At 68.6% G+C, this 115343-nt stretch carries 97 protein-coding genes and 10 pseudogenes (2 of these 107 running past the window's edge); 67 read left to right on the top strand and 40 right to left on the bottom strand.

Going from position 1 to position 115343, the window contains the following annotated elements; all coding sequences use genetic code 11:
- A protein-coding gene (gene acnA / locus ACQEVY_RS11350) for an aconitate hydratase AcnA (RefSeq protein ID WP_432947415.1) crosses the window boundary here: on the top strand, positions 1–1432 show its 3' portion. Its footprint begins 1283 nt before the window's first position; only the last 1432 of its 2715 coding nucleotides appear in the window; the start codon falls outside the window, past its left edge; it ends in the stop codon at positions 1430–1432.
- Between the two features lie 232 nt (positions 1433–1664).
- On the opposite strand, the gene ACQEVY_RS11345 is transcribed toward acnA, so the two are convergent.
- The 4 genes from ACQEVY_RS11345 to ACQEVY_RS11330 form a co-directional block, all read right to left on the bottom strand.
- On the bottom strand, positions 1665–2141 hold the full coding sequence (locus ACQEVY_RS11345) for a nuclear transport factor 2 family protein (RefSeq protein ID WP_033329089.1): 477 nt from the start codon (positions 2139–2141) through the stop codon (positions 1665–1667).
- A gap of 164 nt (positions 2142–2305) precedes the next feature.
- On the bottom strand, positions 2306–3268 hold the full coding sequence (locus ACQEVY_RS11340; RefSeq protein WP_432947413.1) for a GNAT family N-acetyltransferase: 963 nt from the start codon (positions 3266–3268) through the stop codon (positions 2306–2308).
- A gap of 34 nt (positions 3269–3302) precedes the next feature.
- A complete protein-coding gene (locus tag ACQEVY_RS11335; protein ID WP_432955174.1) occupies positions 3303–5375 on the bottom strand; it encodes an ATP-binding protein in 2073 nt (690 codons plus the stop codon).
- A 383-nt stretch (positions 5376–5758) separates the two neighbouring features.
- On the bottom strand, positions 5759–6259 hold the full coding sequence (locus tag ACQEVY_RS11330; RefSeq protein ID WP_432947411.1) for a cupin domain-containing protein: 501 nt from the start codon (positions 6257–6259) through the stop codon (positions 5759–5761).
- A gap of 247 nt (positions 6260–6506) precedes the next feature.
- On the opposite strand from ACQEVY_RS11330, the gene ACQEVY_RS11325 reads away from it, so the two are divergent.
- On the top strand, positions 6507–6671 hold the full coding sequence (locus ACQEVY_RS11325) for a hypothetical protein (protein WP_432947409.1): 165 nt from the start codon (positions 6507–6509) through the stop codon (positions 6669–6671).
- A gap of 289 nt (positions 6672–6960) precedes the next feature.
- On the opposite strand, the gene ACQEVY_RS11320 is transcribed toward ACQEVY_RS11325, so the two are convergent.
- Positions 6961–7464 (bottom strand): MarR family winged helix-turn-helix transcriptional regulator, encoded by a 504-nt coding sequence (locus tag ACQEVY_RS11320; RefSeq protein WP_432947407.1) that lies wholly within the window; start codon positions 7462–7464, stop codon positions 6961–6963.
- 286 nt (positions 7465–7750) lie between these two features.
- On the opposite strand from ACQEVY_RS11320, the gene ACQEVY_RS11315 reads away from it, so the two are divergent.
- The 3 genes from ACQEVY_RS11315 to ACQEVY_RS11305 all read left to right on the top strand — a co-directional run bounded on the left by ACQEVY_RS11315 (position 7751) and on the right by ACQEVY_RS11305 (position 9884).
- Entirely contained in the window at positions 7751–8218 is a 468-nt protein-coding gene (locus tag ACQEVY_RS11315; protein WP_432947405.1) for a cupin domain-containing protein, read from the top strand.
- 49 nt (positions 8219–8267) lie between these two features.
- Positions 8268–8843, top strand: a complete 576-nt coding sequence (locus ACQEVY_RS11310) for an NAD(P)H-dependent oxidoreductase (RefSeq protein ID WP_432947403.1) — start codon at positions 8268–8270, stop codon at positions 8841–8843.
- Positions 8844–8939: 96 nt separating this feature from the next.
- Positions 8940–9884, top strand: coding sequence for an NADP-dependent oxidoreductase (locus ACQEVY_RS11305; RefSeq protein WP_432947401.1), 945 nt, complete (start codon positions 8940–8942; stop codon positions 9882–9884).
- Positions 9885–10700: 816 nt separating this feature from the next.
- Here the strand turns inward: ACQEVY_RS11305 and ACQEVY_RS11300 are convergent.
- The gene (locus ACQEVY_RS11300; RefSeq protein ID WP_432947399.1) at positions 10701–11687 is read right to left on the bottom strand and encodes a helix-turn-helix domain-containing protein; all 987 of its coding nucleotides are present in this window, start codon (positions 11685–11687) and stop codon (positions 10701–10703) included.
- Positions 11688–11937: 250 nt separating this feature from the next.
- Complete coding sequence (locus tag ACQEVY_RS11295; protein WP_432947397.1) at positions 11938–12801, bottom strand: LysR family transcriptional regulator; 864 nt, start codon at positions 12799–12801, stop codon at positions 11938–11940.
- Between the two features lie 93 nt (positions 12802–12894).
- Here ACQEVY_RS11295 and ACQEVY_RS11290 point away from each other — a divergent pair, with 93 nt between their 5' ends.
- Positions 12895–13779: an aldo/keto reductase family oxidoreductase gene (locus ACQEVY_RS11290; protein ID WP_432947395.1), complete on the top strand. Its 885-nt coding sequence runs from the start codon at positions 12895–12897 to the stop codon at positions 13777–13779.
- 88 nt (positions 13780–13867) lie between these two features.
- On the opposite strand, the gene ACQEVY_RS11285 is transcribed toward ACQEVY_RS11290, so the two are convergent.
- Genes ACQEVY_RS11285 through ACQEVY_RS11270 form a run of 4 tightly spaced genes read right to left on the bottom strand, consistent with a single transcriptional unit; the run spans position 13868 to position 17254 of the window.
- The gene (locus ACQEVY_RS11285; protein WP_432947393.1) at positions 13868–14209 is read right to left on the bottom strand and encodes a hypothetical protein; all 342 of its coding nucleotides are present in this window, start codon (positions 14207–14209) and stop codon (positions 13868–13870) included.
- A 30-nt stretch (positions 14210–14239) separates the two neighbouring features.
- Positions 14240–15181: an NmrA/HSCARG family protein gene (locus ACQEVY_RS11280; protein ID WP_432947391.1), complete on the bottom strand. Its 942-nt coding sequence runs from the start codon at positions 15179–15181 to the stop codon at positions 14240–14242.
- Positions 15182–15207: 26 nt separating this feature from the next.
- A complete protein-coding gene (locus ACQEVY_RS11275) occupies positions 15208–16272 on the bottom strand; it encodes an alkene reductase (protein ID WP_432947389.1) in 1065 nt (354 codons plus the stop codon).
- Positions 16273–16312: 40 nt separating this feature from the next.
- Positions 16313–17254, bottom strand: a complete 942-nt coding sequence (locus ACQEVY_RS11270; RefSeq protein WP_432947387.1) for an alpha/beta hydrolase — start codon at positions 17252–17254, stop codon at positions 16313–16315.
- Between the two features lie 44 nt (positions 17255–17298).
- Between ACQEVY_RS11270 and ACQEVY_RS11265 the strand changes: the two genes are divergently transcribed.
- The 5 genes and pseudogenes from ACQEVY_RS11265 to ACQEVY_RS11245 all read left to right on the top strand — a co-directional run.
- On the top strand, positions 17299–17424 hold the full coding sequence (locus ACQEVY_RS11265; protein ID WP_432947385.1) for a hypothetical protein: 126 nt from the start codon (positions 17299–17301) through the stop codon (positions 17422–17424).
- Between the two features lie 146 nt (positions 17425–17570).
- A complete protein-coding gene (locus tag ACQEVY_RS11260; protein ID WP_432947383.1) occupies positions 17571–17978 on the top strand; it encodes a hypothetical protein in 408 nt (135 codons plus the stop codon).
- Between the two features lie 345 nt (positions 17979–18323).
- A pseudogene (locus tag ACQEVY_RS11255) lies at positions 18324–18695 on the top strand (acyltransferase family protein); the annotation flags it as partial.
- Positions 18696–18997: 302 nt separating this feature from the next.
- On the top strand, positions 18998–20785 hold the full coding sequence (locus ACQEVY_RS11250; protein WP_432947381.1) for an ABC transporter substrate-binding protein: 1788 nt from the start codon (positions 18998–19000) through the stop codon (positions 20783–20785).
- A 515-nt stretch (positions 20786–21300) separates the two neighbouring features.
- A pseudogene (locus ACQEVY_RS11245) lies at positions 21301–22098 on the top strand (transposase domain-containing protein); the annotation flags it as partial.
- A 278-nt stretch (positions 22099–22376) separates the two neighbouring features.
- On the opposite strand, the gene ACQEVY_RS11240 reads toward ACQEVY_RS11245, so the two are convergent.
- Both ACQEVY_RS11240 and ACQEVY_RS11235 read right to left on the bottom strand, forming a co-directional pair.
- Positions 22377–23537 (bottom strand): XdhC family protein, encoded by a 1161-nt coding sequence (locus ACQEVY_RS11240; RefSeq protein WP_432947379.1) that lies wholly within the window; start codon positions 23535–23537, stop codon positions 22377–22379.
- Positions 23530–23991: pseudogene (locus ACQEVY_RS11235) on the bottom strand (molybdopterin cofactor-binding domain-containing protein); the annotation flags it as partial. The pseudogene ACQEVY_RS11235 and the gene ACQEVY_RS11240, both read right to left, overlap by 8 nt.
- A gap of 31 nt (positions 23992–24022) precedes the next feature.
- On the opposite strand from ACQEVY_RS11235, the pseudogene ACQEVY_RS11230 reads away from it, so the two are divergent.
- Positions 24023–24202: pseudogene (locus tag ACQEVY_RS11230) on the top strand (ISAzo13 family transposase); the annotation flags it as partial.
- A 13-nt stretch (positions 24203–24215) separates the two neighbouring features.
- Here ACQEVY_RS11230 and ACQEVY_RS11225 read toward each other — a convergent pair.
- Entirely contained in the window at positions 24216–25040 is an 825-nt protein-coding gene (locus ACQEVY_RS11225) for a helix-turn-helix domain-containing protein (protein WP_432947377.1), read from the bottom strand.
- A gap of 652 nt (positions 25041–25692) precedes the next feature.
- Here ACQEVY_RS11225 and ACQEVY_RS11220 point away from each other — a divergent pair.
- From ACQEVY_RS11220 to ACQEVY_RS11180, 9 genes are all read left to right on the top strand, one after another.
- Entirely contained in the window at positions 25693–26088 is a 396-nt protein-coding gene (locus tag ACQEVY_RS11220) for a transposase (RefSeq protein WP_432947375.1), read from the top strand.
- Positions 26089–26151: 63 nt separating this feature from the next.
- Positions 26152–26976 (top strand): helix-turn-helix transcriptional regulator, encoded by an 825-nt coding sequence (locus ACQEVY_RS11215; RefSeq protein WP_432947373.1) that lies wholly within the window; start codon positions 26152–26154, stop codon positions 26974–26976.
- Positions 26977–27547: 571 nt separating this feature from the next.
- Positions 27548–28300, top strand: coding sequence for an SDR family NAD(P)-dependent oxidoreductase (locus ACQEVY_RS11210; protein ID WP_432947371.1), 753 nt, complete (start codon positions 27548–27550; stop codon positions 28298–28300).
- A 47-nt stretch (positions 28301–28347) separates the two neighbouring features.
- A complete protein-coding gene (locus ACQEVY_RS11205) occupies positions 28348–29697 on the top strand; it encodes an FAD-binding oxidoreductase (protein ID WP_432947369.1) in 1350 nt (449 codons plus the stop codon).
- A gap of 21 nt (positions 29698–29718) precedes the next feature.
- Positions 29719–30324, top strand: coding sequence for a hypothetical protein (locus ACQEVY_RS11200; protein WP_432947367.1), 606 nt, complete (start codon positions 29719–29721; stop codon positions 30322–30324).
- Between the two features lie 8 nt (positions 30325–30332).
- A complete protein-coding gene (locus ACQEVY_RS11195; protein ID WP_432947365.1) occupies positions 30333–30455 on the top strand; it encodes a hypothetical protein in 123 nt (40 codons plus the stop codon).
- Between the two features lie 539 nt (positions 30456–30994).
- Positions 30995–31636, top strand: a complete 642-nt coding sequence (locus ACQEVY_RS11190) for a (2Fe-2S)-binding protein (protein ID WP_432947363.1) — start codon at positions 30995–30997, stop codon at positions 31634–31636.
- A gap of 8 nt (positions 31637–31644) precedes the next feature.
- The gene (locus tag ACQEVY_RS11185) at positions 31645–32628 is read left to right on the top strand and encodes an FAD binding domain-containing protein (protein ID WP_432947361.1); all 984 of its coding nucleotides are present in this window, start codon (positions 31645–31647) and stop codon (positions 32626–32628) included.
- Positions 32625–34817: a xanthine dehydrogenase family protein molybdopterin-binding subunit gene (locus tag ACQEVY_RS11180; RefSeq protein ID WP_432947359.1), complete on the top strand. Its 2193-nt coding sequence runs from the start codon at positions 32625–32627 to the stop codon at positions 34815–34817. Before ACQEVY_RS11185 ends, ACQEVY_RS11180 begins: the two co-directional genes overlap by 4 nt.
- A gap of 102 nt (positions 34818–34919) precedes the next feature.
- Here ACQEVY_RS11180 and ACQEVY_RS11175 read toward each other — a convergent pair whose 3' ends face one another.
- Positions 34920–35084: a hypothetical protein gene (locus ACQEVY_RS11175; RefSeq protein ID WP_432947357.1), complete on the bottom strand. Its 165-nt coding sequence runs from the start codon at positions 35082–35084 to the stop codon at positions 34920–34922.
- A 50-nt stretch (positions 35085–35134) separates the two neighbouring features.
- Here ACQEVY_RS11175 and ACQEVY_RS11170 point away from each other — a divergent pair, with 50 nt between their 5' ends.
- From ACQEVY_RS11170 to ACQEVY_RS11125, 10 genes and pseudogenes are all read left to right on the top strand, one after another.
- Complete coding sequence (locus ACQEVY_RS11170) at positions 35135–35527, top strand: nuclear transport factor 2 family protein (RefSeq protein ID WP_432947355.1); 393 nt, start codon at positions 35135–35137, stop codon at positions 35525–35527.
- Between the two features lie 723 nt (positions 35528–36250).
- The gene (locus tag ACQEVY_RS11165; protein WP_432947353.1) at positions 36251–37195 is read left to right on the top strand and encodes an NADP-dependent oxidoreductase; all 945 of its coding nucleotides are present in this window, start codon (positions 36251–36253) and stop codon (positions 37193–37195) included.
- A 32-nt stretch (positions 37196–37227) separates the two neighbouring features.
- Entirely contained in the window at positions 37228–38178 is a 951-nt protein-coding gene (locus ACQEVY_RS11160; RefSeq protein WP_432947351.1) for an alpha/beta hydrolase, read from the top strand.
- A 332-nt stretch (positions 38179–38510) separates the two neighbouring features.
- Positions 38511–39092 carry an SRPBCC family protein gene (locus tag ACQEVY_RS11155; RefSeq protein WP_432947349.1) on the top strand — a complete coding sequence of 194 codons (582 nt, stop codon included), beginning with the start codon at positions 38511–38513 and terminating at the stop codon, positions 39090–39092.
- An 88-nt stretch (positions 39093–39180) separates the two neighbouring features.
- Positions 39181–39409 (top strand): annotated as a pseudogene (locus ACQEVY_RS11150) (IS110 family transposase); the annotation flags it as partial.
- A gap of 21 nt (positions 39410–39430) precedes the next feature.
- On the top strand, positions 39431–40306 hold the full coding sequence (locus ACQEVY_RS11145) for an aldo/keto reductase family oxidoreductase (protein ID WP_432955172.1): 876 nt from the start codon (positions 39431–39433) through the stop codon (positions 40304–40306).
- Between the two features lie 261 nt (positions 40307–40567).
- The gene (locus ACQEVY_RS11140; protein WP_432947347.1) at positions 40568–41212 is read left to right on the top strand and encodes an isochorismatase family protein; all 645 of its coding nucleotides are present in this window, start codon (positions 40568–40570) and stop codon (positions 41210–41212) included.
- A 306-nt stretch (positions 41213–41518) separates the two neighbouring features.
- On the top strand, positions 41519–42397 hold the full coding sequence (locus ACQEVY_RS11135; protein WP_432947345.1) for an LLM class flavin-dependent oxidoreductase: 879 nt from the start codon (positions 41519–41521) through the stop codon (positions 42395–42397).
- An 88-nt stretch (positions 42398–42485) separates the two neighbouring features.
- Entirely contained in the window at positions 42486–43610 is a 1125-nt protein-coding gene (locus ACQEVY_RS11130) for an alpha/beta fold hydrolase (protein WP_432947343.1), read from the top strand.
- A 459-nt stretch (positions 43611–44069) separates the two neighbouring features.
- Entirely contained in the window at positions 44070–45458 is a 1389-nt protein-coding gene (locus ACQEVY_RS11125) for an erythromycin esterase family protein (protein WP_432947341.1), read from the top strand.
- Positions 45459–46328: 870 nt separating this feature from the next.
- Here ACQEVY_RS11125 and ACQEVY_RS11120 read toward each other — a convergent pair.
- Entirely contained in the window at positions 46329–46619 is a 291-nt protein-coding gene (locus ACQEVY_RS11120) for a transposase (protein WP_432947339.1), read from the bottom strand.
- Between the two features lie 164 nt (positions 46620–46783).
- Complete coding sequence (locus ACQEVY_RS11115) at positions 46784–47992, bottom strand: amidohydrolase family protein (RefSeq protein WP_432947337.1); 1209 nt, start codon at positions 47990–47992, stop codon at positions 46784–46786.
- Positions 47993–48100: 108 nt separating this feature from the next.
- Between ACQEVY_RS11115 and ACQEVY_RS11110 the strand changes: the two genes are divergently transcribed.
- On the top strand, positions 48101–48715 hold the full coding sequence (locus ACQEVY_RS11110) for a TetR/AcrR family transcriptional regulator (protein ID WP_432947335.1): 615 nt from the start codon (positions 48101–48103) through the stop codon (positions 48713–48715).
- Between the two features lie 381 nt (positions 48716–49096).
- On the opposite strand, the gene ACQEVY_RS11105 is transcribed toward ACQEVY_RS11110, so the two are convergent.
- Positions 49097–50083 (bottom strand): helix-turn-helix domain-containing protein, encoded by a 987-nt coding sequence (locus tag ACQEVY_RS11105; RefSeq protein WP_432947333.1) that lies wholly within the window; start codon positions 50081–50083, stop codon positions 49097–49099.
- A gap of 423 nt (positions 50084–50506) precedes the next feature.
- Between ACQEVY_RS11105 and ACQEVY_RS11100 the strand changes: the two genes are divergently transcribed.
- The 3 genes from ACQEVY_RS11100 (at position 50507) to ACQEVY_RS11090 (ending at position 52373) form a co-directional block, all read left to right on the top strand.
- Positions 50507–51586 carry a lytic polysaccharide monooxygenase auxiliary activity family 9 protein gene (locus ACQEVY_RS11100; protein WP_432947331.1) on the top strand — a complete coding sequence of 360 codons (1080 nt, stop codon included), beginning with the start codon at positions 50507–50509 and terminating at the stop codon, positions 51584–51586.
- A 125-nt stretch (positions 51587–51711) separates the two neighbouring features.
- Positions 51712–51957 carry a type II toxin-antitoxin system VapB family antitoxin gene (locus tag ACQEVY_RS11095; protein ID WP_328768036.1) on the top strand — a complete coding sequence of 82 codons (246 nt, stop codon included), beginning with the start codon at positions 51712–51714 and terminating at the stop codon, positions 51955–51957.
- The gene (locus ACQEVY_RS11090) at positions 51957–52373 is read left to right on the top strand and encodes a PIN domain-containing protein (protein ID WP_432947329.1); all 417 of its coding nucleotides are present in this window, start codon (positions 51957–51959) and stop codon (positions 52371–52373) included. The genes ACQEVY_RS11095 and ACQEVY_RS11090 overlap by 1 nt, the downstream gene beginning before the upstream one ends.
- A gap of 73 nt (positions 52374–52446) precedes the next feature.
- Here ACQEVY_RS11090 and ACQEVY_RS11085 read toward each other — a convergent pair whose 3' ends face one another.
- Positions 52447–56268: a GH92 family glycosyl hydrolase gene (locus ACQEVY_RS11085; RefSeq protein ID WP_432947327.1), complete on the bottom strand. Its 3822-nt coding sequence runs from the start codon at positions 56266–56268 to the stop codon at positions 52447–52449.
- Positions 56269–56788: 520 nt separating this feature from the next.
- Here ACQEVY_RS11085 and ngcE point away from each other — a divergent pair.
- From ngcE to ACQEVY_RS11040, 9 genes are all read left to right on the top strand, one after another.
- Positions 56789–58237: an N-acetylglucosamine/diacetylchitobiose ABC transporter substrate-binding protein gene (ngcE, locus tag ACQEVY_RS11080; RefSeq protein WP_432947326.1), complete on the top strand. Its 1449-nt coding sequence runs from the start codon at positions 56789–56791 to the stop codon at positions 58235–58237.
- A gap of 94 nt (positions 58238–58331) precedes the next feature.
- Positions 58332–59261, top strand: a complete 930-nt coding sequence (locus ACQEVY_RS11075) for a carbohydrate ABC transporter permease (RefSeq protein WP_432947324.1) — start codon at positions 58332–58334, stop codon at positions 59259–59261.
- A gap of 2 nt (positions 59262–59263) precedes the next feature.
- Positions 59264–60187: a carbohydrate ABC transporter permease gene (locus ACQEVY_RS11070; RefSeq protein ID WP_432947322.1), complete on the top strand. Its 924-nt coding sequence runs from the start codon at positions 59264–59266 to the stop codon at positions 60185–60187.
- Between the two features lie 192 nt (positions 60188–60379).
- Complete coding sequence (locus tag ACQEVY_RS11065; RefSeq protein WP_432955171.1) at positions 60380–61579, top strand: ROK family transcriptional regulator; 1200 nt, start codon at positions 60380–60382, stop codon at positions 61577–61579.
- A gap of 134 nt (positions 61580–61713) precedes the next feature.
- Complete coding sequence (locus ACQEVY_RS11060) at positions 61714–62817, top strand: sugar ABC transporter substrate-binding protein (RefSeq protein WP_432955169.1); 1104 nt, start codon at positions 61714–61716, stop codon at positions 62815–62817.
- A 127-nt stretch (positions 62818–62944) separates the two neighbouring features.
- Positions 62945–63736, top strand: a complete 792-nt coding sequence (locus ACQEVY_RS11055) for an ATP-binding cassette domain-containing protein (protein ID WP_165339604.1) — start codon at positions 62945–62947, stop codon at positions 63734–63736.
- Positions 63733–65034: a sugar ABC transporter permease gene (locus tag ACQEVY_RS11050; RefSeq protein WP_432947319.1), complete on the top strand. Its 1302-nt coding sequence runs from the start codon at positions 63733–63735 to the stop codon at positions 65032–65034. The genes ACQEVY_RS11055 and ACQEVY_RS11050 overlap by 4 nt, the downstream gene beginning before the upstream one ends.
- 120 nt (positions 65035–65154) lie before the next feature.
- Positions 65155–67083, top strand: coding sequence for a 1-deoxy-D-xylulose-5-phosphate synthase (dxs, locus tag ACQEVY_RS11045; protein ID WP_432947317.1), 1929 nt, complete (start codon positions 65155–65157; stop codon positions 67081–67083).
- Positions 67084–67372: 289 nt separating this feature from the next.
- Complete coding sequence (locus ACQEVY_RS11040; RefSeq protein WP_432947315.1) at positions 67373–68902, top strand: amino acid permease; 1530 nt, start codon at positions 67373–67375, stop codon at positions 68900–68902.
- Positions 68903–68909: 7 nt separating this feature from the next.
- On the opposite strand, the gene ACQEVY_RS11035 is transcribed toward ACQEVY_RS11040, so the two are convergent.
- Complete coding sequence (locus ACQEVY_RS11035; protein ID WP_432947313.1) at positions 68910–69284, bottom strand: NTP pyrophosphohydrolase; 375 nt, start codon at positions 69282–69284, stop codon at positions 68910–68912.
- A 69-nt stretch (positions 69285–69353) separates the two neighbouring features.
- Here ACQEVY_RS11035 and ACQEVY_RS11030 point away from each other — a divergent pair, with 69 nt between their 5' ends.
- The gene (locus ACQEVY_RS11030; RefSeq protein WP_432955167.1) at positions 69354–70391 is read left to right on the top strand and encodes a hypothetical protein; all 1038 of its coding nucleotides are present in this window, start codon (positions 69354–69356) and stop codon (positions 70389–70391) included.
- A gap of 88 nt (positions 70392–70479) precedes the next feature.
- Here the strand turns inward: ACQEVY_RS11030 and ACQEVY_RS11025 are convergent, their stop codons facing one another.
- Both ACQEVY_RS11025 and ACQEVY_RS11020 read right to left on the bottom strand, forming a co-directional pair.
- Positions 70480–72606 carry a 3-hydroxyacyl-CoA dehydrogenase NAD-binding domain-containing protein gene (locus ACQEVY_RS11025; RefSeq protein ID WP_432947311.1) on the bottom strand — a complete coding sequence of 709 codons (2127 nt, stop codon included), beginning with the start codon at positions 72604–72606 and terminating at the stop codon, positions 70480–70482.
- The gene (locus ACQEVY_RS11020; RefSeq protein ID WP_432947309.1) at positions 72603–73829 is read right to left on the bottom strand and encodes a thiolase family protein; all 1227 of its coding nucleotides are present in this window, start codon (positions 73827–73829) and stop codon (positions 72603–72605) included. Before ACQEVY_RS11020 ends, ACQEVY_RS11025 begins: the two co-directional genes overlap by 4 nt.
- 267 nt (positions 73830–74096) lie before the next feature.
- On the opposite strand from ACQEVY_RS11020, the pseudogene ACQEVY_RS11015 reads away from it, so the two are divergent.
- Positions 74097–74207, top strand: a pseudogene (locus tag ACQEVY_RS11015) (carbohydrate ABC transporter permease); the annotation flags it as partial.
- Here the strand turns inward: ACQEVY_RS11015 and ACQEVY_RS11010 are convergent.
- Both ACQEVY_RS11010 and ACQEVY_RS11005 read right to left on the bottom strand, forming a co-directional pair.
- The gene (locus tag ACQEVY_RS11010; RefSeq protein ID WP_432947307.1) at positions 74203–75498 is read right to left on the bottom strand and encodes an HRDC domain-containing protein; all 1296 of its coding nucleotides are present in this window, start codon (positions 75496–75498) and stop codon (positions 74203–74205) included. The pseudogene ACQEVY_RS11015 and the gene ACQEVY_RS11010 sit on opposite strands and share 5 nt — an antisense overlap.
- Positions 75495–76175, bottom strand: a complete 681-nt coding sequence (locus ACQEVY_RS11005; RefSeq protein WP_432947305.1) for a TetR/AcrR family transcriptional regulator — start codon at positions 76173–76175, stop codon at positions 75495–75497. The genes ACQEVY_RS11010 and ACQEVY_RS11005 overlap by 4 nt, the downstream gene beginning before the upstream one ends.
- A gap of 126 nt (positions 76176–76301) precedes the next feature.
- Here ACQEVY_RS11005 and ACQEVY_RS11000 point away from each other — a divergent pair, with 126 nt between their 5' ends.
- Positions 76302–77321 (top strand): aldo/keto reductase, encoded by a 1020-nt coding sequence (locus tag ACQEVY_RS11000; protein ID WP_432947303.1) that lies wholly within the window; start codon positions 76302–76304, stop codon positions 77319–77321.
- A 93-nt stretch (positions 77322–77414) separates the two neighbouring features.
- Here ACQEVY_RS11000 and ACQEVY_RS10995 read toward each other — a convergent pair whose 3' ends face one another.
- A complete protein-coding gene (locus ACQEVY_RS10995) occupies positions 77415–78080 on the bottom strand; it encodes a response regulator transcription factor (RefSeq protein ID WP_328768020.1) in 666 nt (221 codons plus the stop codon).
- A 366-nt stretch (positions 78081–78446) separates the two neighbouring features.
- A complete protein-coding gene (locus ACQEVY_RS10990) occupies positions 78447–79115 on the bottom strand; it encodes a DUF3000 domain-containing protein (protein ID WP_432947301.1) in 669 nt (222 codons plus the stop codon).
- Between the two features lie 343 nt (positions 79116–79458).
- On the opposite strand from ACQEVY_RS10990, the gene hemE reads away from it, so the two are divergent.
- Entirely contained in the window at positions 79459–80523 is a 1065-nt protein-coding gene (hemE, locus tag ACQEVY_RS10985; RefSeq protein ID WP_432947299.1) for a uroporphyrinogen decarboxylase, read from the top strand.
- Here hemE and ACQEVY_RS10980 read toward each other — a convergent pair.
- Entirely contained in the window at positions 80520–81353 is an 834-nt protein-coding gene (locus ACQEVY_RS10980; protein ID WP_432947297.1) for a rhomboid family intramembrane serine protease, read from the bottom strand. The two genes, hemE and ACQEVY_RS10980, sit on opposite strands and share 4 nt — an antisense overlap.
- Positions 81354–81466: 113 nt before the next feature.
- On the opposite strand from ACQEVY_RS10980, the gene ACQEVY_RS10975 reads away from it, so the two are divergent.
- On the top strand, positions 81467–81799 hold the full coding sequence (locus tag ACQEVY_RS10975) for a hypothetical protein (protein WP_328768016.1): 333 nt from the start codon (positions 81467–81469) through the stop codon (positions 81797–81799).
- Positions 81800–82056: 257 nt separating this feature from the next.
- Here ACQEVY_RS10975 and ACQEVY_RS10970 read toward each other — a convergent pair whose 3' ends face one another.
- Complete coding sequence (locus ACQEVY_RS10970; RefSeq protein WP_432947295.1) at positions 82057–83445, bottom strand: FAD-dependent oxidoreductase; 1389 nt, start codon at positions 83443–83445, stop codon at positions 82057–82059.
- 45 nt (positions 83446–83490) lie between these two features.
- A complete protein-coding gene (locus ACQEVY_RS10965; RefSeq protein WP_432947293.1) occupies positions 83491–84504 on the bottom strand; it encodes a DUF4349 domain-containing protein in 1014 nt (337 codons plus the stop codon).
- Positions 84505–84664: 160 nt separating this feature from the next.
- Here ACQEVY_RS10965 and hemG point away from each other — a divergent pair, with 160 nt between their 5' ends.
- Both hemG and hemQ read left to right on the top strand, forming a co-directional pair.
- Positions 84665–86149 (top strand): protoporphyrinogen oxidase, encoded by a 1485-nt coding sequence (gene hemG, locus ACQEVY_RS10960; RefSeq protein WP_432947291.1) that lies wholly within the window; start codon positions 84665–84667, stop codon positions 86147–86149.
- Between the two features lie 4 nt (positions 86150–86153).
- Positions 86154–86885, top strand: coding sequence for a hydrogen peroxide-dependent heme synthase (gene hemQ / locus ACQEVY_RS10955; RefSeq protein ID WP_432947289.1), 732 nt, complete (start codon positions 86154–86156; stop codon positions 86883–86885).
- 25 nt (positions 86886–86910) lie between these two features.
- Here hemQ and ACQEVY_RS10950 read toward each other — a convergent pair whose 3' ends face one another.
- The 3 genes from ACQEVY_RS10950 to ACQEVY_RS10940 form a co-directional block, all read right to left on the bottom strand.
- A complete protein-coding gene (locus tag ACQEVY_RS10950) occupies positions 86911–88239 on the bottom strand; it encodes a DUF692 domain-containing protein (RefSeq protein ID WP_432947287.1) in 1329 nt (442 codons plus the stop codon).
- A 597-nt stretch (positions 88240–88836) separates the two neighbouring features.
- Entirely contained in the window at positions 88837–90063 is a 1227-nt protein-coding gene (locus tag ACQEVY_RS10945) for a DegT/DnrJ/EryC1/StrS family aminotransferase (protein ID WP_432947285.1), read from the bottom strand.
- Between the two features lie 93 nt (positions 90064–90156).
- The gene (locus ACQEVY_RS10940) at positions 90157–91293 is read right to left on the bottom strand and encodes a GNAT family N-acetyltransferase (protein WP_432947283.1); all 1137 of its coding nucleotides are present in this window, start codon (positions 91291–91293) and stop codon (positions 90157–90159) included.
- Between the two features lie 496 nt (positions 91294–91789).
- On the opposite strand from ACQEVY_RS10940, the gene ACQEVY_RS10935 reads away from it, so the two are divergent.
- The 3 genes from ACQEVY_RS10935 (at position 91790) to ACQEVY_RS10925 (ending at position 97160) form a co-directional block, all read left to right on the top strand.
- The gene (locus ACQEVY_RS10935) at positions 91790–94210 is read left to right on the top strand and encodes a PQQ-binding-like beta-propeller repeat protein (RefSeq protein WP_432947281.1); all 2421 of its coding nucleotides are present in this window, start codon (positions 91790–91792) and stop codon (positions 94208–94210) included.
- 333 nt (positions 94211–94543) lie between these two features.
- Positions 94544–95890 carry an NAD-binding protein gene (locus tag ACQEVY_RS10930; protein ID WP_432947279.1) on the top strand — a complete coding sequence of 449 codons (1347 nt, stop codon included), beginning with the start codon at positions 94544–94546 and terminating at the stop codon, positions 95888–95890.
- A 121-nt stretch (positions 95891–96011) separates the two neighbouring features.
- The gene (locus tag ACQEVY_RS10925; RefSeq protein WP_432947277.1) at positions 96012–97160 is read left to right on the top strand and encodes a PQQ-dependent sugar dehydrogenase; all 1149 of its coding nucleotides are present in this window, start codon (positions 96012–96014) and stop codon (positions 97158–97160) included.
- Between the two features lie 162 nt (positions 97161–97322).
- On the opposite strand, the pseudogene ACQEVY_RS10920 reads toward ACQEVY_RS10925, so the two are convergent.
- A pseudogene (locus tag ACQEVY_RS10920) lies at positions 97323–98100 on the bottom strand (peptidyl-tRNA hydrolase).
- A gap of 70 nt (positions 98101–98170) precedes the next feature.
- On the opposite strand from ACQEVY_RS10920, the gene ACQEVY_RS10915 reads away from it, so the two are divergent.
- The 3 genes and pseudogenes from ACQEVY_RS10915 to ACQEVY_RS10905 form a co-directional block, all read left to right on the top strand.
- Positions 98171–99082: an ATP-binding cassette domain-containing protein gene (locus ACQEVY_RS10915; RefSeq protein ID WP_432947275.1), complete on the top strand. Its 912-nt coding sequence runs from the start codon at positions 98171–98173 to the stop codon at positions 99080–99082.
- Positions 99079–99756: an ABC transporter gene (locus ACQEVY_RS10910; protein WP_432947273.1), complete on the top strand. Its 678-nt coding sequence runs from the start codon at positions 99079–99081 to the stop codon at positions 99754–99756. Before ACQEVY_RS10915 ends, ACQEVY_RS10910 begins: the two co-directional genes overlap by 4 nt.
- Positions 99757–100124: 368 nt before the next feature.
- Positions 100125–100416, top strand: a pseudogene (locus tag ACQEVY_RS10905) (NADP-dependent phosphogluconate dehydrogenase); the annotation flags it as partial.
- A gap of 34 nt (positions 100417–100450) precedes the next feature.
- On the opposite strand, the gene ACQEVY_RS10900 reads toward ACQEVY_RS10905, so the two are convergent.
- A complete protein-coding gene (locus tag ACQEVY_RS10900; protein WP_432947271.1) occupies positions 100451–101119 on the bottom strand; it encodes a GntR family transcriptional regulator in 669 nt (222 codons plus the stop codon).
- Between the two features lie 131 nt (positions 101120–101250).
- Between ACQEVY_RS10900 and ACQEVY_RS10895 the strand changes: the two genes are divergently transcribed.
- The 5 genes and pseudogenes from ACQEVY_RS10895 to ACQEVY_RS10875 all read left to right on the top strand — a co-directional run.
- Positions 101251–101682, top strand: coding sequence for a VOC family protein (locus ACQEVY_RS10895; protein WP_432947269.1), 432 nt, complete (start codon positions 101251–101253; stop codon positions 101680–101682).
- A gap of 57 nt (positions 101683–101739) precedes the next feature.
- Positions 101740–102393, top strand: coding sequence for an NAD(P)H-binding protein (locus ACQEVY_RS10890; RefSeq protein WP_432947267.1), 654 nt, complete (start codon positions 101740–101742; stop codon positions 102391–102393).
- A gap of 46 nt (positions 102394–102439) precedes the next feature.
- Positions 102440–102841, top strand: coding sequence for a RidA family protein (locus tag ACQEVY_RS10885; RefSeq protein ID WP_432947265.1), 402 nt, complete (start codon positions 102440–102442; stop codon positions 102839–102841).
- A 2-nt stretch (positions 102842–102843) separates the two neighbouring features.
- A complete protein-coding gene (locus tag ACQEVY_RS10880; protein ID WP_432947263.1) occupies positions 102844–103254 on the top strand; it encodes an NAD(P)H-binding protein in 411 nt (136 codons plus the stop codon).
- A gap of 121 nt (positions 103255–103375) precedes the next feature.
- Positions 103376–104253: pseudogene (locus tag ACQEVY_RS10875) on the top strand (IS256 family transposase); the annotation flags it as partial.
- Here the strand turns inward: ACQEVY_RS10875 and ACQEVY_RS10870 are convergent.
- Positions 104250–104981 carry an SDR family NAD(P)-dependent oxidoreductase gene (locus tag ACQEVY_RS10870; RefSeq protein WP_432947261.1) on the bottom strand — a complete coding sequence of 244 codons (732 nt, stop codon included), beginning with the start codon at positions 104979–104981 and terminating at the stop codon, positions 104250–104252. The pseudogene ACQEVY_RS10875 and the gene ACQEVY_RS10870 overlap by 4 nt on opposite strands.
- A gap of 251 nt (positions 104982–105232) precedes the next feature.
- Between ACQEVY_RS10870 and ACQEVY_RS10865 the strand changes: the two genes are divergently transcribed.
- The 5 genes from ACQEVY_RS10865 (at position 105233) to ACQEVY_RS10845 (ending at position 109820) form a co-directional block, all read left to right on the top strand.
- Positions 105233–105574, top strand: coding sequence for a winged helix-turn-helix transcriptional regulator (locus ACQEVY_RS10865; protein WP_432947259.1), 342 nt, complete (start codon positions 105233–105235; stop codon positions 105572–105574).
- A 494-nt stretch (positions 105575–106068) separates the two neighbouring features.
- Positions 106069–107007 carry an ATP-binding cassette domain-containing protein gene (locus tag ACQEVY_RS10860; protein WP_432947257.1) on the top strand — a complete coding sequence of 313 codons (939 nt, stop codon included), beginning with the start codon at positions 106069–106071 and terminating at the stop codon, positions 107005–107007.
- Positions 107004–107846 (top strand): ABC transporter permease, encoded by an 843-nt coding sequence (locus tag ACQEVY_RS10855; protein ID WP_432947255.1) that lies wholly within the window; start codon positions 107004–107006, stop codon positions 107844–107846. Before ACQEVY_RS10860 ends, ACQEVY_RS10855 begins: the two co-directional genes overlap by 4 nt.
- A 28-nt stretch (positions 107847–107874) precedes the next feature.
- A complete protein-coding gene (locus ACQEVY_RS10850; protein ID WP_432947253.1) occupies positions 107875–109155 on the top strand; it encodes a sensor histidine kinase in 1281 nt (426 codons plus the stop codon).
- A complete protein-coding gene (locus tag ACQEVY_RS10845) occupies positions 109152–109820 on the top strand; it encodes a response regulator (RefSeq protein ID WP_432947251.1) in 669 nt (222 codons plus the stop codon). The genes ACQEVY_RS10850 and ACQEVY_RS10845 overlap by 4 nt, the downstream gene beginning before the upstream one ends.
- On the opposite strand, the gene ACQEVY_RS10840 is transcribed toward ACQEVY_RS10845, so the two are convergent.
- The 5 genes and pseudogenes from ACQEVY_RS10840 to ACQEVY_RS10820 all read right to left on the bottom strand — a co-directional run.
- Positions 109714–110901, bottom strand: coding sequence for a 3-keto-5-aminohexanoate cleavage protein (locus ACQEVY_RS10840; protein WP_432947249.1), 1188 nt, complete (start codon positions 110899–110901; stop codon positions 109714–109716). The two genes, ACQEVY_RS10845 and ACQEVY_RS10840, sit on opposite strands and share 107 nt — an antisense overlap.
- 49 nt (positions 110902–110950) lie before the next feature.
- Positions 110951–111616 (bottom strand): acyl-CoA dehydrogenase family protein, encoded by a 666-nt coding sequence (locus tag ACQEVY_RS10835; protein WP_432947247.1) that lies wholly within the window; start codon positions 111614–111616, stop codon positions 110951–110953.
- 380 nt (positions 111617–111996) lie between these two features.
- Positions 111997–113196 (bottom strand): annotated as a pseudogene (locus tag ACQEVY_RS10830) (IS110 family transposase).
- A gap of 663 nt (positions 113197–113859) precedes the next feature.
- Positions 113860–114732: an aldo/keto reductase gene (locus ACQEVY_RS10825; protein WP_432947245.1), complete on the bottom strand. Its 873-nt coding sequence runs from the start codon at positions 114730–114732 to the stop codon at positions 113860–113862.
- 169 nt (positions 114733–114901) lie between these two features.
- Positions 114902–115343 carry the final stretch of a PhoX family protein gene (locus ACQEVY_RS10820; protein ID WP_432947243.1) on the bottom strand. The gene runs 938 nt beyond the window's last position, so only the last 442 of its 1380 coding nucleotides appear in the window; its start codon lies off the right edge, out of view; its stop codon occupies positions 114902–114904.

The following is a 115343-nucleotide window of genomic DNA, read 5'->3' as shown; positions in this document are numbered from 1 at the left end:
CTCGACGTACGAGATCGACCACGGTGCCGTGACGGTCGCGGCCATCACCTCCTGCACCAACACCTCGAACCCGTACGTCATGGTCGCCGCCGCGCTTGTGGCCAAGAAGGCGGTCGAGAAGGGCCTGACGCGCAAGCCCTGGGTCAAGACCACCCTCGCCCCCGGCTCCAAGGTCGTCACCGACTACTTCGACAAGGCGGGCCTGACCCCGTACCTCGACAAGGTCGGCTTCAACCTCGTCGGCTACGGCTGCACCACCTGCATCGGCAACTCCGGCCCGCTGCCGGAGGAGGTCTCCAAGGCCGTCAACGAGCATGACCTGGCGGTCACTTCGGTCCTCTCCGGCAACCGCAACTTCGAGGGCCGGATCAACCCCGACGTCAAGATGAACTACCTGGCGTCCCCGCCGCTGGTCGTCGCGTACGCCATCGCGGGCTCCATGAAGGTGAACATCACCAAGGACGCGCTGGGCACCGACCAGGACGGCAAGCCCGTATACCTCGAGGACATCTGGCCGACCGAGGCCGAAGTCAACGACGTCGTCGCGAACGCCATCGGCGAGGACATGTTCAACAAGTCCTACGCCGACGTCTTCGCGGGCGACGCTCAGTGGCAGGCGCTGCCGATCCCGACCGGCAACACCTTCGAGTGGGACCCGCAGTCCACGTACGTCCGCAAGCCCCCGTACTTCGAGGGCATGACGATGGAGACCACGCCGGTCACCGACTTCACCGGCGCGCGCGTGCTGGCCAAGCTGGGCGACTCGGTCACCACCGACCACATCTCCCCGGCCGGCGCCATCAAGGCCGACACCCCGGCGGGCAAGTACCTCACCGAGCACGGGGTCGAGCGCCGCGACTTCAACTCGTACGGTTCCCGCCGCGGCAACCACGAGGTCATGATCCGCGGTACGTTCGCCAACATCCGTCTGCGCAACCAGATCGCGCCGGGCACCGAGGGCGGATACACCCGCGACTTCACGCAGCCGGACGCGCCGGTCTCCTTCATCTACGACGCCTCGCGCAACTACATCGAGCAGGGCATCCCGCTGGTCGTCCTGGCCGGCAAGGAGTACGGCTCGGGTTCGTCGCGTGACTGGGCGGCCAAGGGCACGGCGCTGCTGGGCGTCAAGGCCGTCATCGCCGAGTCGTACGAGCGCATCCACCGCTCGAACCTCATCGGCATGGGCGTACTCCCGCTCCAGTTCCCGGAGGGCGCCACGGCCGAGTCCCTGGGCCTGACCGGCGAGGAGACCTTCTCCTTCACCGGCGTGACCGAACTGAACGAGGGCCGCACGCCCCGCACGGTCAAGGTCACCACGGACACGGGCGTCGAGTTCGACGCGGTCGTCCGCATCGACACCCCCGGCGAGGCGGACTACTACCGCAACGGCGGGATCATGCAGTACGTGCTTCGCCAACTTGTCGGTTGATGAGCTGATCGGCTCGGATGTCGGAGGATCTGGTCGCTGACCCGCTGCCACAACGGCCGTCGCACCAGAATCTCGCACAAGCGCCCCGTCAGGCTTCGGCCTGGCGGGGCGCTTGCTGGTTCATGCTCGACACGGCGGGCGAGTTGAAGCGGGCGGGCTCGGGCGTTGAGATACGGCTTCTTTAAACCCGAGTAGTTGCTGCGGCCTTCCGCGCCGGGGATTGCGCTCCCCCTCAGGCCTGGGGCCGGCGCGCCTGCTCAGCGGCTTGAGCGAGGCTCGCCAGCTGTGGATTTTCCTGGTGGGTCACGGTGAGTTTGAATCGGCTGATGCGCCATCCCTTCGGCGTACGGACCGCCTCGGTATCGTAGAAACCCACCACCAGCCAGCGGTCGGGTCCGTCACCGACGAGTTCCACCGGAAGCCAGTGCTCGGCACGCACGTGCGCATGAATCGTCGCACTGTCGCCGTCGATGGTGACGACGTGACCGGTGATCGCGTGGTGGGTCGCAGCGAAGGGCGCCAAGGTTGTGCGGAGGAGCTCGACGCAGTCACGCAGCGAAGCAGTTACCGCCGGCATGCCGGTAACTGCTTCGAAATCCACCGTCAGCGGATCGGTGCAAATGCGACTGGGCAGGTGGGTGAACTCCTTCATATCCGCAATATCGGCATATCGGCTCAGCAGCTCGGCGAGATCAATACGGTCGTCCATAACGTCCCTTTGCTTGACGGACTTTGTTGCCTGACCAGACGGGGATCGGGGCTTTACCGTTGAACCGGGCGAAGGCGGCCGGGGCAGACCGGTCCGCTCGGTGATGAAGTGGATCTTCGACCCGTACGTGCCCCGGTCGACAGACATCCGATGCAGTTGGTCTGTCAAGTCAGGTAGTGGGTCGGCGGTTGCATCGTGCTGTGGTGATTCGTGTGAGGCCCCGGAGCGGGAAGGTCGATGAAGCGGTTTTCCTCCATGACCTGGTAGCCGGCGCTCGTGTACAGGTTCATTGCCGCCTCGTTGCCGCCCCACACGGTGAACATCAGCGCCGAGTCGCCGGCTGCGAGCGTTGCCTGTTCGCCGGCCGCCATGGCGGCTCGACCGTACCCTTTGCGGCGGTGCTGCTCCTGGATGTACAGCGAGTAGCCGTAGGTGACTCCCGGGAGGTACCCGTGCTTCAACCAGCCAGTGCCGATCTGCTCGCCGGACGCCTCGAGCACCAGGAACGTGTTGTCGGGCGTCGCCAGGCCCTCAGGAATCAGCTTCGCAAAGTCGCGGTCGGACTTACGTACGGCCTCCTTGGGGCTCAGGGCTCCCGCCAGGACGATGTCGCCGACGTAGGCGGCCTTCTCGGAGGCGAGCCACTCGGGATATTCGGCTTGTGTCATCGGCCGTGCGGTGACGCCATCGAGTGGTTCCGGCGGGGAACTGATCAGCCGCGTCCTGAGCTGGCCGCGGACGCGGTAACCGTCGAACAGTTCGCCGGCGGGCTCGGTGAGCCGTATGTCCAGCCGGTGTGCGCCGCGCTCCGCGCACCATGCCTCTGCCCAGTCTCGGGCGGCCTGCTCGTGCCCCCGGCCGGCGTGGAGCGCGTCGACGCGGAGGTCGCCGATACGGCCCGCGAGCGTGCCGTTGTCGTCAACCACGACCACGGCGACGTATCCCACTCGGGTCCCGGCGTCCGTGATCTCGGCGACAGTCCAGTCGCTGATGCTGGCGCGTACGTCCTCGAGCATGCGCTCCGCCGCGGCCGCACCTGGCCCGGCCGCCGTGTACGAGGCGTGTAGCCGCCGCTCGAAGTCCTTCTGCCATTCCGTCTTGTCATCCAGGAGCTTGAAAGCTGTCATCTGATCACGCTAGTCACGTTGAAGTGTGCAAAGTTCATTGGACAGACCCCACACAGGCTGGTGTGGTGGAGCTTTCGCGAGGGTGCGGGGTCGGGGTGATTGTTGTGGTTGGTTGTCGCAGCAGTTGTTCGATGAGGCGTTCCTTGGCCAGGGCGAGGTGGCGCCGGTAGGTGCCGTAGGGCACCCCGAGTCGTCGGGCGGCGGCCTTGTGAGTGCGGGAGGCCGTGATGTAGGTGGCGGTGAGAGCCTCGTGGGCTTTGACGCCCGCGGGGTCGATCTGTATCGCGTCGAGGGCGGTGGTGATGGCGCCGCGCAGGTCCGCGACCGGGTCGGGTGAGCCCGGCGGCACGAGATGGGAGTGCAGCAGGACGCTGGTGGCGAATTCGCGTGGGGTGTGCCAGGTGCGCAGTGCCTCGAGCACGCCTTCCTCGAACGCGGCGCGCGCCGGCTGGTCGCCCGGGTCACTCGCGGCGGCAGTCGCGGGCCATGTTGCTACGGGCGTGACCGCGGTGCGAGCCCGGTGTTGCACCCACTGTTCCACTGTTTGCCGTCGCCAGTCCCGGCCGAAGACGTGCTGTCGCCTCCCATCGACGTCCACGGCCGCGAGCTTCGGCATCCCGGCCTCGGCGAGGTAGTGCCCCCACCGGTCGGCGTCTTCGAAGACGGTGAAGGTCACCGCGCGTTTGTGGGTCCGCATCTCCTCGCCGATGGTGCGCCGGCTGATGAGGTCCATCAGGGGCGAGGGCCGCTGGTGCCCGCCGGGTTGTACCGCGAAGCGGCGGATGCCCAGGTGCTCGCCCGGTCCCAGGGGAGCGGCCGCCTCCACGAGGTCCCAGACTGCTGCGATCACCGGGTCTTCGGCGCGGTCCTCGGGCAGCGGTGCGTCCAGCCGCAGGATGGCCATGAACGACACGGGTGCGGAAGAGCCCGCGTAGCGGTGGACGCGGAAGGCCTCCGGTTGGCGGCGCACCCAGTGCGCGACCGCTGCCGCCGATGCAGGACCCTCTGCTTCCTCGGCCATGCGCAGCACGCCGGGGACGTCTTCGGCCCGGAGCGGAGTGTCCTCGATGTGGGGGTGCGTTCGGTAGTTGTACAGATCGTCCGGTCCGCCCTGGTCGCGGAAGAGGAACATCCATTCCGCGACTCGTAAGAGCGCGTCGTCGGCGGTGGCGGAGCGCACGGCGTGCAGGCCGGCGAGCGATATGCGGGCGCGGACGTCGTCGTAGCGCTCGGGGTCCCGCCAGCGCAGGTCGGCCTCGAGGGTCGCCCGCACCGCGTCGTGCGGGTGCAGCCCTTCGGGTGTGGCCTCGATGTAGGGCAGCTGGCGCAGCCAGGAGAACACCTTGTCGGTTTCCTCGTCACCCAGCACTTTGCGGAGCAGGGGCTCGCGGGTGACGTAGGCCTGCGCGACCACCTCGAGGGCGCGCCGGTGGACGGCGCCGGGCAGGTCGCCCACCAGCCGCTCGACGAGGGTCCTCAGGACGTCGCCGGTCGGCTCCCACGGTGCGCCGGGTGCGGCCGGGACGGAGGCGGCCAGCGAGAGGGCGAGCGGGCTGCCTCCGGCGAAGGCGACGAAGGCGCCGCGCTGCTCGGCGGGGACGCCCCGGGCAGCGAGCAGGGCGTGGGACTGAGCGGCGTCGAGCGGCCGCACGACCAGTGCGGTGAACAGTTGCGCCCATCCAGGGTCCAGCGACCATTCGGCGTCGGGGGCGACCCTGCTGGCCACCACCACGATCGCGTGGTCGGCGAGCTGCAGCAGAAAGGTCTCGCGCAGCCACGTCTCGAGGGGCTGGCACTGCTCGAAGGTGTCGATGAGCAGCACCGCACCGGGTTCGGTGCACGCCGGGGCGGCGGTCTCCTCGAGCCGGCGCGGATCGGCGTCGAGGAACCGTCCGTCCACGTGCACCACGCGGCGGCCGACGAGTTCCGCCTGCCGGGCGGCGTAGCGCACCAGCGAGGACTTGCCGATGCCACCGGGACCGTGCAGGTACGCCACAAACGGCGCTTGCGCCGCGCCCGACAGCATCCGGTCGAGCACCGCCCGCTCCGGCTCCCTGCCCACCAGCGCACCGGCTCGAGCTTCCGCCAACCGGCCCGCCAGGCCCACCGCTTCCAATCCGCGCTCTTTTCTGGTTTTGTCCCGCCTCCACGGTCGGCAGGAGACGGATGGTCAGGGAGAAGCATTTTCGTGGAGATGGCCAGTCCAGTACGCAGGAGAGGCGATCGCCTCTCTTGGCACGCTAAGGGGCATGGCGACCACAGAACTCGGCGCGGCACGGCGTCACTGGCGCGATCACACCTCGCCAAGGCTGTCGGCGTGTTCGCAGTTGCGCCGCAGGGCTGCTCATCATGGTCACACCGCTCAGCCCGGCTACATCCGTGACCGGAGCGGGACCGGGCCTGGCCGAGTCCTGAATGACGTCGAGCTGTCGAAGGGCGCCCAGGCTCGGTGAGCTTCGGCCGACGGCAGGGCTTGTCGGCCCCTGCGGACTACAGGAACTCGCTCCGGTAGGTCGAGGCCAACTCGGCCGCGCGGCGGCGGCGTTCCGCGAGCTCGTCCTCCGACAGTTGTGGCGGCGGCGCGTCCTTACCCGCGACGACATCGCCGATGCGCGTGAAGTACTCGTCCTGGCCTGCGGGGGTGCACATGCACAGCATGCGGGCCGGCGCCCCCGAAGCGTTGCGGAAGTTGTGCGGGGCGTTGGCCGGGATGTTGACCGTGGACCCGGCCCTTACGGTGTGCTTCTCGCCGCGGAAGGTGAACTCGATCTCGCCTTCGAGGATGGTGAACATCTCCTCGAAGTCGTGCCGGTGCGGCGGTGGGCCGCCGCCGTCGGGGATGCGCATGTCGATCAGGCAGTATTGGCCGTTGGTCTGCTCGCCGGTGACCAGCATGGCGTACGTGTTGCCCACCAGAGAGATGTACGTCGTGCCGGGGTTGTCGGGGTTCGCGACGGTCAGCGAGCGGGACGGGTCGTCGTCGGGGATCATCGCGGTCGTCTCCTCAGATGTCGGTCAAGGGGGAGTCGGTCGCCTGGCGCGACGACGACCTTGCCGCTGGGCAGAGCGCCCGCGGTGTCGGCGTGCAAGGCCCATGGTTCAGTTGGGTGCACCCGCGGGCGGTTGGTTGTTGACGGTTGAAGTGCAGCCAAGAGTAGGAACGGCTATGCGTAGTAAGCGTGTACGTCGGCGACACCGGATGGGATTGCGGCGACATCTTCGTCGGCGCGGAGGACACATGAGCAGCAGGGCGCGTTTCCTCGGCCCGGGCGACAGGACGGGCACGTTCACCGTCGACGCCGACTCCACCGGCACCGGCCGGGGGACGGGGGAGCCGTTCATCGACACATGGAACACCGCTTGGGGGATCTGCGCCCCCTGCCGGAATTCAGCGCTTCCATGATCGACGGCTTCCAGGGAACGATGCGCTGGGTGACCCCGCAGCACACCGCTGCCAACGAGCGCTGGGCTCTTCGCCCTTGGCTGTCTCCGAAGCCGCCGCGCGCCGGCACTTCACCGACAGCAGCCACTTCATCCGCGTATTCAAGAAACACCCGCCCAGTTCGCCCACCGACCAACCTGACGCCTCGGCTTCCCCCGTCCCGGTTGACCGGCGACTGCCGCGGCCAGCCCGGCGTCTTGCCGCGTCCTGTTCCGCTGCGGCCTGCGGGGCTCCGACGCCTGTCGAGTCCTTATGCTCCGCCTTTGCGGCGGCGAGGCGTGGCCGAGCGGGGCGGCGTCGAGCGCATATGGTCGCGTACCGGCGCCAGCAGGCTCGCGAGAGCCTTGACGTCGTCGCGCGAAAGCGGCTCGAACAACAGGCCGCTGACCACCTCGACATGCCCCGGCAGCACCTTCGCAAGCAGCTCACGCCCGGCATCGGTGATGGTGACGGTGATGCTCCGCTCGTCGTCCAGCGAGGGAGCGCGGACGACCAGGCCCTCCTTTTCGAGTAGACCTACCTGGTACGTCAGGCCGCTGCGGCTGTAGACGACGCCGTCGGCCAGGTCGGTCATGCGGTGACTGCCCGTCGGCGAGTCCCCGAGGCGGGCCAGCAGCTGGAACTGCACATAGCTGAGATCGCCAGCCTCGCGCAGCTGCTGCTCGACGGCATGCCGGAGCAGGCTGGTCACCTCGATGAGGTCGAAGTAGGCGCCGAGTTGCACACGGTCGAGCGACGGCGGTGAATCAGGCATGTCCGGAGTCTACTGCTTCGAATTCGAAGAGTGTGGAGTGCCGCCGTTCCAGCCACCTCGGCGGAGTTGGAACTGCACTTTTCCGTGAGTTCCGGTGCCATACCGGGCGGGGGGACCGGGCGGAGGCGAGGGTCTCACCGGTCCGATGTGGTGGCCTCGTGAGCGCACGGTGTGGGCAGTGTTGGGCCCGAGTGAGCACCGCAGAAGGTGGAGATCGGGCAGTGGTGCGGCGCAGGGTTACGAGCACGAGGACGGCGCCGTCGCCCACGGATCCCGAGGACCGGCCATGAGCATCCCCTACCCCGCGCAACGTGAGGACCAGCAGCAGCTCGAGTGGATCGGCGGGAGTGTCTTCAGCGTCCTACTCGACGCCGAGGCGACCGGTGGGCAGCTGACCTTCGGCGGCTTCGACGTCAACAAGGGCGAGGCGCCGCCGTTCCACATGCACAACAACGAGGACGAGGTCTTCCTGCTGCTGTCCGGTTCGGCGCTGGTGTGGGCCGGCGAGGAGGAGCACGAGTTGCGGGAGGGCGGCATCGTCTTCCTGTCCCGGCGCATTCCGCACGGCTACCGCATCACTTCAGAGAAGGCGGACCTGCTGTTCATCTCGACCCCCGGAGGGCTGGAGAAGATGTTCCGCCACGCGGGCCGTGACCTTCGTGAGCCGCGCCCGGAGGGCTTCGAGATCCCCGCTCAGCTGCTTGCCGAAGCCGCGGAACTGTCCGGCAACGTCGCCCTTGGCCCTCCCCGGTGACGGCACCACAGTCCGGCCGCGGGGAAGAAGCCGAGAACACGATGCCGAGATGAGCACCGCCGCGTGGAGTCCGGTGTCCTTGGCTGTGGTGAGCGCCGGTGCCGGCTATCCGCGTCCGACTCGCCGGCTCGCGGACTGGGTGGCGGAGGCTGTGTGCCGGTCACTGGCGGTCGGTGGTGCGCGCGCCGAGGTGGAGGTGCTGGAGCTGCACCGGCTGGCGCCCGACCTCGCTCAGCACTTTGCCCAGCGCCGCGTCAGCCTCGACCTGCGGGAGGCGATCGCGGCGGTCGTGGCGGCCGACGGGCTCGTGGTGGCGACCCCGGTGCTCGCCGCCTCCCCGAGCGAGGTATTCGACTCGTTCTTCGCCGTCCTCGGGGACGGTGTCCTCTCCGGCATGCCGGTGCTGCTGGCGCTCAACAGCGGCTCCCGCTGGCAGCCGCCCGACCTCACGCAGGTGATGCGCAGGCGCCTGACCGACGTGCACGTCGAACCCGTGCCCACGATCGTCGTCGCCGACCCCGCCGACTGGCAGGCCACGGCGCGCAGCGACGCGGCGCGGCTGCGCGCGTGCATCGACCAGGCCGCCGCCGAACTCGCCGTGGCGATGCGCTCGCACCGGCAGTGACCGACAACACTTGCTTCGAATTCGAAGTAGAGGTATCGTCATCACAGTTGCTTCGAATTCGAAGTAACATCGATCGCAGTGAAGGCGAGAACCGAAATGAAGGCAGTACGTTTCCACGAGTACGGCGACCCGAGCGTCCTGAGCTACGAGGACGTGGAGCAGCCCGTCCCCGGGACAGGTGAGGTCCGCATCCGCGTCGCCGCGACGTCGTTCAACGGCGTCGACGGCAACATCCGCGGCGGCTTCATGCAAGGCCCCATCCCGGTGGTGCTGCCGCACACTCCCGGCCTCGACGTCGCCGGCACCATCGACGCGCTGGGCGAGGGCGTCGACGGCATCGCGGTCGGCGACCAGGTTGTCGGCTTCCTGCCGATGGACAAGCCCGGCGCCGCAGCGCAGTACGTCATCGCCCCGGCCGAGATCCTCGCGGCGGCGCCGAAGAGCGTCCCGCTGGCCGACGCCGCAGCGCTGCCGATAGTGGGCCTGACCGCGTACCAGGCGCTTTTCGACCACGCCAAGCTGACGGCGGGTCAGCGCGTGCTGATCAACGGCGCGGGCGGAGCGGTCGGCGGCTACGCCGTGCAGCTGGCCAAGAACGCCGGCGCGTACGTGATAGCCACCGCCGGCCCGCGCAGCAGCCAGCAGGTCAAGACGGCGGGCGCCGACGAGATCATCGATCACACCACCACCGAGGTGACCGCGGCGGTGACCGGGCCGGTCGACGTCGTGCTCAACCTCGCGCCGATCGACCCGTCGCAGCTGGCCGCGCTGCCCGCCCTGATCGCTCCCGGTGGAGTGCTGGTGAACACCACGGTGTGGATGCCCGCACCCAGCGACGAACAGCGCGGCGTACGCGGCATCGACCTGTTCGTCCGCAGCGACGCCGACCAGCTGGCGCAGCTGGTAACGCTGATCGACCGCGGCGAGCTGCGCGTCGATGTCGCCGAGCGGGTGCCGCTGGCCGAGCTGCCGGCACTCCATGCCCGGGCCGCCGAAAACGCGGTGCACGGCAAGGCCATCGTCGTTCCGCCCACCGCCTAATGGGAGATACGGAGCCGGGGAATGCTCGATTCCGTAGCTGTCAGCAGGTGAGCACTATCGCCGCCGGAAGCTCTGACTTCTCGGGTCAGCGATACAGCGCACCTTCGGTGCGCGCCGGGGGCGTGGTAAATGCCGTGGCGTGCGCCGAGGTGCTTCTTGTGTGCCCTGACGGGGGCTGATGTCGGTCCGGGACGCTGGTGGGGTTCGTTCCGACCGAAACCGATGCCTCTGTGATGCCGGTGAGCTCGCAGGTCAGCGTGGTGCTGGGGACCGTCCACGGGAGCCGTGGAGAGTCGCTGTGAAGCACGTGCGTCAGAATTCCTGATCCACCCTGGTCCTCGTGGAACGGCGTACCGCTTGGCCGTTCAAAGGGCCACAAATCCTTCATCTCCCGCACAGCATCATTTCCGAAGGCTGTCCTACAACCAACTCCCTTTTATGTTCAGGACACAAGACCTGCAACTTCACGATGCACAGTGCTCATTGGGCTGGGACGCGTCGCGAACGCCAAGTCTCAAACTGGCGTAGAGGCGAACAGCTTTGAGTCCGTGCTCGATTTCATCGTCGCTGAAGTTGTGTTGCACAGCCAGGGGACGGGAGCGGTCTCGTTGACTCATGGTGACCATGATGGCAAAGCCGCTCCGCAGTACTTTGACTGTCCGAAGAAGCGGCGAGGTTTTCGTCCATGATCGTCTTCGAGTGTGCTGGTCTTTAACTCGTGGTGTTCTGCGGGGTGGTGACATTTGGTAAATACAGTACGGTCAACTTCCCGGCGTCATCGGTCAGTTCATGCGTCAGGCCCTGCTTCAGGTCCGTTCAGCGTGCGGCCGATCCGGTCGAGCGGGCATATTCGGTGGGCGTTTGGCCGTAGTGTTTCTTGAAGGCGCGGATGAAGTGGCTGCTGTCGACGAAGTGCCAGTGGGCGGCCAGTTCCGAGACGCTCCACCGGCCGGATGGCGATGTGAGGGCGAGCCGGGCTTCTTCCAGCCGCCGGTGGCGGATGTAGGCGGTCGCCGACTCTCCTACCGTGGCGAATGCCCGCTGCAGGGTGCGTACGGAGACGTTGAGCTCGCGTGCCAGCATCGTCGGGGACAGCTCGGGATGGGCGAGGTGGCTGTTGGCGAGGTCCTTCGCGGCCCGGGTGAGTGCGGGAGCCAGCTGTGGTTCCACGTCGTCGAAGCGGCGCACCGCCACGGCCTTGGCCAGTTCGATCAGGGTGCTGTGGGCGGCGTGCACACCGGCCGGGCCGAGGTCGGTGGCCGTCTGCTGGATCATGTTCGTGTGGGCCGTCAGCAGGCGCATCTCGGCCGAGTCCGCCGGCCCGATGACAGTCCGGTTCCCGAGCAGGGATCTGAGCGTCGCGGAGGGCAGGAAAAGGAACTGCCCCGTGGTGTGCGGCGCCGTCTCGAAGGGCATCTGCCGCCCGAAGTGTCGGAAAAGGAACTGCCCGGTCGATATGGTGTGCTCGGCGCGATCGGGCAGGCCGCCCAACGTCCATGCGCCGCGCCGCAATACGTGGATCTCCACCCGGTCCCGATCGCCGCCGGCGGGGTCCGCGATCCGGGTGGCCGACGCCATGTGGAGATCAGCGATCACCACATCGCGCACCCGGGTGACGGATCCCTTGAGCCGGAAGTCGGCGATCGTGGCCGGGCTGAAGGCCGGCAGGGGGAAGACATCGCCGATCTGCGTCTGCCATCCACGACGGAAGGCATCGAATCCTCGAGGTGCCGCACCCGCGACCCTGGAATCCACGGCGAACGCCCCGGGCGCCAGGTCGGTCACCGATCCAGTGCTGTTCATCTCCGGTGATCCACCTCGTGCCCGATGTTCCGACGCCTTCTGGCGTACATGTTCTGTCCCGACGCCGCTGCAGTTCAAGTGCCTGCCGTGCCGAGGTCTTCATGCCGTGAACACCGTTTCGCACGGTTCGGCAAGGCGTCCACTGCCTGGTGCGCTGCCGACTGCCGAACAGGGCCAATTGAATCTTCACAGTCCCATGAAGGCAAAAGGGGGACACTGTGATGAGTCATCCGACGTTCTCCGAGGCCGGTCATAGCCGGGTGGCCGTGCGGATCAGCCCCGCGAGGGCGAGGGAGCGGCTGTGCGCGGGCCAGGCGATGTGAGTGACGACGGGGGGCGCGTCTGTCAAGGGGACGGCAGTGTGCTCGGCCCACAGCCAGGAGCGGGCGGAGTCGGGGAAGACGGCCACGGTGCGACCGAGGGCGATCAACTGGGCCAGTTGCGTCTGGTCGCGGATCTCGGGGCCCGGGCCGGGTGGGTAGGCACCGTCGTGGGCCCAGCGGGCGAGCGGAAGATCGGGGATGTTGTCAATGTCGGCGAGGGACAGTGTCCTGTGCGTGGCGAGGGGGTGGCCGGTGGGCAAGATGGCGATCTGCCCTTCGGTCATCAGTTCCTCGCTGTCGAACCCGGTGAGGGAGTTGAACGGCGCGTGCATGAGCGCCACATCGGCGCGGCCGTCACGCAGCATCTCGCCCTGCTCGCACGTGCCGCTCGGCAGTACCTCGATCTCGGCGGCGTCGGGCTCGACCGCGTAGGCGTCGAGGAGCTTGTGCAACAGTTCGTGGGATGAGCCGGCCTTCACCGCAAGTACCAGGCGGTTGCGGGAGCTGCCCGGACGGTCGGCGCCGCCGGCGCGGCGGGTGCGGCGGGCGGCGGCGGTGGTCGCGTCGAGGGCCGCGCGGCCCTCGTGCAGCAGCATCTCTCCGGCGTCGGTCAAGGCGACGCCGCGGCGGTTGCGCTGCAGTAGGGCGACGCCGAGGCGCCGCTCGAGTTGCTGAATCGCCCGGGACAGCGGTGGCTGCGCGATGCCAAGGCGCTTGGCGGCACGGCCGAAGTGCAGTTCCTCGGCGACGGCCAGAAAGTACCTCAGCTCGCGGGTCTCCAAGGTGTCCATGACCCCAGCATACCTCGGTGATACCCACTGGGTATGACAGCGCACCGTATCGGTATTGGATGCGATGCCTGTCCGGGAGTGACCATCGACGGCATGAGCGAGACCACGAACACACCCTCCCCGTCACTGCCCGGCGGGACCTGGACCCTGGGCGACCTGACCGTCAACCGCTTCGGGTACGGCGCTATGCAGCTCGCCGGCCCCGGCGTCATGGGCATGCCCGCCGATCACGACGGCGCGCTCGCGGTCCTGCGTGAGGCCGCCGCCCTGGGCATCAACCACATCGACACCTCCGGCGCCTACGGACCACGCGTCACCAACCAGCTGATCCGTGAAGCGCTGCACCCCTATGCCGCATCACTTCACATCGTGACGAAGGTCGGCGCGGTCCGCGATGAGCAGGGCGGCTGGCCCCCTGCCCGTCGGCCCGAGGATCTGCGCCGCGCCGTGCAGGAGAACCTTGAGGACCTTGGAGTCGACGCTCTCGACGTGGTCAATCTCCGGCTCGGCGACGCCCAGGGCCCCCGGCCCGGCTCGCTCGCCGAGCCCTTCGAGACCCTCGTCGAACTCCAGCAGGAGGGCCTGATCCGGCACCTGGGAGTGAGCAACACGACGGCGGAGCAGGTCGCCGAGGCGCAGGCGATCGCGCCGATCGTGTGCGTGCAGAACATGTACAACCTCGCCTACCGTCAGGATGACGAACTGATCGACGACCTTGCCGCCAAGGGCATCGCCTATGTTCCGTTCTTCCCGCTCGGCGGCTTCACCCCGCTGCAGTCCGCGGCGCTGACCGCGGTCTCCGCCCGGCTGGATGCGACGCCAATGTCGGTCGCCCTGGCCTGGCTGCTGCAGCGGTCACCGAACATTCTGCTCATTCCCGGCACTTCGTCGATGGCTCACCTGCGCGAGAACGTCACCGGCGCGGGACTCTCGCTCTCCGAGGAGGAATTCGCCGAGCTGGACAAGATCGGCCGCTGAACCTGCCCGGGGCGTCCGCCCGGTGAGGTCGAGCGCGGATCCAGAGCAGGAGCCGCGAAACGCCATGCCCGCCGGGACGGCAGTGACTTCATTGCGCGTCCCGGCCGGCATGGTCGGCGCACGCCACCACTCCGCCCTTTCCTCGCGTGGTTTGGATCTGGACCGCCTTCTTGAGGGCAAATGAAGGCACCGGCGTCCACGAGCATGCCGACGGCCCAGTGGTGAGCCCAGGCCACGGAACAGTGGCCGGTGTGTTCAGCAGCAGCGGCCGGCCCGCCCGGCGTGCGGCGGCGCGGACGACGTCGTCGATCGAGCGGGCGGTGAACGCCCTGGCCGGATTGACCGGTGCCGCGAGCGGGAAGGAGGAGTCCGCTTCCGCGTAGCCGGGGGCTCCGGGTGGGCTGAACAGGCTGCTGTCGTCGCTGGTCATGAATCCTCCGCTGAGTCGCCGAGCAGCCGGTCAGGCTTCGAGTTCGGCACGATGTGCGGCCAGGAAGTCGGTCAGGCTCAACGGATCCGGGTTGAACGCGCGCGTCGCTTCGCGCTCACGCAGGCCGCGGTAGAACCCGGAGAACTCGGCGTAGTACTGGAACATGTTTCCCAGCTCGTCGGCGCCGGGGAAGCCGAGGCCGCGGAACTGGTCGTGGCTGGGCGGACGGTAGGCCACCGGCTCACCGAGCACCGTGCTCAGCGCTGCCGCCATCTGCTCGCCGGTCAGGTGCTCGCCGGCCACGGGGACGGTGGCGCCGATCGTTACCGACGGCCGCCGCAGCACGCGCAGCACCGCCTGGCCGATGTCGTCGGAGGCGATGCCCGCGACGGCCGTGTCACCGAGGGGGAGGTGCAAGGCGAGCGTTCCATCGGGGTCGCGTTGCGGTCTGGCGAGGGTGAGCAGGTTGTCCCAGAAGAAGGACAGCAACAGGTACGTCGTGGGCAGACCCGACTTGGCGAACAGAGCGTCGGCGGCCCCGCCCTTCACGTCGAAGTGCGGCACCCGGTAACCGTCGCCGATGAACGGCATCCGGTCGTCGGCTGCCGCGATCGCATCCCGCGTGTCCTCCAGCGTCGACCAGATGACATGCCGCAGACCGGCCGCCTGGGCCGCGCTGATGAGGTTCTCGACCTCGGTCAGTTCCCGCGCGGGCGAACGGTGCTCCCAGTACGGCGTGACGAGGAACGCGCCGTACGCCCCGTCGAACGCCCGGCGCAGGCCGCCCTCGTCGGTGAGGCTCGCCTCCACCACATGGGCGCCGAGCCCCGCCAGAATCTGTGCCTTCGGCGACGCGGCGTCGCGCGTCACCGCCCGTACGGTGAAGGCGCCGTCGGCCAGCAGCGCACGCGCGACCGCACCTCCCTGGGTGCCGGTCGCACCGAGGACCGTGACCACGTTGTGGTGGGACATCGGAATTCTCCTGTCGGAAGTGCTTGTCAGACCAACGTCGCGGCGAGGGTGGGGTAGTCGGTGTAGCCGTGGTGGTCCCCGCCGTAGAAGGTGGCCGGGTCGGCCTGGTTGAGCGGTGCGCCGGAGCGGATGCGGGCCGGGAGGTCGGGGTTGGCCAGTGCCATGGTGCCGACCGTGATGACGTCGGCCAGGCCGGCGTCGAGGTCGGCGACGCGCGCGTCGATGTCGGTTCCCGCGCGGTTGAGGAGCAGGGCCGTCGGCCACAGCTGGCGCAGCTCGCGCAGGAGTTCCTCGTCGCCGCCGTGGATCAGGTGGAGGTAGGCGAGGTTCAGTGGTGCCAGGGCCGTGACGAGCGCCGGGTACAGGTCGCGGGTGTCGTGTTCGGCGATGTCGTTGTAGGGGTTGCCCGGGGAGAGACGCACACCGGTGCGTTCGGCGCCGATCTCGTCGGCCACCGCGGAGGCGACCTCGACCGCGAAGCGGATGCGGTTTTCGAGCGGGCCCCCGTAGCGGTCGGTGCGCTGGTTGGTGTTGCCGGCGAGGAACTGGTGGACGAGGTAGCCGTTGGCTCCGTGGATCTCGACGCCGTCGAAGCCGGCTGCGATGGCGGCCGAGGCCGCGTGGCGGAATTCGTCGACCACGTCGGCGACTTCGTTGATGTCCAGGGCCCGGGGGGTGGGCATGTCCTGCAGACCGGAGGTGGTGAACATCGCGCCCTTGGGCTGGATGGCCGAGGGGGCGACGGGCCGGCGGTGGTGGGGGGTGTTGTCGGGGTGGGAGATACGGCCGGTGTGCATGAGCTGGGCGACGATGCGCCCGCCTGCGGCGTGCACGGCGCCGGTGATCTCCTGCCAGCCGGCGATGTGTGCCTCGGTGTAGATCCCGGGGGTCAGCAGGTAGCCCTGGCCGTCGGCGGAGGGCTGGGTGCCTTCGGTGATGATGAGGGCCATCGACGCGCGCTGACGGTAGTACGCGCGGTTGAGGTCGGTGGGGACGCCGTCCGGCCGGGAGCGGTCACGCGTCATCGGAGCCATGGCGAGGCGGTGCGGCAGCTCGATGGCGCCGACAGTGATGGGGGTCCAGAGAGTCATGGCATTCCTTCCGTGCTGTGGATGGCTTGGTGGTTGCGGCTCAGATCGACTTCAGCACCCGGACGCGGTCGGCGATGGCACGCCGCGCGACGTCGGAAGTGAAGGCGAGGGAGTCGAACTCGTGCGGGACGCCGGGGTGCAGGTGGAATTCGACCGGTACGCCGGCGTGGCTGAGCTTGGTGGCGTAGGCGGTGTCCTCGTCGCGGAACAGGTCGAGCTGGCCGACCTCGATGTAGGCCGGCGGCAGGCCGGTGGCGTCTTCGAGCCGGGCCGGGGCCGCCGTGGCCGGGACGTCGGAGCCTCCGACGGCGTCGCCGAGGAAAGCCCGCCATCCGGTGACAAGGTCGCCGTAGTTGTAGATGAAGGGCGCAACGTGGTCGTCGGGGGCGCCGGTGCGGTCGTCGAGCATCGGCATGATGAGGATCTGGCGGGCGATCTTCGGGCCGCCGCGCTCTCGCGTCAGGATTGCCACGGCTGCGGCCAGGCCGCCGCCGGCGCTGTCGCCCATCACGCCGATCCGGCCGGGGTCGACGCCGAGCTCTGCGGCGTGCTCGTGCAGCCAGCGCAGCGCCGCGTAGCCGTCTTCGATCGGGGTCGGGAAGGGGTGTTCGGGGGCGCGGCGGTACTCGACCGACAGCATCGGCACGCCGCTGGCGGAGACGTAGCGGGCGAGAGTGCCGTCGAAGTGGTCGATGTGGCCGAAGAAGTATCCGCCACCGTGGAAGTACACCACCGCCGGACCCGGGGTCGCGCCCTCCTTGGTGTACCAGCGCATCTGGATCCGGGCGGCGTCGTCTGTGGTGGCGTAGCTGTCGCTCATCCGGACGTCTTCGGGGAAGGGTTGGGCGGTGCTGGAGGCTGCGAGGATCGGCTCCCAGAAGGCTCGCCGCCCCTCGACGTCGTCACGTGGGGGCTGGAATGCGTCGGTTCCGCCCATCTGGGCCAGGACGTCGGCTACTTCCGGGTCAAATTTGAGTGTCATGATCTCGGTCTTTCGCTGCGTGGGGTGAGTGGCAGAACGGTCTGATGGCTGGCCGAGCAGTCGCGGGCCACCGCCAGCGGCACTCGCTGCGCCACATCAACGCGCAGCTCACCGGAGTCGATCAGCGCCACCAACCGCGACAGCTGTTCGGCGTCGCCGCGTTCGACTGATCAAGCATGTCGTCGACCGGAATACGGATGAAGGTCCTGCTTAACCCCGGACAAGTTGTCCGTGGTTAAGCCTGCGATGCGGCAGAGATGGACAGGGGGCGGCGAGACGGCGGACCACCCAGCGCCGCGGCTGTACACCTGGCGGCATGAACTTGAGCGATCTCAGCCCGCTGTTGGCTCGCCGTGAGGACGGTGTCCTCAGCCATGACCGCTTCCGTGCCGACCCTGCACTGGCATCGCTGCGGCTCGAGACGATCCCGGCCGTGGACTTCAGCGGGATGCCGACCGGAGCATCCGATGCCGGCTGTATTGAGAGCTACGCCGAGAACCCGGTGCACTGGGTCAGGGTTCGTCCCCCAGAGGTCGGCCGGCACTGGGAAGAGCACGGGACGTGGCTGCGCCCGCCGATCCTGATCGACCGACGCCTCCTGGACCCGTCAGATAGCGGGCTGCAGGTCTTGGAGGGCAGAACACGCGGCGGTGTCCTGCGCGGCCGCCTGCGCGAGGGACTGCACGTCGCGTCCCATCATCAGGCCTGGGTCGGACATCCCTGAGAGCTGGTTGACAGCTGTGTGCTGCGGGGTCACCCAGCGCATCGATCCCTGGAAGCCGTCGATCGTGGCAGCGCTGAATTCCGAAAGTACAGGGCCCCCAAGCGGTGAACGGCTCCCACGTCCCTGGCCGTGGAGTCGGCGTCGAAGGTGAACGTGCCCATCCTGTCGCCCGGGCCGAGGAAACGCGGCCAGTTGCTCATGTGTCCTCCGCGCCGACGAAGATGTCGCCGCAATCCCATCCGGTGTCGCAGACGTACACGCTTACTACGCATAGCCGTTCCTACTCTTGGCTGCACTTCAACCGTCAACAACCAACCGCCCGCGGGTGCACCCGGCTGAACCATGCGGCGGGGTTGGATCGTGGCATTCCTGCTGGCCATGGCCACTCTTGGTGTCGGACTGGTGTTTCGCCGCCGGCGGATACCGCGGTGGTTGGTCGGGCTGGGAACGATCAGCTACTCGGTCTACCTGGTACACCCGGTGTTGCTGGCGGTGACAGATGGAACGATCGGCCGCTGGGAGCGGGACAATCTCGCCCTAGAGATCGCGTTCTATGCCGTGCTACTGCCTGTGAGTGTGTTGACGTACCGGGCTATCGAAGTGCCAGGTCAGACGTGGGGCCGGAGACTGGCGCGTCGCATTCCGGCTCCACGACGGGCATCTGGTCCCAAGGGCGCTGAATTGCCGCCTGCAACACCCGACGCCTCGGACCGATGAGGTCCGAGGCGTCGGCACGGTCGCTTCTGGCGGTGGAGCGGTTTCGAATGGCGAGAACTCCGGCCCCGCAGGAGGAGGACGTGGAGGGAGTCGGGAAGCACGGCTGCTCGTTCCAGATACCTGAACATTCAAAGCTCGACGCCCAGCCCGACCCGGACGATTCGGTAGCCGTAGATGCGCGGCCCACGTCAAGTATGGGTTTTCGGGGCCCGGTGCGTGCAGCGCCGGCTTTCCCCGCTGAACTGCCGTACCCCCAGGGCCCGTCATCTGTCGACGGGCCGCTACACACACGGAGGATCCGAGTGATTACCCAACGCACCACAGGGCGGCGTAAAAAGGCCGTGGCCGCCGCAGCCTTGGCCGCTGCACTGCTGTCCACGGCGGCGTGCGGCAGCAGCAACAACGACGACGGCTCGAAGAACGACGCGGCCGGCTTCAACGCCGCGAACAACAAGGTCGCTCAGGCCTCCCTCGCCAAGAAGGGCGGCACGCTGAAGTTCGCCGCGACCCAGGACGCCGACTCGTGGGACACCACGCGCGGCTACTACGGCTTCATGTGGAACTTCTCCCGCTACTACAGCCGCACCCTGGTGACCGGCAAGGCGGAGCCCGGTGCCGCGGGCGCCGAGGCCACTGCTGACCTCGCCACCAGCACGGCGAAGATCACCGACGACGGCAAGACGTACACGTACACGCTGCGTGACGGGATCACCTGGGAGGATGGCAAGCCCATCACCTCCAAGGACGTCAAGTACGGCATAGAGCGCCAGTGGGCGCAGGACGTGCTGTCCGGCGGTCCGGTCTACCTGAAGGACGTCCTCGACCCCAAGGGCGAGTACAAGGGCCCGTACAAGGACAAGTCCGCGGACAAGCTGGGTCTGAAGGCGATCGAGACGCCGGACGACAAGACCATCATCTTCAAGCTCCCCCAGGCCAACTCGGACTTCGAGGACATGCTCGCCATGACCTCGGCGGCCCCGGTCCGCCAGGACAAGGACACCAAGTCGAAGTACGGTCTGAAGCCGTTCTCGTCCGGCCCGTACAAGTTCCAGTCGTACACGCCGAACAAGTCGCTGACCCTGGTCCGCAACCCGGAGTGGAAGGCGTCCTCGGACAAGATCCGCAAGGCGTACCCGGACAAGATCACGCTGACCTTCTTCACCAACGCCAATGACATGGACCAGCGTCTGATCAACGGCGACTACGACCTGGACGCCAATCAGACCGGCGGGCTGTCGCCGCAGGGCCGCACCACCGCCCTGAAGCAGCACAAGGCCAACCTGGACAACCCGGTCTCCGGCTACATCCGCTACGCGGTCTTCCCGCAGAGCGTCAAGCCGTTCGACAACGTGCACTGCCGCAAGGCCGTGATCTACGGTGCCGACCACGAGTCGTTGCAGACCGCTCGTGGTGGCCCGGTCGCCGGTGGTGACATCGGTACCAACATGCTGCCGCCGTCGGTCCCGGGCGCCGAGGGCCAGAAGTACGACCCATACGAGATGGCCGGTGCGAACAAGAACGGCAACGTCGCCAAGGCCAAGGAAGAGCTGAAGGCCTGCGGTAAGCCGAACGGCTTCAAGACCACCATCGCGGTCCGTAACAACAAGCCGGTCGAGGTTGCCACCGCCGAGTCCCTCCAGGCCTCGCTGAAGAAGGTCGGCATCACCGTCGACATCGACCAGTTCGACGGTGCGCAGAGCACGGGCATCATCGGCAGCCCCTCGAACGTGAAGAAGAAGGGCTACGGCATCATCATCATGGGCTGGGGCCCGGACTTCCCGTCCGTCCAGGGCTACGGTCTGCCGCTGTGGAGCGGCAAGTACATCCTTGAGAGCGGCAACAACAACTTCGCCCTGATCAACGACAAGAAGATCGACGGCCTCTTCGACGACTACGTCAAGGAACTCGACGACGCGAAGAAGACCGAGATCTCCACGGAGATCAACCACAAGGTCATGGAGGGCGGTTACTACATGCCCTTCGTCTTCGAGAAGTTCATCACCTGGCGCTCCAACCGGCTCGCGAACGTCTACACGACCGACAACTACGGCGGTACGTACGACTTCGTGAACCTCGGCCTGAAGAAGTAACACCGCCACAGTGATGCTGGTGGTCATGGCGGAATCAACTGGTCGTCGCAACACCTTGATCACGAAGGTATGCGATGGGACGAGACCAGAAGCAGAAGATGCCGGAGGCGCCTGCGGGAGCGCGACGGCAGTGGGCAGCGGATCGGGCTATGCGACCGCCAATGCGTTCACCGGCTCGGCCGGAGCCGTCTCGTGCAGTGCAGCGCCACTTTGGCGGCGGATCGCGTCGGGAGTGACAAGGGCAGAGGCCGAGGTGGCTGTTGGCGTTTCTATTTCCTTGCGGAGTTGGGTCAGCTCGGTCCGGGGCCTTGCCCCAAGGCCGGGTAGTTAGCGTTTCGCAAGTCACGCAAGCCAACTGAAAAATTTCTGACGCAGAGCAACGGAGCTCGTTGGTACAGGCAGTCGGCCAAGACAGCTTGTCCCGAAGGAGCTCCGTTGCCCCGTCATTCTGTCCCGAGTTGACGGCGGTCGTGCCGTTTGAGCTGGTGGACGCGGTCCTTGCGGAGACGAGGACGGTGCAGCAGCGGCTGCGTGATCTTCCGTCCCGGGTCGGGGTCTACTTCCTGCTGGCGATGTGTCTGTTCCCCGAGGTCGGCTACCGGCTGGTCTGGGACAAGCTGACCGCGGGTCTGTCCGGGATGCCGGTGGTCTGCCCGTCGGCGAAGGCGTTGCGTGACCTGCGCCGGCGGATCGGCAGCGCGCCGGTGCGGGCGTTGTGCGAGGTGCTGGCCGGGTTGCTGGCCCGGCCGACGACGCCAGGGGAGCGGTTCGGCCCCTACCGGATGGTGTCGTTCGACGGCTGCAGTTCGCTGAGAGTCCCCGATTCCGAGCGGAACCAGGCCTGGCTGGGCAGGACTTCGTGCCATGGCTATCCGACGCTGGAGTTGAATGACGCTGATCGAGACCGGCACCCGGGCCTGGTCGGCGCGGTTTTCGGACCCCCCGCCAAGGGCAGGCGCAAAGGCTTCACCGAAGCCGACTACGCCCGCCTGCTCGATGCCGCGCACCAGCAGCTCGGCGGCCCCGTCGTCCTGGTGTGGGACAACTTGAACACGCACGTCAGCCGCACCATGCACGAGCTGATCGCCGCCCGATCATGGCTGACCGTCTACCAACTGCCACCGTACGCTCCCGAGCTCAACCCGATCGAGGGCGTGTGGTCGCACCTGAAGAGGTCGCTGGCCAACCTCACCAAACACAGCCTCGACCAGCTCACCGCGTTGGTGAAGACCCGGCTCAAACGGATGCAGTACCGCCCCGGTCTCGTCGAGGGCCTCATGGCCACGACCGGGCTCGACCTCGAACTGCCGTAACCCCAGCCGTTAAAGATCTCTAGCGGCGTGCTGGCTGTTGTCTCGGACCAGGACTGCGAGGTGGTGCCCGCTGCCGGCGGCGGGCGTGCCTTCGGACCAACGTCTCGAGCGGATCTTCAGCCACCGGGGTTCCGGACGATGCCGGTGAATCCGGCGACAGGGAGGCTAACGAACGCCCAGCTCAGCACCCGCACTTGAGACTTCCCCCGATGCCCCTCCTCCGGTCCCGCGTACGTCTGACGCGGCTCGGCCGCGGTGCAGGAGCTACGAGAAGGAGGTCATCCGGCTGCCGACGTCAGTGCGGTCACCCGACTTGGGCCTTCGGGGCGGTCGTGGTGGATCGGGGTGGGTGCGCCGGTCAGCGGTGTGCCGGACCCGCCCCGGCGCGCCGCGACGATCTCGGCCGCGATCGACAGGGCGGTCTCCTCCGGCGTACGGGCACCCAGGTCGAGGCCGATCGGGGAGTGCAGCCGGGCCAGCTCCTCCTCGGTGACACCCGCTTCGCGCAGCCGCCGGTTGCGGTCCTCGTGGGTGCGGCGCGAGCCCATCGCGCCGACGAACGCGACCGGCAGCCGCAGCGCTTCCTCCAGCAGCGGGATGTCGAACTTGGCGTCATGGGTGAGCACGCACAGGACCGTGCGGGCGTCGGTCCCGGTGCCGCGCAGATAGCGGTCCGGCCAGTCGACCACGATCTCGTCGGCCTCGGGAAAGCGGGCCCGGGTGGCGAAGACGGGGCGGGCGTCGCAGACGGTCACGTGGTAGCCGAGGAACTTGCCCGTCCGTACGAGCGCCGCCGCGAAGTCGATCGCCCCGAAGACGATCATGCGGGGCGGTTCCACACTGGACTCGACGAAGAGCGTCACGCCGCCCGGGCAGTGCGAGCCGTCCTCCGAGACGTCGACCGTGCCGGTACGGCCGGCGTCCAGCAGCGCGCGGGTCTCGGCCACCGCCGTGCCGTCCAGCCGCGGATCGCCGCCGAGACCGCCCTCGTACGCCCCGTCGGCACGGACCAGCAGTGCGCGGCCGAGCAGTTCGGCCGGGCCCCGGACCACACGGGCGACAGCGGCGGTCTCCCCACCGGCGGCGGCCGAGAGCGCCGCCTCGAGCACCTGTCGGTCCGGCGCGTCCCTGCGGACCGGGGTGACCAGGACATCGATCACCCCGCCGCAGGTCAGACCCACCGCGAAGGCGTCCTCGTCGCTGTAGCCGAACCGCTCCCGTACCACGCGGCCCTCCTGGAGCGCCTGGACGCACAGGTCGTACACCGTGCCCTCCACACAGCCGCCGGAGACCGAGCCGACAGCCGTGCCGTCGGCGTTGACGGCGAGCGCCGCGCCCGGCGGGCGGGGAGCGCTGCCGCCGACGGTCACAACCGTGGCCACGGCGAAGTCACGGCCCTCCGCCACCCACCGGAGCAGCTCGACGGCGATGTCAAGCATCTCGGCCGGCCATCAGTACACGGTCGGGCCGGATGGGCAGGTGCCGGTGGCGTACGCCGGTCGCGTGCCAGACCGCGTTGGCGATCGCCGCCGCGGCTCCCACGATGCCGATCTCGCCGATGCCCTTGATCCCGACCGGGTCGTCCGGGTCCGGGTCGTCCACCCAGTCCGCCTCGATGACGGGGACGTCCGCGTTCGCGGCGAAGTGGTAGCCCGCGAGGTCCGCGCCGACGTGCCCGCCCGTGGCCCGGTCCCTGGCCGCCTCCTCGTGGAGCGCCATGGACAGGCCCCAGACCATGCCGCCGACGAACTGGCTGCGCGCGGTCAGCGGGTTGACGATCCGGCCCGCGGCGAACAACCCGAGCATCCGCCGCACCCGGACCTCGCCGGTGGTGACGTCGACGGCGACCTCGGCGAACTGCGCGCCGAAGGAGTACCGCTCCTTGCTCGTCAGCCTGCCGATGTCCTCGGCGGTGCTCGAGCGGCTTTTTTGGCAGCTCTTCAACACCACCGCCATGACCATCAGCCGTGGGGTCAACGACGTCCGCCCGCTCGTCGAAGCACACGGCATGTGCATTCCTTCCTCAACTGCTCGTTTTCGCACACCAGTCGACAGCGCCAGATTCATGGACTCAGACAACACCAAGATCAAACCAGCGTGTTGATTCCCGGCAAGCCTTAAGCGCCCACGGCTGCCAGGAGTTGGAGCTTTTCGTAGTCCGGTGAGCCGGGTACGGCGGAGAAGACCAGCAGTTCCTGAACCTGGTCGGGGTCCACCAGCCGCTGGCAGTACAGCTCCATCTCGCCCAGCTCCGGATGCCGGTAGCGCTTGAGGTCGTTGTGGTGGGTGACGTCCACCTCGTGCAACCGCCAGAGTTCGGCGAACTCGGGGCTGACCTCCAGCAGTGCCGCGACGATGTCGCCGGCCCTGCCCTGAGGGTCCGCCGTATACGCCACCCGGATTTCCACGGTGAAGACCCTGCCCCGCAGGGCGTGGTCCTCGACGGGATAGAGATCGCGTTGCGCCGGGTCGGTGAACCAGCGATAGACCAGGTAGCGGGACAGTCCGTTGAAGCGGGTGTAGTCGCCCAGCAGAGCGACTGCCGGGCGGTTCTGCAGCAGCGTCTCACCGAAGCGGGACATCACCAACGCGGGTGTGTCCGAGAGCCGTTCCACGATGCGCATCATGGTCGGGCTCACGTGATCCTCACGCAGGACCCGCCGCGGGGCAGAGTGCCCGGCGAGGTCGAAGAGATAATCCCGCTCACTCAGGCTGAGATGCAGCCCCCGGGCGAGCGCGGCGAGCACATTCTCGGACGGCATCGGACCACGCTGCTGCTCGATCCGGCTGTAGTAGTCGACCGACATGCCGGCCAGCGCGGCCACCTCTTCACGCCTGAGCCCACCGGTACGACGCCGAGAGCCGCGGGGAAGTCCGACATCCTCCGGTTGCAGCACCTCCCGGCGTGCCCGGAGGAAATCGGCCAACAATGCCCGGTCCATCTCAACCTCCGCGAAGGAGACGTATCCGGGTCGCCGTACTGATGGAAACGCACTGCCTTCATGTGTCTTTTCTGCTGTCGCCCGAGAGGTCGCGGTGGCGTCGCTTCGCACGCGAAGCAAGGCATGGTCACTGTGGCGCCGGGTGCATCCGCAGGCTGTTGATCGTTGACGGTTGAAGTGCAGCCAAGGATAGGCGCAGCCGTGCGAGGAAAGCGTGTACTTGTGCGACATCAGATGGGATTCCGGCGACATCTTCAGGGAGACCTGTACCCCTGCCGGAATTCAGCGCTTCCACGGCCGACGGCTTCCAGGGAACGATGCGCTCGGTGACCCTGCAGGACACCGCCGTCAACGAACTCTGGGGCTCTTCCTCCGTGAGCACCCGCGCAGTCGGGAGGCATGAGCACGATGAGATCAGGTTGTACGTCGGGCTCCGCGGCGCAGTGGCTCTGCAGGACCCACGCGATCAGGGCGGTGACGCGTACGTCTCGGCCGGCACCTAGTTCATGCACCACGTCGTGACGGAGAATCACTCCACACCACGCCCGAGATCGGCACCCGCATCTTCAACTTTCCCGGCGATGCCCTGCGCTCCCTGGTCGCCGGGAAACCACGCGCTGGGCAGGCCAACTCGCCCGCGGCGCAGATCCTCATGGCACACACGCGCATGGTCCAGCGGACCGTGCGCGACCTCAGCCCGGCGGGCGCGCACGCGTCCCACAACGCCCTGCTCGAACTCTGCCGAAGAACTGGCAGGTCGGCGCAATCCACCGTACCGGCGGACGCTGTCGCGCTGTACAGGTCGCGGCCCGAGGCGACGATCCGGCAGGTCACTGCCGGTCTGGGAATCAACCCCGAGACCTTGCGTGACTGGGTCGGGGCAGCTGGCGCGAGCCGGCCGCGGGGACACCGGGCGGAGGTGCCGACCGAGCCGCCCACACCATTGGAGACGGAGAACGCCGTTCTGCGCCAGAAGACGTTGTGTGAGGACAAGCGACTCATCCCTCCCCATCGTGTGGTTTGCCACGGACAACTTGTCCGTGGATAAGTACGGCCTTCATCCGGGTTGTGGTTCACGCGATGCTTGATCAGTCGAATACGGGAGGTTGAGATGGACCGGGCATTGTTGGCCGATTTCCTCCGGGCACGCCGGGAGGTGCTGCAACCGGAGGATGTCGGACTTCCCCGCGGCTCTCGGCGTCGTACCGGTGGGCTCAGGCGTGAAGAGGTGGCCGCGCTGGCCGGCATGTCGGTCGACTACTACAGCCGGATCGAGCAGCAGCGTGGCCCGATGCCGTCCGAGCAGGTACTCGCCGCACTCGCCCGGGGGCTGCATCTCAGCCTGAGTGAGCGGGACTACCTCTTCGACCTCGCCGGGCACTCTGCCCCGCGGCGGGTCCTGCGCGAAGATCACGTCAGCCCGACCATGATGCGCATCGTGGAACGGCTCTCGGACACACCCGCGTTGGTGATGTCCCGCTTCGGTGAGACGCTGCTGCAGACCCGCCCGGCAGTCGCTCTGCTGGGCGACTACACCCGCTTCAACGGACTGTCCCGCTACCTGGTCTATCGCTGGTTCACCGACCCGGCGCAACGCGATCTCTATCCCGTCGAGGACCACGCCCTGCGGGGCAGGGTCTGCACCGTGGACATCCGGGTGGCGTATACGGCGGACCCTCAGGGCAGGGCCGGCGACATCGTCGCGGCACTGCTGGAGGTCAGCCCCGAGTTCGCCGAACTCTGGCGGTTACACGAGGTCGACGTCACCCACCACAACGACCTCAAGCGCTACCGGCATCCGGAGCTGGGCGAGATGGAGCTGTACTGCCAGCGGCTGGTGGACCCCGACCAGGTTCAGGAACTGCTGGTCTTCTCCGCCGTACCCGGCTCACCGGACTACGAAAAGCTCCAACTCCTGGCAGCCGTAGGCGCTTAAGCCTCGTCGGCTGTCGGGCGGCGCACACATCCCCGCTGAACAGGCCCGACCCGGCCACTTCTACAGCGGCGGCGCAATCGGGTACACCGACTACCCCGCCCGCCACGACGCCTGAAGAGAAGCGATGACCGCCCCGCCTCCAGGCCCCCAGCACGGCGCGCGACGGCACCTTCGTCAGTGACCAAGCGGTCACCCGTGCGTCAAGGCACCTGCCCACCGCTGCGCGATCAACGCGCCGCCGTCCTCCTCTTTGATCAGAAAGAAGCCATGTCATGACTCCTGAGCCCCTCGTCCCCGCCACGACCACCGTCGTTCTCGTCGACTACGCAGTCGGTTTCGCGAACCTTCTGCTTCCAGCTCGATCCCAAGTTCCACGACGCCCCCGCACCGCATGCGGCTGATGCAGGAGAACGTGCCGTCCATGGGCATGAGTGCCCGGACCTTCTTCCACGCCCTCGAACTGGGCAAGCGCGCCGCCACGGCCGTCTGAACCCCTGGCGGGCGGGCTCCGGCCCGCCCCCACCCCCACCCTGCGGGGGCCGCCCCCGCCTTCAGGAAAGGGATCTCGCCCGTGAACGACATACAGGGGAACTTGCCGCTGTCCGGACGGACCGTCGTGGTGGCGGGCGCGACCGGCGGCATCGGAGAGGGGATGACTCTCGCGCTGCTGCGCCAGGGAGCCACCGTCGTAGCTACCGGCCGCAGCGAGGAACGACTGGCGGGCCTCGTGGCTTACGCCAAGGACGCCGGTGAGGGCACCTTGATCACCCACACGGTCGATGTCGGTGACGCGGACAGCGAGTCGGTGCGCGCCCAACTGTCCGCGTACGGTGCGCTGGACGGCGCCGTCATCACTATCGGCGACTGGGGCAGCCCGGAGCGTACCGGCATCCTCGAGACATCCGATGCCGAGTGGCAGTCGATGATCGCGTCGAACCTGACGAGTCATTTTCACGCGTTGCGAGCGCTCACCCCGCTGCTGTCCCGGGACGGTGCCCTGGTGCATCTGAGCGGGTTCAGCGCGGAGATCCCCTACCCGTTCGCTGCACTCGTGGGCGCGACCAACGCGGCGAAGAAGTCGCTGGTGAGCTCCCTCACGGCGGAACTGGGCGGCGCCGGTCCCCGTGTCCACGAGCTGATCATCGGGCCCATCCGCACCCGCCCGCGTGCCGCGATCGGAGCGGACAGCCCCGGTTGGTTCAGTGCCGAGGACCTCGGCCGGCACGCGGGCCGCCTCATCGCCGGCGACGGCTCACACACCAAAGACCCGCTCCAGTACCTGGTGACCCGCGCCCACGGTGTACGGACCACACCGCCGAAGTGACGGATGCACGCAAGCCCCTCCATCCACACGGACAACGCGGAGCATCGATGCAGACCCCCGCCAGCCCACCGCCTGCACCCAAGCACACATTTCCCGAGAGCCTTGCCACGGTCACCATTCGGCCCGGCGACCGTGAATACGACGCCGTACGGCACACCTACACCCGCCTCGGATCCCCAGCTGCCGTGATCCGCGTCCGCGACCACCAAGACATAGCGGACACGCTGGCTCATGCCCGCACCACCGGGGTTCCCGTGACCGCCCGTAGCGGCGGCCACGGCATCAGCGGCCGTTCCACCAACGACCAAGGCATGGTCATCGACCTCTCCCGGCTCAACACCGTGGAAATCCTCGACAGCCGGTCCGGCCTGGTACGCGTGGAAGCGGGAGCCCGTTGGGGAGACGTCGCCGCAGCACTCGCACCCCACGGCCTGGGGCTGTCCTCCGGAGACACAGGAGATGTCGGGGTCGGCGGACTGGCCACCGCCGGCGGTATCGGCCTCATGTCCCGTCTGCACGGTCTGACCATCGATCACATGCGTGCCGCCGAACTCGTCCTGGCCGATGGGTCTCTCATCCGCACCGACACCGAACACAGCCCGGACCTGTTCTGGGCCGTGCGCGGGGCGGGAACCAACTTCGGGGTGGCGACGGCCTTCGAGTTCCAGGCTCAGCCGGTGCGCGATGTGATCGTCGCCATGACCGTCTACGACGCCGCCGACACCGCCGGGTTCCTCACCCGGTGGGCGGCAGCAGTGGAGGCGGCCCCCCGCTCGCTCACCAGTTTCCTGACGCTCGTCGCAGGTCCCGGCGGGAGAGCAGCTGTGGCCCAGGCGATGACCGTGTACGCCGGCACCGACGCGACGCAGGCCCGCGCGGCCCTCGCCCCCCTGTTGTCGGCCGGGCCGGTCCTGCGCAACCAAGCAACCGTCACTCCCTACCACCGGCTGCTGCCCGCCGGACACGAGCCGCAGCACGCGCAGCAACCGCTCACCGTGTCGCGCTCCGGACTCCTGGACCACATCACCCCGCCCGCCGCCGAGAGCATGGCAGCGCTCATGAAGGCGGCCGGCATGGTGCAGCTGCGCTCGGTCGGCGCAGCGGTCAACGACACACCGCCCACCGCCATGGCCTACTCGCATCGCACCCAGAACTTCTCCCTGATGGCCGCCACCGTGCCCGCACTGCGCGACGGCCTCGACGAGCACTGGGAACGGCTCCAGCCGCATGTGAACGGGCTCTACCTGAGCTTTGAAACACGTACCGGGCGGAGGCAACTGCAGGACGCCTTTCCCGGCCAGGTACTGGACCGGCTGGTCTCACTCAAGGCGCAGTACGACCCCGACCACGTCTTCGACAACAACTTCGCCCTGCCGTCGGTGCCGTTCCCGCACTGAAACCGAGGAGATGACCACTCGATGTCCAGCACACACCTGACCGAAATCCAGTCCGTCCCCACCTCCGGTGCACGAGGCGTCGAGCCCTTCGACCTGGACGGCATGCATCTGCTCGCCATACCGCAGCTCGCCTATGACATGCCGGACACCCCGGCGGACATGAACGGAGGAGACAGCGACACGGATCTGCTGTTGCTCAAGCGAGGGGAGCGAGGATACGAGCCGTTCCAGCGCGTACCGGCGCCTGGCGGCGAGGACGCGGAGTTCTTCCGTATCGGCGACCGTGCCTTCCTGGCCGTGGCCAGCATCCGTACGGGCAACGGCCCGTACCGGTATGCCACCTCATCCCATGTCCTCGAATGGGACGGCACCTCCTTCGCCGAGTTCCAGTCCTTCGACAGTTTCGCCGCCAAGCAGTGGAGCCACTTCACGATCGAGGACCGGCACTTCCTGGCCCTCGCCCAAGGGGTCGTCCTTCCGGAACAGGAGGCCGACAACCGGCCTTCGCAGATCTTCCTCTGGGACGGTGAACGCTTCGCCGCCGGGTCTACAACATCGCCGGTGTCATCCAACCGGAGTCGGCCGGCCCGTTCCAGGGGCCCGCCGCCCAGTGGACCGAGCACCTAGTCGCGCTCGTGCGCACCGTCGGCATGAACGGTTTCGTCATCTGGCCCGAACGAGACCACACCCGACAGATCAGCGCGTTCGCCGCCGAAGTCGTACCCGCAGTCCGCGAAGCCCTCGCACGCAAGACCTGACCACTCCGTGTCCTCGGGCCGGGCAGCACCCCTGGCACAACGCCACCGGCTGTACCCGTCACAGTCCTTCCCTCCCCCAGAGCAGCGTCTTGCTTCTCACCGGCCACCGCTCTTCGCCGAAATCGTCGTGCGGCCGCGCGCAGGTCATCTCTCCTGCATCGCACGGTTGCCACGGACAACTTGTCCGTGGATAAGTACGGCCTTCATCCGGATTCTGGATCACGCGATGCTTGATCAGTCGAGCACAGGAGGGCGTATGTGGAAACAGCCATCCACCCGCCGCGCGTGTCCAGTCAGCCGAGAACGCCGGCGCTATCGGTGTGAGCAGTGCTGAGCACGAGTGAACACTGCCAGACGCAAAGACCGGGCAGCGGTGCAAGGCAGGGTGGGAAGCAGGTCGATGGCATCGCCGCCCACCGGCCCCGATGGACCAGCCATGACCATCCTGCAGCCCTCGAACTGAGGAACAGGCACGCCGCCCCCCGAACTCACACCGAAAAAGACCCGCAGCTCTGACCCTGACGCGAAGGAGAGTGAGCGTGTCCGTCGAAAATCCCGAGCCTGATAGATCTGTCACTGCCGAGGCCGCTTCGGCACCGTCTCGGCGCACGTTCATCACTACGGCCACGGCCGTCTCAGGGGCCGTCGTCGCCGGCGGACTGGTCACGGCGCCGGCTGTCCTGGGCGGCCGGGAGGCGGTGGCCGCCGAAGGGCCTCCTGGCGGCACCGTTCACCTGTCGATCAACGGCGTCCGGCACAGTGTCACCGTCGACAACCGCACCTCTCTGCTCGACCTGCTGCGCGAACACCTCGACCTGACCGGTTCAAAGAAAGGCTGCAATGCCGGAGCCTGCGGCGCCTGCACCGTCCTGGTCGATGGCCACCGCGTCAACTCATGTCTGACCCTGGCCGTCCGGCTGGACGGCGTCGAGGTCACCACCATCGAGGGACTGGCTGACGGCGACCAACTGCATCCCTTGCAGCAAGCGTTCATAGATCAGGACGCCTATCAGTGCGGCTTCTGCACCTCGGGCCAGATCGTGTCCGGTGTCGCCTGTATCAAGGAAGGCCACACCGGAACGTCCGACGAGATCCGGGAGTGGATGAGCGGGAACCTCTGCCGCTGTGGCTGTTACATCAAGATCGTTCGCGCGGTCGAGCAGGCCGCGGGCCAGAACTGAGGTGGACGATGCACCCCTTCACCATCACCAAGGCATCCGACACCACGGAAGCCCTCGAGGCCGGTGGGCGCGGCGGCCGGTACATAGCCGGCGGCACCACCCTCGTCGACTTGATGCGCGAAACCGTGGAGCGCCCTGATGTCCTGGTCGACATCACCGCTCTGCCGCTGCACGATGTGGACCGTACCGAGGACGGCGGCTTACGCATCGGCGCCCTGGTCCGCATGGCGGAAGCCGCAGCTCACCCCGCCATACGTGACAGCTACCCGGTCATCTCCCAGGCGCTGGAGCTGAGCGCCTCCGCCCAGCTGCGCAACATGGCCACCATCGGCGGGAACATGATGCAGCGCACCCGCTGCACGTACTTCCGGGACGTGACCGCCGACTGCAATAAACGCGAGCCGGGTTCCGGCTGCGCCGCACTGAACGGCTTCAACCGCAGCCATGCGATCCTCGGCACCTCCGACCAATGCGTGGCCACACATCCGTCCGATCTGGCTGTCGCGCTCGCCGCGTTGGAGGCGAGCGTCCACCTGACGGCTCCGGACAAGGGCAGGCGCACCATCCCCATCACGGACTTCCTGCTTCAGCCCGGCAGCACGCCTGACCGTGAGCAGGCGCTTCAGCCAGGTGAGTTGATCACGTCGGTGGAGATTCCTGCCCTGCCCCGCCCGCTGAAGTCCGGGTATCTGAAGGTCCGCGACCGCCAGTCCTACGAGTTCGCGCTGACCTCGGCCGCGGTGGCCCTCCACATCCGCGGCGGAACGATCCTCGATGCGAAGGTCGCCGCCGGCGGTGTGGGCACGGTGCCCTGGAAGCTGCCGGCCGTCGAACAAGCCCTCATCGGCGAGCGTCCCTCCGCCCGGCTGTGGCACAAGGCCGCCGGCCATGCGGCCGAAGGCACGCACCGCCTCAGGCACAACGGCTTCAAGGTCGAGCTGCTCAAACGTACCGTCGAGCAGCAACTGCGCACCGTCGGAGGCACCTCATGAGCCAGCCACAAGCTGCCGTCGGCGCGTCCGTGGCCCGGGTGGACGCACGGCTGCGGGTCACCGGGAAAGCCAAATACGCCGGCGACAACAACCCCGACGGCGTCGTTCACGCAGTTATCGTCGACAGCAGCGTCGGCCGCGGCCGCATCACCGCCGTCGAGGCAGGTCCCGCCCTCGCCCAGCCGGGTGTCCTTACCGTCATCAGCCACCTCAACGCGCCCAGGCTTCCGCCCGTCGAAAGTAACGGCTACCCACCGGGCGAGCCGCTGAGGGCCTTCCAGGACGACCAAGTGCGCTTCTTCGGACAGCCCGTCGCCGTCGTGGTGGCCACGACGCTCGAGGTCGCCCAGCACGCCGCGAGCCTGATGCAGGTCACCTACCACGCCGAGCGCCCCTCGACCGACATGAGCGCGGCGCCTCCCGCCGACGACCCTGAGACCTATGCGCGGGGCGACGCGGACCAGGCACTGAAGTCCGCCGACGTCCAGCTCGACCTGGCGTACCGGATGGCCCGTCAGCACCACAACGCGATGGAACCAGCCGGCATCGTCGCCCGCTGGGACGGGGACAAGCTCACCCTCTGGGAGAAGACCCAGGCGGTCCAGTTCGCCATGTTCAACATGGCAGGCGAATTCGGGATACCGCCGGAGAACATTCATGTCATCTCGCCCGTGCTCGGCGGTGCCTTCGGCAACGCCTTCCGTACCTGGGTGCACTCCGTCATCGCGGTCATGGCCGCCCGCCAGGTGGACCGTCCCGTCAAACTCGTACTCACCCGCAAGCAGTTGTACTTCGGGATCGGCTACCGGCCCGCGTACTCATATGGGCTTCGGATGGGCAGCGACCGGCGGGGCCGTCTGACCGCTGCGGTGCACGACGTCGACTCCGAGACATCCAGCTATGAAACGCACCTGGAGGACACTCTCGTCCCCGGGCGGATCCTCTACAGCACGCCGAACGTCAAGCAGATCCACCGGTCCGTCCCCCTGGACGTCAACACACCGACGTGGATGCGTGGCCCGGGATACTCCAGCGGTGCCTACCCCCTGGAGTCGGCGATGGACGAACTCGCCCATGAACTGGGCATGGACCCGATCGAACTGCGTCAGCGCAACGAACCCGTGGACGACCAGTCCAACGGTCTTCAGTTCTCCACCCGCCGCCTGCGCGAGTGCTACACCACCGGCGCCCGCGCATTCGACTGGAAACGGCGGAGCTTGAAACCTGGCTCCAAGCGCGACGGCGACTGGCACCTCGGCATGGGCATGGCCGCCGGCGTATATGACACCCAGCGTGCCGCGGCCCAGGCTTCCGTGCGGCTGAATGCCGACGGCACCGCCCTGGTCCAGTCCGGGACCAGCGACATGGGGCCCGGCACCGCCACCTCCATGACACAGGTCGCCGCTGACGCCCTGGGCCTGACCATGCGCCGGGTGATCTTTCAGCTCGGCGACTCGACCCTGCCTCCGGCCCCGGGACACTTCGGATCGCAGACCATGGCGAGCGTCGGATCCGCCGTGCAGGACGGTTGCGACAAGCTGCGGAAAAAGGCCATCGCCCTCGCCGTCAAAGACGAGGGCTCTCCGCTGCACGGGGCCGACCCCGCCAATGTCGAGGTGCGCGGCGGCCGGCTGTACGTAAAGGACGCCCCGGGGCGGGGGGAGACGTACCAGCGCCTGCTGGCCCGCAACAACTCCGCCTACCTCGAAGTACTCGGCTCATGGGCTCCGCCGGAAGGACCCGCAAGGTACTCCCTGTACGCCTACGCGGCGACGTTCGCGGAGGTCGCCGTGCACTCCCGGCTCGGCCTGGTGCGGGTCCGGCGCATGCTGGGCGTCTACGATGCCGGTCGTATCATCAGTCCCGCGCTCGCCGACAGCCAGGCACTCGGCGCAATGATCGGCGGATTGGGCGCGGCCCTGCTCGAACACACGATCACCGACCATCGCGACGGCCGAATCGTCAACGCCAACCTCGCCGACTACCTCGTTCCGACGCATGCCGACATACCCGATATCAGGGCGATCTACCTGGCGGGCGGCGAGGACCGCATAGCCGACCCGATCGGCGTGAAGGGACTCGCCGAGATCGTCTGCGTCGGTGTCACGCCGGCCATCTCCAACGCCGTCTTCAACGCCACGGGCCGGCGCATCCGCCAGTTGCCCATCACCCCCGAGCTCCTGCTCTAGCCCGGGGCTGATGGGTTCGCCCGGTTCGGCAACGAGGGACGCGACCCCTGATGATCAAGGTTGTCGAATCCTTTGATCACGAACAGGGGACGCGTTCGCGTGTCATCTTCCCTGATCGGTGTCCTGCAGCGCCACCACGAGGACATCGACTCCGCCTCCCCGGATCCGGAATCGCAGCAGTTCACCGCCCTGGCCGAAGTGCTGGGGCCGATACCCGATCCCCGGCGGGTCCGGGGCGGCCGCTACCGCCTGGCCCCGCCTGATCACAAGGCCTTCCTTTCCGTATCCGATTCCCCCATCCCCGCAAGGAGCGCACCATGTCCGACTCCCCCGACCTCGCCCTCATCCGCCGGGTCTACGAATCCCGAATGGCACCCGAGGTCATCAAGGAGGTCATTCCCCCGGACTTCGTCTGGGACATCACCCCGGGCTTTCCGAACAGCGGCGTCTACCACGGCTGGGACAGCGTGGCGAAGGACTTCTTCGGCACGCCGATGCCGAACATCGCGTCCTTCGGCGCGGGGCCCGAGGAGTTCTACGCGGACGACGAAGGCCACGTCTTCGTGTTCGGGCACTATCACGCCGAGACCAAGAGCGGGGACAAGGCCGACGTCCGATTCATCCACCTGTGGACCGTCCGTGACGGCAAGGCCGTCAGCATGCGGCAGGTCGCCGACAGTCACATCCTCCAAGAAGCCCTCAAGGGCTGAGACGCCATCCGTTAATCGATCACGGGGATGACTTGGTCGAACAGGGTTCCTGATCGGGTGATCGCGCGAGGTAAAGCGACGTTCGCGCCGGGACCGCGAGCACACTGCAGCTCACCGACGCCGAGTCCGACAACCTCCACGTCCTCGGGTGTACCGCACCGGTCCAAAGCCGACTGCACCGGCACGACGTCCGCCACTTGCCGATGACGTGGAATGAACATCTGGTGCTCTGTGACGACAGGCGGGTCATCTCTCCTGCATCGCATGGTTTGCCACGGACAACTTGTCCGTGGATAAGTACGGCCTTCATCCGGTTCCTGGTTCACGCGATGCTTGAACAGTCGAGCACGGGAGGACGAGATGAATCGGGTACCGCCGGCCGACTAACTTCGGGTACGCCGGGAGGTGCTGCAGCCGGAGGACGTCGGACTTCCCTGCGGCCGGACCACACTGCTGCGCGATCCGGCTGCAGTAATCGACCGACGTACCAGCCAGCTCGGCCACCTCCTCGAGTTCACGTCGTACTGCCAGCGGCTGGTGGATCCGGAGCAGGGCCAGAAACTGTTGATCTTCTCCACCGTGCCCGGCTCACCGAACCACGAAAAATTCCGGTCCCTGGCACCCGCAGGCGCCTGGCCTCGCCGGCTGCCGGTCGGCTCACACATCGAAGTTGGTGCTTCGAAAGCGCAGCACCTCACGCATATCGAGAGACAAGGGTTTCCCATGAAGGCAGTGCGTTTCCACGAGTACGGCGACCCCGACGTCCTGCGTTACGAGGACGTGGAGCAGCCCGTCCCCGGGGCCGGTGAGGTCCGCATCCGCGTCGCCGCGACGTCGTTCAACGGCGTCGACGGCAACATCCGCGGCGGCTTCATGCAAGGCCCCATCCCGGTGGTGCTGCCGCACACTCCCGGCCTCGACGTCGCCGGCACCATCGACGCGCTGGGCGAGGGCGTCGACGGCATCGCGGTCGGCGACCAGGTTGTCGGCTTCCTGCCGATGGACAAGCCCGGCGCCGCAGCGCAGTACGTCATCGCCCCGGCCGAGATCCTCGCGGCGGCGCCGAAGAGCGTCCCGCTGGCCGACGCCGCAGCGCTGCCGATAGTGGGCCTGACCGCGTACCAGGCGCTGTTCGACCACGCCAAGCTGACGGCGGGTCAGCGCGTGCTGGTCAACGGCGCGGGCGGAGCGGTCGGCGGCTACGCCGTGCAGCTGGCCAAGAACGCCGGCGCGTACGTGATAGCCACCGCCGGCCCGCGCAGCAGCCAGCAGGTCAAGACGGCGGGCGCCGACGAGATCATCGATCACACCACCACCGAGGTGACCGCGGCGGTGACCGGGCCGGTCGACGTCGTGCTCAACCTCGCGCCGATCGACCCGTCGCAGCTGGCCGCGCTGCCCGCCCTGATCGCTCCCGGTGGAGTGCTGGTGAACACCACGGTGTGGATGCCCGCACCCAGCGACGAACAGCGCGGCGTACGCGGCATCGACCTGTTCGTCCGCAGCGACGCCGACCAGCTGTCGCGGCTGGTGGCACTGATCGACTCCGGCGAGCTGCGCGTCGACGTCGCGCAGCGAGTGCCGCTGGCGGAGCTGCCGGCAGTCCACGCCCAGGCCGCCACGGGCGAGCTGCACGGCAAGGCCGTCATCGTCGCGCCCGCCGCCTGACACCGACCGACCAGCCTCGAAAGGAAAACACCATGACACTGTCCCTGGATCCCGAGATCGCCGAGGCGCTGGCCCCGATGGCCGACGCGATGGCCGAGGCCAAGCCGCCGGCTGTGGGCGACATCGCGGGCCGCCGCGCCATGTGGGAACCGATCATCGGCGCAGCGGGAGCCGCGCAGCCGATCCCGGCCGACGTGAAGACCCACGAGCACTACGCGACCGCAGACGACGGCACACAGATCAAAATGCGCTGGTACGTCAAGGACGGCGCCGAGCCCGGCCCGGCCGTGCTGTTCTTCCACGGCGGCGGATACATCCTCGGCCACATCGACCTGTTCGACGGCCCGGTCTCCCGCTACGTGTCCTCCAGCGGCGTGCCGATGCTGTCGGTCGAGTACCGCCGCGCCCCCGAGTACCCCTTCCCGACACCGCTCGAAGACGCCTACGCCGCACTGCGCTGGCTGCACGAACACGCCGCCGAGCTGGACGTCGACGCCAACCGCATCGGCGTGATGGGCGACAGCGCCGGAGGCGGCATGGCAGCGGCCCTGACGATCCTCGCCCGCGAGCGCGGCGGCCCGCGGATAGCCCGGCAGATCCTGCTCATGCCGATGCTCGACGACCGCACCACCACACCCGACCCGCACATCGATCCCTACGCTCTGTGGTCCTACGACGACAGCCTCACCGCATGGCCGGCACTGCTCGGCGAGGCCGCCGGCGGCCCCGGCGTCCCGCCCACGGCAGCTCCCGCCCGTCTCGAGGATGCGACCGGCCTGCCGCCGGCCTACATCGAGGTCGGCCAGCTCGACGTGTTCCGCGACGAGGACACCGCCTACGCGACCAAGCTCAGCCGCGCCGGCGTGCCGGTGGAGTTCCACCTTCACCCCGGCGCCCCCCACGAATTCGACTCCATCGCCTTCGACACCGACGTCGCGCGACGTGCCATCGCCGATCGGGTCCGGGTGCTCAAGTCGATCTGAGCCGTGACGAGCGGCTTGCTGTCACTTAGCAACCCACGTCGCCAGCCACATATCGCTGCGGTCCCTGGGTCAGCGAGGAAAGGGCCCGCCGGAATGCCGGGCGGTCCCTACCTCGACGTCGCCCCTGAAGCGCCTTGGCGCCGGCACGCAGGTGCTCGTCCACCCCGTACTGCGCCAGGCTGCTGATCGCCGTCAGGAGGTGAAGCAGGCACTCGATGTTCAGGCCGGTGGTCGGGTCACTCACATCACGAATCTGCTTGCTTCCATTCGAAGCATTTCATGTTCGTTAATGCTTCACAGTGGATTCACATCACCAAGACAGGAGAACATCGATGTCCGACAGGAAACCGATCGCGGGGAAGAAATCGACCGAGCCTCAAGGGGCCGCAGTGGTCCCGGCGATACCCCTCCTTATCGGCTCAACCGACAACACTGTTCCGATCACAGTCCAGCGGCGAACTTCGGTGGCGCCCGCCAACGCGTTCCGATTGATCGTTCCCATCGACCTGTCGAGCGTTTTCCACCGGGTGGCGCCCTTTCCCGGTGTCAAAGGTGTGACAAACCAGACCGAAGCATGGGATCACGTCGGTCCCACCAGGAATCCGCAGTTCGACGACGGGTCACAGGCCGACGAACAGTTGGTCGAGTACACGGAAGGCTCGAGTTTCGCGTATCAGCTGACGGGATTCACGAACATCCTCTCCCGGCTCGCGGCAGGCGTTCGAGGTGAATGGAACTTCAATCCCGACGGCGATGGCACCCTCATTCGGTGGACCTACGAATTCAAGCCTCTTCCGGGTCGTCGCTGGATTCTCGCCGGTCCATTCGCCCCCCTCTGGCGCCGATACATGGTGGCCGCCCTCGCGAGGTGCCTGCAAGTGATCGAATCGGAAGAAAACCGCTCGCAGGCGTAGTTATCGAGCCCCTCACACTCCAGGGTGTAGTCGTGGCCTGAAGCCGCCGCTTTCCATACTTGACGAGCGCAAACTCTTCGCCACGAGGATCCAGGAACTACTGGAGACCCCCCTCTTTCGAAGGTCCTGATCTCGATGCCCGGAATCGGGGTCAGGACCGTAGCCCGCATCCTCATCGACGCCGGCGACGGCAGCACCTTCCCGACCGCCGCCCACCTGGCCTCCTACGCAGGTCTGGCCCTGCGACCAGGAGTTCGGGCTCTTCGATCCGCGGTGAACAGCCCTCCCGCCGCGGCAACAAACAGCTGAAGCGGGCCTTCTCGACGAAAGGCAACAGCATGAGCGCACCCTCCCTCTCTCTTCCCGGCGGCACCTGGACTCTGGGTGACCTGATCGTCACCCGGTTCGGCTACGGCGCCATGCAACTGGCCGGCCCGTGGGTCATGGGGCCGCCCACCGATCGCGAGGGCGCCCTGGCCGTTCTGCGCGAAGCGGCGGTCGACCTCGGTATCACCCACATCGACACCAGCGACGCCTACGGGCCGCGCGTCACCAACGAGTTGATCCGCGAGGCGCTGCACCCCTATCCCGAGTCGCTGCACATCGTGACCAAGGTGGGCGCGACCCGCGACGAACAGGGTGGCTGGCCCACGGCCCGGCGACCCGAAGATCTGCGCCGCCAGGTCCACGACAACCTCAAGTCCCTCCGGCTCGACGTACTCGACCTGGTCAACCTCCGACTCGGCAACGCCGAAGGTCCCCAGCCCGGTTCGCTCGCCGAGGCGTTCGAGACGCTCGTGGAACTCCAGCAGCAGGGCTTGATCCGCCACCTCGGGGTCAGCAACGCCACCGAGGAGCAGGTCACCGAGGCACAGAGCATCGCGCCGATCGTGTGCGTGCAGAACATGTACAACCTCGCCCACCGCCACGACGACAAGCTCATCGACCGGCTCGCCACCGAAGGCGTCGCGTACGTGCCCTTCTTCCCCCTCGGAGGCTTTACCCCGCTCCAGTCCTCGGCGCTCTCGGCGGTCGCCGCTCGATTGAAGTCGACACCGATGTCCGTCGCACTGGCCTGGCTGCTGCAGCGATCACCGAACATCCTGCTCATCCCCGGCACGTCATCGACAGCGCACCTGCGCGAGAACATCGCCGGCGCGGGACTCTCCCTCTCGCATGAGGACTTGACCGAGCTGGACGACATCGGCCGCTGAATGCCCCGTAGCTGAACGGCCCACAAGCCACAAGGAGTCGTTGCCGCCGCTGAGGGTCATGCGTCGGACGTATGACCGGGCGCTGCGCGTCGGCAATGACTTGGGATCGCCGGCCACCTGTGCCATCAGCGTGCGGGACTGGGCACCGCGGCAAGGAACAACTGCTGTGACCAAGCGGTCACCCGTGCGCCAAGGCACCTGCCCACCGCTGCGCGATCAACGCGTCGCTGTCCTCCTCTTTGATCAGAAAGAAGTCATGTCATGACTCCTGAGCCCCTCACCCCCGCCAACACCACCATCGTTCTCGTCGACTACGCAGTCGGTTTCGCGAACCTTCTGCGCTCCCACAACCTCGCTGAACACATCAACAACGTCGTGGGCCTGGCGAAGACGGCGAAGTGGTACGAAAGCGGTCTGGTCGTGACCAACGGCCAGTCGAGCAAGCCGTCCGGCCCGCTGTACCCGGAGCTGTTGGAGGCCATCGGTGACCAGCCGGTCATCGAGCGTGCCGTCGACTTCAACTCCTTTTTGGACGAGTCGTTCGCCCAGGCGGTCCGGGAGGAAGGCCGGGAGAACCTGGTGGTCGGCGGCATCGCCACGGACGGATGCGTGCTGCAGACGGTGCTGGGCGGTCTGCGCGAGGGCTACCGCGTGCACGTGGCCGTCGACGCATCCGCCAGCCCCTCGCTCGAGGCACACAACGCGGCGGTGCAGCGTATGGTCCAAGCCGGCGCGGTACCGGTCACCTGGTTCTCCCTGGCCGCCGAGTTCCAGCTCGACCCCAAGTTCCACGACGCCCCGCACCGAATGCGGCTGATGCAGGAGAACGTGCCGTCCATGGGCATGAGTGCCCGGACCTTCTTCCACGCCCTCGAACTGGGCAAGCGCGCTGCCACGGCCGTCTGAACCCCTGGGGGCGGGCTCCGGCCTGCCCCCCCGGCCTTCAGGAACCAGTTTCCCCGCCGACCTCCAAGAACGGACATCCCCACATCCCTCCTGGCGGAAGCATCCGAACTCTACGGCGGCGTCATCCTCGGCCCGCCGCGCTGAACCGCTCACGGACCCGAGTGCCCGTGCCGGAACAGCCGCCACGCCTGGCTGCCGCCCGGTCTCGAAGGCACTGCCTCCGAGCCGACGGCGAGCCCGTTCCCTTTCCCGCTCCCGACCACCGCGGCCGATGTCGAGCAAGCGCCGGTCGCTCAGGAGACTTTCATGCCCCTCCCTGTCCTGTTCGGCGCGAACGTAGAGCCAAATGCCCTCCCCGTCGGCCGCTCCAGTGAGCAGGCACTACTCATCGACAGTCTCGGCCTCGACCTTCTCACCATCCAGGACCACCCGTATCAAGCGGCGTTCGACGACACCTGGACACTGCTCACCTTTCTGGCCGCGCGGACGCGACATGTCACGCTCGTCCCGACGGTCAGCTCCCTGCCGTTGCGTCCGCCGGCGGTGCTGGCCAAGGCTGCGGCGACCTTGGACAGACTGACCGGCTCCCGGGTCCAGCTCGGCCTGGGCGCCGGCGCCTTCTGGGAAGCCATCGAGGCCATGGGCGGCTCCCGACGCACGCCCAGAGAGGCCGTCGACGCACTTGAAGAGGCGATCACCGTCATCCGGGCCATGTGGAGTGGCGAGCGCAGTGTGCGGACGCACGGCGCGCACTACTCGCTCGCCGGCGTCCACCCCGGTCCGGCGCCGGCCCCCGGTCTGGGGCTGTGGCTGGGCTCGTACGGGCCCCGCATGCTGGCCCTGACCGGTGCAAAAGCGGACGGCTGGCTTCCCTCGCACGCCTACCTCGGACTCGACGCACTGCCCACGGCTGTCCGCCGCATCGACGACGCAGCCCTGCTGGCGGGCCGCGATCCGGACACGATCCGCCGGGTCTACAACATCGCCGGTGTCATCCAACCGGAGTCGGCCGGCCCGTTCCAGGGGCCCGCCGCCCAGTGGACCGAGCACCTAGTCACACTCGTGCGCACCGTCGGCATGAACGGTTTCGTCATCTGGCCCGAACGAGACCACACCCGACAGATCAGCGCGTTCGCCGCCGAAGTCGTACCCGCAGTCCGCGAAGCCCTCGCACGCAAGACCTGACCACTCCGTGCGCTCGGGCCGGGCAGCACTCCTGGCACAACGGCACCGGCTGTACCCGTCACAGTCCTTCCCTCCCCAGAGCAGCGTCTTGCTTCTCACCGGCCACAAGGGCGGCACGGTGAACTGCCCCTGTCCACCCCGCCCTCAGCGACGCCGACCACCCAACGATGCCCGCATCCGCTGCGCCGTCGAGCGCACCGGAGCCCGCGACACCTCCACCGACCAGGTACTGACCAAGCTCGCCGCCGGCTCCGCCGACCCTCACGGACAGAAACTCCTGGTCTTCCTCTTCGACCCAGCCCCAGGTGATCCCATGAACGACGAAACACCCCTCCCCGACGGATTCGAAAGCATCACCGTCACAGCGAACGGCACCCGGCTGCATGCCGTGGTCGGCGGGTCCGGTGCACCCGTACTCCTTCTGCACGGCTGGCCCCAGACATGGCGAGCCTGGCGACACCTCATGCCGGCCCTCGCCGCGCACGGTTACCGCGTCGTCGCACCCGACCTGCGCGGCATGGGTGCCTCCGACCGCCCCCCGAGCGGATACGACAAGGACACACAAGCAGAGGACATGCGCGAACTCCTCGCACAGCTCGGCATCCACGGCGGCGTAAGCGTCGTCGGGCACGACATCGGTGGCATGGTGGCCTTCGCCTACGCCCGCCGCCACCCCGAGGAAGTCGAACACCTCGTCCTCGTCGAACTCGCCCTCCCCGGCTTCGGCCTGGAGCAGGCGATGGACGTGGCCTCCGGCGGTCTGTTCCACTTCGGCCTCTTCATGACCGAAGAACTGCCCGAGCTGCTCCTCGAAGGCCGGGAAAGCGACTTCCTCACCTGGTGGTTCAACTGGGTGTCCGCGGTACCCGGAACCTTCCCGCCGGAAGAGGTCGACACCATCGCCTCCTCCTACCGCGGATACGAAGCACTGCGCGCCGGCTTCGCGCACTACCGCACCCTCCTTGACGACGGCCGCGTCAACCGGACCTGGCACGAAACCGGAGGAACCCTTCCCATGCCCGTACTCGCCGTCGGCGGCGAGCACAGCACAGGCGCCCGACTCGCCGACACTCTGAACACGGCCGCGCCGCACCTGACCGGTGCGGTGATTGAGGGCAGTGGCCACTTCGTACCCGAGGAACGTCCCGATGCCTTTGCCCGCGAGCTGCTCCCCTTCCTGTCTGCCCCGCCCCGGCCCGCCGGGCACATCTGACTGGACTGGAAACCCCGACCTGTTGAACTACTGATCGGCTGCACATCGCGGCGCGATGAGCCTGAAAGAGGAAAGCGGCGTTGGGTGTGAGGGGACTGGCGGACAGGCTGGCGGCAGCACGAGCCGATGCGCCGGTGGCCCGGTAACCGGAGCGAGCCATGTTCGACCGGATGGTGTCGGCAGCGGCAGCGCTCCCCTTGTTGCGTACCTGTACGGCCCGGGAGGTATCGGCAAGTCCACGTTGCTGCACCATGCCGCCCGGCAGGCGGAACTCGCCGGCCGCAACGTGGTGCATCTCGTCGTCCCCTGTATCTGCTCTTCGCCCGCGACCGGCTCCACCAGGCGGCAAAGCCACGACGTACGGGCGGTGGCCCGAGTCCCGGGGTAGTGCCTGCGGTACTTGGAGATGAGCAGCACACGGGTTGGTGACGGACCCTGTGCGCACGGAAATCTGTACGCATGACGCGACGCAAGGCAGTAATCATCCCCTCGGTCCTCCTCTCCCTCAGCGCGCTGACGGTCGCCACGCCTGCCGTGGGCGCCACGGCGCACGGTTCACCGGCCCCGGCGTCGAAGGCATCTGCCTCCTGGCAGAGCGGCGAGAGTGTGGTGGCCGGCATCGACCGCAGCTCCCACCCCCTGCGGACCACGAACCCCACGGGCAGTCTGCGGGACCTCGACGCGCTGGGCCGCATGCTCAAGGGCGCCGAGGTGGTGGGACTGGGCGAGGCCACCCACGGTTCGCGGGACTTCTTCCGCATGAAGCACCGGGTCTTCCGCTATCTGGTCGAGGAGAAAGGCTTCCGGACCTTCAGCCTGGAACTTCCCTGGAGCAGCGGTGTGCGGATCGACGAGTACGTGGTGCAGGGCAAGGGCAACCTCAAGGACATCGCCCGTGAGGAGTTCCAGGGTTCCTACCGGATCTGGAACAACCAGGACTACATCGACCTCATCAGATGGATGCGGGACTACAACCTCCACCACCCCGGCGACCCGGTGCGTTTCATGGGCAACGACATGGGCTATGCCGGCCCGGAACTGTACGCACGGGTCATCGACTACGTATCCCACGAGTACCCGCAACTGCTGGCGCAGGCGACCGAGTTGTACCGCGGTCTGGCCCCGACAACCGATGCCGGCACCTTCGCCGAGGAGTACTACAAGCTGCCGCTCGCCGAGCGCCAGGAGCGGGCGGAGCGGACCCGGAAGGTCTACGACCTCCTGCGCGCCCAGCGCCCCGGCCCCGGTGACAAGCAGAACCATCTGTGGATGACACAGCACGCCCTGGCCATCCACCAGATGGCCAGGGGCCTGTCCTTCGACATCGGCGACGAGGATCAAATCGCCAAGATGATGAAGCTCCGCGACCAGGTGATGGCCGAGAACGTGGAGTGGTGGCACCAGTACACCGGGAACAAGATTCTGCTGTCGGCCCACAACACCCACGTGTCCTACGACTCGTTCGACACGCGGTACCCCAAGACTCAGGGCTCCTTTCTCCGCGACGCACTGGGCAGCCGCTACGCCAGTATCGGCTTCTCGTTCTACAAGGGTTCCTTCATCGCGTTCGGCACCGACGACAACGTGATGCGCAGCTACCACGTGGACGGCGCGAAGCCGGGCTCCAACGAACAGACCCTGGACAAGGCCCGCCGGGACGACTACATCCTCGACATGCGCAAGGCCCCCGAGCCGGTGCGCGAGTGGCTGGACAAGGAGCGTGGCACCTGGAACATCGGCGCCGGATGGCCCGACCCCGTGGAATACACGGCCGCATTCGGCAAGGCCCACGACATCCTCATACACCTGCACGACATCCAGGCCACCACGTACCTCGGCACACCCTGACACCCCACCACCGACACACCTGGCGGAGGGCCGGAACGGTCCGGTTCGCCACGCGTCGTGGCGGCCAAGGACCGTTGCGGCAGCCAGGCACGTCTCCGAGTAGCGTTCGCATGGCACGCCGGTACCTCACTGCTCCGGGGCACCGCAGATGAGATTCTGGGCGATTCCGTGCAGCATGCAAGGTGGCGATGTCGCTCTCGATCCGTTGCGCGGCGGCCGACAGCACAGACAGGACCTCCCCGACGCATACGTCCTCGCTGCGACGGCTGCGGTGCGTGGCGACATTCACGGCCGCGACCCCGTGCCGGGCGTGATCCGGCACGGGGCACCGTGACGGACCGAAGCCCTTCCGCCGAGATTCGCCGCCCCAAGCCACTCGGCGTAGTCAGCCGGTAGATGCTTCGCTCCGCGCCGACGTGTCCGAGGTGATCAGGTACCTGCGTACGTTTGCCCGGAACAGGCCAGTGGTTGGCCCTCGCGACGACGCCGGCGACTTGACGAAATCGCAGCCGAGCGCTGTCCTGGCCGACCTGATGCGGTCGACCCGCGCGAGTACGGCTCCCGCACCAGCAGCAACGTCCAATGCCGACCGACAGGAATGGCCGCAGCCGTTCCCACTCGGGCGTCTGTCAAGTCTCCCCACCCCATGCCTTATGCACCGAGCCGACAATCGGACTGTCCCAGGTGAGCTGGTCATGGGAGTGTCGACTGAACACGCAGACGCCCGCCCCGGGATGGGGCGGGCGCTGGACGACGAGCGGCGTCAGTTGAGTCCGCGACGGTGAGCTTCCCGACGGATCCACCCCGCTTGGCCACCACCTGCTCCGACACGTCCTCCAGCGTCGGGAAGTACCCCATACGCTGACACAGCTACAGCGTCAGCAGCACGGCCAGCAGCACGTGCGGGCTGCCGAAGTAGCCGCGGACGATGTGCGGCTGGCGTTGGCGTCTGCGGAAGAAGCGACGGGTCTCGGCGGCGAGTTCGGCCTGGTTCCGGGCTCGGTGTTGCTTGGGCAGGCTGTGCTTGAGGTCGGCGTTGACGAACTCGTCGGGGTTCAGCTCGGGCGAGTACGGGGGCAGGAACCGCCCCGGTGCCTGGTCGGAACGGATCCCGACCTGGTCCGCGAAGAGGATCTCGCCCCCGTCCGTCTTCGCCTTCACGCGGATCTCCGGCCAGGACTCCTCGTGCCAGACACGGACGGCCTCGGGGTCCGGCTCGACAGCGCGTCTGTCCGGGCGCTCAACGACCCAGAACCTGAACCGCTTCTGATCAATAGATGTAGTGCGAGGTGGTGAAGTGGGCGTGGACGTCAACCAGCGAGCGCTCAGGCATCTTGCTCTCCCGTCACGCCGGCCGGTGTCAGGCGGTGGCCCCGACGCCACACCGCCCGGGTGTTGAGCGTCGCGGAGAGCTGCGAGGTCGGGTCACCGTCCACGAGCACCAGGTCCGCCGCGGCGCCGGGCTCGATTCGCCCGCGGTCGGTAAGGCCGAACCGGTCAGCGGTACGCCGTGTCGCCGCAGTGAGCGCCTCGACCGGACTCAGCCCGCCGGCCTCGAGCAGGCGTAGCTCGTCGTGCAGGCTGGCGCCGTGAGCGAGGCCCGGGGCACCGAGGTGGGCCGCATCGGTACCGGCCAGGACCTCGACGCCGGCGGCGTGGAGCAGCCCGACCGAGCGCAGGGCGTTGGGCAAGTGGGCGTTCCAGGCGAACTCGCGGCCCAGGTTGTCGCGCCATGCCGCGTTCAGGCGGGATGCCACACGCAGGTCGGCGGCCAGGCGTGGGCCGGCGCCGTCGGAGGCGCCGGAGGCGGTGACGGCCAAGGTGGTGATGACGAACATGCCCTGTTCGCGCATCCGGAGGATCAGGTCGTCGCTGATGACCTCGTCATAGTGCAGGTGGGTCAAGCCGTCCGCGCCCGCCTCGACAGCCACCCGTGTAGCCGTGGCGCTGAGGGCGTGGACCAGAGCCATCGCCCCGCGCTCGTGAGCCGCCTCGACAGCCGCGGCGACGACCTCGGGCGGGACCACGGGCAGCGATGTGCCGAACGCGGTGCCGTCCTCGACCATGATCTTGATGTAGTCCGCGCCCTCGGACAGGCGTCCCTCAACGAAGGCAGGCGCCTGGCTCGGGACGGTGGCGGTGGGCCACACCGGGTCGTCCAGGTCGTGCCGCAGTTGGTGAGGATGTCCGTCGGGGTGGGCGAGGCCCCACGAGGCGGTGCGGACGTCGGCCAGATCGAACTCGGTCTGCACCTTCTTCCGTACCGGGTTCATCACGTCCGGTACCGACATCATGTCCAGCTCGGTTGTCACGCCGAAGCGCAGGGCCGTGCGCAGACCGTCCTCGTCTGTATGGGTGTGGGCGTCGATCAGACCCGGCAGCAGGGTCCCGCCCCCGCCGTCGAGCTCCTCCACACCCTCGGGGACCTCGTGGCCGACAGCGGCGATCGTCCCGTCCTCGACGACGACCACCGAGGCATCGGCTATGTGCGTCCCGGTGAAAACTCGTGTGTTCGTAACCGCGAACCGACTCACAGCTCCTCCTCGCAGACTGTATCGCTCAGTACAGAGCGGCTTGCGTCAGACTGTATCGGCAAGTACAAAGCCTCTGTGCCGTGAGGCACAGAACACGGAGGAGGGGGCATGGGACACACACCGACCACCGCGCGGGGTCGCGCGACCCGAGAGCGCATCCTCGATTCGGCAGCAGACCTCATCCAGCAGCGCGGCGTCGCGGCAGTCACGCTGGACGATGTCGAACGTGCCGCAGGGGTCGGCCGCAGCCAGCTCTACCACTACTTCGACGACCGGGACGATCTCATCCGCTCCGTGGTTCATTCCACCGTGGACACGGTGCTGGCCGCACAGGAGCCGCTGCTCCTGGAAGTCGACTCACTGGCCGGTATCGACCGCTGGTTCGACGCGATCGTGGCCAACGGGACGCGGCAGGACGCGGTGGGCGGCTGCGCGATCGGCTCGTTGGCCAGCCAGCTCAGCGGCCGGGACGACCTCACCCGACAAGCGTTCGTGGATGCTTTCGCACGCTGGGAAGCACCCCTCATCGCGGGCCTGCGCCGGATGCAGGAGTCGGGCGAGCTACGCCCGGACGCGGATGTGACGGAGCTGGCCGACCTCACCATGGCCGCAATCCAGGGCGGCCTCCTGCTGGCCCAGATCCGCCGTACCCCGGACCAGCTCCGTCTCGCCCTGCGCGGCGCGCGGGCGGCGCTGGAGGACGCACTCACCCCGCTGCCCTGAACGCGGTCCACCTCCCGCCCAACGCGGGCGACCCACCACGCCGTCCAGGGTCTCAGCGGTCGGCGCCGACCCCGCCCAAGCCTCCTCGACGATTCGGGTCACGGCCCCGAGGCCGACGGGACGCAGATTCGCCTACGGCGCGGCACACACCTCCGGGCCTCCAGATAGTGCAGCGAGCCGGTCTGGGAGTGGAACGCCATCATCCTGGTTGACAGTCCAGGCCGACGCCGCCGAGCTTGTCCTGACGCTGCGGCGGTTGAGGTTGCTGGGCAAGTCTTTAATCGTGGTGTTCTGCGGGGTGGTGACATTTGGTAAATACAGGACGGTCAGCTTCCCGGCGTCATCGGTCAGTTCATGCGTCAGGCCCTGCTTCAGGTCCGTTCAGCGTGCGGCCGATCCGGTCGAGCGGGCATATTCGGTGGGCGTTTGGCCGTAGTGTTTCTTGAAGGCGCGGATGAAGTGGCTGCTGTCGACGAAGTGCCAGTGGGCGGCCAGTTCCGAGACGCTCCACCGGCCGGATGGCGATGTGAGGGCGAGCCGGGCTTCTTCCAGCCGCCGGTGGCGGATGTAGGCGGTCGCCGACTCTCCTACCGTGGCGAATGCCCGCTGCAGGGTGCGTACGGAGACGTTGAGCTCGCGTGCCAGCATCGTCGGGGACAGCTCGGGATGGGCGAGATGGCTGTTGGCGAGGTCCTTCGCGGCCCGGGTGAGTGCGGGAGCCAGCTGTGGTTCCACGTCGTCGAAGCGGCGCACCGCCACGGCCTTGGCCAGTTCGATCAGGGTGCTGTGGGCGGCGTGCACACCGGCCGGGCCGAGGTCGGTGGCCGTCTTCTGGATCATGGTCGTGTGGGCCGTCAGCAGGCGCATCTCGGCCGAGTCCGCCGGCCCGATGACAGTCCGGTTCCCGAGCAGGCGTCGGAGCGTCGCGGAGGGCAGGAAAAGGAACTGCGCCCTGGTGTGCGGCGCCGTCTCGAAGGGCATCCGCCGCCCGAAGTGCCGGAGGAGGAACTGCCCGGTCGGTACGGTGTGCTCGTCGCGGTCGGGCAGGCCGCCCAACGTCCATGCGCCGCGCCGTAATACGTGGATCACCACCAGGTCCCGATCGCCGCCCGCGGGGTCCGCGACCCGGGTGGCCGACGCCATGTGGAGATCAGCGATCACCACATCGCGCACCCGGGCGACGGATCCCTTGAGCCGGAAGTCGGCGATCGTGGCCGGGCTGAAGGCCGGCAGGGGGAAGACATCGCCGATCTGCGTCTGCCATCCACGACGGAAGGCATCGAATCCTCGCGGTGCCGCACCCGCGACCCTGGAATCCACGGCGAACGCCCCGGGCGCCAGGTCGGTCACCGATCCAGTGCTGTTCATCTCCGGTGATCCACCTCGTGCCCGATGTTCCGACGCCTTCTTGTGGCGTACATGTTCTGTCCCGACGCCGCTGCAGTTCAAGTGCCTGCCGTGCCGAGGTCTAAGAGTGGCAATCGAAGCATGTCTCAGTACGTGCTGCGGAACCTGATCCGTAAGTAGGCGGATTCGGTACGGCAGTTGAGGGCCGCATCCCTGGTGACGGGGGTGCGGCCCTTTGCCGTACGGCAGCTTGTGCGCCAGGCGTTTACAAGCCGCACGCGCGGCGCTATCTTCACCCCAAGTGAGGTGGGAGCGCTCCCACCAGACTCGTGGAAAGAGCAGACCGGAACCTGCCCGAACCACCGGGGCCCTCCCACCTCACCCGCACGTCCTCAGAGAACCGCAGCGACCCCACATCCGCAGCGCGAAGGGACGTACGTCGTCATGAGTCCTCGAAATCCTCGATTACTGCCCTTAGCGGCGTCAACTCGCTTCAGAGCATGGCTACTTGTGCTGCTCGCCCTCGTCGTCACCGCCCCCGCGCTCGGCCTCGTGGTCGCGTCCGGCGGCGAGGCGGAGGCCCACGGCACCCCCATGAAACCCGGCAGCCGCACCTTCCTGTGCTGGCAGGACGGCCTGACCGACACCGGTGAGATCAAGCCCGTGAACCCAGCTTGCAAGGCGGCGCAGCAGGTCAGCGGTACGACGCCGTTCTACAACTGGTTCTCCGTACTGCGCTCGGACGGCGCCGGCCGCACCCGCGGCTTCGTGCCCGACGGCGAGCTGTGCAGCGGCGGCAACACCAACTTCACCGGCTTCAACACCCCGAGCGACAAGTGGCCGTTGACCCACCTGACCTCGGGCGCGACCGTCGACTTCTCGTACAACGCATGGGCTGCGCACCCGGGTTGGTTCTACGTGTACATCACCAAGGACGGCTTCGACCCGACCAAGCCGCTCACGTGGAACGACATGGAGGAGCGGCCGTTCCTGAGTGTCGACCACCCGCCGCTCAACGGCAGCCCGGGCACGGTCGAGGCCAACTACTCGTGGTCCGGCAAGCTTCCGGAGGGCAAGGACGGACGCCACATCATCTACATGGTCTGGCAGCGCTCCGACAGCCAGGAGACCTTCTACTCCTGCTCCGACGTCGTCTTCGACGGCGGAAACGGCGAGGTCACAGGCATCCGCGAGCCCGGCAATCCCACCGAGCCGGTGCAGGGCACCTGCACGGCCACCCGCAAGACGACGGGCACCTGGAACCGCGGCTACCAGTCCGAGGTGACCGTCACCAACTCCGGCGACGTCTCGATGCTCGGCTGGATGGTCGACTGGACGCTGCCCAGCGGTCAGAAGGTCGAGAGCCTGTGGAGCGGCAACGCGACGTACAGCGGGCAGAACGTGATGGTCCACAACGTCGACTGGAACGGCTCGCTGGATCCGGGGGAGAGCACGACGTTCGGGTACACGGTCGAGGGCTCGGGGGGTGACGCAACGGCGACCCTGCCTTGCCGGGTCGGCTGAACCGGCGCTCGGGCGGGCCCGGTGTCGGTGACATCCATTGGCCACCGGGTCCGCCCCTCGCGATGACCTTCAGGCATTGACGCTCTGTGTCGATGTACAATAATCAGTACCGTCGTAGCGTTGTTATGTACATTCGGGAGGTCTCGGTGGCGCTGACCCACATCGATATCGACGATGAATCCCTGGAAACAGCCAAACGCCTGGGCGGCCACCGGACCAAGACGGCCGCGGTGGCAGCGGCACTGGAGGCGTACAACAAGCGACTGGCTCGCGCAGCGGCGTACGACAGGTACTTCGAGATGGCCCAGGACTGGGACATCGAGGGGGCCGAGCAGGCTCACCGAGCGGACAAGAAGGCCGTACGTCCGTGATGCGCTACCTGCTCGATTCCTCGGCGCTGTGGCGCCTGCTCCGGGACCGCGAGCTTCATGAGCGATGGCGGCCGGTGGTCATGGACGGAGACGTTTTCTCGTGCTATCCGCAGCGAGCGGAGTTCCTCCGGTCCGCACGTGACTCCAAGGAGTACAGAGCGTTCAGCGACATGTTCGCAGACCTCTACGACGATGTTTCCGTAGCCAAGAGTGCAGGCCAATGGATCAGCGCATTCCAGGAGCGGGCAGCCGACCAAGGTGCGCACACGGCCCTCTCGGCCGTCGACCTCCAGATCTGCGCAACGGCGGCCCACCACGGACTCGTCGTTCTCCATGATGACGCCGACTTCGTCACAGCCTCCCGGTTCGCTGTGGAACTGAGCCAGCACAACGTCCACGACGGCCCTCGCAATTGACCGGGCTCAGGGGGCGGGCGCGGAGACCTCCTCCGCGCCCGCCCTTCCCGTGGGGGGATTGTCCCGGCGCTCGTCAGGCCAGCAGCTCCACTTCCGCCAGGGACGCCTCGCCATCGAGGACCAGCCGATAGCGCTCGTACGTCCCCGGCTTGGCGACCGAGAACGCGCGCGTCTGCTTGTCCCAGGCGAACGACTCGCCGGCGCGTTTGTCGAGGTCCTTCCATGTGCTGCCGTCGTAGGACGAGCCCTGGAGGACCCAGCCCTTCGGAGCCTTTGCCCGATCCGAAGACGTCAGCGTGTACTGAACTGCCTTCGCCCCCTTGGCGATTGGGAGATCGACGGAGGCCGCAGAACCGCCCGTCGCCGATGTGTTGTCGAACAACGGCCCTTCCCCCTCGATGACATCGGCCCGCGGCGACGGCACCTTGTCGTCATCCGTGATCGAAGGCGGCGCCGCGTTCTTCCCCGTCCCCCACGACGACGGCTTCGAGCCCATGTCGAACTCCAGAACCCCGCCGCGCGAGATCAACGAGTGGGGGAGTGAAGTCGACGTCCATGTACGGCCGTTGACCTTCAACCCCTGTACGTACACGTTCTTCGCGTTGTTCTTGGGGGCCTTGACGACGAGGTCCCTGCCGTTGTCCAGGTGGACCGTCGCCTTGGTGAACAGCGGGGAGCCGACGGCGTACTCACCACTGCCCATCACCAGCGGATAGAAGCCCAGCGCGGAGAACAGGAACCAGGCCGACTGCTCGCCGTTGTCCTCGTCGCCGTGGTAGCCCTGGCCGATCTCGCTGCCGGTGTAGAGGCGGGACAGCACCTCGCGGACGTTCTTCTGGGTCTTCCAGGGCTGGCCGGCCGCGTCGTACATGTAGTTGACGTGGTGGGCGACCTGGTTGGAGTGGCCGTACATGCCCATTCGTACGTCTCGTGCCTCGGTCATCTCATGGATGACGCCGCCGTACGAGCCGACGAACTCCGGCGAAGCCGTCTCGGGTGTGGCGAAGTACTCGTCGAGCTTCTCCGCGAGCCCTGACCGTCCCCCGTACAGGTTCGCGAGGCCGCGCGAATCCTGCGGCGCGGTGAAGGCGTAACCCCAGCCGTTCGTCTCGGTGTAGTCGTAACCCCACACGCGCGGGTCGTACTTGGCGGACTCGACTCGCCAGTCACCCTTCTCGTTACGGCCTTGGAAGAAACCGGCTTTGTCATCGAAGAGGTTGACGTAGTCCTGGGCCCGGTCGAGGAAGTACTCGGACTCCTCCTTGTAGCGCTTCTCGCCCGTCTTCTTGTAGAGGGCCTGGCCCATCTTCGCGATGCCGTAGTCGTTGAGGTAGCCCTCCAGCGCCCACGACAGGCCCTCTTTGGTGTCGGTGCTCGTATAGCCGAGGAAGGGGGAGGTGCCCATCCCCTTGCGGCCGACCCCGGAGGACGGCGGGACGACCGTCGCGTTCTTCAGCGCCGCCTCGTACGCCGACTTGGCGTCGAAGTCGACGCCCTTGACGTACGCGTCCGCGAAGGCCACATCCGAGGAGGTGCCGGTCATCAGGTCCGCGTACCCGGGCGAGGACCAGCGTGAGGTCCAGCCGCCGTCCTTGTAGTGCTGCACGAAACCGTCGACCATGTCGCCCGCCTGATCGGGCGTCAGCAGCGAGTACGCCGGCCAGGTCGTCCGGTACGTGTCCCAGAAGCCGTTGTTGACGTACACCTTGCCGTCGACGATCTTCGCGCCGGTGTGCGTCGGGGTGTCCGGGCCGGGCATCGGCGAGAAGGGGGAGGCGTACTGGTGCTTCGAACCCACCTTCTCGAAGCCGGAGTTGGGATACAGGTACAGCCGGTAGAGGCTGGAGTACAGCGTCGTCAGCTGGTCCGGCGTCGCGCCTTCCACCTCCACCTTGCCGAGGATCCGGTCCCACTGCTTCTGGGCGCGGGACTTGACCGTGTCGAAGGACGTGCCGTCGGGAATCTCCTGGCGGAGGTTGTCCTTGGCCTGGTCGACGCTGATGAGGGAGGTCGCCAGGCGGAGAGTCACGGTGCGGTCGGGGCCCGCGTCGAAGCGCAGATGGCCCTTGACTCCGGAGGAGCCGCCGTCGGTCACGGGTGCGTCGAAGGTCCCGTACACGAAGAGCCGTGTCGCGCCCGTCGACAGTCCGGACTTTACGTCTGAGTAGCCGGTGAAGGTCCCGTTCTCCTTGTCCAGGGTCAGGCCCGCCTGGTCGGTGACGTTGTCGAAGAGCACGCTCGCGTCGTCACCGGGATAGGTGAAGCGGAGGGCGGCTGCGTGATCCGTCGGCGCCATCTCTGCCTTGAGGCCGTTCTCGAAGCGCACTCCGTAGTAGTACGGGCGGGCCGTCTCGTTCTCGTGCTTGAAGGCGAGCTCCCGGGCCTCACGTCCCGTGTCCGGGGTGCCGGAGGCGGCCGACGGCATCACCTGGAAGGTCTGCCGGTCGCCCATCCAGGGACTGGGTTCGTGGCTGGCGCTGAACGCCTGGATGGTCGGCAGGTTGTCCGCGTTGTTCGCACGTGCGTAGTCGTACAGCCAACTCAGCGAGCCCGCGTTGGTGACCGGCGTCCAGAAGTTGAAGCCATGCGGCACGGCCGTGGCGGGGAAGTTGTTGCCGCGCGAGAAGGCGCTGCTGGAGTTGGTGCCGCGGGTCGTCAGTGCGTAGTCGGACACATGCGCCTTGGGCTTCTCGGGCGCTACGGACCGCAGCGCCACGTCGTCGAGCCAGCCGCGGAACTTCGCGGGGCCCTTGGGGGAGTCGTACGCGACCAGGATCCGGTCCACCGTCTTCCCGGCCGCGACGGAGCCGATCCGTGAGACGACGTTGTTCCACTGGTTGACGTACAGGACCTTGGCGGCGCCCTGCCCCTGCGGGGTCAGCGCGAATCCATGCTGGTCGGTGGCGCGCAGGTCGCTCAGGTAGGTGCCGTCGGTGAAGGCCAGGTCCACGGACGCGTTCGTGGCGGCGTAGTCGCGGTCGCCGTCCGCCATCGACGGGAAGATCCGGTACGCCAGCTCGGTGTTCCGCCCGACGCGGACGTTGACGTCGAAGACCTTGTTGTACGAGTAGGCGCGGCTGTCCGCCTTGTGGTTGCCCGCGTAGCGCAGGGCCCGCTTGCCGGTGAAGCCGGCGCCCGCCTTGGCGGTCGGGGAGCCGCTCGGGCCGCGGTCCACGAGGGAGAGCATGTCCTTGGGTGCGGGCTCCTCGTCGCCGCCGGTCGAGAACTGCACGTCGGCGAGTTGCAGGGCGTCGGAGGCGCCGTTGTTCTTGGTGAAGTCGAGCCGGAAGTGCTGGTACTCGGCCGGCTCGGTGAGGTCGTACGACTTTGTCTGGAACCGCTCGCCGAAGGATTCGCCGGTTCGGCTGTCGAGGGTCTTCCAGTCCTTGCCGTCCGTGGAGCCCTTCAGGGTCCAGTCCACGGGGTCGCGCTCGTCGTGGTCGTTGGCCGAGGTCAGCGCGTAGGTGGCCAGCTTGACCGGGGCGTCCAGGTCGAACTCGGCCCAGCCGGTGGGCGCGAAGGTCAGCCACTTGGTGCTCGGTTCGACGTCGACGAGGTTCTCCTTCACCTCGCCGCCGCCGGTGTTCTCGCCGCTCGCGCGGACGTCGGTGACGTGCTCGGTGACATTGCCGGGGATGCCGGTGCTGAAGCCGCCGTCCACGCCCGAGGAGCGTTTCGTCCCGTCAGGTGTCGTATCGACCGTATTGAGCCAGTCGGGGGCCGGATCGTCCGCCTCGAAGGAGGAGGCGAACTCCCGGTCCGCTGCCGCCGCTTGGCCCGGCCGGGCGACGGCGGCGCCCTGCGAGGCCACCACCAGTGCTAATGCCGTCGCTCCGAGAAGTGCCGTGGAACCCCATCTGTGCCGAGATCTGCCGTGCCGAGATCTGTGCCGCATCTACCAGAATCCCTCGCGAAGTGGACAACGTTGTCAATCCGCTGTGCGGGGTCCAGTAGGGCGCCAAGTGGCCAGTGGTGTCAAGGGTGTTGGAAGGGGCGTATGCGATGTGAAGAGCCGCAAGGTGCCGGTATCACTCAATTGGCCGAGGTCAGGAGAGGTTCGGCGGACGCGCGGGAAATTCAATGGTGTGTCACATATCCGCGAGATCTCAACTAGGGAAAGAGTGCCGACCTAAGCTGCATTCGATCTTGCCCCCGCGTCGGGAAGTGGACTATACCTGTCAGCGTCCGCAGGAGCGCTCGTCCGTCCGTGGGCGGCCCAGCATGACCCGAGTTTCACCGACACCCCTCGCAGGGGCGCACCGAGTACGTCGTTCTACCCGGCCTCAGGGCCGGGGGTCCGGCCCGTGACGCAGCCGCTTTCGGCCATGCGTCGCCGGGAAAACAGAGCACATCATCGCGGTGCCCGGGAGGATCCGGTTCACCGCCTGAGTCCTGGAGAAGGCGAGGACTTGAGCATGGGATCCACTTCCGCCCACAGCGGCCGTGAAGGTGTCGGCCGTCGCGATCTGATCAAGCGGTCCGCAGCGCTCGGCCTCATCGCCGTGCCCACGATGAGCTTCCTGTCCGCGTGCGCCAGCGGTGACGGCGGCGGCGAGGACAAGGTCGACAAGGGCAAGAAGACGGCGGAGAACCCGCTCGCCGTCAACGAGAGCGCGCCGCTGGAGATTGTCATCTTCGACGGCGGTTTCGGCACGAAGTACGCCGAGGACGCCAAGGCGGTCTACGAGGAGAAGTTCCCCAAAGCGAAGGTGAAGTTCTCCGCCACGCAGAAGATCCAGTCGGTTCTCCAGCCGCGCTTCAACCAGGGCACCCCGCCGGACTTGATCGACAACTCCGGTGCCGAGCAGATGGACATGGGCGTCCTCGTCGGCAAGAAGCAGCTCGCCGACCTGACGCCGCTGCTGGACGCGCCGTCCATTGACGACCCGAACAAGAAGGTCCGGGACACCCTGCGCCCCGGCATCGTCGAGATGGGCCAATTCGACGGCGATCCGGTGTGGATCATGTACTACGCGTACACGGTGTACGGCGTGTGGTACTCGCAGAAGGCCCTGGACTCGCTCGACGCCACGTACCCGGAGACCTGGGACGAGATGCTCGCGGTCTGCGAGAAGGCAAAGAAGAAGGGCATCGCGGGCTGGACGTACGCGGGCAAGCACCCGTACTACATCCCCTTCTCGCTCTACCCGATGATCGCCAAAGTCGGCGGCCCGGAGACGCTCGACGCCATCGACAACCTCGAGCCGAACGCCTGGAAGCACCCCGCGGTCAAGACCTGTTTCGAGGCGTACTACGAGCTCTTCAAGAAGGGCTACATCCTCGAGGGCACTCCGGGTCTGGACCACATCCAGTCGCAGACGGCCTGGACCGAGGGCAAGGCGCTGTTCATCCCGAACGGCTCGTGGGTGGAGAACGAAGCGGCGAAGACCATGCCGAAGGACTTCAACCTCGCGGTGTCCGCGCCCAGCGGCATCGACAGCTCGGACAAGATGCCCTTCGGCACCATCTGGGCATCGGGCGGTGAGCCCTTCATCGTGCCCGCGAAGGCCAAGAACCCCGATGGCGGCATGGAGCAGCTGCGCATCATGCTCAGCGAGGAGTCGTCGAAGAACTTCACCACGTCCGTCAAGTCGCTGTCCGCGTTCAACGGCGGCACCGACGGTATCGAGCTGACCCCGGGTCTGAAGTCCGGTGTCGCGGCCCTGGAGAAGGCCGGCGAGAACGTGGTCAACCCGCGCCTCCAGGACTGGTATGTCGCCTTGCAGAAGGAGAAGATCGGCGTCGGAGGCCTCGGCGAGATGATGGCCGGGCGGCTCACCCCGGCCGAGGCGATCAAGAAGATCCAGGCGTACGCCGACGAGGCGGCCAAGGACGACTCCATCCAGCACTACAAGCACCAGTGAGCGCGGCGGGGGACTCCGGGCGTCACCGGGGTCCCCCGCTCTCGATGGTCGTGGCGTCGGCGGCAGCGCCCGCGGGAAGATCGGGTCGGTAGGAATGCAGCACGGTAAATACCGTTTCATCGTGGGGTTCTTGTCGGCCCCTCTGGCGATTTACGTCCTTTTCGTCATCTGGCCCTTCATCCAGTCCATTTACTATTCGTTCACGGACTGGAGTGGACTGAGCCCCGAGTTCAAGATGGTGGGCTTCGACAACTTCACGAGGATGCTGGAGGACGACGTCTTCTGGAAGTCGTTCCAGCACAGCGTGATGTTCGTGGTGCTGCTGCCGTTGGTGACGCTGACACTGGCGTTGTTCTTCGCCTTCATGCTGAATGTGGGCGGACGGCGCAGGAAGAACGCCGCGATCGCGGGCGTACGCGGCTCGGCCTTCTACAAGGTCGTTTACTTCTTCCCGCAGGTGCTGTCGATCGCGATCGTGGCGCTGTTGTTCCAGTTCGCGTACAACCCCAACAGCGGTGCGATCAACTCCGCGCTCAAGGCGGTCGGTCTCGACAATGTCCAGCCCAACTGGCTGGGCGATCCGGATCTCGCGCTGTGGTGCGTCTTCGCGGTTCTCGTCTGGTGCACCGTCGGATTCTTCGTGGTGCTCTTCTCCGCAGGAATGGCGTCCATTCCCAGGGACTATTACGAGGCGGCCCTGCTGGACGGCGCGAACCGCATCACCACGTTCTTCCGGATCACCCTGCCGTTGCTCTGGGACACCGTGCAGTCCGGCTGGGCGTATATGGGGATTCTGGCGCTGGGCGCCGAGTCCTTCGCGGTGGTGCAGATCATGACGGTGGGGCCGAACGGCGGTGGCCCCGACTATTCGACGACGGTTCTGCCGCTGTACGTCTATCAAAAGGCGTTCCGTGACGGGCAGGCCGCCTATGCGACGACGATCGGTGTTGCCCTGCTCATCGTGACGCTGCTGTTCGTGGCGGTCGTGATGAGGCTGGGCCGGCGCGAGCGGTTGGAGTACTGACCATGAAGACGACCGACACCCCTCCCGCCGACGCCACTTCGGACGAACCGCCGCCCGTCACCAAGACGAAGGCCGCGCCCGGTCCGCTGGAGAAGCCGTCCGAGGGCCAGACCCTCAATTTCTTCTCGCACGGCATGCTCATCCTCTGGGCGTTCATGGTGGTGATGCCGCTGCTGTGGGCGGTGATGACCTCGTTCAAGACGGACCGGGACATCTTCAGTTCGCCGTGGGCGCTGCCTGATTCGCTGCACTTCGAGAACTGGTCGCGGGCCTGGACCGAGGCGCACATGAGCGACTACTTCCTCAACACGTTGATCGTGGTGGGGTTCTCGCTCTTCGGCACGATGCTGCTGGGTTCGATGGCGGCGTACGTCCTCGCGCGTTTCGAATTCCCCGGGAACCGCTTCATCTACTTCCTCTTCATCGGAGGAATGAGCTTCCCGATCATCCTGGCGCTGGTTCCGCTGTTCTACGTCATGCAGAACCTTTCGCTGCTGAACACGCTGCCCGGGCTGATCCTTGTCTACATCGCGTACTCGCTGCCGTTCACGGTGTTCTTCATGACGTCGTTCTTCCGTACGCTGCCGACGTCGGTGGCCGAGGCGGCCTTCGTGGACGGCGCTTCGCACACCCGGACGTTCTTCCAGGTGATGCTGCCGATGGCGAAGCCCGGACTGATCAGCATCAGCATCTTCAACTTCCTGGGGCAGTGGAACCAGTACATGCTGCCGACGGTTCTCAACACCGAACCCGACAGGAAGGTCCTCACCCAGGGCCTCGTCCAGCTCGCGGTGAGCCAGGGCTACAAGGGCGACTGGTCCGGTCTCTTCGCGGGTCTGGTCATGGCGATGCTGCCGGTCCTCGCCGCGTACATCATCTTCCAGCGCCAGGTGGTCGCGGGGCTGACGGCGGGCGCACTGAAGTAGCGCCCCGGCCGTCGGAGCGGTTTGCGAGGGTGGTCCCGGATTGATGCCGGGGCCACCCTTTTATGTGGGCGCGGGCATGTGCCCCTCTGCTCAACCTCTTGACGGGAGGCAGCCCCAACAGCTCAGCTTAGAGTTCACTAGTTGCACATAGACGGGGTCTCACCGAGGCTGCCCCGTACGCAGGAGGTCGTCGTGGAGACTCCGGGGTCGCAGTCGTCGCTGCACCGAGCCAATCTCGAGCGGGTCGTACGCGCGGTGCGTCTGGCCGGATCACTCACGCAGGCGGAGATCGCGAGGACGACCGGCCTGTCCGCGGCGACCGTCTCCAACATCGTCCGCGAGCTCAAAGAAGGCGGAACGGTCGAGGTCACGCCCACATCGGCGGGCGGACGGCGGGCCCGCAGCGTCAGCCTGAGCGGCGACGCCGGCATCGTCATAGGGGTCGACTTCGGCCACACGCATTTGCGCGTCGCAATCGGGAACCTCGCCCACCAGGTGCTCGCCGAGGAATCCGAACCTCTCGACGTGGACGCCTCCGCCGCGCAGGGCCTCGACCGGGCCGAACAGCTGATCAGCAGGCTGATCGAGGCCACCGACGTCGACCGCAGCAAGATCGCGGGCGTGGGTCTCGGTGTGCCGGGACCGATCGACGTGGAGTCCGGCACCCTCGGCTCGACCGCGATCCTGCCGGGCTGGACCGGCACCAAGCCGGCCGAGGAGCTGCGGGGGCGCCTCGGCGTACCGGTGCACGTGGACAACGACGCCAACCTCGGCGCCCTCGGCGAGCTCGTCTGGGGCAGCGGCCGGGGAGTGCGGGACCTCGCGTACATCAAGGTCGCCAGCGGTGTCGGCGCCGGGTTGGTGATCAGCGGACGTATTTACCGCGGACCGGGTGGCACGGCGGGAGAAATCGGTCATATTACTCTTGATGAGTCCGGCCCCGTCTGCCGCTGCGGAAACCGGGGCTGCCTGGAGACCTTCGCGGCCGCGCGCTACGTACTGCCGCTGCTCCAGTCCAGCCACGGCACGGATCTGACGATGGAAGGTGTCGTACGGCTGGCGCGGGACGGCGACCCTGGCTGCCGTCGCGTGATCGCCGACGTCGGCCGACACATCGGCAGTGGAGTCGCCAATCTCTGCAACTTGCTCAACCCGAGCCGGGTCGTCCTCGGCGGTGATCTCGCCGAAGCCGGTGAGCTGGTGCTCGGGCCCATAAGGGAGTCGGTCGGCCGTTACGCGATCCCCAGCGCGGCGCGTCAACTATCCGTTCTTCCAGGGGCACTTGGCGGCCGGGCGGAGGTCCTCGGGGCTCTCGCTCTCGCACTCAGCGAGATGGGGGATTCAACCCTTTTGGACGGAACCCTCCCCGCGGCCACTCCTGCCTTCACTTAGAGAACGGATGGCACCGTTGCCATCTCGTTAAGGATTTACTTCTTGACGTCGCACTAATGGCCGAGTTGACTGCCAGCCACCTCGGCCGCATCGTCGCGGCCTCGTCAGGGAGGTATCTGAAAGTGAATACGCGTATGCGTCGCGCCGCTGTTGCCGTTGCCGCAGGTGCGATGGCCATCTCGCTGGCTGCCTGTGGCAGCGCCGAGGAAGCCGGCGGTGACAAGGAAGAGACCGGCGCCGCCAAGGGCGACGCGATCAAGGTCGGTCTGCTCCTTCCGGAGAACCAGACCGCGCGTTACGAGAAGTTCGACAAGCCCCTGATCGAGAAGAAGGTCAAGGAGCTCACGAACAACAAGGGCGAGGTCGTCTACGCCAACGCCAAGCAGGACGCCACGACCCAGAACCAGCAGGCCGACACGATGGTCACCAACAAGGTGGACGTGCTGATCGTGGACGCCGTGGACTCCAAGGCCATCGCCAACTCGGTGAAGAAGGCCAAGGAAGCCGGTATCCCGGTCGTCGCGTACGACCGTCTCGCCGAGGGCCCGATCGACGGCTACGTCTCGTTCGACAACGAAGAGGTCGGCCGTGTCCAGGGCAAGGCGCTCCTGGAGGCCCTGGGCGACAAGGCCACACCCTCCGCCAAGATCGTCATGATGAACGGCGCGATCACCGACCCGAACGCCGCCTTCTTCAAGAAGGGCGCGCTCTCCCAGCTCGAGGGCAAGGTCGACATCGCCAAGTCGTACGACACCAAGGAGTGGAAGGCGGAGAACGCCAACGCCAACATGGAGGGCGCGCTCTCCTCGATCGGCAAGAACAACATCGCCGGCGTCTACTCCGCCAACGACGGCATGGCGGGCGGCATCATCACCGCCCTGAAGGCCGCCGGTGTCAACCCGCTGCCGCCGGTCACCGGCCAGGACGCCGAGCTCGCCGGTGTGCAGCGCATCGTCGCGGGCGAGCAGTACATGAGCGTGTACAAGCCCTACCCGCAGGAGGCGGACGTCGCCGCGGAGATGGCCGTCGCCCTCGCCAAGGGCGAGAAGCTCGACTCCATCGCCAAGACCGAGGTCGACAGCCCGACCACCAAGGGCGTCCCGTCGGTCCTCGTCCCGGTCATCTCGCTGACCAAGGACAACATCAACGACACGGTCATCAAGGACGGCATCTACACGGTCGACGAGATCTGCACGGCCAAGTTCAAGGCCGCCTGCGACAAGGCCGGCGTCAAGTAGCAGGTAGGTCCGCACAGCTCCTCCGGCGCCCCGCCACCAACAGCCCCGCAAGCTCGCGCGGGGCGCCGGACGGAACAGCTCCCAAAACTTCAGTACTGCCTCTCCGCCGGGTCAGGCGGCTAAGGAGATGGTTTACGTGTCCGCTACGCCTGTGCTGGCGTTGCGCGGGGTCTCCAAGCGGTTCGGTGCCGTCCAGGCGCTCACCGACGTAGAGCTCGAGGTCCACGCCGGTGAGGTGGTCGCCCTGGTCGGCGACAACGGCGCCGGAAAATCCACGCTGGTCAAGACGATCGCCGGCGTGCACCCCATCGATGAGGGCGTCATCGAGTGGGACGGCAGGTCCGTCCAGATCAACAAGCCGCACGACGCCCAGAACCTGGGCATCGCGACCGTCTACCAAGACCTCTCGCTGTGCGACAACATCGACGTCGTAGGCAACCTCTATCTGGGTCGCGAACTCAAGAGGCGCGGCGTGCTCGACGAGGTCGAGATGGAGCGCCGCTCCCGCGAACTGCTGCAGACGCTGTCGATCCGCATCCCCAGTGTCCGCATCCCGATCGCCTCGCTCTCCGGTGGCCAGCGGCAGACCGTGGCCATCGCCCGCTCCATGCTCGGCGAGCCCAAGCTGGTCATCCTCGACGAGCCCACCGCCGCCCTCGGTGTCGAGCAGACCGCGCAGGTCCTCGACCTGGTGGAGCGGCTGCGTGAGCGCGGCCACGCGGTGCTGCTCATCAGCCACAACATGGCCGATGTGAAGGCCGTCGCCGACAAGGTCGCCGTACTGCGCCTCGGCCGCAACAACGGCGTGTTCGAGGTCAAGTCGACCTCGCAGGAGGAGATCATCTCCGCCATCACGGGCGCCACGGACAACGCCGTGACCCGTCGCGCGGCGCGCGGCAACGGAGGGGTGCAGAAGTGAGTATCGACAAGACACAGGACACCGCCCCGAAGACCACCGGCGTAGTGGTCGAGAACCCGGAGGCGGCCGCCGGCGCGGATGTCGCCGTCGACCCGCGGCTGCTGGTGCGTGAGCGCGGCTTCGCCGGCTACGTCGTCGAGTTCAAGCGCAAGATCCGCGGTGGTGACCTGGGCTCGCTCCCGGTGGTCATCGGCCTGATCGCCATCGCGATCATCTTCCAGAGCCTGAACTCGAACTTCCTGTCCGCCGAGAACCTCAACAACATCGCCGTGGCGATGGTCGCCACCGGCATGATGTCCGTCGGCATCATCTTCGTGCTGCTGCTCGGCGAGATCGACCTCTCGGTCGGTTCCGTCAGCGGTGTCGCGGGCGCCATCGCGGCCGTGCTGAGCGTCACGCACGGCATGAACGAGTGGCTGGCCGTGCTCATGGCCCTCGGCGGCGGCGCGATCGCGGGCGCGCTTCACGGCTTCTTCTTCGCGAGGATCGGAGCGCCGGCGTTCGCGGTCACCCTGGCCGGCCTGCTGTTCTGGCTCGGCTTCATGCTCCAGCTCCTGGGCGAGAACGGCACGATCAACCTCGACGGCGACGGTGTGATCGGCAAGCTGACGACGTACTACTTCTCCGACATCGCGGCCGCCTACGGGCTCGCCACGATCGCGGTCGCCGTCTTCTTCGTCTCGTCGTTCCTCGACAGCCGCCGTCGCGAAGCCGCGGGCGTCCCGTCCCGGCCGCTCGTCGACATCCTGCTGCGTACGGGCCTGCTGGCGGTCGTCGCGTTCGCCGCGGCCGTCATGTTCAACCAGTACAAGGGCCTGCCGCTGGCGCTGCTGCTGTTCCTCGTGGTCCTGGTGACGACCGACTTCGTGCTGCGCCGCACGGGCTACGGGCGCAAGATCTTCGCGCTCGGCGGCAGCGTCGAGGCGTCCCGGCGTGCGGGTATCAACGTCACGGCGGTACGGATCTCCGTGTTCGCCATCGCGGGCTTCTTCGCGGCGGTGGGCGGTCTGTTCTGGGCGTCGAAGATCGCCGCGGCCAACCAGAGCGCCGGTGCCGGTGACCTGCTGATGAACGTCATCGCGGCGGCCGTCATCGGCGGCACCAGCCTCTTCGGCGGTCGCGGCCGCACGTGGAACGCGCTGCTCGGTGTCATGGTGATCACCTCGATCCAGTACGGGCTCGCCCTCGAGGGCATCGCCACACCGATCCAGTACATGATCACGGGCAGCGTCCTGCTGGCCACGGTCGTGATCGACTCGATCACCCGCAAAACGCAGCGGACGGCGGGTCGCGCGTAGTCCTCTCCAAGCAAGAGCCCGGCACCAACGGCGGTGCCGGGCTCTTCCCTGTGCATGGGCGACATTTACACTCGACGAGCCCGGCAAAAGCCAGTACAGCTCTACAGCAAGGAGGCACGGGTGCCGCTGCTGACCCGTATCACGGGACCGCGCGATCTGGACCGGCTCAGCCTGGAGCAGCTGGACCAGCTGGCCGAGGAGATCCGGACCTTCCTCGTCGACGCGGTCTCCAAGACCGGCGGCCACCTCGGCCCCAACCTCGGCGTCGTCGAGCTCACCATCGCCCTGCACCGTGTCTTCGACTCCCCGAAGGACAAGGTGCTGTGGGACACGGGCCACCAGTCCTACGTCCACAAGCTGCTCACGGGCCGTCAGGACTTCTCCAAGCTGAAGATGAAGGGCGGCCTGTCCGGCTACCCCTCGCAGGCCGAGTCCGAGCACGACATCATCGAGAACTCGCACGCCTCCACGGTCCTCGGCTGGGCCGACGGCCTCGCGAAGGCGAACCAGGTCCTGGATAAGGACGATCACGTCGTCGCGGTCATCGGCGACGGAGCCCTCACCGGCGGCATGGCCTGGGAGGCGCTCAACAACATCGCCGACGCCAAGGACCGCCCGCTGGTCATCGTCGTCAACGACAACGAGCGCTCGTACGCCCCCACCATCGGCGGCCTCGCGAACCATCTCGCCACCCTGCGCACGACGGACGGTTACGAGCGCTTCCTGGCCCGGGGGAAGGATCTGCTGGAGCGCACCCCGGTCGTCGGCAAGCCCCTCTTCGACACGCTGCACGGCGCCAAGAAGGGCCTCAAGGACTTCATCGCCCCGCAGGGCATGTTCGAGGACCTCGGCCTGAAGTACGTCGGCCCCATCGACGGCCATGACATCGAGGCCCTGGAGTCCGCGCTGGCCCGCGCCAAGCGCTTCGGCGGCCCGGTCATCGTGCACTGCCTCACCGAGAAGGGCCGCGGCTACCAGCCCGCCCTCCAGGATGAGGCCGACCGCTTCCACGGCATCGGCCCCATCCACCCCGACACGGGCCTGCCGATCAAGGCCTCGGGCGCCGACTGGACCTCGGTCTTCGGCGAGGAGATGGTCAAGCTCGGCAAGGAGCGTGAGGACATCGTCGCGATCACCGCGGCGATGCTGCAGCCGGTCGGCCTGAAGAACTTCGCGGACACCTTCCCGGACCGCATCTACGACGTCGGCATCGCCGAGCAGCACGGCGCTGTCTCCGCCGCGGGCCTGGCGACCGGCGGCCTGCACCCTGTCTTCGCCGTGTACGCGACCTTCCTCAACCGCGCCTTCGACCAGGTCCTGATGGACGTGGCCCTGCACAAGTGCGGTGTCACCTTCGTCCTGGACCGGGCCGGCATCACCGGCACCGACGGCGCCTCCCACAACGGCATGTGGGACATGTCGATCCTCCAGGTCGTCCCCGGCCTCCGGCTCGCCGCGCCCCGCGACGCCGACCAGGTCCGCGCCCAGCTCCGCGAGGCCGTCGACGTCGACGACGCGCCGACCGTGGTCCGCTTCTCCAAGGGCGCGGTGGGTCCCGCCGTACCCGCCGTGGGCCGTATCGGCGGCATGGACGTACTGCGCACGCCCGGCACCGACGCCCCCGACGTCCTGCTCGTCTCCGTCGGCGCGCTCGCGCCCATGTGCCTGGAGATCGCCGACCTGCTCGACAAGCAGGGCATCTCCACGACCGTCGTCGACCCGCGCTGGGTCAAGCCCGTCGACGAGGCCATGGCCCCGCTCGCCGAGCAGCACCGGGTGGTCGTCACCGTCGAGGACAACTCCCGCGTCGGCGGCGTCGGTTCGACGATCGCGCAGGCCCTGCGCGACGCGGGCGTCGACCTCCCGCTGCGCGACTTCGGCATCCCGCCGCGCTTCCTCGACCACGCCTCCCGCAAGGAGGTCCTGACGGAGATCGGCCTGACCGCCCCGGACATCGCCCGCCAGGTCACAGGGCTGGTCGCCAAGCTCGACGGTCCCAGCGAGCGCCCGACGACCCGCATCGACTCGGCGGAACCGGCCCGCGACTGACGGTCACAGGTCGGCTTTGAAGAGGCCGGACGACGGCGCTGTTACTTTTTGCTTCGCCTCCGGGGCGCTCCAGCCGGTGTCGAGAGCCCGACCGTGCTCACCCCTTCGGGCCTCCGCGCGCTCGGCCTCTCGACACCGGCGCGCCCCTGCGGCTACGCGAATGGGCCGGTTTCACCCATCCTTTACGGTGGGGAAACCGGCCCATTCGCGTGAAACCGCCTGCGCCCGGGCATACGCTCCACGCCCCCTCTCGATCATGTCGAGATCGACAAGCGTGGGAGGTAAACCCGTGAGCAGCCCCCTCTTCAGGACCAAGAAGGTCGAGCAATCCATCCTCGATACCGAGGAGCCGGAGCACGCGCTCAAGAAATCCCTGTCAGCCCTGGACCTGACCGTCTTCGGCGTCGGCGTCATCATCGGCACCGGCATCTTCGTCCTCACCGGCACGGTGGCCAAGAACAACGCCGGCCCCTCCGTCGCCCTCGCCTTCGCCGCGGCCGGCGTCGTCTGCGCGCTCGCCGCGCTCTGTTACGCCGAGTTCGCCTCCACCGTCCCGGTGGCGGGCTCCGCCTACACCTTCTCGTACGCCTCCCTGGGCGAACTGCCCGCCTGGATCATCGGCTGGGACCTGGTCCTGGAGTTCGCGCTGGGCACGGCGGTGGTCGCCGTCGGCTGGTCCGGCTACGTCCAGTCGCTCATGGGCAACGCGGGCTGGGAGATGCCCGCGGCGCTGGGCAGCAGAGAGGGCGCCGACGGCTTCGGCTTCGACATCCTCGCGGCCGCCCTCGTCCTGGTGCTCACGGCCATTCTCGTCCTCGGCATGAAGCTGTCCGCGCGGATCACCTCGCTCGTCGTCGCCATCAAGGTGACGGTCGTCCTCGTCGTGATCATCGCGGGTGCCTTCTTCATCAAGGGCGACAACTACGACCCGTTCATCCCGAAGGCGCAGGACGTGCCGCCGGGTGAGAGCCTCGAAGCCCCACTGATCCAGCTGATCTTCGGCTGGGCCCCCTCCAACTTCGGTGTGATGGGCATCTTCACCGCCGCCTCCGTCGTCTTCTTCGCCTTCATCGGCTTCGACGTCGTCGCCACGGCCGCCGAGGAGACCAAGAACCCGCAGCGCGACATGCCACGCGGCATCCTCGGCTCCCTCTTCATCTGTACGGCCCTGTATGTCGCCGTGTCGATCGTCGTGACCGGCATGCAGCACTACAGCGAACTGTCCGTCGACGCCCCGCTCGCCGACGCCTTCAAGGCCACCGGGCACCCCTGGTACGCGGGCTTCATCAGCTTCGGCGCCGCGGTCGGCCTGACGACGGTCTGCATGATCCTTCTCCTGGGCCAGACCCGAGTCTTCTTCGCGATGAGCCGGGACGGACTGCTGCCGCGCTTCTTCTCGCGCGTCCACCCCCGCTTCAAGACCCCGCACCGGCCGACGATCCTGCTTGGCGTGGTCATCGCGGTCCTCGCGGGCTTCACCCCGCTGAACGAACTCGCCGCGCTGGTCAACATCGGCACGCTCTTCGCGTTCGTGGTCGTCGCGATCGGCGTGCTCATCCTCCGTAAGACGCGCCCCGACCTGCACCGGGCCTTCCGCACCCCATGGGTGCCGGTCATCCCGATCCTGTCGGTGTGCGCCTCGCTGTGGCTGATGCTGAACCTGCCCGCCGAGACGTGGGTGCGGTTCGGCATCTGGATGGCGGCCGGTTTCCTCGTCTACTTCGCGTACGGCCGCACGCACAGCCTCCTCGGCAAGCACAGGGAGACCACGGTCGACGACGTCCTCAAGCCGCCGCCGACGAACGGCGAGACTCCGTAGGTGCGGGTCAGGGGCGGACGGTTCGCGGCCCGGTGACCTCCGCCCCCAACGCGCCCACCCTGTCCCGCAGTTCGCGGTCGGCCGTGACCACCAGACAGCGGCGCCCCGCGGTCTCGGCGGCCAGCTCCACGATGCGGTCGTCGCCGCTGCCGGGCGCCGAGTCGACCCGTACGCCCGCAACGGACGACACCCCGCGGGCGGCACCCTCGACCACAAGCACCACCTCCAGGGGACCCGGGAAGGCGGGCAGCCCTTCATCGGCGTACGGCACCAGCGAGTCCCGTAGCCGCTCGGCCGCCCCGCGGCGATCCCGCCACCAGCCGTCCGGAACCGAGCCCACCACATTCGCGGCGTCGACGATCATGAGGAGAGGGGCGCTCATGAGGCCAGGGTCGCACGGAGCTGCCCTGGTCGGCCCGACTAGAGTGGGGGAGTGTCGATGGTCCGTACAGTGAACGGTTCCTGGCTCATACGCGGCCGGGACGGCCGGCTCAGCGCTTACGCTCCGCGGGACGAGGCGGTGTGGTGCTGGGCCCAGCGAACCCCGGGCGGTTCGTGGATCGCGCCCCGTACGGTGGGCGGCGACCAGCGTCTGCATCCCGTGCTCGCCGTGGGTCAGGGAACCGACGGTTACGCCCACTTGGTGGCCTGGCGTCCCACGGGCCCGCAGGAGGCGGGGCTCGTCCACACTACGCACTTCCGCCCGCATCTCGCCGCGCTCGACTGGAACCGGCTCGGGCACCCCAACAAGGCGGGGGCGCAGACCGGCGTTCCGGCCGTCGCGGTCGACGCGGAGGGCCGCGCCCATGTCTTCGTGCCCAACGCCGGGGGCGGCGTGAGCATGCGAGGCCAGAAGGAGCGCGGCGGCTGGGGACCGTGGCGCGACCTGAAGGGCCGTGAGGTCGAGGGCGAACTGGCCGCCGTGACAAGGCTGTCGGGCCGTGTCGAGCTGTACGCCACCTCGCCGGAAGGGATCCTGCGCTGGACGCAGGCAGGCTCCGGCCACATACCCGCGCTCGACGGAGAGCCCCTGAAGGCGGCGGCCCGCCCCGGCACACTGCGGGCCCTAGCCACCTCCGAGGAACACGTGACCGTCTTCTTCACGGACGAGTCGGACACCCTGTGCGCCTGGCGCCCCGGCACCGAGCCCGTCCCGCTCCTCCCTTGCGCAGGCCCCGGCCCGGTCTCCGCCATACGCTTCACCCTCGACGACGTCGACTGCACCCTCCTCGCCCAGCGCTCCAGAAGCGGCCGAGTCGCCTTCGCCGCCTACCCCACCGAGCAGGAGTCCGCGGGCGCCTGGTGGACGGAGTCGGGCCCTCAACTGCCCCCGGACACCCAGGTATCGCTGAGCAAGGACCGCGACGGCCACCTCGTGGCAGCGACGCTCCAGCCTGCCAAGGGGGTCGGCGGAGAGCTCCTGATGACCCGCCGGAAGGCAGAGCCGGGGCTGGCGCTGGAGGCGTGGCGGCCCATCGTTCCCCAGTAAGTGCGCGCAGTAACGCCGATGCCCGGCCCACCAGTTGGTGGGCCGGGCATCAGTGTCGTACGAGCCCGTACGGGGCTTTGTCCGGGCCTTACGCGGGAACGCTGGCCACACCAGGCTCCAGGAACTTCTTCCCGTTAACGCGCTCCGAGACACCCTCGCGGTCCAGGTACGGAGTGATCCCGCCCAGGTGGAAGGGCCAGCCGGCGCCCGTGATCAGGCACAGGTCGATGTCCTGGGCCTCGGCGACGACGCCCTCGTCGAGCATGATGCCGATCTCCTGGGCCACCGCGTCCAGGACGCGTGCGCGCACCTGGTCCTCCGTCAGGACGGTGTCGCCCTGCTTCAGCAGCGCGGCGACCTCCGGGTCCAGCTCCGGCTTCCCGGAGTCGTACACGTAGAAGCCGCGCTTGCCCGCCTCGACGACCGACTTGAGGTTCGGGGAGACCGTGAAGCGGTCCGGGAACGCCTTGTTGAGCGTCTCGGAGACATGCAGGCCGATCGCCGGGCCGACCAGCTCAAGGAGGACCAGCGGCGACATCGGCAGACCGAGCGGCTCGACGGCCTTCTCGGCGACCTCGACCGGGGTGCCCTCGTCGATGACGTTCTGGATCTCGCCCATGAAGCGGGTGAGGATGCGGTTCACGACGAACGCCGGGGCGTCCTTCACCAGAACCGCCGTCTTCTTCAGCTTCTTGGCGACGGAGAACGCCGTGGCCAGCGAGGCGTCGTCCGTCTGCTCGCCGCGCACGATCTCCAGGAGCGGAAGGACGGCGACCGGGTTGAAGAAGTGGAAGCCCACGACCCGCTCGGGGTTCTTGAGCTTCGACGCCATCTCGGACACCGACAGCGACGAGGTGTTCGTGGCGAAGATCGCGTGCGCCGGGGCGACCGCCTCGACCTCCGCGAACACCTGCTGCTTGACGCCGATCTCCTCGAAGACGGCCTCGATGACGAAGTCCGCGTCCGCGAAGCCCTCGGCCTTGTCCAGCACACCGGTGACCAGGGCCTTCAGCCGGTTGGCCTTGTCCTGGTTGATACGGCCCTTGAGGAGCAGCTTGTCGATCTCGTCGTGGACGTACTTCACGCCCTTGTCGATGCGCTCCTGGTCGATGTCGGTCAGCACGACCGGCACCTCCAGGCGGCGCAGGAACAGCAGCGCGAGCTGCGAGGCCATGAGGCCTGCGCCGACCACGCCCACCTTGGTGACCGGACGCGCCAGGTTCTTGTCCGGGGCGCCGGCGGGACGCTTGCCGCGCTTCTGGACCAGGTTGAACGCGTAGATACCGGCGCGCAGTTCGCCACCCATGATCAGGTCGGCGAGGGCCACGTCCTCGGCGTCGTAACCCTGCTGGAGGTCGCCGTTCTTGGCCGCGGCGATGATGTCCAGCGCGCGGTACGCGGCCGGAGCCGCACCGTGCACCTTGCTGTCCGCGATGAAGCGGCCCTTGGCGACGGCCTGGTCCCAGGCCTCACCGCGGTCGATCACCGGGCGGTCCACGACGATCTCGCCCTTGAGGACGGAGGCCGTCCACAGCAGCGACTGCTCCAGGAAGTCCGCTCCCTCGAAGATCGCGTCCGCGATGCCGAGGTCGTAGACCTGCTGGCCCTTGAGCTGCTTGTTCTGGTTGAGCGAGTTCTCGATGATCACCGAGACGGCCTTGTCCGCGCCGATGAGGTTCGGCAGCAGGGTGCAGCCGCCCCAGCCGGGGACCAGGCCGAGAAAGACCTCGGGCAGCGAGAACGCCGGAATCGCGTTCGACACCGTGCGGTACTTGCAGTGCAGGCCGACCTCGACGCCGCCGCCCATCGCCGCACCGTTGTAGTACGCGAAGGTCGGCACCGCCAGCGCGGCCAGGCGCTTGAAGACCTCGTGGCCGCCCTTGCCGATGGCCAGCGCGTCCTCGTGCTTCTTGAGCAGCTCTACGCCCTTGAGGTCCGCGCCGACCGCGAAGATGAACGGCTTGCCGGTGATGCCGACACCGACGATCTCGCCGGCCGCGGCCTCCCGCTCGACCTGGTCGATGGCAGCGTCGAGGTTCGCCAGCGACTGCGGTCCGAAGGTGGTCGGCTTGGTGTGGTCCAGGCCGTTGTCAAGGGTGATGAGCGCGAAGCGCCCCGCGCCGAAGGGCAGGTCGAAGTGGCGTACGTGCGCCTGGGTCACGACCTCGTCGGGGAACAGCTCGGCCGCGCCCTTGAGGAGTTCAGCGGTGCTCACTTGTCGCCTCCGGCGTCCTTGTGGTGCGGGTTCTCCCAGATGACCGTGGCGCCCATGCCGAAGCCGACGCACATGGTGGTGAGGCCGTAACGGACCTCCGGCTGCTCCTCGAACTGGCGGGCCAGCTGCGTCATCAGGCGGACGCCGGAGGAGGCCAGCGGGTGGCCGTACGCGATGGCGCCGCCGTACTGGTTGACGCGCGCGTCGTCGTCCGCGATGCCGTAGTGGTCCAGGAAGGCCAGGACCTGGACGGCGAACGCCTCGTTGATCTCGAAGAGGTTGATGTCCTCGATCGACAGGCCCGCCTTGGCGAGGGCCTTCTCGGTCGCCGGGATCGGGCCGTAGCCCATCACCTCGGGCTCGACGCCCGCGAAGGCGTACGAGACGAGGCGCATCTTGACCGGGAGGTTGTTCTCGCGGGCGAAGTCCTCGGAGGCGATGATCGAGGCGGTGGCGCCGTCGTTCAGACCGGCCGCGTTACCGGCGGTGACCCGACCGTGCACACGGAACGGCGTCTTGAGGCCCGCCAGGTTCTCCAGCGTGGTCCCCGGCCGCATCGGCTCGTCGGCGGTGACCAGACCCCAGCCCGTCTCACCCGCCTCCTCATTGGTACGGCGTACGGAGATCGGCACCAGGTCGGCCTGGATCTTGCCGTTCGCGTAGGCCTTCGCCGCCTTCTCCTGCGAGCGGACCGCGTACTCGTCGGCGCGCTGCTTGGTGATGTGCGGGTAGCGGTCGTGCAGGTTCTCCGCGGTCATGCCCATGAACAGGGCGGACTCGTCGACCAGCTTCTCGCTCACGAACCGCGGGTTCGGGTCCACGCCCTCGCCCATCGGGTGGCGGCCCATGTGCTCGACACCACCGGCGATGACGGCGTCGTAGGCGCCGAAGGCGATGGAGCCCGCGGTCGTGGTGACGGCGGTCAGCGCACCGGCACACATGCGGTCGATCGAGTAACCGGGCACCGACTGCGGCAGCCCGGCCAGGATGCCGGCCGTGCGGCCGATGGTCAGGCCCTGGTCGCCGATCTGCGTGGTGGCGGCGATGGCGACCTCGTCGACCTTCTTCGGGTCGAGACCCGGGTTGCGGCGCAGCAGCTCCCGGATCGCCTTCACGACGAGGTCGTCGGCGCGGGTCTCGTGGTAGATGCCCTTCGGGCCCGCCTTGCCGAACGGGGTACGGACGCCGTCGACGAAGACGACGTCCCTGACGGTACGAGGCACGATGGCTCTCCTCCAGATGCGGGATAGGCGCTGCCGGCACGCACGGCTGAGCGCGCGCTCAGCACCCATGCTACTTACGGGTAACCGCGCTGCCCAGTCCAAGGCACGGGAGCGGCGAAGGTCACATGGTCACTTTGCCGCGTGGGGGTGACTGGCGCCCGTTTTGGGGCGCGTGCGCCCCTTCAGGGACGCGGGGCTGTGTCGATTTGCGGCTCCGCCGCGGGGCGCCCCGTCAGGAGCGACCCGGCGGCGCTGTGGACCCCCGCGGTGTACTTGCCGTCCGAAGAGCTTGGCGTGATCTCGACGTCGCTGTTCCGCTTCAAGGGACCGTTCGGAGCGCATCGGGGGAACAACTCGGCCGGTGCGGTCCTCGTCATTCCCCGGGGGGCGACGAAGCGAGCGCCGGCAGCAGCACCGGCGTCACCTGCTCGACCTGCCACGGCCGCGCCCCGTACCCGGCGAGCGCGGCCGCGACGGACTCGGCGTTCACTTCGGCAGGCGGCTCCCAGCACACCCGGCGCACGGTGTCCGGGGTGATCAGGTTTTCCTGAGGCATGGTCAGGGTCTCCGCCAGCGCCGACACCGCCGCCCGCGCGGCGACCAGCCGGGCCGCCGCCACCGGGTCCTTCTCGGCCCAGGCGCGCGGCGGCGGAGGACCGGTCACCGGCTGCCCCGGCTGCGGCAGTTCGTGGTCCGGCAGCGCCTTCGCACGGTCCACGGCGGACTGCCACTGCTCCAGCTGACGCCTGCCCATACGGTGCCCGAAGCCGTTCAGCGCGGCGAGCGCCTGCACGTTGGCCGGCAGGGAGAGGGCGGCCTCGATGATCGCCGCGTCGCCGAGCACCTTGCCCGGCGAGATGTCGCGGCGCCGCGCGACCTTGTCCCTGGCCTGCCACAACTCCCGTACGACCGCCATCTGCCGCCGCCGGCGCACCTTGTGCATTCCGGACGTACGCCGCCAGGGATCTTTGCGCGGCTCGGGCGCGGGCGCCGAGGCGATCGCGTCGAACTCCTGCCGGGCCCACTCCAGCTTGCCCTGCCGGTCGAGCTCCTTCTCCAGCGCGTCCCTGAGGTCCACGAGCAACTCCACATCGAGCGCGGCATAACGCAGCCACGGCTCGGGCAGCGGCCGTGTCGACCAGTCGACCGCGGAGTGCCCCTTTTCGAGTACGAAGCCCAGGACGCCCTCGACCATCGCGCCCAGCCCGACGCGCGGGAACCCGGCAAGCCGACCGGCCAGCTCGGTGTCGAACAGGCGGCTGGGGACCATACCTATTTCGCGCAGACACGGCAGATCCTGCGTGGCAGCGTGCAGCACCCACTCCACACCGCCCAGCGCCTCGCCGAGCCCCGACAGATCGGGACACGCGACGGGGTCGATGAGCGCGCTGCCCGCACCCTCGCGGCGCAACTGCACGAGGTACGCCCGCTGGCCGTACCGGTAACCGGAAGCACGCTCGGCGTCCACGGCGACGGGCCCGCTGCCCGCGGCGAACGCGGCGATCACCTCGGCGAGCGACGCCTCGTCGGCGATCACGGGCGGAATCCCGTCCCGGGGCTCCAACAACGGAATGGGCACCTCTGCTTCAGAGGATCCGCCGTCGTCCGGAGGGGCGCCTCCGGTGGTTCGCAGTGATGTGTCTGCTGCGGTCTCTTGGGCGTCGGTCACATGTCAAGGGTATCTGTACGCCCCACCGTCTGACCCGTACTGCCGCTCGACGCGGGGTCTGACCGGCCAGAATCGGTCTCCGCGTGGCGCAGGCCCGCGATGAGCAGCTCGACCAGCCGGCGTGCGTCGTAGTCGGGGTCGCTGTCCGCGCCGATGCAGAGGTTCCCGACGCCGCGCATCAGCTCGTAAGCCTCCAGGTCGGACCGGATCTCGCCGGCTTCGGCCGCTGCTTCGAGCAGCGCGGTGCAGACGGGCACGAGGCGGTCGAGGAAGTAGGCGTGCAGCGCCTCGAATCCGGTGTTGTCCGACTGCAGCACGGCGGCGAGTCCGTGCTTGGTGACCAGGAAGTCGACGAACTGGTTGATCCACTGGGCCAATGCGGCATGCGGAGACGCGCTGGTCGCCAGCAGGGCCGGACCGGCCTCGGCGCAGGCGTCGACCTGGTGCCGGTAGACGGCGATGATCAGATCCGCCCGCGTCGGGAAGTGGCGGTAGATCGTGCCGAGGCCGACGCCGGCCTTGGCCGCGATGTCGCGTACGGGCGCCTCCACGCCTGACCTGACGAAGACGGAGGCGGCCGCGTCGAGCAGGGCCTCCTTGTTGCGCCGGGCGTCTTTCCGCCTGGGCTGGGCTTCGGACTGGGCCGCGTGCTCCGAGCCCTCGTCGCTGTCGTTCACCGCGCCGCTCCTTCTACTGCCGTGCTTGCTGAGCCTGCCGTGCTTGCTAAGCGGAACAATGTTCCGTATCGTCGTTCCGGAACGAGGTTCCGTTTGGTCGTGATGTTAGCAACGGAGGAACAGGTCATGCAGTACCGCACCTTGGGCCGCACCGGTGTGCAGGTCAGCTCCCTCGCGCTCGGCGCGATGAACTTCGGCAAGATAGGGCGCACCACCCAGGACGAGGCCACCGCCCTCGTCGACGCCGCCCTCGAGGGCGGGATCAACCTCATCGACACCGCCGACATGTACAGCGACGGCGAGTCGGAGGAGATGGTCGGCAAGGCCATCGCCGGCCGCCGCGACGACATCGTGCTCGCCACGAAGGCGAGCATGCCGATGGGCGACGAGCGCAACCACCGGGGCAGCTCGCGCCGCTGGCTGGTCACCGCGCTGGACGACAGCCTGCGCCGTCTCGGCGTCGACCACGTCGACCTCTATCAGATCCACCGCTGGGACCCGAGCACCAGCGACGAGGAGACCCTGTCGGCCCTGACCGACCTGCAACGCGCGGGAAAGATCCGCTACTTCGGCTCCTCGACCTTCCCCGCCCATAGCATCGTGCAGGCGCAGTGGGCCGCCCGCGAACACCACCTGAGCCGTTACGTCACCGAACAGCCCAGCTACTCGATCCTGCAGCGCGGCATCGAGACCCACGTACTGCCCGTGACCGAGGAGTACGGGCTCGGTGTACTGGTATGGAGCCCGCTGGCCTCGGGCTGGCTGTCGGGCGCGATCCGCGAGGGCCGCGACATCACCACCAGCCGCTCGACGTTCATGCCGCAGCGCTTCGACACCGCCATCCCCGCCAACCGGGCCAGGCTCGACGCCGTCGAGCAGCTGGCCAAGGTCGCCGACGAGGCCGGCCTGACCATGATCCAGCTCGCCCTCGGTTTCGTGACCGCGCACCCGGCCGTGACCAGCGCACTCATCGGCCCCCGCACACTCGACCACCTGCACTCACAGCTCGCCGCCGCGGACACCGTGCTCTCCGCCGACGTACTCGACGCGATCGACGCCGTCGTCGCCCCCGGCACCGACCTGGCTCCGCACGAGAAGTACGACACTCCGCCCGCGCTGCTCGACCCGTCATTGCGACGCCGCTGACCGAGGCTCCAGGGGGCGTCGTCGGGGGCATGCGGAACGCCCGTCGACGGAACGTTCCGTCGACGGGCGCCTGGGATGTGTAAAGCAATCAGGTCAGTGGATGATGCCGGTGCGCAGGGCCACCGCCACCATGCCGGCGCGGTCGCCCGTGCCGAGCTTGCGGGCGATGCGGGCGAGGTGGCTCTTGACGGTCAGGGCGGACAGGCCCATCGAGACGCCGATGGCCTTGTTCGACTGGCCCTCCGCCACCAGCCGGAGCACCTCGACCTCGCGGCCGGACAGTTCGCGGTAGCCGCCCGGGTGGCCCGGGGCGCCCGGGGGGCGGCGGTGCATACGGGCGGCGGCGGCCGAACCGATGGGGGCGACGCCGGGGCGGGTGGGGAGGCCGATGTTCGTACGCGTGCCGGTGACGACGTATCCCTTCACGCCACCGGCCAGGGCGTTGCGTACGGCGCTGATGTCGTCGGCGGCGGAGAGGGCGAGGCCGTTGGGCCAGCCCGCGGCTCGGGTTTCGGAGAGGAGGGTGAGGCCGGAACCATCCGGCAGATGGACTTCGGCGACGCAGATGTCCCGGGGGTTGCCGATGCGGGGACGAGCCTCCGCGACGGACGAAGCCTCGATCACATCGCGCACTCCGAGGGCCCACAGATGGCGGGTGACGGTGGAGCGCACGCGCTGATCGGCCACGACCACCATCGCGGTGGGCTTGTTCGGGCGGTAGGCGACCAGGCTTGCGGGCTGCTCGAGGAGAACGGACACCAGGCCTCCTGGGGGTGGGGGGTGTGGGACGGGGCCGGCTCGGGGGGAGGGAACCGGGGGGAACCGTGCTTTCAAGGTCACAGAGGTCTTCGGCACTAAACCCGTCAGCCTTTAGAGAAAGATCACGATTTGGTGAGTAACAATCCGTGCAATTCGGACGGATGGTCGATCACTCGAAGACCGAACGAGTCCACTCCGCTTCGTTACGCGGCTGAAAGTGGTCGTATCGACAAAGCGATTGGTGCGGGTGGGTGAGGGGTGGGTGGCAAACGTGAAGGGGCTGATCAGAAGTGGTTGATCAGGAGGGGGTGAGGGGGGTGAGCATGGGGAGGCGAGCAAGGGGGGAAGGGGAGTGCGGGGCTGGGCTCAGCGGGGCTGGGGGCCGCGGCGCTGAGGGAGGGTTACGACCGAGGGGTCGCCCGGGGTGGCCGGGGGCAGGCCCGCGATCTGCGACAACAGGTCGCACCAGGCGGCGAGGTGGGAAGCCGTGTCCGGGACGCCGCCGAGGCCCTCGCGCGGAGTCCAGGAAGCGCGGATCTCGATCTGGGAGGCGGGCCGGCGTTCCGAGAGGCCGCCGAAGTAGTGAGAGCTCGCGCGGGTGACGGTGCCGCCGGGTTCGCCGTACGACAGGCCGCGGGCCTGGAGAGCGCCGGTCAGCCAGGACCAGCAGACGTCGGGGAAGAGCGGGTCGGCGGCGATCTCCGGTTCCAGTTCCGCGCGTACGAGCGTGACCAGGCGGAACGATCCCTGCCAGGCCTCGTGTCCGGCGGGGTCGTGGAGGAGGATGAGGCGGCCGTCCGCCAGGTCCTCGTCGCCGTCGACGACCGCGGCCTCCAGTGCGTATGCGAACGGGGCGAGGCGCTGCGGCGGCTTGGTCGGGTCGATCTCGATCTCCGGCCGCAGGCGGGCCGTGCCGAGTGCGTCGACGGCTGTGCGGAAGGCCAGCGGAGTCGCGTCCGCTCCCGTTCGCAGTGCCTCGTCGTTTCTGGCTTCCCCGCCAGCGTCGTCCGAGAGTCGTCCTTGAGCCGCAGCCATGCGGGGAAGATTAAGGGGAACGGCGCCTTTGTGCAGGGAGAGACACCCTTGCCTCCGGCGGTTGGGCGGGAACGGTGCCGTTTGCCTCCGGCGGTTGGGCAGGAACGGTGCCGTTTCGTTGTGTTTGTGCTGTGACTGAGTGTCGCCGTGGGCGGATCGTCGGGGGTTGTTCCGTTCTTTGGCGGCTGCGGGTTGGTTGTGGCTTGTCGCGCAGTTCCCCGCGCCCCTAAAGGGGCGCTTGCGCGCCCCGCGCAGAGAGCCGCACATTGACATAACCCCGCGTCCCTGACGGGGCCCGCTGCCCCCGAGGTTCCTTCTCCGTGCGGCGTGCGAGACTTTCGGCGTGAGTTCCAATGAGCGCCCTGTGGGCCAGCCGACAGCCACGTACGAATCCGCCTTCATGAAGGCGTGCCGGCGCGAGAGCGTGCCGCATACGCCGGTGTGGTTCATGCGGCAGGCCGGGCGGTCGTTGCCCGAGTATCGGAAGGTGCGTGCGGGGATTCCCATGCTCGAGTCGTGTATGCGGCCCGAGCTGGTTGCGGAGATCACGTTGCAGCCGGTGCGGCGGCACAACGTGGACGCGGCCATCTACTTCAGCGACATCGTCGTACCGCTCAAGGCCATCGGTGTCGATCTCGACATCAAGCCGGGGGTCGGGCCGGTCGTCGAGAAGCCGATCCGGTCCCGCGCCGATCTCGCGCAGTTGCGGGATCTGACGCCCGAGGATGTCGCGTACGTCACCGAGGCCATCGGGCTGCTCACCGCCGAGCTCGGCGAGACCCCGCTCATCGGTTTTGCCGGCGCGCCCTTCACGCTCGCCAGTTACCTCGTGGAGGGCGGCCCGTCCCGCAACCACGAGCACACCAAGGCGCTCATGTACGGCGACCCGCAGCTGTGGGCCGAACTGCTCGACCGGCTCGCGGAGATCACGGCCGCCTTCCTGAAGGTGCAGATCGAGGCGGGCGCCTCGGCCGTGCAGCTCTTCGACTCATGGGTAGGCGCCCTGGCACCGGCCGACTACCGGCGCTCCGTCATGCCCGCCTCCACGAAGGTCTTCGAGGCAGTGAAGTCGTACGGGGTTCCGCGCATCCACTTCGGCGTCGGCACCGGCGAGTTGCTGGGTCTCTTGGGTGAGGCGGGCGCGGATGTCGTCGGCGTCGACTGGCGCGTACCGCTCGACGAGGCCGCGCGCCGCGTTGGCCCTGGCAAGGCGCTCCAGGGCAACCTCGACCCTGCGGTCCTCTTCTCCACCACCGAGGCCGTCGAGACGAAGACGCAGGAGATCCTCGACGCCGCCGCGGGCCTGGAGGGCCACATCTTCAACCTCGGCCACGGCGTCCTGCCCAGCACGGACCCGGACGCGCTGACCCGACTCACGGAGTACGTCCACACGCACACCGCCCGCTAACGAGGTCTCCAGGTCTGCCGCGGCCGCGCCTGCCTGCCCCACAGCAGGCCGCGCGGCTCCGGTGGCGGTGGGGTGCCTGGGCGCAGGGGCCAGGCGAGGAGCATGCCTGCCACGAAGCCGACGACATGGGCGACGTATGCGACGGTGCCGGCCTCGGTGACGCCGGCACCGGACGAGTACACCGCCTGGAGGACGAACCAGAAGCCCAGTACCAGCCAGGCGGGCAGTCGTAGCGGCAGGAAGATCAGGAACGGTACGAGGACCCAGACGCGGGCCTTCGGATAGAGGACCAGGTACGCGCCCAGGACGCCGGCGATCGCGCCGGACGCGCCGATCAGCGGGTCGCCGGAGGTGGCGTTGACGTAGGCGAAGGCGTACGCCGCCGCGTAGCCGCATGCCACGTAGAACAGCAGGTAGCGGATGTGGCCGAGGCGGTCTTCGATGTTGTTGCCGAAGATCAGCAGGAAGAGCATGTTGCCGAGCAGGTGCAGCCAACTGCCGTGCAGGAACATCGCGGTGAGCACCGACAGCGGGGGCGACTTGTCGTAGTCGGGCGGGCCCACCACACAGCCCGGCCCCTGCGGGCCCACGCCCACGTCGCCGGTGGGTACGACGGTCGGCGTCCGGTCGTGGATCATCTCGCGCGGCACCGCCGCCCACTGGTCCAGGAACGCCTGCAGTTGGCAGAGCTGCGCGAGGCTGCTCTCGCCGACGAGCGAGGCGGCCACACCCGGCGTGGCCAGGAAGACAAGGATGTTGGCGCCGATCAGCGCGTACGTCACGACCGGTGTGCGGCGGGCCGGGTTCACATCATGGACGGGGATGACCACAAGGAACTCCTGCCCGCGAGCGGGCCCTTCTGAACGGGTGTGAACGGGAGCGCGGGTGTCTGCGTATGTTTCGGCAACCGCCGTGATCCCAGCAACACGTGAGGAAAAGGTCAATGAACGACCGAGTCACTCCGACTATGACCGCCACGCCGGACGGCGAGGCGGAAGTAGCCCTCGTCCTCAGACTGTCGTGGGAGGACGTGGCCGCGCTCGGGCAGGAAGCCGGTCGGCTTGCCGCGAGCATGCAGCGTCCCGTGACCCTCGACGAGGCGGCCAGCCACCGGCTGCGCAGCCGTCAGCCCGGCACGCACGCCCGGCCCCAGGCGGCGCCGCAGCCGCCGCAGGTGTCGCCGGTCTCGTCGTTGCCGCGGTCGCCCGGCGAGCAGGCTCGGCAGGCCATAGAGAAGATCAACGGAACCACTCCTGGAGCGGCTCAGGGTGCCTGAGACGTCGTCAGGGCTCCGGGGTCCTTTGAGGCTCCAGGGCTCCGGGCCCTGACGTCCCCAGGCGTCTCCGGCGCCCTGGGCCGTGAGCACGCGCGCGCGTGGCCGGCGCGGAGGGCCATGCGCGCGTGTCGCTCCGCGGGTTGAGCAGGGGGTTCGTTGTGGTTTTGGTTGCATCCAGGCTGCGGGTGCGATGTGGCTGGTCGCGCAGTTCCCCGCGCCCCTGAAGGGGCGCCTCCAGTGGGCCCCCGGATAGACGGTTACCCTCGGCCGAATACTGCTCCTACCGCCTTGCGGGCCGCCACCTGTACCGGGTCCCACACCGGGGAGAACGGAGGCGCGTAGCCCAGGTCCAGGGACGTCACTTGCTCTACCGTCATGCCTGCTGTCAGGGCTACCGCTGCGATATCCACTCGTTTGCCTGCGCCCTCGCGGCCCACTATCTGGACGCCTAGTAGGCGGCCGGTGCGGCGTTCGGCGAGCATCTTCACCGTCATCGGGGCTGCGCCGGGGTAGTAGCCGGAGCGGCTGGTGGACTCGATGGTGACCTTCTCGTACTGGAGGCCTGCTCTGCGTGCGTCCTTTTCGCGGAGGCCGGTGCGGGCTATCTCCAGGTCGCAGACCTTGCTGACCGCCGTGCCGACCACGCCGGGGAACGTGGCGTAGCCGCCGCCGGCGTTCGCGCCGATGACCTGGCCGTGTTTGTTGGCGTGCGTGCCCAGTGCGATGTGCCGTTCGCGGCCGGAGACCAGGTCCAGGACCTCCACGCAGTCGCCGCCGGCCCAGATGTTCTCGTAGCCGCGTACGCGCATGGCCTGGTCCGTCAGCAGCCCTCCGTGGTCGCCCAGCGGCAGCCCCGCCGCCTGCGCCAGCGTCGTCTCCGGACGTACGCCGATGCCGAGGACCACCACGTCCGCCGGGTACTCGGCGTCCTCCGTGGCCACCGCGCGGACCCGGCCGTCCTCGCCGGTGAGGATCTTGGTGACCTCGGCGTCGTTCACCATCGTGATGCCCAGGCCCTCCATGGCCTCGTGCACCAGCCGGCCCATGTCGGGGTCGAGCGTGGACATCGGCTCCTTGCCGCGGTTGACCACCGTCACCTCGTAGCCGCGGTTCACCAGCGCCTCGGCCATCTCCACGCCGATGTAGCCGGCGCCGACCACGACCGCGCGCCGACCGGACGTACGGGCCAGCGTGTCGATCAGGACCTGGCCGTCGTCCAGGGTCTGCACACCGTGCACTCCCGGGGCATCGATCCCGGGCAGCGGCGGCCGGATCGGCCGGGCGCCCGTCGCGATCACGAGCTTGTCGTACGACGTCCACGCCTCGGCCCCGGACTCCAGGTCACGGGCGCGGACCCGGCCGCCCGCGACATCCAGCGCCGTCACCTCCGTACGCATCCGGAGGTCGATCCCGCGCTCCCGGTGCTCCTCGGGGGTGCGCGCGATCAGCTCGTCCCGGTCCGTGACGTCGCCGCCCACCCAGTACGGGATGCCGCACGCGGAGTACGAGCTGAAGTGGCCGCGTTCGAACGCGATGATCTCCAGTTCGTCGGGGCCCTTCATACGGCGTGCCTGGGACGCGGCGGCCATGCCCGCCGCGTCCCCTCCGACGACCACCAGGCGTTCTCTCGTACGGCTCATGTCCATATGAACACGCTACGGGGGACTGGCATTTCAGTCCTGCCAGTACCGTCAGTCGTCCTTGTCGTCCGCTCCCGGCGCCGGCCGGGCGACCGGCAGGGACATGCCGGCGGTCGCCGTACCCGCACCCGCACCCGCCGTGGCCGGGCGGCGCGGCAGCCGGGGGCGCAGGACACGCGTCCACAGCAGCAGGAGCAGCGCCGCGCCCACGAGGAAGGGGAGTACGGCGGCCAGGGCCATCGCGATCCAGCGGAACGTCTCGATGAACGCGTTCCAGCCACCCGCGAGCGCGTCCGCGAGCCCCGGGTCCTCGTCCTCCGCCGCCTTCACCGGGGTCTCGGACAGTGACAGGGTGATCGTGGCCAGGCTCGTACGGTCCTTCAGGGATGCCTGCTGGGCCAGCAGGGACTCCAGGTCGGCCTGACGGGTGCTCAACTCGCCTTCCAGCGTGACCACATCGCTGAGCTTGGTCGCCTGGTCCATCAGCTCACGGATCCGGATCACGCTGGCGCGCTGCGTCTTGATGCGGCTCTCCACGTCGACGACTTGGTCCGTGACGTCCTCCGCTTTCGCCGTCCGGTCGATCAGTTTTCCGGAGCCCTCCAGGTCGTCGAGCACCTCCTCGTAGCGGTCCGTGGGCACGCGGAGGACGACGCGCGAGCGCTCGCGGCCCTTGGAGTCGCGGTCGGTTGTCTCCTGGCCGACGACACCGCCCGCGTTCTCCACGGCGGTACGGGCCTCGGCGAGCGCCTTGGGTACGTCCTTGACCTGCACGGTCAGCGACGCGGTACGGATGATGTGGGCGGCGCTCAGCTTGGGCGGCGCGGTGGCCTGCCGGCCCTTGCCACCGCTGTCCTGCTGACTGTCGCCCGCGCCCTGCTCGGACCCGGCCGCGGCTTTAGCGCCGCTATCCGAGGTGGTGCCGGCTTCGTCCGCTCCGGTGCATCCCGCGAGCGCTACGGCGGCGGCCAGCAGCAGTGCCGCGAGGGCGTGGAGAGGCCGTGGGGATCGTACGGATCGGAGCCCGGACGTTCGCTGCCTGGGCGTGGTGCTGCGTGTCTGCATGTCGGCGTACCCCCGATGGTGTCGTAATGATTGACGCTCCTTCGACGCCGGAGCGGGGCGGGACGTTGGAGGTATCGGGTCCCGAACTGGTCACGGTCAGGACTCGTCATGGACACCGGGTGCCGGAGGGACTGTCAGTGCCGGGTGCGACAGTGGAGACATGCAGCACGCAGACACTCGTACGGGCCTGGGTCACGTCGTCGTCATCGGGGGCGGCATAGCCGGTCTGGCCGCCGCCCACCGGTTGCTGGACAGTGGCGCGCGCGTGACCGTCCTGGAGGCCTCGGACCGGCTCGGCGGGAAGCTGCTCCCCGGTGAGATCGCGGGTGCGCGGGTCGATTTCGGCGCCGAGTCGATGCTGGCCCGGCGTCCCGAGGCGGTGGCGCTCGCCCGCGAGGTGGGCCTCGACGACCGGCTTCGTACGCCTGCGACGGCGAGTGCGTCGATCTGGACGCGGGGGGCGCTGCGGCCCATGCCCAAGGGGCACGTCATGGGTGTGCCCGGCACGGCCTCCGCCCTCGCCGGGCTGCTCTCCGAGGAGGGCGTGCAGCGCATCGAGCGCGACGCCGACTTGCCGCGTACGGAGGTCGGCGACGACGTGGCGGTGGGGGAGTACGTGGCGGCCCGCCTCGGCCGGGAAGTGGTGGACCGCCTGATCGAGCCGCTTCTGGGCGGCGTCTACGCGGGCGACGCGTACCGCATCTCCATGCGCTCGGCCGTTCCCCAGCTCTTCGAGGCGGCGCGTACGCATGTGTCGTTGACGGAGGCGGTCCGGGGCATCCAGGCCCGCGCGGCTGCCGCACAGCAGACCGGCCCCGTCTTCATGGGCATCGAGGGCGGCGTCGGCCAACTGCCGCTCGTTGTCGCGGAGTCGGTGCGGGTGCGGGGCGGCGAGATCGTCACGGGGGCGCGGGTGACGGAGCTGCGCAGGGTCTCGGGGGAGGTGGCTGGGCGAGGTGGTGAACTGGTTTGGCGCGTCGTCGCCGGAGGGCGGGTGTTGCACGCCGACGGCGTTGTCGTCGCCGTTCCCGCCGGTGTGGCTGCCGCATTGCTGCGGGACGAAGCGCCTGCTGCCGCGGCTGAGCTGGCCGGTGTCGAGTACGCCTCCATGGCGCTCGTCACGCTCGCCTACCGGCGCGATGAAATCCGGCTCCCTGAAGGGAGCGGTTTTCTGGTGCCGCCTGTTGACGGGCGGACCATCAAGGCGTCGACGTTCGCCTCCCAGAAATGGGGGTGGATCGACGAGGAGAACCCGGACGTGCTGGTCCTGCGGACGTCTGTGGGGCGGTACGGCGAGACCGAGATCCTCGGGCGCGAGGACGGCGAACTCGTCGACGTCTCGCGGCACGACCTGCGGGAAGCCACCGGGCTCGACGCCGCGCCCGTCGCGGCAAGCGTCACGCGCTGGACCGACGGCCTGCCCCAGTACCCCGTCGGGCACCACGCGCGCGTGGCCCGCATCCGGGAACACGTCGGCGAGCTGCCGGGCCTCGCCGTGTGCGGAGCCGCGTACGACGGAGTGGGCATCCCGGCGTGCATCGCGAGTGCGTACGCCGCGGTCGATCAGCTCGAGGGCGATGCGAGCGGTGTGCAGGAGCTCACCGCCCACCCGGTGCAGAGTCTGCACGGCGGAGCGGGAGAATGAGGACATGAGTGACGACGCCCCCACCACCGAGTCCGGCAGGATCCCGAACAAGGGCAAGCTGGCCAAGGACCTGAACGAGGTCATCCGCTACACCCTGTGGTCCGTCTTCAAGCTGCGAGACGTCCTCCCCGAGGACCGCGCCGGCTACGCGGACGAGGTCCAGGAGCTCTTCGACCAGCTCGCCGCCAAGGACGTCACGATCCGCGGCACGTACGACGTGTCCGGCCTGCGCGCCGACGCCGACCTCATGATCTGGTGGCACGCGGAGACCTCCGACCAGCTCCAGGAGGCGTACAACCTCTTCCGCCGTACGAAGCTGGGGCGCGCCCTGGAGCCGGTCTGGTCGAACATGGCGCTGCACCGCCCTGCCGAGTTCAACCGCTCGCACATCCCGGCGTTTCTCGCCGACGAGACGCCGCGCAATTACGTCAGCGTCTACCCGTTCGTGCGCTCCTACGACTGGTACCTGCTGCCCGACGAGGACCGCCGCCGCATGCTCGCCGACCACGGCAAGATGGCCCGCGGCTACCCGGACGTGCGCGCCAACACGGTCGCCTCGTTCTCGCTGGGCGACTACGAGTGGATCCTCGCCTTCGAGGCCGACGAGCTGTACCGCATCGTCGACCTCATGCGCCATCTGCGCGCCTCCGAGGCCCGGATGCATGTCCGGGAAGAGGTCCCGTTCTACACCGGGCGCCGCAAGTCCGTGGCTGAGCTGGTCGCGGGGCTGGCCTGAGCGGCTGCCGCAGCGCGTTAGCGCGTCAGCGCCTCAGCAGGACTCGGCGGGTGGCCCGTGCCAGGCGGGCCGCGGGGCGGCGGGACAGCGGGGCGGGGCCTGAGCGCTCCAGCCACCAGTCGCTCAACTGCCGTTCTGCGTCGGCGTTTTCGAGGCGGCCGTGCAGGAGCAGGTGTTCGGCGAAGGCCAGGGCGTCGTGGCGGTAGCCGTCGGTCATCGGGTGGTCGGCCGCGTACGCCAGGAAGTGGGTGCGGTACGTCCCGGTCAGGATCTCCGGCAGTTCCGGGGCGACCTTGGCGATGACGTCGGCCCGTTTCGCGGCGAGTGCTCGTGCCTGTACGGCCAGCCGTGAGCGGTTGAAGCCTTCGGGGGTGGGGGTTCCGGCGACGAGGGCGGAGAGCAGGGCCGTCTGGGCCAGGGCGAGGCGCTGACGGGGGGCTTCGGTGCCTTCTGCGTTGCCCTGCGGGGCGCCGCCGTCCCGTACGCCGGAGGTCTCGGCCCGTACGCCTGAAGGCTTGGCGTTTGCCTTCGGGGCCTGGTCCACGGTTTCCCTGATCGCTGCCAACTCCCGCTCCAGTTCGGCTGGTTCGGGGAAGTTCTCGTCTCGCTCCAGGAGTACGCCCGGGGGGCGGACTCGGGACGCCAGGTCCGCGAGGATGTCGAGGACCGGCGGGGGTACGGGGTGGGCGTGGCTGTCGTGCCAGACGCCGTCGCGCTCGAAGCCGCCGGCTACGTGGACGTACGCGATGGCCTCGACGGGCAGTTCGTCGAGGGCCTTGGCGGGGTCTTCGCCTCGGTTGACGTGGTTGGTGTGGAGGTTGGCCACGTCGATGAGGAGACGTACGCCGGTACGGTCGACCAGGTCGTACAGGAACTGTCCCTCGGTCATCTCCTCGCCCGGCCACGAGATCAGCGCCGCGATGTTCTCGACGGCGAGGGGGACGGGGAGGGCGGCCTGGGCGATGCGGATGTTCTCGCACAGGACGTTGAGGGCGTCTCGGGTGCGGGGCACTGGGAGCAGGTGCCCGGCCTCCAGGCGGTCGGTGGCGGTGAGGGGGCCGCCCGCGCGGACGAAGGCGATGTGCTCGGTGACGAGCGGGGCGGTGAGCGCTGCCGCGCGTTCGGCGAGGGCGGTGAGGCGGGCCTCGTCGGGGCGCTCCGCGCCGCCGAGGCCCAGGGAGACGCCGTGCGGTATGACGGTGACGCCGCGGGCGCGTAGGCGCTGGAGTGAGTCCGGGATGTGTCCCGGGCACACGTTCTCCGCGACGGCCTCGACCCAGTCGATGCCGGGCATACGCTCGACGGCCTCGGCGATTTCTGGCCGCCATCCGATTCCCGTACCCAGTGGCTGCATGACGGGGTGATGACCCCGAAGCGTGGGGTCGAACCCCTTGGCGGGGACGTTCAGAGCAACATTTGAGGTTCGTTTTCGGCTGCGGTGCCGTCGTGGCTGGTCGCGCCCACGCGGGGTGCCTCCGGCGGTGGGGCGGCCGCGGGCTGTGTGTGGCTGGTCGCGCCCACGCGGCGGAGCCGCATATGTCACAGCCCCGCGCGCCTTGGGTTTGTGGTGGGTGCGGGGCCGCGTCGGGGGTGTCCGTCCTCGGACCGGCGCGCGTTGCTGTTGGCTGGTAGAGGGTGCTCGGGGTGGCGCGCCGGCCGCTGCGGGCGCACACCCCCGCCCCGTCCCCTTGCCGCCGTGGGCGGCCGCGGGGCCATAGGGGTCCGGGCTCCCCACGGGCGGGCTTTCCGGGGCGCGGGCTCCTTCCGGGGCGCGGACTATTTCAGTTCGCTTGCTCGTCGGGGTGCGGGCAGTCGCAGGCTTTTTGGGGGCGCGGGGAACTGCGCGACCAGCCACGACGCACCTGCAGCCGCGACACGTCGTGTCACCCACCACCCCGTGGCGTGGGTCTGGGGCGCAGCCCCAGTTTGCGCGCACCGTTGCGGGCCGCAGTCAGCCCATGGCTGTTCGTGGCGTGGGTTCCGGCTGCGGGGCGGGCAGGGACGGGTGTGCGGTCCTCGCCTGTTCCCTGGTCAGGGCTGCGGTGATTCTGCGGGCCAGGAGCGGGTCGGCCGGGAGGACGTGTGAGGCGAACCAGCGGGCGGCCGAGGGGGTGGGGGAGGGGTCGACGAAGTCCGGGCCCGCGTAGTCGTCTAGCGGGGGGTCGTAGATGTAGCCGGCGATCACGCCGTGGTTCACCAGGCGTTCGACTAGTGCGTCGCGGTCGTGGACCAGGAGCGGGACCCGGAAGACGGGAAGGGGGCCGTCGTGGGTGGCCTGGTCGCGCAGTGCCGGGGAGGCCCAGGCGGTGCCCGAGAGGAGGGCGGTGCCGGCCCTGCGGTGGGCGAGGTTCGCGTCGAGGGCCGCCAGGCGGAGCCTCAACTGGCCGCGGACCAGGGCTCCGTGGCGGGAGCGGAAGTCGTGCAGGTCGACCCGTACCCATGGCTCGTACGCCTTGAGGCTGGGCGCCTCGCGGGCGCTGCGGGTCAGTCGTGGTGCGTGGAGGGGCATGCGGAAGTCGTCGCGTTCCAGTAGGCCTAGTCGCTGCATCGTGCGCCATGCGGGACGCACCAGGTGGAGGGTGCGTACGGCGGAACGTGCGAGTGGACGCAGGGCCGCGGCCAGGTCGGTGCGCAGGCGGGCCGGTTCGAGGAGGTCGTCGCGCAGCAGCTCCAGCTCGCGTCGGGTGCGCGCGTCCTCGACGGCGAGGAAACCGCCCGCCATCGCCGCCACATGCTTGGACAGGCTGAACGCCGCCGCCTTCCCGAACGTCCCGATCGGCTGCCCGTCCACATGCGTGCCGATCGCGTGTGCCGCGTCCTCGAGCAGGGGGATGCCCAACTCCTCGCAGCGGCGCCGTAGTTCGATGACGCGGTCCGGCATCCCGTACAGGTTCGTGGTGAGTACTGCGTCCACTTTTCGCCAGGTCGACTCGGGTACGGCGGCGGGGTCGATGTTGCCGTCCCACATGGACACCGGGGCCTGCACCGGGCGCAGTCCGGCCGCGAGGACGACGAAGAGGATCACGTCGTCGTTCACCGGCGACATCAGCACGCGTGCGCCTGGCCGGCACCAGCGTCGTAGCGCCAGATACAGCGCCAGCCGGGCCGAGGGGGTGTAGACGCATTCGCGTCCGAGCCGCCGTGTCATCGTCGCGGCGAGCTGCGATCCGTACGGCATGGTCACCTCTTCCGTCGAAGGGCCGTTGAAGGGTCGTTCGCGGGGGTGCACAAGGGGGAGGGGATGAGCATGGGGCGTACGGGGGTGGCCTGTTCAGCGGGTGCGGGGCGCGGCTCCGGCGGAGCTCGTCCGGGTAGACGTACGCAGGGTGCCGACCGTCTTCAGGAGCCGGTCGGCTGGTTCGCGCAGGGTGGGGTGGGCCAGGACCGTGTTGCGTAGGCCGCGTACCGGTCTGCGCCACAGGCGGTGTGCGGTCGCCACCGGGTGGGGGCGGGTCGCGAAGCCTTCGGCGACGCGCAGTTCGCGGGTCTTGAGCCAGTCCTTGTACTCCTTGTCGCCGCGGCCCATATCCATGAGCCGTACGCCGTCCCGGGCCGCCGCCTCGGCCATCCGCAGGTGCATGATCAGGCCGGGGGAGTAGTAGCGGAACTCGGGGTCGTACGCGGTGAACCAGGCCGCGAAGACCGTGCGCGATCTCGGGCCGAAGTGGGCGGCCACCGGGCGGTCGCCCGCGTACACGACGGACAGCACACCGGTGAAGTGCTCTTCGCGCACCTGGAACAGATGGTCCACCAAGTCCACGATCCACGGCCGCGCGAATCGGTCCATGCGTCCCGTCCTGCGGTACTGCGCTGACTTCCACCGCATCAGCGTGCGCAGCGCTCGCGGGTCGCGCTCGTCGAAGACGAACCGCATCTCGCCCAGGTCGCGCCCCAAGCGGCGTTCCTTCTTCAGCGTCGTCTTGGCCAGCCCCGGGTACGTGGCCCGCAGCCACTGGGCGTAGTCGCCGTCGCCGGGCTTCAGGTCGAGCACCGGTGAGGGGAACGTCCCCGTGACGTACGGGCCGAATGGCTGCTGCTCCGCGACGAGATGGTCGAACTCGAAGACGGACAGGCCGCAGGCGCGCAGCAGTTGCCCGGTGTCCCAGGTGATCCCGGGGCGGTGCACGAGGGCCTGGCAGTCGGAGAGGCCGAGGCCTATGGCCCGGCCGACGCCGAAGGAGTTGCGTTCGTACGGGAGGAAGCCGACGGGTTCGCCGTTCTCGTGCAGGACCGCCACCCGCGCCCCACCGCGGCATCCGCCGATCCCGGCCGCGAACTCCGGTGCCAGGAAGGGGTTGGCGAAGTCGGGCGACTCGTCCATCGCCTTGTGCCAGGCCCGGCTGAGCGAGGCGTCGAGCTGCTCGGCTCTGTGGATGGTGATGTGCATGGCATTGCTGATCGATCGCATGGGCGACCGCCCCCCGTTCCCCCAACGCGCGTTGATCGCGCCCCACTTGTTCTGCACAGTGGCAGAGCTCAAACGTGGCGAAACAGCCTGCAAGCTGTCAAGGGTGTCTGTTGCAATGAAATGCTATAGATCGGGCTACAAGGTCTTTTCATGGATATCTGGAGCAACTGAAGTCAACTCGTGGCGACTTATGGCAACTCCCGATCCCTTCATCTCCTCAGCAGCAGGGGTGGTGCTAACCCGCTGGCAGGCGCCTCGGGACGGGCTGATTTCAGCCCGTCCGGCGTTTGAGGACCGGGGGCCCGGGGGCCGGCCCCCGAAACGGGGCTCGGGGCGGAGCCCCGACGGGATCCCAGGGGCGTAGCCCCGTGGAACCCACGCGTACTCCGTCCGCGTCCGTGCGCACAGTGAGGTGCGTATTCCGCGCCTGCCGGACATCATGGACGGCACAGACATCCGGGGAGCAACACGCCCTCCGGCTGGTACAGGGGGACCCATGGCACAGCCGTTGGAAAACAGCGATCCTCGGCAGGTGGGGCCGTACCGCATCATGGGCCGCCTCGGAGCCGGCGGGATGGGGCGCGTCTATCTGGGGCGGTCACCGGGCGGGCGTGCGGTCGCCGTCAAGACCATCCGGCCCGAATTCACCGACGACCCCGAGTTCCGGCAGCGGTTCGCCCGGGAGGCGGCTGCCGCCCGTGCTGTCAGCGGGGCGTTCACGGCCGCGGTCGTCGACGCGGATCCGTACGGAGACCCGCCGTGGCTCGCCACCGTCCATGTCGCGGGTATCTCGCTGGACGCCACCATCGCGCGCCACGGACCGCTGCCCGAATCCTCGGTGCTCGCGCTGGGTGCCGGGCTGAGCGAGGCGCTCCAGGCCATCCATGCCGCGGGCCTCGTGCACCGGGATCTGAAGCCTTCCAATGTGCTGCTGGCTCCCGACGGGCCCAAGGTGATCGACTTCGGGATTGCGATCAGTGCCGGTTCGAGTTCGTTGACCCGCAGCGGAGTCGTCGTCGGCACGCCCGCGTTCATGTCGCCCGAGCAGCTGACGGGTGGGCGCGCCGGTACGCCCGCCGATGTGTTCGCCCTCGCGAGCGTGCTTGTGTACGCGGCCTGCGGCGAGGGGCCCTTCAGCTCCAGTCCTGGGGCCGGGATCGGTTTCGGCGTCGTCCATGACGAGCCCGACCTGTCCGCGGTACCGGAAGGGCTGCGCCCGCTCCTCGCCCACTGCCTCGAGAAGGATCCGGCACGCCGGCCCACGGTCGCGGAACTGCTCACGGAGTTCGCCCGCCGGATGCTTTCGTCGCCCGCGGCGGCGTCCGGCCAGTACGGCCCGTACGGAAAGGACACGGTCACCGTCGCGCTGCACGGCGGGGCCTGGCTGCCCGCGCCGGTGGCCGCCTCGGTGCGGCGGGCCGAGGAGGCCGGCATGGGCCGCCAGGTGTCCCCGACGGGCCCGCGGGCCGCGACCGCCGGGGCTGCCGGAGCCGGCGTCGCGGTGGATCCCCGCCTGCCGCAGGAGCCGTCCGGGCACACGGCGGGGGCATCCGAGGCGTTCCGGACACCGACCGTCGCCTCGCCCGAGGGCCCGCGGTACTCCGGTCCGGGCGCCCCCGGCCCCGTAACCCCGAGCGGTCCACCCACCTGGACGGACGCGGGGCTGAGACCGCAGCCGTCATCACTCGAGACGTCGGGCAATCCGTCACCGTGGCCGTCGGGGAGCGGGCAGCTCTCGGCTGGCGGACCGCATCCGGCCGGCGAACCGCTTCCGGGTGGCGGAGGAGACCGCGACCCCGGTACGCCCACCCGTCGCCGCGTGCTGATCGCACTCACCGGAGCGGGCGCCGTCGCCGCCCTCGGCGTGGGCTCCTACCTGCTGGGGCTCGGCGATCAGGACGACTCCGACAAGAGCACGGGCAATGACCCCCTGAACGACTCGGAGACGGATCCGAAACCGGGCAGCCAGAGATGGACGTACAGCACCGGAGGCCCGGTCGCGCCCGCCCTTCTCGCCGCGGGCGGGCTGGTGTTCGCCGGCAGCAAGGACGGGAGCATGTACGCCCTGGACGCCGAAACCGGCAAACGACGCTGGGCGTTCAGCACCGGCAACGGCGTCTACACCTGTCCCGCCGTGGCCGGGGGCCTCGCCTACTTCGGCAGCGCGGACTATCACCTCTATGCCGTCGACGTGAAGACCGGCGACCAGCGCTGGCAGTTCAGCGCTCGTGGAGAGGTCAACTCCTCGCCCGTGGTCGCCGGGGGAGTGGTCTACGCGGGCAGTGACGACGGCCGGCTGTACGCCGTGGACGCCGATTCCGGCGACCGGAAGTGGGCGTTCGCCGCCGAGGGCCGGATCCGTTCCTCCCCGGTGGTCGCGTGGGGCAAGGTCGTCGTCGGGAGTGAGGACTCCCGGCTGTACGGCATCGACGCGGCGACCGGAGAACGCGCCTGGGCCTTCGAGACGGACGGCGACGTCAAGTCCTCACCGGCGGTCGCCGATCGCGTCGTCTATGCGGGCAGCTACGACGGCAACCTCTACGCCGTCAACTGCGATACCGGCGAACGCGTTTGGACCTTCGCCACACGGGGCGGCGTGGGCTCCTCGCCCGCGGTGTCCGACGGAGTCGTCTACGTGGGGAGCGACGACGGCAATCTGTACGCGGTCGACGCCCTCACCGGGAAGCAGAGGTGGAAGTTCACCATCGGCAGCATCGTCTACTCCTCGCCGACGGTCCTGGGCGACACCGTGTACGTGGGCAGCAAGAGCGGCAACCTCTACGCCGTACACAAGACCACGGGCAAACAGCGGTGGAGGCACCGCACCGGCGCGGACATCCGCTCCTCACCCGCGGCGTCCGGAGGCACGGTGTACGTCGGCAACGACAGCGGCACGGTCTTCGCGGTCAACCGCTGAACGCCGCGGGGAGACTGGCGGCGCGTACCCCCGGTGTTCGCCACGGCCTTTGTGCATCTGTCGGATTCCAGAGGGTCGGGGGCGTGACATCTGCTCATGGTGCGAGGGAGTGGGGCGCCCTACGTTCGGTGTCGCACCCGACTCCATGGGAGTAGTCGATGAGTTCCGCCAGCAGTCGTCCCGTGCCGGAAACCGCTGGGACCCGCCTCCGACCGGTTGCGGACGAGGAGTCCGAGGATCCGAGTGACCTCACATGCCACTGCGGGCGGTCGCTCACCCGATGCGCCGGCTGCCAGACCCCCCGATGCCTCGACTGCGACCCGTACCGTTCAGATGACTGCGTCTTCGCTCTCTGAGGGCGAGGTGGAGCAGCAGTACTACGTCGTGATCGGCGGCGATGCGGCGCGCAGGGTCTGCGGTTCTCTGCAGTCGGCGGAGAACGACGTGTGCCACCTGACCCAGCCCACGGACGACGAACTGCGCAAGGCCCTGGACCGGAATGTGGCGGGCGTCGCGGTTCTCTTCGACGACGACGCCGAGTCCCTGCGCTACGCGCTCGCCGTCGAGCACATCCGTCCGGGCGTCGCCCTGGTGGTGACGGTCTTCGACCGGACGGTCGCGGGCCAGCTCGAGAGCACGGTGCCCAACTGCCGGGTGACCTCACCGGCCGATGTCGCCGCCCCCGTCCTGCTGGCCGCCTGCCTCCAGCCCGAGTTGCTGGCGCTCCACGGGACGCCCGCCGGGCATGTCGGCGCCCGCTGGGGAGAGGACGCCGTACGTCTCGAGCCGTACCGGCCGCCGCGCTCCCTGCGATACCGGGCCCGGCTCGGCAAGATCAGGGGCCAGCTGCGGCCGCACGACGGCAGCTCGCGGATCATGCTGACCGGTCTTGCCGGTCTCTTCGCGGTGCTGCTGGCGGACTGGATCTGGTCGGTGACCCTCAACCACCGGTCGCCGGTGGAAGCCCTCTTCGAAGCGGCGCGAACCCTCGCGACCGTCGGCCCAGCGGCCGCGCACGGCGGGACCGCCTACCTGGTGTTCAGCAGCTTCGCCATGCTGATCACCATCGTGTTCACCGCCGTTTTCACCGCGGGAATGGTCGATCGTCTGCTGGCCCCGCGCTCGATCGGCATGGTGGGTCCCAGGGCGCTTCCCCGGGCGGGCCATGTGGTGGTCGTCGGATTCGGGCAGGTCGGGCTCCGGCTGTGCACCCGGTTGCAGGCGCTCGGCCTCGGAGTGATCGCGGTGGAACGCAACCCGGCGGCCCCCAACCTCCGGCTGGCGAAGGCACTCGGCATCCCCGTCGTGGTCGCCGACGCGCGGGACAGGTTCGTACTGCGGAAGCTCGGCCTCGACACGGCCCAGGCCATGGCCGCCGTCGCCTCCGACGACCTGGACAACATCGCGGTCGCCGTGGCCGCGCGGGCCGTCGCACCCGATCTGCGGGTCGTCATACGGGCGGGGGACCATGAGGCCATCGCCGAGACCCAGTCCCTGTTCAGCATCGGCATCGTCCGCGACCTCGCCAGCCTGAGCGCCGCCTACACGACCGCGAGCCTGACCGGGCTGCGGCCACGCGGAGTGCTGCCGCAGGGGCGGCGGCTGTTGGTGGAGCGCGAGAACGGGTCGTTCACGCAGTGGCCGCACGCGGCGCGGTGCCATCACCAGCAGGACACCTGAGTCGGTCGAGCGATCCGGGCGAAGGGATCCGGTTCAAGTGATGCTGTTCGATTCGTTCAGGTAATTGACCGTGTCCCGTCAGGTCGCGATTCTGAGACGTCCCCCCACTCTTGGAGAACTGATGCGACCGATCAGCAAGCGCGGAACCCGCAGAGGGCTGGCGATGGGCACGGCTCTGTCCCTGACCGGGCTGTTACTCGCGGGCCTCACCGGGCTCGGATCCGCCCAGGCCGACACGGCAACTGCCGCGGCCGACACGGCAACTGCCGCCGCGCCCACGGCAGTCGACGGCGTACCGACCTCCGTGACCACCCTCACCACCGGGCTGACCGTCCCCTGGGGCGTCGACTGGCTGCCCGACGGCGCCGGCGCCCTGGTCACCGAGCGCGACGACTTCCGTGTCTGGAAGGTCGGCCCCGACGGCGCCAAGACGCAGGTCGGGACCGTCCCCAACAGCCAGACCACCAACGGCGAGGGCGGCCTCATGGGCGTCGCCGTCGACCCCGACTGGGCCACCAACCACCACGTGTACTTCATGCACACCGCCGCCGAGGGCAACCGCATCGCCCGTATGACCTACGACGGCACCTCGCTCAGCGGCTATACCGTGATCCTCCAGGGCATCGCCAAAGCCCGCTTCCACAACGGCGGACGGCTCGCCTTCGGCCCCGACGGCTTCCTGTACGCCACTACCGGCGACGCCCAGAACACCGCACTGGCCCAGGACCGCAACTCCCTGAACGGCAAGATCCTGCGCTTGACCACCTCCGGGGACCCGGCCCCCGGCAACCCCTTCGGCAACCACGTCTACAGCCTCGGCCACCGCAATCCGCAGGGCCTCGCCTTCGACCGCAACGGGCGGCTGTGGTCCGCCGAGTTCGGCAACACCCGCTTCGACGAACTGAACCTGATCAAGCCCGGCGCCAACTACGGCTGGCCCACCTGCGAGGGCACCTGCTCGGTCGCCGGAATGACCAACCCGAAGAAAACCTGGACCACCGGCGAGGCCTCACCCAGCGCCATCACCATCGCCGACAACGTCGTCTACATGGCCGCCCAGCGCGGCGAGCGCCTGTGGCGCATCCCGATCGAGGGCGACACGGAGAACGTGGGCACGGCGACGGCGTACTACGTCGGTACGTACGGCCGGCTCCGTACGGTCGTGAAGGTGCCCGGCAGCGAACAACTGTGGCTGACGACCACCAACGCGGATGCCTCCGGCGGTGAGGCGGATGGGGCGGACCGTGTCCTCCGGCTCACCCTGGGCTAGGTGTTCCGCTGGAGATGCCGGTTCGAAGCTGCGGGTGCGTTGTGGCTGGTCGCGCCCGCGCGGCGGAGCCGCATATGTCACAGCCCCGCGCCCCTAGGAAGGCCTGCGGCCTCCCTTGGGGCGCGGTACCGGCCCGCTCTTTGTCCATCCCCTGACGCTCGCTCAGCGCCAGGTGGCGGGGCGGCGCACGCGTTCCGGCAGGGCGTCGGCCCGGTCGTATCCCTCGACGGCGACCGTCAGCCCGGGCGCGATCTCCGTGAAGCCCGCGTCGCGTACCAACGGGAGCCCGCTCGTGGTGAGTTGGGCCCACCGGACGGCAGGCGCGGTGCGGACCGAGAGGGGGGAAGCCCGCGTCGTGCCAGGTCTTACGGGCCTCGTCGGGGAGTTCCCACCAGGCGAGTTGGGCGCCGTGACCGGCCTGGGCCATGGCTTTGCCAGCCGACATGTCGACTTCGGGGCTCATCCAGAGCACGGGGGCCGTCGCGTCGGGTTCCCCCGGTACTTCCGGGTCGTCGAGTTCCGTGCCGGAGACCTGAAGTCGGGCCAGGTCCTTGGGCCAGTCGTCCAGAGGGACCGGCGGAAACACCCGCACCTCGGCCGACCCGCCCATGACCGTGATCCCGGGCAACGCCTCGGCCCGCCGCCACTCGGCGCCCCGCGCCCGCCGCACCACCTTGCGGATCCGGGCGTCCTGCCAGTCCCGCATGGCCTGCGCCCACTCACCGTCCCCTTGCGATCGCTCGTCGCTGAGCATCACCAGGACGGCGCGGGCAGCAGTCTCGAGCGCATCCGTACGTGCCGGAGGCTTGCCCCGCTCGATACGCACGACCAACGGCAGCACGTACTGCGGCGCTTTGTCGCGGTGGGTCAACTCGTGACGGAAGGGACTGTCCTCACCACCGGCCCCGCCACCCGGGGTGGCCGTCTGCTCGTTGCTCACGCCTCAAGTCTGCCAGGCGCAAGATCGGTTCCTCTGCACGCGGCCGAACGCATGGGCGAAGATGGCCCGCATGAACCGCGAGTTGCTGCTTGAAGGGGTCGGTCGCCGCTATGGCCTCGGCCGCGCCGCCCCATGGGTCCTGCGAGGAGTCGACCTCACGCTGGCCCCGGGCACCCTGACGCGCGTCGAGGGTGCCAACGGCACTGGCAAGTCGACCCTGCTGCGGCTGCTGGCCGGGATCGACGCCCCCACCGAGGGCCGCATCACCGGCCGTCCTCGGACGGCGTACGTCCCCGAGCGCTTCCCTGCTGCCCTGCCCTTCACCGCGGCCGGCTATCTGATCCACCTCGGCAGCATCCACGGCCTCTCCCGTGCAGAGGCCGCCGGCGCCGCGGTCGAATGGCTCGAGCGCCTGGGCGCCGACGAGTACGCCCGTACGGCGATGTCGGAACTCTCCAAAGGCACCAGCCAGAAGGTCGCGGTCGCCCAGGCCCTGCTCGCCGAACCGGAACTCCTCGTCCTCGACGAGGCCTGGTCCGGTCTCGACACGGCCGCCCGCGCGGTGCTGGAGGAGGCGGTGCTGCAACGCACTGCCGCCGGCGGCACCGTGGTGTTCGTCGACCACGACCCGCGCCGGCTGGCGGGGGCGCCGGACGCGACGTATGCGGTGGTCGACGGCAACTTGCGTGCGGTTACGGGGAGTTCGGCGCCGCAGGAGTCGTACGTGATCGTCGAGGTCGAGGGGCCGTCGGGTGCCGAGCCGCCCGCCGAGGCGGCACGGCTGACGGTGTCCGTCGAGGAGTCGGGGCCCGGAAGGCTCCGCCTCACCGTCCCCGACTCCCATTCGGACACCGTTCTGAGGATCCTGCTGACGGCCCGCTCGCCGTGGCATGTGATCAGCCTGAGGGAGGAGTCCGCTGTGAACGGCGTACTGACGCCCCGCCCTGCCGACAGCGATACCGACGTCGAGGTCCGCTCATGACCGCCCTCCGCCCCCTCCTCCGCTACCAGGTGGCCCTCCTGGTGCGCTCACAGCGCTGGCTGCCGCCGGTCATCATGTACGCCGCGTTCCTGGCCATCGGGGTCCAGACGGGCCAGCCGATACTGGACTCGCTCGGTTACGCGGCCGCCGCCGTACTCCCGGTCGCCGCCTGGTTCGTACGGATCTGCGCCACCAACGAACCGCCCGCGGCCCGGAGTTGTGTGGGCGCGGCGGCCGGGTCCGCGCGGGCGCATCTGGCCTGCCTGCTCACGGCGTTCGGGGCGGCGGCGCTGGTCGGGGTGGTGGCGACGGTCGTCGTGACGGTGCTCAGCTCTCCGACGAGCACGAATCACCAGACGCGTCTGCCCGTCCTCCCGGCGGGTGGGGCCGGGCTCGTCGCCGCGCTGGTGTGTGCCCTGCTGGGCACGGCCGTGGGGGCGCTCACGACGTGGCCGCTGCTGCGGTCGCCCGGCCGGGCGGTTCCGGCGATGTTGCTCGGGGCGGTGCTGGCGCTGGTGGTGACGGGGTCACCGGCCCGGGCGGCGATCAGTGACCTGGTGGCGGGGTCGCAGGTGGGGGCGGTGCCGGCGCCGTTGCTGCCGCTGATCGGTGCCGGGGCGATGGCGGCGGCGGCCGTTGCGGTGGCTTGCGCACTCACCACCCGCCGCGGCTGAGTGACACTTCGTGTCGCGACTGCGGGGCCGTCGTGGCTGGTCAGTTCCCCAATCCCGCCCCTTCCCGAAACTGGGGCTGCGCCCCAGACCCCCTGCCTCCGGCGGGATAGGCGCCTATGGCGGGTAGGTGGGTTCACGGGGTGGGTGGGGTGCCTACCGGGGTGGGGGGGTACCACCGGTGAACGCATCCGCACCCATCGACATCACCGGACTGGGCGTGAGGGCCCCCACCTGGCGCGCAACTTCGCCCGCCACGGCTACACACCCGCCGTCATCGACGAGTTCGGCCCGCTGCTGGAGCACGGTGACATGACCATTGGCGGCGGCAACGCCCACTTCGCCGTGGCGTCGGCGTCTCCGGCGGTGAGGCAAAGGACCCGCACCTGGCCGGCCTGTTGTCCGAGAAGACGCTCGCCGAGGAGATCACCGACGCCAAGGTGGTCTGGCGCGTGATCGTCGCCGGCGCTCGCCGCCGTGGCATACCGGTCCCGGCCTGCTGCGCCGCCCTCGCCCACTACGACAACCCTGCGCGCCAGCCGTCTCCGGGCCGCTCTGCTCCAAGGCCGGCGTTGCTACTTCGGCGCCCACACCTACGCCCGCACCGACCGCCCCGGCACCTTCCACACCCACTGGGCCGCCCCGGACCGCCGGGAAACCACGAAGCTGGACGTCTCGAGGGGCGGCGGCGCAGTGGTCAGCTCGGGGCGGTGGTGCCGGCCACCACGTCGACGGCGTGGCGGCGGTGCGCGGCGAACAGTTCGAGGGCGGCCTCGGTGTCGCGGTGGCGCAGCGCGGCGACGAGCTCACGGTGCTCGCGCGGGATGCAGTCGAGGTAGCCCTCGGTGGTGAGGCCGATCCGGGTCAGCAGGAACAGGTGGACCTGGCACCGTATGCCGTCCCACGCGTCGGCGAGGCGCCGATGGCCGGCGGCGGCGAAGACCGCGTCGTGGAAGGCGATATCGCAGCGCACCATCTCGTGCGCATCCACAGCGCGCTCCATCAGGTCGGCCGTCTTGGCGATGGAGGCGAGGTCCTCGTCCGAAGCATGAACGATCACCTGGCGGACGGCGAGGTCTTCCAGGGCGCCGCGCAGGCTGTCGAGTTCTGCCACGTCCTCGGCGGACAGGGTCGTCACCGTCGTCCCTCGGTGCCAGGCGCAGTGCACTAGGCCCTCGCGCTCCAGGAGACGCAGCGCTTCGCGCACCGGACCGCGGCTGACGTCCATCTCGCCGGACAGCTCCACCTCACGCAGCTGCGCACCGGGAGCGTAGGCCCCGTTGAAGATGGCCTCGCGGATGCGGTCGGCGACCTCGTCGGCCAGCCCCCGACGCCGCGCCGGGGCCACCTTGCCCTGATCACTCATGTCCGGATTGCACCTCCTCAAGCAATGCCCGAATGTTAACATTCAGATGTTGTCGCAATGTCAACATTAGGGCAATGTAGGTGGATGGGTCTGCCTGGCCTCTCCGTTCCCACTATCAGGAAGGCACTGTCGTGACCGTTCTCGACTCTGCGATCCCGCGGTTCCACCTGGCCATGCCGGTCGACGACCTGGACGCCGCACGCCGCTTCTACGGCGAGGTGCTGGGCCTGGAGCAGGGCCGGAGCGCGGAGACCTGGGTGGACTGGAATCTGCACGGCCACCAGTTCGTCACACACCTCGCGCCGGAGCGCGCGCAGCGCGTGCACAACCCGGTCGATGGTCACGACGTCCCGGTGCCGCACTTCGGGCTGATCCTGACGGTCCCGGAGTTCCACCGGCTCGCTGAGCGGCTGCGCGCTGCGGGCACCGCATTCGTCATCGAGCCCTACGTGCGCTTCGAAGGCCAACAGGGCGAGCAGTGGACGATGTTCCTCCTCGACCCGGCCGGCAACGCGCTGGAGTTCAAGGCGTTCGCCGACGACTCCCAGGTGTTTGCCACCTGACCCGGCGGACCCTCCGCCTTCCCCTCACACGAATCACACGAAAGTCGGGACGAGCTCATGAAGGTGTTCCAGGTCGGCGCCGCCGGAGGAGTCGGCCGCCGCCTCACTCAACTCCTCACCACCCGCGGCGATGCGGTGACCGGTATGCACCGGGGGCCCGCTCAGGGCGAGACCGTGCGGGAGGCCGGCGGGATTCCCGTGATCGGTGATCTCATCGCCGACTCGGTCGACGACCTGGCCCGGAAGATGCGCGGCCATGACGCCGTGGTCTTCTCGGCCTGCGCGCACGGCACCGGCATGGACAAGACGACGCTCATCGATGGCAAGGGCCTGCAAAAGGCCGCAGACGCGGCTGCGCTCGCCGGGGTGCCGCGGTTCGTGCTCGTCTCGGTGTTCCCCGACGCGCTGCGCGGCGGCGAGGCCGGGGAGGGCTTCGAGCACTACGCCAAGGTCAAGAAGAGTGCCGACGTGTACCTGACCCGGACGGATCTCGACTGGCTGATTGTCCGCCCCGGCACCCTCCTGGACACCCCCGGCACCGGCCGCGTCACGGCTGGCCCGGCCGTCCCGTACGGCGATGTGCACCGCGACGACGTCGCCGCGTTCATCGACGCCGCCCTGCACGAGCCGCGCCTGAGCCGCGTGATCGTCGAGCTCACCTCGGGCGACACCCCCATCGCCGACGCGGTCGCCCGCCTCGCGGCCGCCTGACCACCCACCCCATCCAGTAACGGCACCAGCAGCAAGGCGTAACACCATGAGCACCATCGATTCCTACAGCCACAACGTCTCCGGTGAGAAGGAGTTCGGCTTCGCCCAGGCCATCAAGGTCGGCGACACCATCTACGTCTCCGGGCAGCTCTCGCACGACGACGAGGGCAACTTCCTCCACCCGGGCGACTTCGACGCCCAGCTCCGGAAGTCCTACGCGAACTTCGAGAAGGTGCTCGCGCACTACGGCGCCACCCGCAACCAGGTCGTCTCTGAGACCCAGTTCATCGTGGACCTGCCGAAGTACAACATGGCGATGGCCGCCGCGAACCTGGCCTACTTCGGCGACCACCGACCCACCAGTTCCACCATCGGCGTCGCGTCGCTGTTCTTCCCCGGCCAGCTCATCGAGGTCAACTTCATCCTGGACACCCGCCTGCCGGCCTGATCATGCGTGTCGTCATCGCAGGAGGGCACGGCGAAATCGCCCTCATCCTGGAGAAGCTCCTGACGGAGCGCGGCCACTGTGTAGCTGCTCTCGTCCGCAACCCTGCCCACGCCGCCGACCTCGCAGAGGCCGGGGCCGAGGCCCTGGTCGTCGATCTGGAGAAGACCTCCCTGGAGGACATCACCGGGTACCTGGCCGGTGCCGACGCTGTCGTGTTTGCCGCGGGAGCCGGGGCGGGCAGCGAGTCTGCGAGACCGTCGACCGCGACGCCGCGGTGCTGCTCGCGGATGCCGCCGAGGCGGCGGGCGTGGGTCGGTACCTGCTCGTGTCCGGCATGGCGACCACCTGCGGGCGGAGCCCTCGGACTTCGACGAGGAGTTCGGCATCTATCTGAGGGCCAAGGCCGCCGCTGAGGACGCATCCGCGTCCGGACGGCACTCAAGGCCACGATCGTCCGCCCCGGCTTCTCAACGACGAGCCGGGCACCGGGGTGGTCGAGCTCGCAGACCGGACCGGAACCGCCCCATCCCGCGCGCGGATGTCGCCGCTGGGCTGCTGGCGTTGCTCGACGGTTCGGCCGGCCTCTCGCCGGCCACCGTCACCAGGTTGACGACGCAGTGGCAGGCCGACCACCAGGCGTTCTCCGGGTGCGATCTGTCGGCCACCGACTATGACCACGTGTGCGCCGACGGCATCCATCTGCGCATCCGCCTGGCCGAAGCGAAGTCCTGCGTGCTGGTCCTGATGCGCGTGCGCGCGGACGGCACCAAGGAGCTGATTGCGATGACCGACGGCTACCGCGAATCGGCCGAGTCCTGGACCGATCTGCTGTGCGATTGCGCCCGGCGCGGGATGCGGGCACCGGTCCTCGCGGTCGGCGACGGCGCGCTCGGTTTCTGGAAGGCCCTGGCCGAGGTCTTCCCTGCCTCCCTGCATCAGAGGTGCTGGGTTCACAAACGGCCAACGTGCTCAACGCCCTGCCGAAGTCGGCCCAGCCCGGCGCCCGCAAGGCGCTTCAGGACATCTACAACGCCGAGGACCGCGAGTACGCGCTGACGGCTGTCACCTCGTTCGAGAACGCCTACGGCGCGAAGTGGCCCAAGGCCGCAAAGAAGATCACTGATGATATCGAGGAGCTGCTGGCGTTCTACGATTTCCCCGCCGAGCGCTGGATCCACCTGCGCACGACCAACCCGATCGAGTCGACGTTCGCGACCGTCCGGCTGCGGACCAAGGTCACCAAGGGCGCCGGCAGCGCGGCCGCCGCCCTCGCCATGGTCGTCAGACTCGTCGAGTCCGCCCAGGTCCGCCGACGGGCTGTGAACGCACCTCATCTCGTCGGCCTCGTCCGAGCTGGAGCCCGCTGCGAACGCGGTCGTCTCGTCGAACGCCCCGGAGAGGAGGCGGCCTAGCTTGCGGGACTGATCGGTATGGCCGGACTGCCGCGCCCACTTGTCTGGGCGACGAGGGATCGGAAAGCGTCCAGGTCGCCGATGACCTCTTCGACGCGGTTCCGCTGCTGGTACATGCTGTAGTAGCGGGCGCCGATGGCGTCAGGGTCGGCCTCGCCGCCGCCGGGGATGACCCCGGAAGCGATCGTGACCGTGCCCGCGTAGATGCCCTGCGGCTTGAGTTCGGCGTGCAGGGTGTGTGCCCAGTTCCGCAGGCTTGCCATGGCCATTCCCACGTTGGCCAGAAAGGGTGCGGGGACCGTCGAGGAGACGCCGGTGGTCAGCAGCAGCGTGCCGTCGCCTCGGGCCAGCATCTCCGGCAATACCTGTCTCACGGCCGTCACCGCGCCCAGCACATGCAGCTCGAACTGCGCGGTGACGGAGTCGGCCGTGGTCTGTGCGGCGTGGGTGATCGGCCCGGTCGGGCTGGGACTGTATTCGAGCACGTCGATCGGGCCCAGCATGTCCCTGATCGCAGCGAGGGCGGTGGTGAGCGCGTCACGATCGCGGATATCGGCGGCAAACGCGGCAGCGGTGATGCCCAGCTCGGCCAGCTCACTGACCAGGGTGTCCAGCTTCTCCTTGGTACGGGCGATCAACCCGACCTGGAACCCCTGGAGGCCGAACGCGCGAGCCACCCCCATCCCCAACCCCGGGCCGGCACCGACAACAACGAGCGTCTTCACCACGAAGAATCCTCTCCGATCACCGCGATCGGACCGGTGCCACCTCGCCCGGCGCCGGCCACTTACTGTTTGTGAGTGGCCCCATGATTTGTTACTGCCAGGGCCGCAGCAAGACGGCACATTTATGTCAGTGACACACACGGAGGTAACCGTTGGCGCCTCACAGCAACACCTCACCGGCTTCGCCTCATCGCGGCGCGCAGCATCCGACAGCAGACGTCGTCCGCGAGCCGGACGAAGAAGCGTGCCGGCAGGTGCTCCAGATCCTCGGGTTGATCGGCAACAAGTGGAGCATCCTGATCATCGGGCAACTCCGCGACCGCACCCTGCGCTTCGGCGAACTGCACCGCACCGTCAACGGCATCTCCCAGCGCATGCTCACCCTGACACTGCGGCAACTCGAACGCGACGGCCTGTTGACCCGCACCGTCCACCCCAGCGTTCCCCCACGCGTGGACTACACGCTCACCGAACTCGGCGCGACACTACTGGACTCCGTCGTCGCTCTCGGAGAATGGGCCACCACACACCGCCACGAGATCAACAACAACCGACACCGCTACGACGCCACACACCCAACGCAAACACCGTCCTGAAGCCCCGCTCAGTCCACAGCATTTGACAACCCCTCACCGCCCCGTGGCGATGGTGGCCGCCAACCATCCCCTCACCACAATCGGGTGCAAGATCACGAACTGGGGACCACGTCGCGTACTTTCGGCGTCTGAGATCTTCGCTTCCTTCAGTGCGGCCGCTCTGAACGGGGTAGTGCCGTCCCATGTCCATAGCGGTCATAGCAGCCGCGTTCGCGGTCGTCCGCCCGCCCGGGCGACACCCCCGGCCGGACACTGATGACGGCGGGTCAGGCAGGGCGGGGGGCTTCCCGTTGGAGCCCGAAGGCGCCCTCCTCGAGCCGGGACGCCACTTCGTCCCGTGTAACCGCCATGGAAAGCGCGCGTCGTACCGCGGTACGACGCCCTTCGCCCGGGTTCGGTCCCCGGTACCACCGGATCGGCGTTGGCCCGCACCTAGCGTTCTCGGCGAGGCCACCAGGACCGTCTGTGGTCGCAAGCCGGGAGAGGGAACGCGAATGATCGAGGCACATCAGCTGACGAAGAGGTACGGGGAGAAGACGGCCGTCGACCGGCTGGACTTCGTCGTACAGCCGGGCACCGTGACCGGCTTTCTCGGTCCCAACGGCGCGGGGAAGTCCACGACCATGCGCATGATCGTCGGCCTGGACGCGCCGACGAGCGGCTCCGTGAAGGTCAATGGGCGCCACTACGCCCGGCATCGGGCGCCACTGCAGGAGGTGGGCGCGCTGCTGGAGGCGAAGTCGATCCACCCGGGCCGTTCGGCGTACCAGCATCTGAACGCGCTCGCGCTGACGCACGGGATTCCGCGCCACCGGGTGGACGAGGTCATCGACCTCGCCGGTCTGACCAGCGTGGCGAAGAAGCGGGCCGGAGCCTTCTCGCTCGGCATGGGCCAGCGGCTCGGCATCGCGGCAGCGCTGTTGGGTGATCCGCAGACGGTGATGCTGGATGAGCCCGTCAACGGGCTCGATCCCGAGGGCGTGTTGTGGATCCGGAACCTTCTGACGGGGCTCGCGGCCGAGGGCCGGACGGTGTTCGTGTCGTCGCATCTGATGAGTGAGATGGCGCTGGTGGCGGACCACCTGATCATCGTGGGACGTGGTCAGTTGCTGGCGGACACCACCGTGCAGGACCTGGTCCGTGAAGCGGGCGGCAACACGGTGACGGTGGCCGCACAGGATCCGGCGCGGTTGCGGGAGGTCCTGGCTGGGCCGGGCATCGAGATCACCGGGCGGGCCGGCTCCGAGGAACTGCACGTGACCGGCCTGACGGCCCGCGAGATCGGGCTGAAGGCGGCGGAGCACGGGATCGCACTGTTTGAACTGAGCGCGCGGACGGTGTCGCTGGAGGAGGCGTTCATGGACCTGACCAGGGATGCCGTGGAGTACCACGGTTCCACGACCGGCATCGAGACCCCCGGGAGGGCGGCATGAGCACGCTGACCGCGATACCGGAGACCCCCGAGAAGGCCCCCGTTCGCCCCGCCTACCGGGTGACGGCATCGCGCGTACTGCATGCCGAGTGGGCCAAGCTGTGGTCCCTGCGTTCGACGTGGATCACGCTGGGTCTGGCCCTGCTGTTCCTGGTGGCGGTCGGGGTGATCGCCGCCGTGCAGTACGAGTCCCAGTCCAGCGGCGGCAAGCCGCCAAGCGGGGAGTTGGCGAACGAGACGGCCGTGAGTCTGGCCATGTTCGGCGTGAACTTCGCCAAACTCGCCCTCGGCGTGCTCGGCGTACTGGTCACGGCCGGTGAGTACTCGACCGGCATGATCCGCTCGACGCTGGCGGCGGTGCCGCGCCGGCTGCCCGTGCTCTGGTCCAAGGCGGCGATGTTCGGGCTGGTCTCCCTGGTGGTGGGCACGGTCGGCGTGTTCGTCGCCTTCCTCTTCACCGGCGCGATCGTGTCCGGCACGCCCGCGGCGATGGGCATCTCAGGCGCGGGTGTCGTACGCAGCCTGCTGGGTGCGGGTCTCTACCTCGGCCTGGTCGGAGTGCTCGGCGCCGCCCTGGGCGCCTTGCTGCGGTCGGTCGCGGGCGGGATCTCGGTCCTGGTCGGCGCGTTGATGATGGTCTCGCTGCTGCTCTCGCTGCTGCCCAGCTCCTGGCAGGACAACATCGGCAAGTACCTGCCCGACGCGGCGGGGGAGTCGATCTTCGCCCTGACCCACGAAGCCGGCACCCTGTCGCCGACGGCCGGGCTGCTCGTCTTCATCGGCTGGACGGCGCTCGCGCTGGCGGGAGCGGCGTACCGGCTCGTGCGCCGGGACGTCTGACGACCCGCACTATGGACAGGTGACTTCCATGACCGCCGACGACCTGAGTGGGACGGGCCTGCCGCTCGCCCGCCTGGGCCGCATCGGCCGGCGGCTGCGGCAGGCTGACCGGGCGCACCCGTGGGCGCTTGACGCCGCGGTCGTGGGGCTCGTCTTCCTGATGTTCTGCCTGCCGGACGTGCTGGACGGCGGTGCCGTGGAAGGCGACGCCCCACGCGAGATCCGCGTCCTGTTCACCGAGGTGTCCGTGGCGGCGATCCTCGCCCTGCAGGCCGGGCTGGTGCTGCCGCTGCTGTGGCGGCGTCGAAGGCCGCTGGTGGCGTTCGGCGCCGTCACGGCGGTGTTCGTCCTCCAGTGGTCGCTCCAGGTCGCGCTGCGCGCGGATGTCGCCCTGTTCATCGCCCTGTACAGCCTGGCTCTGCACGGGCGGCTACGGCACCTGCCGTGGGCCTGCGGGGTCACGTCGGGCGCGATGGTGCTGGTCGCGGTGCGTATATCGGCGGCGATGCCTGTCTCGGACGCGCTGTTCTTCCTCCTCGCCACCACGACCGCCGCCGTCGCGCTCGGCTTGATGGTGCGGATCCGCCGGGCCCAGCTCGCCGGGCTGCGGGAGCGGGCGGCCCGCCTGGAGATCGAGCGCGACCAGCGCAGCAGGCTGGCGACCGCCACCGAGCGCACGAGGGTGGCTCGGGAGATGCACGACATCGTCGGCCACAACCTGGCCGTCATGATCACCCTCGCCGACGCCGGCGCGTACGCCACCGACATCGCACCTGAACGAGGCAAGGAGACCCTGCTGATGATCGGCGACACCGGCCGCCAGGCACTGAGCGAGCTGCGGCGGGTGCTGGGCGTCCTGCGCGAGGAGACCGACGGCCTCAAGAACGCGCCCGAACTCAGTCCCCAACCCGGCGTCGCGGACATCGACGCCCTGTGCGCCGGCGTACGTGCTGCCGGGCTGGAGGTCGTCTACCGCACCAGTGGGGACATGGACGTGCTGGACAGCGGAGTACAGCTGACGGTCTACCGCATCGTGCAGGAAGCCCTCACCAACACCCTCAAACATGCTGGTGCCGCCACGCGGGTCGACCTTGCGGTCGCCGTGCAGGACACACAGGTGGCCATACGAGTTCAGGACAGCGGCGAGGGCGGCCGGTCCGGGCCGCGGAACGAGGAAGGACACGGTCTGGTGGGCATGCGAGAGCGAGCGGCTCTCTACGGCGGGACAGTCAGCGCGGGGCCAGTGCCGGGCGGAGGATGGGGCGTGGAGGCCGCGCTCGACCTCACTCCTGGAGGGGGCGCCAGATGACCACCGTGCTCATCGTGGACGACCAGCAGCTCCAGCGCTACGGCTTCCGCCTGTTGCTGGAATCCATCCCCGAAACCGACGTGGTCGGCGAAGCCGCCCACGGAGCCGAGGCAGTGCGCATGGCGGCCGAACTACGCCCCGACGTCGTCCTCATGGACGTACGCATGCCGGGCATGGACGGCATCGAGGCCACCCGCCGCATCATCGCCTCCGGCGGTCGCTCCCGCGTCCTCGTCCTGACCACCTTCGACTTGGACGAGTACGTCCACGATGCCCTGCGCGCCGGTGCGAGCGGCTTCCTCCTCAAGGACGCCCGCCCCGACGAACTCCTCGCGGGTATCCGCGCGGTCGCCCAGGGCGATGCCGTCATCGCCCCGGTCCTCACCCGCCGCCTGCTGGACGAATTTGCCCACCAACTGCAGCAGCGCACGGCCGATGCCGCCGATGATCCGCGGTTTGCCTCGCTGACCGACCGCGAGCGAGAGATCCTCGTCGCCATTGGCAAGGGCTGGACCAATGGGGAGATCGCCGACCGCTTCGTGGTTTCCGAGTCCACCGTCAAGACCCACGTCGGCCGGGTCCTGGCCAAGATCGGCGCGCGTGACCGCATCCAGGCTGTGATCTTCGCCTACGATCTGGGGCTTGCTCGGCCCCATTCCGGCTGAGTCGACCAGTCGTCCGGGCTGCGGTGGGGCGGCTCGTTGCGGTGCCCGGGGGAGGTCTGCCCTCCGGGAGCTGACCGACTCTGCACCGCCGGATGGGCTGCTCGGGGTGCAGAACGCCCTGGTCGTGGGGTTTGCGGTACTCGTTCGCCGTGGCCGGGGTACGTCCCAGTTCTGCGGCGATCGTGCGAGCGCGGGTCAACAGCTCCAGATTGCTTGCCGTCAATTCGTTGCTGTTGGGACACCTCCAGCAGCCGTCTTCGAGGCCTACGCGAATGTTGAGCCCCATCATCGTCGCCAGCGTCGTGATGTAGAGGCCGGCGCGGCCGGCGGCGCAGACGGTGATAGCTGCCCGCGGGTCGAGTTGACGGATCTGGTCGACCATGAGGAACAGGTGGGTGGCCATGGAACGGGTGTCATTGGCCCACGCCCCGGAGACGAGCGTGCGCCCCACGTCGACCGGAAGGCCGTACAGGATGATCCAGTTCGTGGGGCCGTCGCCGACTATCCCGGTGTCGAACAGCCGCCTCTTGGCGAACTCGACCTCACCCGAGCTGTGAATCACGATCTCGGGGCTGACGCCGTGCTCGAGCAAGGTCTTGACCGCCGGAATCACAAAGGCTTCGGGGTGACCGGCGGCGCACGGGGCAACCTCGGCCTGGCCGACGACGGCCGGAGCCAGGCACTCTTCGAAGGTCTTCCCGTTGAGCACGTTGAGGTTGGAGACGAACGCGTCGCCGAACCGTTTCCGGAGCGGCTCCAGCACCAGCCCGTATGCCTCGGTGGACGGCAGGTCCCGGTCGAGGCGGCGGCCGCTGGAGTCGGTGACCCAGGTGAAATCGATGTGCACGCCGCACGCCCCGGCCTCGATCACCTGCGAGGCGGAATCGACGTACTCCTGGATGTCCATCGGGTAATCAGGGTCGCTGCCGGGCGTGATTCCGGAACGTCCGGCGACCGCGACGTTGATGGCGATCTTCTCTGGCACATCCCAGGTCGGCTGAAGCGTCGACTCCGCCGTGAAGACGTAGCCCTCCATCTCTGCTCGCGCGGCGTCGAACAGCGCCATCGGTGTAGTGGTCACAACAATCTCCCTACGTTGGTCGAGGCGTCCATATGCGGGAAAGGGGAAGTCACAGCAGCCGATCGGTGACCGGCAGGTCCAGGGTGAAGCGGCCCATCGTCTCCGACGCGGTGTCGATGTCGAGGAACGCGTGCACGGACAGGACGCTGAGATCACGGTGGAAGCGCTGGAGAGGAGACGCGGTCCGGTACCCGTCTGCGCCGATTCCGCGCACGATGTCGTTGACGGCGGTGCGGCACAGATCGGTGATGTAGGACGCCTTCAGCTTCATCTCGGCGCGATCACGCGGATCCGACAGGTCGGGTCCTTGGGCCGTGAGCCGGTCGAGGTGGGCCGCCCAGAGGGTCTCGGCCGCCTCGGCCGCGGCCAAGGCGCGGCCGAGGCGTATCTGCGCGGCCTGCCTGCCCGAGGCCTTCTCATGGCTGAGAGTGCCCTGGCGGGGGCGCGTGCGCTCCACGAAGGCATCCGCGAGGCCCCGCATCGCGCCCACGACGACCGGGGTCACCTCAGCCATGGCGAACGGTACGAACGGCAGGTGATACATCGGATTGGAATGGATCAGCTGCCCGGGCGCGGCACCGGCCAGAGCGAGTGAGAACGGCCCAGTGCGATGATCCGGGACGAAGACGTCCTCGACCACGATGTCGTTGCTTCCGGTGCCGGCCATCCCGGAGATGTACCAGGTGTCGAGCACCTTGACGTCCGCGCGGGGCACCAGGAACCACACTGCTGTGGGCGCACCGTCCTCGCCGGGTACGACACCGCCAATGGTGAACCATCCGCGTGCACGGAACCGGAGTTCCAGGCGGTCCGGCCGGAGATGCGATACCCACCGTCCACTTTGGCCACCTGCGGTATCGGTGCCGCGGTCCCGCACACGAGGGCATAGGGCTTGTCGGCGAACACCTCCCGCTGGGCCTGTTCGGGGAAGACGTTCAGGCGCCAGGGCGCGCCGATGTAGAACGCGGCGACCCAGCCGGTCGAGGGGCAGGCGGCACTGAGGGTCCGCACGATGTCGGACGCCACATCCAGTTGACCCCGGCCCTCCAGCCGTGCCACCGGCGAGGCCACGGCCTGGGGGCCCTATGGGTTTCGTCAACCCGTGGGGGCGGGCTGGGGTTCGTAGAAGGTGCCGTCGCGGACCATCGCGAGAGCACGTCGGCTCGTCGTCTCGCGAGGCAGAGGAGGGCTTGGGTGTGGTGCTTTCCCTGAGCGATCTTCTTGTCGTAGTAGGCCCGCGAGACCGGGTCGGCCAAGGCCGCGAACGCGGACAGGAAGAAGGCCCGCTTGAGCTGTTTGTTTCCCCGGCGGGAGGGTTGTTCGCCGCGGATCGACGAGCCCGAGTTGCGGGTCGCGGGAGCGAGTCCGGCGTAAGCGGCGAGGTGGGCGGCGGACGGGAAACGGCTGCCGTCGCCGACGTCGATGAGGATCCTGGCTCCGGTCCTGACGCCGATGCCTGGCATGGACGTCAGGACCTTGGAAAGAGGGTGGGCCTCCAGCAGTTCCTCGATTCTCGTGGCGAGGAGTTTGCGCTGGTCGAGGACGGCTTGGAGCGAGCTGGCGAGGCTGGGGACGATCAGGGCGGCGGCGTCCGTGCCGGGGACGACGACGGTCTGTTCGTCGAGCGCGGTGAAGATGTCCTCGACCAGCCGCTCGGCCATCCGCGGGGCCTTCGGGCGTATCAGGCTGATCAGCCGGCGCTGTCCGGCCTTGCGGATCAGGGCCGGCGAGCCGAACTGATCCAGCAGTTGGAGCACGGCCGGGTGCTGGATGCGCGGGCCCAGGACCCGTTCGAGGTGCGGGTGGATCTGGGTGAGCAGGCCGCGCAGCCGGTTGCTGATGCGGGTGGCCTCGCCGGCCAGGCCGTCGTCGAAGCCGACGATCATCTCCAGCTCGGCGACGGTCTCGTCGTCCAGCTCGATGGAGCGGAGTGTGTGCGGCATCGACCGGGCGGCGTCGGCGATGACGAAGGCGTCGCGGGCGCCGGTCTTGGCCTCGCCGGGATAGAGGTCGGCGATCCGCCGCATCGTCAGACCTGGCAGATAGGCGACCCGGCAGCCCATGTCCCGGGCCACCGCGATGGGCAGGGCGCCCGATGGAGGCCGGCTGGTCGACGACCACGAGCACGGTGCCGTGCTTGGCCTGCAACTTCGCGAAGACCTCGCGGAGTTTGGGCTCGCTGTTGGGCAGCCGCCTGTCGAAGGACTTCTTCCCGGCCGGTGTGACGGCGGTGGCGTGGTGTTCGCCCTTGCCGACGTCCAGGCCGAGGAAGACGCCGATGTCACTGGTGTCGATCACGTGCAGTCTCCGGTCGTACTCGCCCGGCCGTCCCACGGCACCGATCGCCACATCCACATTACGAAGAGCCTCCCTGCCTCCGGAGAAGCCGGTGGTCATGCCCCTAATCAGTGGTCTGTCGATGCCTCCAGAGCTGGTGACACCCCCCCGGGCCATGCGTTCGACAGGGGGGACCAGTCATGCCAGCTCCAGAGGCCGGGAGCCCCATTGCGGGGCCACAAAGAAGGTAATGGGGGGACAGTCGTGTCGCGGCTGCGGGTGCGTTGTGGCTTGTCGCGCAGTTCCCCGCGCCCCTAAAAGCCTGCGACTGCCCGCACCCCGACGAGCAAGCGAACCGAAATAGCCCGCGACCCGAAATAGTCCGCGCCCCGGAAAGAACCCGCGCCCCGAGCAAAGCCCGCGGTCCGGAAAGGCCGCCCGGAGGGAGCCCGCACCCCCACGGCCCCGCGGCCGCCCACGGCGGCAAGGGGACGGGGCGGGGGTGTGCGCCCGCAGCGGCCGGCGCGCCAACACCGGCACCCTCTACCAGCCGACAGCAACGCGCGCCGGTCCGAGGACGGACACCCCCGACGCGGCCCCGCACCCACCACGAACCCAAGGGGCGCGAGGAACTGCGCGAGCAACCACAACGCACCCGCAGCCGACAACGAACCCAACCGCTCAACCGCCGGAGGCAACCGCGTCCAGGCGGGACAACTCCTCGGCCGACAGCGTCAGCTCCGGCGCGGTGACCGAGTCGCGGATCGTCTCGGGCCGGGAGGAGCCCGGAATCGGGATCACCACCGGCGCCTTCGCGAGCATCCACGCCAGGCACACCTGCTGCGGGCTCACCCCGTGCGCCCCCGCCACCTCCGCGAACGCGGCGAACCGCGAGCCCAGTTCGCCGGCCTGCGCAATGCCGCCCAGCGGGCTCCACGGCAGGAACGCGATGCCGAGTTCCGCGCACAGCTCCAACTCCCGCTCGCTGGAGCGGAAAGCGGGCGAGAACTGGTTCTGTACGCTCACCAGCCGGCCGCCGAGGATCTCGTTGGCCAACCGGATCTGGTCGGGGTCGGCGTTCGAGATGCCCGCGAAGCGGATCTTGCCCGCGTCCAGCAGATCGCGGATCGCCCCGACCGACTCCGCGTACGGGACCCTCGGGTCCGGCCGGTGGAACTGGTAGAGGCCGATGGCCTCGACGCCGAGCCGCTCCAGCGACGCGTCGCAGGCCTTCTTCAGGTACTCCGGCGAGCCGTTCAGCGTCCACGAGCCGTCGCCCGGACGCAGGTGGCCGCCCTTCGTCGCGATCAGTACGTCAGACGTGTCGCCGCCGTACTCGGCGACCGCCCGGGCGATCAAGGACTCGTTGTGGCCGACCTCGTTCGCGTCCCGGTGATAGGCGTCCGCCGTGTCGATCAACGTCACGCCCGCCTCCAGCGCGGCGTGGATCGTCGCGACGGAACGCCGCTCGTCGGGGCGCCCCTCGATGGACATCGGCATGGCGCCCAGACCGATGGCGCCGACCTGGACCTCGCCAAGGGTGCGTGTCTGCATGGAGGTTCCTCCTGGGGCTCCTGAGGGGTTCATTCCGTACGGCCCAGCCTCCACCCCGGCGTTTTCGCCGTCCAACACGAGAAGCCGATCGCTTTCAGCAGCAGGGGTGATGAATCGACGAGTTCAAGCCGCCGACTGCCCGCGCTCGGCAGCGCGTGGCGGGGCGGGGCTACCTACGCCAGGGACCCGTCACCGCGAACGTCGTCCCCGGCGCGTAGCAGTTCACGTACATCGTCTTGCCGTCCGGCGAGAAGGTGACGCCCGCGAACTCGCCCCACTCCGGGTCCTCGGGCGTGCCGATGTTCTGGCGGTTGCGGGCCATCGCGTAGACCTCGCCGCGCCGCGTCACGCCGTACACGTGCTGGGCGCCTTCGCCGTCCTCGCAGACCATCAGGCCGCCGGAGGGGGCGAGGCAGATGTTGTCGGGGGACTCGCCGGGGAGTTGTACGTCGGTATCGGGGCCGAAGACGATCACCAGGGTGAGTTGGCGGGTGGCAGGGTCGTAACGCCAGATCTGGCCGTAGTGATCGGCGGCGGAACCCTCGTCGCTGCGGGCGAAGGACGAGACGAAGTACACGCTCCGGCCGCCCCAGTAGCAGCCCTCCAGCTTC

Source organism: Streptomyces sp. CA-288835, from assembly GCF_050936385.1.
Classification (GTDB): Bacteria; Actinomycetota; Actinomycetes; order Streptomycetales; family Streptomycetaceae; genus Streptomyces.
This window is presented reverse-complemented; position numbering and strand designations above follow the sequence as displayed.

Coding starts and splice junctions, on each gene's coding strand:
- ACQEVY_RS11345 (WP_033329089.1), bottom strand. CDS start 2,141: ATGGACGACCGTATTGATCTCGCCGAGCTGCTGAGCCGATATGCCGAT.
- ACQEVY_RS11340 (WP_432947413.1), bottom strand. CDS start 3,268: ATGACAGCTTTCAAGCTCCTGGATGACAAGACGGAATGGCAGAAGGAC.
- ACQEVY_RS11330 (WP_432947411.1), bottom strand. CDS start 6,259: ATGATCCCCGACGACGACCCGTCCCGCTCGCTGACCGTCGCGAACCCC.
- ACQEVY_RS11325 (WP_432947409.1), top strand. CDS start 6,507: ATGAGCAGCAGGGCGCGTTTCCTCGGCCCGGGCGACAGGACGGGCACG.
- ACQEVY_RS11320 (WP_432947407.1), bottom strand. CDS start 7,464: ATGCCTGATTCACCGCCGTCGCTCGACCGTGTGCAACTCGGCGCCTAC.
- ACQEVY_RS11315 (WP_432947405.1), top strand. CDS start 7,751: ATGAGCATCCCCTACCCCGCGCAACGTGAGGACCAGCAGCAGCTCGAG.
- ACQEVY_RS11310 (WP_432947403.1), top strand. CDS start 8,268: ATGAGCACCGCCGCGTGGAGTCCGGTGTCCTTGGCTGTGGTGAGCGCC.
- ACQEVY_RS11305 (WP_432947401.1), top strand. CDS start 8,940: ATGAAGGCAGTACGTTTCCACGAGTACGGCGACCCGAGCGTCCTGAGC.
- ACQEVY_RS11300 (WP_432947399.1), bottom strand. CDS start 11,687: ATGAACAGCACTGGATCGGTGACCGACCTGGCGCCCGGGGCGTTCGCC.
- ACQEVY_RS11295 (WP_432947397.1), bottom strand. CDS start 12,801: ATGGACACCTTGGAGACCCGCGAGCTGAGGTACTTTCTGGCCGTCGCC.
- ACQEVY_RS11290 (WP_432947395.1), top strand. CDS start 12,895: ATGAGCGAGACCACGAACACACCCTCCCCGTCACTGCCCGGCGGGACC.
- ACQEVY_RS11285 (WP_432947393.1), bottom strand. CDS start 14,209: ATGACCAGCGACGACAGCAGCCTGTTCAGCCCACCCGGAGCCCCCGGC.
- ACQEVY_RS11280 (WP_432947391.1), bottom strand. CDS start 15,181: ATGTCCCACCACAACGTGGTCACGGTCCTCGGTGCGACCGGCACCCAG.
- ACQEVY_RS11275 (WP_432947389.1), bottom strand. CDS start 16,272: ATGACTCTCTGGACCCCCATCACTGTCGGCGCCATCGAGCTGCCGCAC.
- ACQEVY_RS11270 (WP_432947387.1), bottom strand. CDS start 17,254: ATGACACTCAAATTTGACCCGGAAGTAGCCGACGTCCTGGCCCAGATG.
- ACQEVY_RS11265 (WP_432947385.1), top strand. CDS start 17,299: ATGGCTGGCCGAGCAGTCGCGGGCCACCGCCAGCGGCACTCGCTGCGC.
- ACQEVY_RS11260 (WP_432947383.1), top strand. CDS start 17,571: ATGAACTTGAGCGATCTCAGCCCGCTGTTGGCTCGCCGTGAGGACGGT.
- ACQEVY_RS11240 (WP_432947379.1), bottom strand. CDS start 23,537: ATGCTTGACATCGCCGTCGAGCTGCTCCGGTGGGTGGCGGAGGGCCGT.
- ACQEVY_RS11225 (WP_432947377.1), bottom strand. CDS start 25,040: ATGGACCGGGCATTGTTGGCCGATTTCCTCCGGGCACGCCGGGAGGTG.
- ACQEVY_RS11220 (WP_432947375.1), top strand. CDS start 25,693: ATGGCACACACGCGCATGGTCCAGCGGACCGTGCGCGACCTCAGCCCG.
- ACQEVY_RS11215 (WP_432947373.1), top strand. CDS start 26,152: ATGGACCGGGCATTGTTGGCCGATTTCCTCCGGGCACGCCGGGAGGTG.
- ACQEVY_RS11205 (WP_432947369.1), top strand. CDS start 28,348: ATGCAGACCCCCGCCAGCCCACCGCCTGCACCCAAGCACACATTTCCC.
- ACQEVY_RS11200 (WP_432947367.1), top strand. CDS start 29,719: ATGTCCAGCACACACCTGACCGAAATCCAGTCCGTCCCCACCTCCGGT.
- ACQEVY_RS11185 (WP_432947361.1), top strand. CDS start 31,645: ATGCACCCCTTCACCATCACCAAGGCATCCGACACCACGGAAGCCCTC.
- ACQEVY_RS11180 (WP_432947359.1), top strand. CDS start 32,625: ATGAGCCAGCCACAAGCTGCCGTCGGCGCGTCCGTGGCCCGGGTGGAC.
- ACQEVY_RS11170 (WP_432947355.1), top strand. CDS start 35,135: ATGTCCGACTCCCCCGACCTCGCCCTCATCCGCCGGGTCTACGAATCC.
- ACQEVY_RS11165 (WP_432947353.1), top strand. CDS start 36,251: ATGAAGGCAGTGCGTTTCCACGAGTACGGCGACCCCGACGTCCTGCGT.
- ACQEVY_RS11160 (WP_432947351.1), top strand. CDS start 37,228: ATGACACTGTCCCTGGATCCCGAGATCGCCGAGGCGCTGGCCCCGATG.
- ACQEVY_RS11155 (WP_432947349.1), top strand. CDS start 38,511: ATGTCCGACAGGAAACCGATCGCGGGGAAGAAATCGACCGAGCCTCAA.
- ACQEVY_RS11145 (WP_432955172.1), top strand. CDS start 39,431: ATGAGCGCACCCTCCCTCTCTCTTCCCGGCGGCACCTGGACTCTGGGT.
- ACQEVY_RS11140 (WP_432947347.1), top strand. CDS start 40,568: ATGACTCCTGAGCCCCTCACCCCCGCCAACACCACCATCGTTCTCGTC.
- ACQEVY_RS11135 (WP_432947345.1), top strand. CDS start 41,519: ATGCCCCTCCCTGTCCTGTTCGGCGCGAACGTAGAGCCAAATGCCCTC.
- ACQEVY_RS11125 (WP_432947341.1), top strand. CDS start 44,070: ATGACGCGACGCAAGGCAGTAATCATCCCCTCGGTCCTCCTCTCCCTC.
- ACQEVY_RS11110 (WP_432947335.1), top strand. CDS start 48,101: ATGGGACACACACCGACCACCGCGCGGGGTCGCGCGACCCGAGAGCGC.
- ACQEVY_RS11105 (WP_432947333.1), bottom strand. CDS start 50,083: ATGAACAGCACTGGATCGGTGACCGACCTGGCGCCCGGGGCGTTCGCC.
- ACQEVY_RS11100 (WP_432947331.1), top strand. CDS start 50,507: ATGAGTCCTCGAAATCCTCGATTACTGCCCTTAGCGGCGTCAACTCGC.
- ACQEVY_RS11095 (WP_328768036.1), top strand. CDS start 51,712: ATGTACATTCGGGAGGTCTCGGTGGCGCTGACCCACATCGATATCGAC.
- ACQEVY_RS11090 (WP_432947329.1), top strand. CDS start 51,957: ATGCGCTACCTGCTCGATTCCTCGGCGCTGTGGCGCCTGCTCCGGGAC.
- ACQEVY_RS11085 (WP_432947327.1), bottom strand. CDS start 56,268: ATGCGGCACAGATCTCGGCACGGCAGATCTCGGCACAGATGGGGTTCC.
- ngcE (WP_432947326.1), top strand. CDS start 56,789: ATGGGATCCACTTCCGCCCACAGCGGCCGTGAAGGTGTCGGCCGTCGC.
- ACQEVY_RS11075 (WP_432947324.1), top strand. CDS start 58,332: ATGCAGCACGGTAAATACCGTTTCATCGTGGGGTTCTTGTCGGCCCCT.
- ACQEVY_RS11070 (WP_432947322.1), top strand. CDS start 59,264: ATGAAGACGACCGACACCCCTCCCGCCGACGCCACTTCGGACGAACCG.
- ACQEVY_RS11060 (WP_432955169.1), top strand. CDS start 61,714: ATGCGTCGCGCCGCTGTTGCCGTTGCCGCAGGTGCGATGGCCATCTCG.
- ACQEVY_RS11055 (WP_165339604.1), top strand. CDS start 62,945: ATGGTTTACGTGTCCGCTACGCCTGTGCTGGCGTTGCGCGGGGTCTCC.
- ACQEVY_RS11035 (WP_432947313.1), bottom strand. CDS start 69,284: ATGAGCGCCCCTCTCCTCATGATCGTCGACGCCGCGAATGTGGTGGGC.
- ACQEVY_RS11000 (WP_432947303.1), top strand. CDS start 76,302: ATGCAGTACCGCACCTTGGGCCGCACCGGTGTGCAGGTCAGCTCCCTC.
- ACQEVY_RS10990 (WP_432947301.1), bottom strand. CDS start 79,115: ATGGCTGCGGCTCAAGGACGACTCTCGGACGACGCTGGCGGGGAAGCC.
- ACQEVY_RS10975 (WP_328768016.1), top strand. CDS start 81,467: ATGAACGACCGAGTCACTCCGACTATGACCGCCACGCCGGACGGCGAG.
- ACQEVY_RS10970 (WP_432947295.1), bottom strand. CDS start 83,445: ATGGACATGAGCCGTACGAGAGAACGCCTGGTGGTCGTCGGAGGGGAC.
- ACQEVY_RS10965 (WP_432947293.1), bottom strand. CDS start 84,504: ATGCAGACACGCAGCACCACGCCCAGGCAGCGAACGTCCGGGCTCCGA.
- hemG (WP_432947291.1), top strand. CDS start 84,665: ATGCAGCACGCAGACACTCGTACGGGCCTGGGTCACGTCGTCGTCATC.
- hemQ (WP_432947289.1), top strand. CDS start 86,154: ATGAGTGACGACGCCCCCACCACCGAGTCCGGCAGGATCCCGAACAAG.
- ACQEVY_RS10950 (WP_432947287.1), bottom strand. CDS start 88,239: ATGCAGCCACTGGGTACGGGAATCGGATGGCGGCCAGAAATCGCCGAG.
- ACQEVY_RS10945 (WP_432947285.1), bottom strand. CDS start 90,063: ATGCCGTACGGATCGCAGCTCGCCGCGACGATGACACGGCGGCTCGGA.
- ACQEVY_RS10940 (WP_432947283.1), bottom strand. CDS start 91,293: ATGCGATCGATCAGCAATGCCATGCACATCACCATCCACAGAGCCGAG.
- ACQEVY_RS10935 (WP_432947281.1), top strand. CDS start 91,790: ATGGCACAGCCGTTGGAAAACAGCGATCCTCGGCAGGTGGGGCCGTAC.
- ACQEVY_RS10930 (WP_432947279.1), top strand. CDS start 94,544: ATGACTGCGTCTTCGCTCTCTGAGGGCGAGGTGGAGCAGCAGTACTAC.
- ACQEVY_RS10925 (WP_432947277.1), top strand. CDS start 96,012: ATGCGACCGATCAGCAAGCGCGGAACCCGCAGAGGGCTGGCGATGGGC.
- ACQEVY_RS10915 (WP_432947275.1), top strand. CDS start 98,171: ATGAACCGCGAGTTGCTGCTTGAAGGGGTCGGTCGCCGCTATGGCCTC.
- ACQEVY_RS10910 (WP_432947273.1), top strand. CDS start 99,079: ATGACCGCCCTCCGCCCCCTCCTCCGCTACCAGGTGGCCCTCCTGGTG.
- ACQEVY_RS10900 (WP_432947271.1), bottom strand. CDS start 101,119: ATGAGTGATCAGGGCAAGGTGGCCCCGGCGCGGCGTCGGGGGCTGGCC.
- ACQEVY_RS10890 (WP_432947267.1), top strand. CDS start 101,740: ATGAAGGTGTTCCAGGTCGGCGCCGCCGGAGGAGTCGGCCGCCGCCTC.
- ACQEVY_RS10885 (WP_432947265.1), top strand. CDS start 102,440: ATGAGCACCATCGATTCCTACAGCCACAACGTCTCCGGTGAGAAGGAG.
- ACQEVY_RS10880 (WP_432947263.1), top strand. CDS start 102,844: ATGCGTGTCGTCATCGCAGGAGGGCACGGCGAAATCGCCCTCATCCTG.
- ACQEVY_RS10860 (WP_432947257.1), top strand. CDS start 106,069: ATGATCGAGGCACATCAGCTGACGAAGAGGTACGGGGAGAAGACGGCC.
- ACQEVY_RS10855 (WP_432947255.1), top strand. CDS start 107,004: ATGAGCACGCTGACCGCGATACCGGAGACCCCCGAGAAGGCCCCCGTT.
- ACQEVY_RS10850 (WP_432947253.1), top strand. CDS start 107,875: ATGACCGCCGACGACCTGAGTGGGACGGGCCTGCCGCTCGCCCGCCTG.
- ACQEVY_RS10845 (WP_432947251.1), top strand. CDS start 109,152: ATGACCACCGTGCTCATCGTGGACGACCAGCAGCTCCAGCGCTACGGC.
- ACQEVY_RS10825 (WP_432947245.1), bottom strand. CDS start 114,732: ATGCAGACACGCACCCTTGGCGAGGTCCAGGTCGGCGCCATCGGTCTG.